Consider the following 115,343-nt stretch of genomic DNA (forward strand, 5'->3'; position numbering starts at 1 on the left):
CCCTTATTTTCATAGTAAAAACACATGAAAATTGTCAAAATATAAGGCAGCAATTGTATCAAAAATTGCTGCCTTTTTATAATTGCACCCAGATCGCGCGGATTACAAATCCGAGCCATCGTTCCTGTGGTTAATTAATTCTCAAACAAAAAACTCGTATCTTACTTGTGCATTAATTCATCAATCATGAGCATTACCAAGTATCTGGACAACATCAAAGATCCACAGCGTAAACAAGACTGTTTGCTACTAGTCGATATCATGAAACGTATCTCAAATGAGGAGCCCGAAATCTGGCGAAATAGTATTGTAGGTTTTGGTAGCTATCATTATAAATACGAAAGCGGTACCAAGGGCGATTGGCTAAAAACCGGATTTTCGTCACGGGCACAGAATATTTCTATTTACATTATTGCAGGTTTTGATCGGTATGAAGAACTACTCGCAAAACTTGGGAAATACAAAACCGGGAAATCGTGTTTGTATGTGAAACAACTGGCAGATATTGATCTGGACGTTTTAGAAACATTGATTGCAGAATCTTATCAATATGTTTCAAAACAATACTCTTAAACAAGGAAGTTTAATTTCAATTCTATCCCACGCAACTGTTCTCATACTTACTCATCTATCAAGTAAATGTAACATTAGGTCACTATGAAAAAAGCATTCTTTACACTATTCTCAATTTTTATTTTGGTCGCTTGCTCAAAAGATCATGATAGCAGCGCCCAACCCAATTCACCTTTAAAAGCCGATCAATATCCGCAGCAATGGAAATTGGTTAAAATGACAGGTAGTATTGCTGACATACCACCTGCCATTGGTGAAAATATGGAATGGCAAGAAGATTACCTTTTGCAATCTGATGGTACATTCATCAAAACTAGGGAGCGAGAAAATAACACTACAACGGTAAAAGGAACGTATGCCTTTGTCAAACTTTCGGACGGCACTTATCTGGAACTTATACATGAATCGGAAAACACATTGCTATGCAATTGTTCTGCCGAGCTTAAAGAATATCTTAAACTGGATACCGATACAGATTTGATTGGCACCTGTTGGGCATGCGATGGCCCCGGTTTGTTTTATAAGAGAATAAAGTAAACTGCCTCAAAGCAAGCTTCAGAACATGTAAATCTGGCCGTGCCTGCCGAACAAGCTAGATTATCGAGTAAAAAACCGTTAAACACTTCATAATCTTAATTAAAAAATACGTATAAAATTCTTTAAATATCCTATCTTTTGGACAGCTTTTATTTACCATGAATTCTATGTCCACTTCCATAAAAACGTATGAGTTTGTAGATCGGTCTGACACACATCTTTCCTTTGATATCAAACGAATGGAAGATGTCTACGATAGCTCTCGTGGCAAACTTGATGATCCGCATCGTCATAATTTCTTTACGGTACTTTTTATAAAAACGGCCAATGGAAAACATATGATCGATTTTAATGAATATGAACTGGAAGAGAATCAAGTATTCTTTGTAAGTCCGGGGCAAGTGCATCAATTAAACGAGCACCAAAAATCATATGGCTGGGCGATAATATTCTCTAGACAATTTCTAGAAGAAAATAATATCGATTATTGTTTTATTGAAGATATTAATTTATTTACCGCTTATGGAGAGACTCCACCACTCTATCTAAATTCGAAACAGCAAAAACAATTAGATCATTATTGTCGACAACTATTCGAAATACAACAGTCGAATGTAAAATTTAAATCCCAGGCACAAGGAGCATTGTTAAAACTTTTCTTGATTGCCTGTAATAATATTTGCACTCTTGACGAAAGAAATACACAACAATTACAAGCTGGTGCAACTATATTAAAAGATTTTAAAAACCTGGTAGAACGTCATTTTTCAGAATGGCACCTGGTACAACAATATGCCGAGGCCTTGCATGTAACTCCCGATCATCTTAATCGCACCATAAAATCTTTAATTGGTAAAACTGCCAAAGAGTATTTACAATCTCGCATTATCATTGCTGCCAAACGTATGTTGTTCTTTTCAGATCAAACGACCAAAGAAATTGCTTATGCCCTTGGCTTTTCTGAGCCGTCAAACTTTAGCAATTTTTTCAAAAAAAGTACAGGAACCTCGCCTTCAGCTTTCAAAAATAATGGCAATGTCGGATTTTGATATGACTAGCTCGTATTCTTGCATTTTATAACCTTTTTAGAAATGGCAACTTTGTAGTGTAAAAAAAGATAACCATATAAAAGAAAGGAAATAAAATGAAAACGATTGTGCACAAAGCAGACACCAGAGGAAAAGCAAACCATGGGTGGTTAAACTCTAGCCACTCGTTTAGTTTTGCCAACTATTACAATCCCGAAAGAATGAATTTTGGAGTTTTAAGAGTATTAAATGACGATACTGTGGCTCCAGGCATGGGATTCGGGAAACACCCTCATGATAATATGGAGATTATCTCGATCCCGCTAGAAGGAGATCTGGAGCACAAAGATAGCATGGGAAACACTACGGTGATCAAGCAAGGTGACATACAGGTAATGAGTGCCGGCACCGGAGTTTTTCATAGCGAATACAACAAGAACCAGGATAAAGAGGTCAAGTTTTTACAGATATGGGTGATCCCAAATCAGAAAAATGTAGCACCCCGATATGATCAAATTACCTTGAATGAAGGCGAAATAAAGAATCAATTGTCACAGGTTCTATCTCCTAATCAAGATGATGATGGGGTATGGATTCATCAAAATGCCTGGTTTCATATGGGTGAATTTGAAGCCGGCAACAACGTTTCTTACGAATTAAAAGATGCTAGCAACGGGGTCTATGCCTTTATATTGGAAGGGGATATGACGGTAGCAGCCCAAAAGTTGAATAAAAGAGATGGGCTCGGCATCCTGGAAACTGATAAAATTGAAATCAAAGCCGACAGTGCATCAAAAATATTATTAATGGAAGTACCAATGTCTATTTAAAAAAATCGTTATGCAATTACTAGAAAATCTAAAATGGCGTTATGCCACCAAAAAGTTTGACGCTACTAAAAAAGTTTCAGACACCGATCTTGAAAAGATAAAAGAAGCGGTATCGCTATCTGCTTCATCGTATGGATTACAAGCCTACAAAGTTTTAATTATTGAAGATCCAGAGATAAGAGAGAAACTAAAACCAGCCTCCTGGGGACAATCGCAAATCACCGATGCATCTCATTTGATAGTATTTTGTAACTATACCCAAGTAGGCCCTGAAGTTATCGATGGTTACTTAAAACTAAAAGCCACGACACAAGGTCTAAACTTTGAGGACCTAAAAGGATATGGAGACTTTATGAAAACCAAAATAGGTGCATTACCAGATGAGGCCGTAAAAGCATGGACCGCAAAGCAAACCTATATTGGTTTGGGAAATTTGCTAGCCGCCTCGGCAGAGTTAAAAATAGATGCTTGTCCTATGGAAGGTTTTGAACCTGATGAATATGATAAAATCCTTGGGTTGTCTGAAAAAGGATTATCTGCAGCTGTAATCGCTACCATAGGATATCGATCTGAAGAAGACGCTACCCAAGGCAATAAAAAAGTTCGAAAACCTATAGATCAATTATTTGAAACCATAAAATAAGAGTTGAGTACGAATTTGAATAAAAAAAGGTCGAGATTTCGACCTTTTTTTTATTCAACAATATGATCAAACCATTCAAATTTTGCTTTTGTATCGTGTTTTAAATTATTAGATCAATTTTATAACTCCTGTATCTCTAACAAGAGTAAATGAAACTTTAGATAACATTAACGAATTATCATTAAAAACGTATTTATAATGAAAAATAAACAAAAAGTATATTTAAAAAGGCTCAAATGTTACCAAATCGTTAAAGTTTAACTTTTTTTACAAAAAATAGCGTTCGTAATTTCACAACAAAATCCTTCAAAAACTGAAGAAAATTCATCACATTTCTTCGAACCATTATTTAATTCAGAAAGCTTCTCTTATTTTCATTATTAACTTATCAAATCGACCCTTTGTTAACAAACATTTCCTTAGAGAAAATTTAAGATTTTAAGTCATTTTTTTGAATACATTTGCCGCCGATTTAACAAACAAAAAAAAAGAACTCAAAATTTTATTACGATGAAAAAAATTACTTACCTACTTGCAATTTCGATCGCTCTTTTATCTTGTGAAGCAGAATCATTTGAAGACGCTACTTTAACTCAAGATAACAACATAGAGAATCCAGAAAACAATCCTGGAAACGATCCAGATATCAATCCTGAAAAAATAATTGATGATTACAATGAAACAGACGGTGGTTTAGATTATAACACTGCTGGATAATTAATACATCACTATACCCAAATCTTCAATAGTTCTCTTTACATTTGAATTAGCCAAGAAAAAATAAAGAAACACTATTCTAGATAAACGCAAAAGAAGCCCAAATGGGCTTCTTTTTTTATGCTGTAATGTCAATGTAGTTTAAGATATACGTATGTAAATTTTAAACAGGTTCTGCATATAGGTCAAAATCTTCGGCCTCGTATACTTTTATGTTGGCATACTCTCCTGTTTTAAGATAAAATTTTGACGCATCAATGAGCACTTCGTTATCTACATCTGGAGAATCAAATTCAGTTCGACCAATAAAATAGTTTCCTTCTTTACGATCAATTACCACACGAAATTCTTGTCCTATTTTTTGCTGATTAAGTTCCCATGAAATTTGCGACTGAATTTCCATAATCTCATTGGCACGTTCCATTTTCACTTCTTCGGGCACATCATCTTCCAGATTAAAAGCATGGGTATTTTCTTCATGAGAATAGGTAAAACATCCCAAACGTTCAAAACGTATTTCTTTTACCCAATCTCTTAAGGTTTCAAAATCTTCTTGTGTTTCTCCTGGATACCCTACTATTAATGTAGTACGAATAGCCATTTCTGGAACGGCCGCTCTAAAATCCTCTATAAGTTTGGTCGTTTTTGCCTTGGTAGTTCCGCGACGCATAGACTTCAATATAGCATCAGATATGTGTTGCAATGGTATGTCTATGTAATTACAAACTTTCGGTTCTTGTTTCATCACCTCTAATACATCCATTGGAAATCCAGTTGGAAATGCATAATGCAAACGAATCCACTCTATTCCTTCAACTTTTACCAGAGCTCGAAGCAGATCTGCAAGTTTTCTTTCTTTGTACAAGTCCAATCCGTAATAGGTAAGGTCCTGTGCTATCAAAATCAATTCTTTTACTCCCTCAGCCGCAAGTTTTTCTGCTTCGACCACCAACTCTTCAATAGGAGTCGATTTATGTTTGCCTCGCATTAGAGGGATCGCACAAAAAGAACAAGGGCGATCACATCCTTCAGCAATTTTAAGATATGCATAATTCTTTGGGGTCGTGGTAAGGCGTTCCCCTATCAATTCATGTTTATAATCTGCACCCAGGGCTTTTAATAAACCTGGAAGCTCTGTGGTTCCAAAATATTGATCTACATCGGGTATTTCTTCTTCCAGATCAGGCTTGTATCTTTCAGATAAACATCCAGTAACAAAGACTTTATCTACTGCACCTTCTTCCTTTTTTTGAACATATTCAAGAATGGTATTTACAGATTCTTCTTTGGCATTGGCAATAAAACCACAGGTATTGATAACCACAATATTTCCTTCTTCCTCATGAACAACCTCTTTATTATTTGCTTTCAACTGCCCCATTAACACTTCGCTATCATACACATTCTTGCTACAGCCCAGTGTTACCACATTAATCTTATTCTTTTTTAATGTCTTTGTTCTCATATCTTTTCAATAAAGGTGTGCAAAGATACAATGATTACCCGAAGTTATCGTATAAATCGATCAACCAAATGTTAAAGAATACTACTTAAATTAAACCTTTTGTACATTGTACAGTCCAAATCTACAAATCCCCCAGTGTATGAAAAAGATCGCTACTGCCTTTGCCCTATTTGTTTTATGCTGTATTTCTTGTTCTGATGATAGTTCTGAAATGGAAGAACAGTTGCCTATTGATACTGCAGATTTATATTTTCCACCATTGAATTCTGATACTTGGGAAACACTATCTATCCAAGAATTAAACTGGAATCAAGAGGCCGAATCTGGACTTTATGATTTTCTTGAACAAAAGAATACTAAGGCGTTTCTCATTCTCAAAAACGGAAAGATCGTTATAGAAAAGTATTTCAATGGAGCATCTGCTTCTGATAATAATCCCTGGAATTCAGTTGGAAAAACATTGACCGCTTTTATGATTGGTTTGGCACAACAAGAAGATGTTTTGAATGTTAACAACCCTTCTTCTACTTATTTAGGAACGGGATGGTCCACACTTTCCTACGATCAAGAAAGTTCGATCACAGTTCGAAATCATTTAACTATGACTACAGGATTAAATTACAATGTGCCTAACTTAAATTGCACCGACAAGGACTGTCTTACATACCTTAATGAACCAGGGAATTTCTGGTATTACCACAATGCTCCATACACTTTATTAAGGGAAATCGTATCTGGAGCTACCAAACAAGAATTCAATTCTTATTTTGACACAAAACTAAAAAACAAGATTGGAATGGATGGAACATGGATATCACTGGGATACGCCAATATATATTATAGTTCTGCCAGAAGCATGGCTCGTTTTGGTCTTTTAAATCTTAATAAAGGAGTTTGGGAGAACACTAGTATTCTTTCTGACCAAAATTACTTTACCAACATGGTTTCTACCTCTCAACAGCTTAATGAAGCTTACGGTTATTTATGGTGGCTGAATGGAAAAGCTAGTTTTCGTGCTCCTACTCTGGAAACTTCATTTCCTGGTAAGTTAATTCCCAATGGGCCTGATGATCTATATGCAGGGTTAGGCAAAGATGATCAAAAGTTATACATAGTTCCAAGTCAAAATTTAGTGATTGTACGCATGGGAGATAACACAGGAGAAGCCTTGCTTGGGCCTTCTAGCTTTGATGATGCATTATGGGAAAAGATTAATGCTTTGATTAACTAAATAATCAAAGTTCTTTTTAAAAAGACATTCTAAACGTTGCATTAGGGGTAATTCCTAAAGAAAATTCAATCTCTTCTCTGGGTACACTTTGTTGATCTACCTCGTAAAAGGTATTAATTATGTTTTCTCTATTGGTTAAGTTCCAAATAGAAAGACCAGTTTGAGCCTTTATTCCCTTACTGATTGTAAAATCGTAGGTTGCCGAGACATCAAATCTGAAATATTCGTCTAATCTGCTACTATTGGCATTTTGATAATTAATCCCATCATCGATAACCGGATTCTCTTGTAGGGGCCTTGTTGTAGGTAATCCCGAACGCCAATTCAACCCTGCAGCTAGTTTAACATTGTTAAAGGCATACGATGATCCCAAGGTTACCGCATGTCTAATACGAACATTATTAGGGAATTCCTGTTCTTCAAAAGAATCAAAGATGTATTGATTGTCGACAAATGAATAACTCATCCACGCACTTATATCCTTAAACCTTTTGTTCAATAAGAAATCTAGACCTTTAACCATATAATCCCCTATGCCTCTCACAAACTCATATTGATTTTGAAACCCCTGACTTCTTGCCGTAATACCTTTAACTTTTTTAAGGTACCCTTCTGCATTTATTAGCCACCCTTTTCTGTTATACGTAATTCCGGTAGAAACCTGTTGACTTTTTACCACAGGAATATCTTCATCATTGGCCAAAATCCATCGGCGTTTTTCAATCCCCAAAAAATCATTTTGAAAATTAATAATCTGGGTAGTATTTTGGTGTTTGAATTCTGCCAACACCTCCAGGTTAAAGTGTTTCAAAAGCTGTTGATTAAAACTTAATCGAGGTTCGATAATATGAGAGTTAAACTTTTCATTATAGTTATACCTAAAACCTGCATTTAAAGACGTTTTTTTAATCGGCCTGAAATATACCTGCGAAAACAAACTATGGGTTCGAATTACTCGTTCACGCTTTTCAATAAACAAAGGCACATCTACATCATTGAGGTTAGAAACCCCCGTTTCTATGAATTGATATCCGCCAAGGAGTGTAACTGTTTTTGCGATATCATAATACCCTTTCAATTTAATACCTGTTTCAGATACTTTATTTTCCTGTAAAAATCGTTGTTCTTGTTGCAGGTTTGCATTTATAGATTTTAGCCTATAGTCGGTTTCATAGGCTTGTAAAACAGTTTTTAGTTTATTATTCCAGTTTCGTTGGTACCAAACTCCTCCGGCAATACTATTTTGTACAAGACTACTTTGTCTTGATTGTAAGTTTGCATTGATAATGGCATTTTCTGTAAAAACCAATTCATTACTTATTCCAAGAAAATTGATCCTAAGCTTATCATTGCTTGAGAGGTCATAGTTTAAACGTAAATTGACATCATAAAAATCAAAACCGATATCGGATGTTAACTCTCTTTGATCTTCGACCTCGCTATCTTGCGAAATCCTATCAAAGTATTGAGAATACGTAGGTGTTTTTACCAAATCTCTAATCGATTTTCGTGCAGTAAGCTGTAATGAGGACTTCTTTCCAATGGGAATATCTGAAAAAACATCGGCATTAATCATGTTGGTTCCAATACTCATCTTAAAGTCATCATTCACTTTGTTATCGGTATTCATGATGATGGTTCCCGAAACCCCATCGGTAAATTCAGGATTCGTACCATTCTTGATTAAAGTCGCCTTTTTGGTAATTAAAGGGTTAATTGCAGATATCAAACCAAAAAAGTGGCCCGATTGGTACAATTTTATATCATCCCAAAGGATCAGGTTTTGATCATGAGTACCCCCTCTAATATTTAAATTGGAAACCGTCTCATCTGCACTTTGAATACCAGGTAAGGCTTGTATTGTTTGCAAGACATCGGTTTCAATAAGTCCGGGGAGGATCCCAAAATTATCGTAATCTATTTGGAAACTTCCATCAGTAGTTTTCCCTATTCCCTTGGTGATGTAGTTACTTATCAGTACTTCAGACAAAGTTTCAGTTTTGGGGTCCATATAAATAGTTGCGCAATCATTGGACTTAAAAGAATCTGCTAGCCTATACACAGTTCGATACCCCAAATGTCCGATAATAATGGTCTCTTTTGGGCTGGACACTTTAAGTCTGAAGTTACCTTCCCGATCACTGATGGTCGATGATTCTTTTGCCTGAATAGTTGCACCTTCTAACAAAAAACTACCTGTTCGATCTTTCAGATTTCCGCAAATAAAAAAAGAAGCTTTCCTTTTGTAGATAGCTACAAAATTATTGGCAAGCTTGTTAAATACCAATTTGGTTTCTTCTTCTAAAAATTCGATGATTTGGTCTAGAGACCAATCTTGATTAATGGGTACTATAAAAACACCTTCTATAGTATCATCTGCATATGTAAATTTAAGCTCAAAACGGCTTTCTATCTCTGTAATTAAGTTCGATAATGGTATTTTTTGTGAGGAAGTTTGACTATATGATCCGAAAACAAAAAACAAACATAGTACACCGGTTTTAAACCAATTATTGCTCGTTTTTAAATAATGTAATGCGGTTCTCTGAATCAATTTTGTATATAAGATCTAGAGGTAAAGTTATGGATTTTAAACCATCTTCTAAACTAGTGTGTACAAAACCTCCGGTAAATATACGTGAAGTATTTACTTTTTCTAGAGAAAAAACAACATCATATTGTCTTTCAAATTCTTTTATCACTTGAATAAAAGGCACACTTTTAAAGGTACTCATATTATTTACCCAATTAGGCGCAGCACCAACTTGAGTTTGTGACGAAGTGACAACACCATTGATTACTGTAAAAGTGCTTCCGGCCGGTAAATTCTTTTCATGCTCTTCATACTGTACCTTTACCAGCCCTTCAAAACACTGAACTTCAAAAAATCCCTTACGATTTTTTACATTAAATTGTGTTCCCAAAACACTTACCTTACTCGAATTGGTAATGACATCAAAGGTAGATCCTTTGGTAACTTTAAAAAACGCCTCTCCTTTAAGATTAACTTCTCTATCGTTTTTCCACTTGTTTTTGGAATACGCTAATTCTGATTTTGAATTTAATGTAACGGTGGAGGCATCTGGTAATTCTAATGTTATTTTCTCACTTATCTGTGTCTCCACATTAGTAGTCTTATTAAGAAAAAAAAGTGATCCAATACCCAAGAGTACTACAATCATAGCTGCAAGTCTTAAAAAAGGGATATACCAAATTGTTTTTGCAGTGGGCTCTTTTTGATTATTTATTCTTGCATAGAAAGCATTTATATCTGCTATTTCAGAATCTACAGGAGATTTGAAAGCACCAGCACCTTCAAGAATTTTGATATGCGTAGTATAATCATCCAACTGCTTGAAAGCATTAAGCTCTTCATCAGTTAGATCATCAAGTAACCATTTTTTTACCAAATATTCTTTATCCATTTTTTCCTGCTTCTAATACTAAAACAACTAAGTATCTTTTTTTCCTTTCAGATTATCGAAAATCTTCAATTTCTTCCTTTAATTTTTTGTAGGCTGTATAAATTCTATTCTCTACAGCTTTTCGGGTAATGCCCAGCATTTCTGCAATTTCTGCATGTTTTTTCCCTTCTACTTTGTTCAGCAAAAAAGAAACTCTTTGATCTTCTGATAATTTACTTAATGCCTTTTGATATCGTTGTAAAAATTGTTTTTGCTCAAGTACAAATTCTGGAGACTCTACTGTATAATCTTTGGGTTTGATTTCTTTATAGCGAAGTACTACTTTTTGATGTTTAATTTCATTTAACATCATGTTTTTTGCTACACTAAACAAAAAGCCTTTTGCTTTAGAAGGAGTGACCTTTTTACAATTATTTAATAGCTTGATAAAAGCATCTTGCATTTTATCATTAGGACCTAGAGATTCTCCATACTTATAATATAGATAATTATACAGATCTCTTGAGTATTTATTATAGATCATAGAAAATGTCTCTTCATTACAGACATTTTCCTGAAGCTCTTTTGGCATTTTGACGAAATTTCTTGACTTTAAATGTAGAAAAAAGAAAAATAAAAAAGGAGTTTTTAGAACTTAGTTGTTCTATTAATACCGACAAACAACAATAAAAAGCTGTAATGCGCATAAAAGTTAATTCGATATTCGTTTTTTTTACACTCATCATAACGGTAGTAGTTATATCGTGCAGAAGTGAATCTGATGAATTAATTGTTAGTACCCAAAATGAATCTATTGCCGCAAATTCTAAGGCTGCAAGCCTTATTTTAAGGACTTCAGAGAATAATGGTAATGTAGACGATGGTATTGACAATACGAGCTGTTTTAGTATAAAAATTCCTTTTACGATTACTGCAAATAGTCAAGAGATAGCACTCAATTCTCAAGAAGACGTAGATCAGTATAACGATATTTTTGATGATACCGACGAAATTATCTTCAATTTTCCTATAACACTAATATTTAATGACTTTTCTGAAATTACTGTAAACACACAAGACCAGTTTAATGAGAATGTTAATGCTTGTGAAAATATTGATGATGATACTATCGAATGTATCGATTTCAGTTATCCTTTTTCGGCATCCGTTTTTGATTCTCAAAGCGAATTGATTGAAACGATTTCTTTTGAAAATGATAAAGAACTATATCAATTCGTAGATGACCTAAGTGATACTGATATCGCAACAATTAACTTTCCCATAACGGTTATTTTTTCAAACAACACAGAAATTATTATTGATAATCTGGATAATCTGGAAGAAACAATAGAAAATGTAACAGACGATGATTGCGACCTTGATGATGATGACAACAACAATGATAATACCGATATTCAGAGGTTCTCAGAAATCCTAACAGATCACGAATGGGAGGTTCTTAAATATAAAGACAACGAAAACAACGAGACAAAAAATTATAAAGACTTTGAGTTCGAATTTTTGAATGATGGCTCGGTAACTATCAAAAATGATGAAACCGATGAAATTACAAACGGTACCTGGATCGCCTCGGTTAATGCTGATTCTAACTTAGAAATAGATTTTGATTTTGGTTCTGAAGTTCCTTTGAATAAACTCAATGGTTTATGGGAAGTAAAAAAAGCAATAGAAGATCAAATCAAACTTGAAAGAACCAATGGAACCGTGAGTAAAGATCAATTATTTTTTAAAAATGATTAAGATAGATTTATGCCTTAAAACCAACCTATGAGAAATAACTTAAAGACCATAATAAGCCTTTTATTTATTATTCTGGTCGTTGGTTATATTACTTTGGTTATAACCCTGGATCAAGACACCAATCTTGAAGAGGTTAACACCCACGAAAATAAAACTGTAGATAAAGAAATAAACAATGACACAAAAGACACAATAAGTCTTTTATTTTCTTTACCTATAGATATTAAAAAAACACCCTATTTATAATCTAACAAACAACACAACACTCATGTCAAAATTAACACAAAAAATATCCAAATACAGGATCTTAATAAGCGGAGCTTTTCTCGTGATCTATTGTATTTTTATGACCTTTCTTATAATCCGTTTATCAATCTAACCAATCCCTTATTTCCTATAACTTTTATTGCTAAAAGAAAGGGAATTATTTTATCAAAAGTTATGGATATAGGTAAAAACCTTCATGTACATGAAGGTTTTTTTAATTTCTCAGAAAAAAAAATACTAGTGTCTCAAGTGCCCAAACGAACTTTAAAGTCAATTGCTAATTTTGTTTTGCTTTAGTGGTGTATTTTCCCAATATTTATTTCCTTCCTCAAAACTGTTTTTACTTGACTTTGATAAAGGTAAAGATTTGTCCATTGGTTTTTTACCAAGAGGTATTTTCTTACCAGGAAAAACTTCTTGAACAAAAATTTCTCTATATTGATTTATAAATAGCTTGGGCATTTTTCCTATTTGATTACCAAAAACGTCTTTGATCCCTTTAATACTTAATTCAAAATCTTCTAGAAGTGTATTGGTATTAAAACCTTTTATAGATAGTAGTTTTGACTTATCCAGAAATACTTTAATGTGATCACTAAAAATAGCAACTCTCTGGATTTTAATTCTTCGTTTCTTGTATTTTACTTTAATTGTATTTCGATAATCATTCTTAAAATCAATATTCAATTTCTTATCAAAATAAACCGTAAAAGCGACATCCTTCATATCAAAAGTAGCTTTTTGGACTTTGAAATACTGATTTGAATTTACTTGAAAACGATTATTGAAAGTAATGTAATTTAAATACATTTTACCTTTAAAAGGAGCATATTCGATCGCTACGGTATACAGAAGTTCTTTTTCGCTTGAATTATAGACACTATAATTTAATTTATGAATTGCATAATTCTTCTTGGAGATAAAAATTGTACCTCTGGCATAATAAAACATGCCAACTCTATCAACCTTGGCCGAAATACCGATTTCATAAATTGGAACGTCATCAAGAAAGTTAATACCCTTCAGCTTAAATTTATGATTTCTTAAAAAATTCTTTTTTAAAACTTCAACAAAAGAAAATGACGATTTATCATGATTTCTTATCGCATTTGTTAATTGTAATAAATTAAGTTCATTCCCTCCCAAGGGTGGAATTATTACATTCTTCAAGTACTTGTTCTTGTAGTTATCGTAGGGAATCGATAACATGCTATCTCTCCAAAAGTTTTTATTGTCATGATAGCTATAAACAACTGTTTGATTTTGATCATCTGAAAGCTGATCGGTGTTAAACCCGGCATCAAACACTTCTACAATCCCTTCATTCAGGTTAATATATTCTATATCTTTTTTTTGATTGGAAAGAATCGCATAGATACTATCTATAGGTTGCTGATAATCCCGATAATAACCGATGTAAGAAAAAGGTTCATTTGGATAATTCGAAGGAATATTTTTTAAGGCAAACTTTATAATTTGTTTGGCATTTAGTTTTGTAGGTTGTCCTTTTTTTGAAACAACAATTACTTCGTCCAGGGCTTCAACACTTGGACTCAATTTTATGACATTAAGTTGTCCTTTTTTCAAGGTGTTAATATCTTGTCTTTTATTTCTATATCCAATTGAAGAGATTATGACACTATCTGAAGAGAACAATTCTAATGGTAATCTAAACTCACCTTTATCATCGGCAATAACCCCTATATTAGTTCCATTAAGTTTTACTGTGGCATAAAATACCGGGGTATTTGATACTGCATTAACAACTTTGCAAAAATATTGATCTGTGCTATACTCACTTTGGGCGGTACTATCCACAAAAAACAAAAACAGAAACAATAGATGGATAATACTCTTGTTTTCTAGCATCGTAAACTATAACTTGAAATTGATAAATCTATTATTACATAAAAGACCGGAATAAAAATTAATAAAAAAATAGCATCTTGAGAGTTATCAAGATGCTATTTAACTATATAATAACGTTATCTTATTTAAAAAACGAATCTACAAATTCGTATTTATTAAATACCTGTAGATCATCTATCCCTTCACCAACACCAATGTATTTAACCGGGATTTGAAATTGATCACTAATTCCAATAACCACTCCTCCCTTGGCTGTACCATCAAGTTTGGTTACTGCGAGGGAAGTAACCTCGGTAGCTGCGGTAAATTGTTTTGCCTGCTCAAAAGCATTTTGTCCGGTAGAACCATCCAAAACGAGTAATACGTCGTGTGGCGCATCACCGATCACTTTTTGCATAACCCGCTTTACCTTGGTTAACTCATTCATCAAGTTAACCTTATTGTGTAATCTTCCTGCGGTATCAATAATAATTACATCTGCATTTTGATTTACCCCGGATTGGAGTGTGTCAAAAGCCACCGATGCAGGATCGCTACCCATAGATTGTTTTACAATAGGCACATCAACTCTATCTGCCCATACTTGTAATTGATCGATTGCAGCTGCTCTAAAGGTATCTGCTGCCCCTAGTACAACGTTTAATCCTTTATTTTTAAACTGATGAGCTAATTTACCAATAGTAGTAGTCTTCCCTACTCCATTTACCCCAACAACCATTAAGACATATGGCTTTTTGTCCTGGGGAATATCAAAATCTGTGGCCTCTCCAATATTAGTTTCAGAGAGTAAACCGGCTATTTCTTCACGCAAGATTTGATTCAATTCATCTGTCCCAAGATATTTATCTTTTGCTACACGATTTTCAATTCTTTCGATAATTTTAATGGTAGTATTCACCCCCACATCACTGGTAACCAATATTTCTTCAAGATCATCCAAAACACTATCATCAACTTTGGATTTACCGGCTACAGCTTTACTTAATTTAGAAAAAAAAGTGGTTTTAGATTTCTCGAGCCCTTTATCAAGGGTTTCCTTTTTCTCTGAAGAAAATATATTCTTAAAAAGTCCCATTTATACTATGTAATACTCTAAAAAGTTATAATGATTTCATTAAACATCTAAATATAAAAAGAAAGAGCCATTTCAATACAATTGAAACGGCTTCTTTTTAAAATATTTTCTTGAGTTTACTTTTGCTTTAAGAAGTCATTTACAGCTTCTGGGGCCATAATAGATTCTACGAAAGTATACGCACCAGTCTTTGGAGATTTTACCATTTTAATGGCTTTAGTTAATCTCTTTGACCCAGTCTGTAACGATGCTACTGATTTCTTTGCCATTTCTGATTATTTTATTTCTTTATGAACAGTCATTTTCTTTAGAATAGGATTAAATTTCTTAATCTCTAATCTATCCGGAGTGTTCTTTTTGTTTTTTGTAGTTATATATCTAGATGTACCTGGTTGACCAGAAGCTTTGTGTTCTGTACACTCTAATATCACTTGTACTCTATTACCTTTCTTTGCCATTTGTCGTATCTTTTAAAAAAGGAGATTATTTAGTTAAAAAACCTTTTGCTCTTGCTTCTTTTAAAACAGCAGAGATCCCGTTTTTGTTTATATTTTTTAAAGCAGAAGTAGATACTTTTAATGTGATCCATCTATCTTCTTCTGGAATATAAAAACGCTTTTTGATCAAATTCGCATTGAATTTACGTTTTGTTTTATTCATCGCGTGAGAAACATTGTTTCCTACCATTGCTTTTTTACCTGTAAGCTCGCAAACTCTTGACATCTCTTCTTAATTTTGGTATTATTTCAAAACAGGGTGCAAATTAACGAATTATTTACCTAACCACCAATAATAGTTTGGTATTTTTTTCTTCTTTTTTTAAGTTTTTTTTATCCAATCTTCAAAATCTCAAAGCTTGCTTTTTGATACTATGCTTAAAATGCAATATCTTCCCTAAGGGAAACAAGAAAAATTTAGCATTTATTTTTTATTTTAGTCAGTAAAATCATTGTAATTGTGGTCAGTAATATCAATAAATCCTTTATTAAAAAATATGAAATTGAAATAGGCGAATTCTATTTTCATAAAAACTACGTTATTGGAGAAGTGTATGCCGGGGCCGATCTTAATTTTGAAAGCGGCAAAAAGCTTTATGAGCTTATAAAAATTCACTACAAAGATACTATTCCTTATGCTTATATCTCAAATAGGATCAATTCATATTCATTCAAACCTACCCGACTTTACGCTATGAATGATAATTTTCCTAACCTAAAAGGCTACGGAATAGTTACTTATGACGCGGTTAACTATAAAGTTGCAGAACTAGAAGAAACCTTTACCAAAATACCTACTCAAGTTTTTAAAAATCTCGAAAATGCTACTCACTGGGCAGAGAAGATAACCTCAAAAAGTTAACTCTCTCTTTAATACACATAGGCATCCCTGCTGGTGCGAGCGTCTCGCTCGTATCTCACGTATTGCTTCATTATTATTTTATTTTTCTCAAAAAACCTATACGCTATCTAATCATTTTCTCAACCCTTATTTTATTTCTATTTTCAAAGAACATCGTATCTTATTTTAATTATTCACCATACCATACCATTAGTTGCACGGATTACAAATCCTAGTGATCGGACGCTACATGTATATTGTTGAATAGAGTACGATCATCCAGCCTGGTTACAAATCCAAGCTATTTGGTTTTAGGGTTAATGTAAAATATGTAACCTTTTTTTAGGGCGATACCTAGGGTATATTTAGTTTAAATTATTTAGAATGATTCTACACCTGGGAAAAACGCCCCGGAAAACCCGGGAACATTTTCCTGCCCTGGAAAAACGTGCCGGGTTTTCCGGTAGCATATTCCCCGCTCGGAAAGTTGTGCCGGGTTTTCTGGCGGCACATTCTGATCAAATAATAAGCTGTCGGAGTTTCAAGCCTGTTTTTCCTTAAAAATTATGAAATGACAGGTGATATGAGTTTCATTTTCGGGATCAAAAAACAATGGCATTCGTTGATTTTTAAAAATCATTGTTTTAACTTCGATAGACCAACTTTATATATAATGTCGCACAAAAAGAACAGAATTCTTATTGAGAAGCATATTCTCGATATTGGAACCTTCTATTTCTATGAAAATTTCATTGTAGGTGAGATAGTCGAGGGGGTAAACCTTAATTTTGAAAGTGGAAAAGAGCTCTTTAAACTTGCACAAGCAAATTATAAGAATGATAAACCGTTTGTGTATATTTCTAACAGAATTAATTCGTATTCTTTTATTCCCACGGGACATTATAAATCGGTAGCGCTTTTTCCAAATTTAAAAGGATATGCAACTGTGGTCTATAACGATATTAACTATAGAATTGCAGAACTTGAACAATCATTCATGAACTGGCCTAATGGTATTTTTGAAAACTTAGAAGATGCAATTGATTGGGCCGAAGATATACTTAGTTCTCATTAGAAACACCTATCTTTTTCAAAAACATTCTTGATCAATATAAAAACGAAAATCAAATATTGATGTTAGCATCCATTATCTTATATTAGCGGGCCAACTTTATATATTTATGACTCCCAAAATTAATAAAGAACTTATCGCGACGCATGTTCTAGATATAGGTAATGTATATTTCTATAACAATTTTGTAGTGACTGAAATAAACGAAGGTATAACGCTAACATTCGAAAAGTCGGCAGGGTTAATGCTCCTAGCAAAGAAATACTATGGAAATAAAGTTCCTTTTGCCTATATTTCCAACAGGGTACATTCTTACTCTTTCCAACCAACGGCGCATTACCAATCTACTAAGTTGTTTCCTAACCTGATTGGATTTGCGGTGGTAAGTTATGGTTCAATTAGTAACGAAATAGCGTCTTTGGAACAAGCTTTCGTAAATGTTCCAAAAAATATATTTACTAATCTAGAAGATGCCATTGAATGGGTAAATCAATTAATTATTCAAGATTAATCGCACTAAAAATTCATTTGTTATTTCTTTTCTTACCACAACAATTCTTTGAATGATAGCCAATTTTATTAACTAGAACGTTTGAAGTAGCTCAACTCAATGTAAACTTCTGAAAAACAGCGTTTAAACGAAAGGGGCATGGAATTATGGCGACTTATACCGTACTAATGAAAAGACAAGAACTCATGCAAAACGGAAAAGATAAATTAATAGAACGACACAATCTTAACCTGGGTACATATTACTTTTTTGAAGGCTATTTTATTGCAGAAGTAAAAGAAGGAGAAGTAATTACTCTAGAAAAACTAAATGATCTAATTCCATTAATATTTAAATATTACGGAAACGGAAGACCTTTTTCTTATATCTCAAACAGAATTAATTCTCATTCGATATCCCCTATCGATTATTTAAATTGTCCTCTTAACGAAATGGAAAATTTTAATGGATACGGCGTTGTTACTTATACCAAAATTTGTGAGACATCGGTACAGGTAGAAAAGCATTTCGCTAAAAAACCCTTGTATCAATTTAACAATCTAGAAGAAGCTATCAATTGGTCTAAAAAAAGCGCTTAAACTATCTTGGATATTTCCTTCAAATCTTCTAGAAGCAACTCAAGCGCTTTATTCATTGATTTACCAATAACTCTTTCCCTTCCTTTTCCAAATTCATATTTTTTAGAAAAAACTCTTTTGGGAGTAGCAATAGCTATAAAAACTGTACCGGCTTCCACGTTTCCATCCCCTTTATCAGGTCCAGCATTACCCGTTGTAGAAACCCCATAATCAGATTTAAATTTTTCTTTAACAGCCAACGCCATAGCTTCAGCTACTTCAAAACTAGTTACAGAATACGTATCAATAATATCGGCTTCTATGTTAAGAATATCAATTTTGGATTGCGTTGCATAGGTCACCACACCACCTTTAAAATATTTTGAAGCTCCGGCATTTGCTGTAAAGGATTGTGCAAGTTTTCCACCAGTACAACTTTCTGCTACCGAAAGCGTTTCTCCATTCCTCACCAAAAGGTTTCCTATTCTTTTTTCGATAGTTTCATCTTCTTCATAGCCAATAATTATATCCCCTATAATATGATGCAATTCTTCAATTCTATTTTCCAAAGTTTCCTCAAGGAGATTCTTATCATTTCCACGGGCAGAAAGTCGCAACCTAACCTTTCCCAAGTTTGGCAAGTACGCCAATTTGATAAAAGAAGGCAAACTATCCTCCCAATCTTCGATTCTTTCTGCTATAGCACTCTCTCCGAGACCATACGTGAGTACTGTTTTATGAATAATATAAGGACGATCGAATCTTTTTTGCAATCTTGGTAGCACTTCATTTTTCATAAGTCCTTTCATCTCATATGGAACACCGGGCATAGAAATGAAAACAGTATTTTCAGATTCTATCCACATACCAGGTGCGGTACCATATAGATTCATCAACACAGTTGATTTACTTGGCACAAGAGATTGTTGTCTATTAATATCTGAAATTGGTGTAGAAATATATTTTGCAAACAATGCTTCTATATGTTTGAGAACTTTCTCATTTTGAACCAGGGTGTCATCAAAATACTCACAGATAGTATGTTTGGTCACATCGTCTTTGGTTGGGCCAAGTCCCCCAGTAATGATAACAATATCTGCTCTTTTTTTTGCCTCATCTAGCGCAGTAAGAATATGTTGCTTATCATCACTTATCGAAGTAATTTGATAAACATCTACACCTATTTTATTAAGTTCTTTACCAATAAACGCTGAGTTGGAGTCTATAATTTGCCCAATAAGAATCTCATCACCTATGGTAATTATTTCTGCGAACATGATTAACTAAAATCTACTTTCAGATTTTCGATGGCATTATTAACTGTAGTCACTATATGATCCAGAACAGGTTTAATCTCTTCTTTAGCCTTATTGGTTTTGGACCATGCTTCTATTTGTTTGATATGAGATAAAAGTTCTATATCGAAAAGTTGAAGATTGGGTTTCATCTTATGAGCGTACTGATAGGCCATTTCTGGGTTGTCAGAGTCTACTGCCTGGATCATACTTTCTAAATCGGGCGGTATTTCTTCTAGAAAGGTCTGCACCAACACAGCTATAAATTCATCATCGCCCCCTGATAATTCATTTACATTTTTTAAACTATATCCTTTGCTCATTTATTTTATTTTTTGTTGAAAAGTTGTCGTTAACAAAACCATATAGGATATTTATCACACCTATTCGTTTTGGTTTATGTGTAAATATAATATCTCCTTCCTACAAACTAAAATATTTATCGATTATTCTGTAATCAAATGCAATTTGTACGAATAAAACATCATTATTCTGTATTAGAGTTATGCCTTTGCATTAAATAAAAACAAATTAAATTAAACATCTCTAAAATCTCTTTTATAAATTGTTAAAATTATTTGTTAGTCTAAACTAACTTTTTAGATTTGCCAAATCTAAAAAACATAGTTAATAACTTAAACATGAAACCATTCTTATTCTTTTTGTTCCTATTTAAAACCTCTTTAATAATAGGGCAAACAGGAAATCTAAGAGGCAATATAACCACAGGAGAGACTTCGTTGCCATATGCCAATATAGAACTATCAAATGCCCACTTTAATACATATGTATCTGCTGATCGAAATGGTTTTTTTGAAATTAACCATATTCCTTATGGAGATTACCTGTTAAGAATAAGCTCTTTAGGATATCAAACACTAGAAAAAAACATTTCAGTAACATCCAATAGTACTACCTCAAAAGAATTTACGCTTAGGGAGGACCGATTAAATTTAGATCAAGTAGTAGTAAGCGCTACCAGAAACAGGGTAAATCGAAAAAAAGCTCCGGTAGTCGTTAATGTACTAAGTCCTAAACTACTAGAAGCTACTCAATCTATATCAATATCTGAAGGTCTTAATTATTCTCCAGGAGTAAGAGTAGAAAATAATTGTCAAAATTGCGGATTCACTCAAGTAAGACTAAATGGTTTAGATGGCAGTTATACCCAGGTTTTAATAAATAGCAGAGCTGTTTTTAGCGCATTGAACAGTGTATATGGATTGGAACAGATCCCTACCAACATTGTTGAACGTATTGAAGTAGTAAGAAGTGGCGGTTCTGCCCTTTACGGATCTAATGCAATTGCGGGAACAATTAATATTATAACCAAAGACCCAATTCTAAACACATGGGAAGTCGGAACTTACCTTGGACTTATCGATGGAGATAGCCCAGATCGCTCTCTAAATTTCAATACATCCCTTGTAAGTGATGACCTAATGTCTGGAATTACGGTATTTGGATTAAATAGAGATCGCGAAGAGTTTGATGCCAATGATGATGGTTTTACCGAATTAACAACACTTCAAAATACTACTTTTGGCTTAAAAACATTCTTAAAACCTAGTGACAGGAGTAAAATCTCTCTAGATTTAACCACCATAAAAGAATATCGTCGCGGAGGAGATCGTCTTGATCTTGCTCCCCATTTTACAGATATTACCGAAGAATTAGATCATAATACTTTCTTGGGGGGTATTACTTACGAAGTTGAAAACAAAAAAGGAACCAACAGTTTTTCTGTATATACCTCTGGTCAATACACAGACAGGGATAGTTATTATGGAGGATTGGGAGGTGCAAGAACGAGACAGGACAGTATTCTTGCTTTAAACTCTTACGGGATCACTAAAGATTTAGCTTTGCTTACCGGGGTTCAATTTACTCAAAATCTTAAAAACAATGACATCATCACCGCAGGTGCAGAGTACAACATAAGCGATACTGAAGATATTATTGCGGGATATAACAGACTAATTGATCAACAAGTTCATACTATTGGTTCTTATGTACAATATGAATGGAAACCTAATAATAATTTTACTGCACTTATAGGAACACGCCTTGATCATGTAAATGTAGACGGCGACTACAATATTGGAGGTATTTCACGCAACGTATCTATAGAACAAACCGTGCTGAGTCCGCGTATAACATTATCTTACAACCTGCTTAAATCTTTAAAATTTAGAGGTGGTTATGCACGCGGATTTAGAGCTCCTCAAGCTTTCAATGAGGATTTACATATTTCTTCGGTTGGTGGGGAACCTCAATTTGTGATTTTATCAGAAAACCTAGATACTGAGTTTTCTAACGCATATACAGCTTCTTTGAACTTTACCAAAAACATAAATAAAACTCAGACCGATTTTTTGTTAGAAGGATTCTATACAGATCTTAAAGATCCCTTTACCCTTGTTAGTACAGGCGCAGTTCTTGAAAATGGTTCTATTCTCGAAGAAGTACGAAATGGATCGGGTGCAAAAGTATTTGGAACCAATTTTGAAATTGGCATTTCTCCCTCAAAAGAATGGCAGTTTCAGCTAGGCGGTACTATTCAAAAAGCAAATTATGATGAAGACCAAGTACTTTTTGAATCAGATGACACTATAGATGCAGAAGAAGACGTAGCGGTAAGTGAATTTGTAAGAAACCCAAACACCTATGGGTATTTAAATGCATCTTGGATACCTGGAGAACATTTTAATATGAACCTCACAGGAACATACACCGGGAACATGATAGTACCCAGAGTCGTAAGCGAATCAGGATTTTTAGATCTTATAGATACTGATCCCTTTTTAGATATGAATTTAAAACTTGAATATCACACAGATATTTCAGAAAATTTTCACATCACATTTAGCGGAGGCGTTAAAAATATGTTTAATAGTTACCAAGATGATTTCGACATAGGACCACTTCGTGATTCTGATTATATTTATGGACCTGGAGCGCCCAGAACATTTTTTATAGGAATAAAATTTGGTAAACTCCATTAATGATGAAACACCTAAAAATCATACTATTTTTTCTTCTGGCCAGCAGTATAAAAACTCTAGCTCAAAAAAACGATACTATTAACTGGATCAACTTTGAGCAGTTAGACGATTCTCTTGCGATAAAACCCAAAAAAGTGATTATTAGTTTTTATGCCGATTGGTGCGTCTATTGTAAAAAAATGGATCGTGTAGTTTTTACCAAGCCAAAAATTATTGAGAAGATTACCAAAGAATATTATGCTGTTAAAATGAACGCAGAAAGTAAAGATTCTGTTTATTTTGATGGAACTATTTTTACCAATAAAGGCCATTTAACATCGAGAAATTCGATTCATGAAATTCCAATTTTATTAGCTTCAAGAGAGGGGTATCCATTTTCTTTACCTGCGATTATTTTTCTGGACGAAAATTTCAAAGTGAGGAAACGGTATTTTGAATATATGAGTCCTAAGAAACTACTATCCTCATTATAGTGACATAAACTACAAATCCTATTTCACCTTTATTGAAAACATTTTTCTTTCACCAATAAAACCACTCAAGTTATCATTAGTTTCTACGGGGCCCACTCCTGCCGGCGTGCCGGTAAAAATAACATCTCCAATTTTTAACGTAAAATATTGAGACACGTATGCTATAAGTTCATCAATCTTCCACAACATGAGCTTAGTATTACCCTGCTGAACTATTTCTTCATTTTTTTCTAACCGAAAATCAATATCATTAACATTCGAAAACTCTTCTTTAGAGATCCATTTACCAATAACTGCAGCTCCATCAAAAGCTTTTGCTTTTTCCCAAGGCAATCCTTTTGCTTTAAGTTGACTTTGCAGGTCTCTAGCTGTAAAATCAATCCCTAGACCAATTTCATCATAATACTTATGAGCAAATTTTTTATCAATATACTTTCCTATTTTCTTAATTTTCACCAGAACCTCTACTTCATGATGTATATTATTTGAAAAATCAGGAATAAAAAACGGTTGTTTTTTAAGCAAAATAGAAGTGTCCGGTTTCATAAAAATCACAGGATCTGTTGGTTTTTCATTTTCCAACTCTTCAATATGATCCGTATAATTTCGTCCTATACAAATAAGCTTCATATCATTAAAAGGATGTAGAGAATATTTACAAGTTCAAACTATTATTTAACTTTCTTAATCTTACAGCAGTAAGCACTTTTTTGGTATACAATGGAAAATCAGCGTTTTGAATCCATCCAAAATAGCCTGGCTCTTCTTCCATTACTTGCTCAACCGATTTACCTTTATGCTTACCAAAAGAAAAGACTTCTTTTCCATTATCATCATATGCTATAAATCCTGCAAAATCTGCAAATTGTTTTCTTGAACTAAACTCTGCAAGAAATTTAGAATCATTCTCTAATTCTGGATACTTATCCAATTGCGCTTTTAACACTTCATATGTAGCCATGGTATCGGCTTCAGCAGAATGTGCATTATCTAAATCCTTATCACAATAAAACTTATAAGCAGCAGACAAAGTTCTTTTCTCCATTTTATGATAAATAGTTTGCACATCTATTGCCACTCTATTTTTCATATCAAAATCAAGCCCGGCTCTTAACAATTCTTCAGCAAGCAAGGGAATATCAAAACGATTAGAATTAAACCCTCCAAGATCACACCCTTTAATCATCTCATTAACTTTGCTTGCCAATTGCTTAAATGTAGGTTCATTGGCAACCTTAGCATCATCAATACCATGTACAGCGGTGGTTTCAGGAGGAATTGGCATTTCAGGATTTACCAACCAGGTTTTACTTTCCTGAGTGCCATTTGGAAATATTTTGAGTACAGAAATCTCTACAATACGATCTTTAGAAATATTAACACCGGTAGTTTCAAGATCAAAAAAACATATCGGTTTTTTTAAATTAAGCTCCATAAATTGTTTGTGTGATACTCAAAGATAACAGCTATTCTTTAACATTCTTATAGCTTGACTCTATTTTAACATTTACAAAAACTATACTACCTTCTTAACGAATACATTATCAGCAAACTTTTTGGTTACTGTTTCTACTACACCATCAAATTGTATACGTATGGATTTGTCAAACTCTCGAACTTCAAGGATTTTGATCTCACTACTTAATGCTAACCCTATTTCTGATACAAATCTTAAAAAATTAACCGAACCATCATTTACAGCTACTAATTTACATACATCTCCTTCTTCCAGAGAAGATAACGTAATTTTAGAAACTACTTTATATTCTCCTTTAGAATTAGGTATTAATTCACCATGAGGGTCTTTCTCTGGGAAATCCATAAATCGATCCAATTCATCAATCAATTTGTATGATTTTATATGTTCTAACTGCTCTGCTACATCATGAACCTCATCCCAGCTAAAATTGAGATAATTGTATAAAAAAGTCTCCCAAAGTCTATGCTTTCTAATTAACCTAACAGCTATAGCTCGCCCTTCTTCAGTTAATTCCAGTTTTCCGTATTTCTCGCTAACTACATAATGCTTAGCTTTTAATTTCTTAATCATATTATTAGTGGAAGCAGGAGAAACCTTAAGATATTCTGCCAACTGATTATTCCCAACCTTAACCGAATTATCTTCTACCAATAACTGAAAAAGAGCCTTTAGATAGTCTTCTTCACTTTTTGTTAAATTATTCGAATTTGATTTGTTAGTCATGGCTAACTTTTTTAGTTTTGCTATAATAATAAAACAAAAATACTAAACCTAATACAATTATTAAGCATCCCATTCTCATCTAGAACAGTTTAGATGTAATTAGGTGCCTATTAAAAAACAAAATACATCTCATATTCAATACAATATACGTGCATTGAATTAAAATTAAGAAAATGACCAAAAGACTTACAATACTTCTCATACTTACTATTACTTTCTTTTCTTGTAAAAAGGAAGTAAAAAACGAAAATCAAAAACTTAATGTAGTAACAACCACTTCAATGATTACCGATTTGGTTAAAAACATTGGTGGTGACATGATTGAGGTTAAAGGATTAATGGGTAGTGGTGTTGACCCTCATCTTTATAAAGCGAGTGAAGGTGATGTAAACAAGCTAGTGACTGCAGATATAATTTTCTATAATGGCCTGCATCTTGAAGGCAAACTAGTAGAAGTATTTGAAAAAATGGAGAGTCAGGATGTAAAAACTATTCCGGTAGGTGAAAGCTTAGAAAAAAATACATTGATTGGTTCTGATTATTTTGCATCTAACTATGACCCTCATATCTGGTTCAGTATAAAAAACTGGAAAATTGTTACCGAATCGGTGATCAAAGAACTTTCGATAATAGACCCAAAAAACGCTGAAGTTTTTAAAACAAACGGAAAGACATATTTATCAAAACTGAATGATTTAGAAATAAAATTAAAAGAAATCATTTCGACCCTACCTAAAGAGAAACGCATTTTGGTTACGGCGCACGATGCCTTTAGTTACTTCGGTAAAGCATACGACTTTAATGTGGTTGGGCTTCAAGGATTATCAACGGCCACAGAGGCAGGAGTGCAAGATGTTCAGAAATTGGCTAATTTTATTATAGAAAAAGAGGTAAAAGCTATTTTCGTTGAAAGTTCTGTACCCAAACGAACTATCGAGGCGTTACAAGCCGCCGTAAAATCAAAAGACCACCAAGTTACTATTGGTGGAACTTTATATTCTGATGCCCTTGGAAATCCAGGAACCGTTGAAGGTACTTATATTGGCATGTTTGAGTATAATGTGAATACCATAACTAATGCTTTAAAATAGTCTTGGATGATTAGGAATCAGTAGTCAAGAAGTTAAGAAAATTTAACTATTACAACTATTGACAAACAACCATAGACTTACAAATATTAACTAATGACTATTAAAGACAAAATTGCAGTTCAAATCGATGACCTTACTGTAGCCTATAATTACAAACCCGTATTATGGGATATCGACCTTGCTATTCCCGAAGGCGTCCTTATGGCCATTGTAGGGCCTAATGGAGCAGGAAAGTCAACATTGATCAAGTCAATTTTGGATATCATAAAGCCCATTGCAGGAAGTGTTCAAATTTACGGAAAAGCGTATAAAAAACAACGGTCATTAGTCGCCTACGTACCTCAAAAAGGAAGTGTAGATTGGGATTTTCCTACTACCGCATTAGATGTCGTCATGATGGGGACCTACGGAAGTTTGGGATGGATCAAAAGGCCAGGGCAAAAACAAAAAAAAGCAGCTCTCGAAGCTCTAGAAAAAGTAGGAATGCTTGCGTTTAAAAACAGGCAAATCAGTCAGCTTTCTGGAGGACAACAACAACGAATATTTTTGGCAAGAGCCTTGGTACAAAATGCTTCTATCTATTTTATGGATGAGCCTTTTCAGGGAGTTGATGCCACTACCGAAAAAGCAATTATCAATATTCTAAAAGAACTTCGTAAGGCTGGAAAAACAGTAATAGTAGTGCATCATGACCTACAAACTGTACCTGAATATTTTGATTGGGTTACATTTTTGAATGTAAAAAAGATAGCTACAGGACCCGTTAAGGATATCTTTAACGATGATAACCTAACTAAAACCTATGGAATTAATTATAAGGTAAGTATACAGCAATAACAATAATGAACTTACAAGAATACATAGAGCTTGTTTTTAACGACTATACACTTCGTACCATAACCCTAGGCACTGCAGTGTTAGGCGCTATATGTGGTATGCTTGGAAGTTTTGCTGTGCTTAGAAAACAGAGCCTTTTAGGGGATGCTATCTCTCATGCAGCCTTACCTGGTATTGCTATCGCTTTTTTAATCATCGAAACAAAAAACAGCTCTATTTTTTTATTAGGAGCATTGGTTAGCGGCTTAATTGGCACTTTTTGGATTCGAGGAATTACACAAAAGACACACCTTAAATCAGATACTGCATTAGGATTAATACTTTCTTTATTTTTCGGATTTGGGATGTTGTTACTGACCTACATTCAGAAAATGCCGAATGCAAATCAAGCCGGTCTAGAAAGCTACCTTTTTGGACAAGCAGCAACATTGCTCGAAAGTGATGTGTGGCTTATGGTCATTGTGACAGGAATCAGCCTAATTGTTTTATTGTTGTTCTGGAAAGAATTAAAACTATTACTTTTTGATGCAGATTACACAAAAACCCTTGGATTTAACACCAAATTTCTAGACATTTTAATCACTTCATTTATAGTTATTGCCATTGTATTAGGGTTACAAACTGTTGGAGTTGTATTAATGAGCGCTATGCTTTTGGCTCCTGCTGCGGCAGCAAGACAATGGACCAACAATTTGGCGGTAATGGTTGTATTGGCAGCCATTTTTGGTACTTTCTCTGGAATATTTGGAACCGCCATAAGTGCAAGTCAGAATAATTTATCCACAGGACCTGTGATTGTATTGGTGGCAGGAGTATTCGTGTTATTCTCGTTTATCTTCTCTCCAGGTCGTGGCTTATTGTTTCGAGAAATTCGTTTCAGAAAAAACAGAAATGATCTTCAATTACATAAAACGTTATCCTTTATGTACAACATTGCAAAAACACATGAAGATGTTTCTCACCCTCATGCTATACGAATTTTAAACAATTTTCAAGGGTTTACCAGAAAGTCTCTTCAAAAGTTAGAAGATAAAGATTACATTAAAATTCAAGGTAATATGTGGTCAATGACCAAAGAGGGTTACTATACAGCAGCAAACTTGTATAATCAATTAATTAAAGAAGATGAGTAGTGCGCAAATTGAAATACAATTAATTGCTAGTCTAGTGGCTATTGCTTGTGCTATACCGGGTACATTTCTTGTTTTACGAAAAATGGCTTTAATCACTGATGCTATAAGCCATTCTATTTTACCCGGAATTGTTATTGGATTTTTTATCACTCATGATTTATCCTCTCCTCTATTAATTATAATGGCCGCTGCCAGTGGAGTTCTTACGGTAGTATTGGTAGAGTTTATACAAAAAACGGGGTTAGTAAAGGAGGATACAGCAATAGGATTAGTATTTCCTGCTTTATTCAGTATCGGAATTATTCTTATAGCGAAAAATGCCAATGACGTACATTTGGATGTAGACGCTGTATTATTAGGTGAATTAGCTTTTGCTCCATTTGATAGACTAAATGTTGGCGATACTGATCTTGGTCCAAAATCTTTGTGGATCATAGGTAGTATTTTGATTATCACCTTAAGCCTGTTAATTGCCTTTTTTAAAGAGTTAAAAATTAGCACTTTTGATGCAGGATTAGCATCAGCACTGGGTTTATCTCCTGTTGTAATGCATTATGGCTTAATGACAGTTTCTTCTATTACTACCGTAGGTGCTTTTGATGCAGTCGGTGCTATTCTGGTCATAGCATTAATGATTGCTCCTGCTGCAATTGCCTATTTATTGACCAATGACCTTAAGAAAATGCTGGTATTGGCAATACTATTTGGTGTAGGAAGTGCAATTGCCGGATATTGGGTTGCCCACATTTTGGATGCATCAATTTCGGGATCAATGACTACGGTTTTAGGATTACTTTTTTTATTGGTTTATCTGTTTGCCCCAGAAAGGGGATTGTTTTCGGTGTTGTACAGACAAAGGCAACAACGCATCGAAGTATTATTACTCACTTTTTTACTTCACTTAAGAAATCATAAAGAAGAGGAAGAGCGACATGTAAAACACCTCAACGAACATATTAACTGGCAAAAAGTACGATCTAAATCTGTATTGGATCTTGCCATAAAAAATAATATGATCACCATCGATAGCGATATAGTTTCTCTCACCAAAAAAGGTAAAAAATTCACCACAAAAGCGTTGGACTATATTATTACCAATAAAAATTCAGAAATTGAAAATATGAAAGACCGCTTCTTTCTGTTTAGAGGGTAAAACTCGTATCTTTAAAATAAAAAGTAAATGTTTATTTCTTTAACAAAGAAAATCGCTTTAGTTTTTATCTCGATTTTTGGCTTTAATTTTACAATCTTCTCTCAGGAAGCACCAGTACGATTAATTGAAGAAAAACAAAAAAAGAGAACTATTCTTTTTATACAAAACGATACGGATACTGAAAAAAGTGTTTTCTTAAAAATAACTCCAACAGGATATAGGCGCAGTGCTAATAAGCCTATCATCAAAATCATCCCTGCAAAAAGCAAAGTACAGATGATGATTTTAATCCCTTTAACCGATGTTGAGTCCTATTACACTTATGACTTAATAGTAAATGAGCAATTAGAAGCTATTAAGGTAAATCGTAATAACACGCCTCAAAAACAAGCCTCCGTTTCTTCTATAATGAAATCGGAAACGATCATTTTCACCAAAAATGATTGTGAAAAATGCATTTTTTTGATCTCAAAGTTAAAAGAAAAACATATCAAATTTAGAGAAGTTAATATTGATAAAAAAAATCGATATCGTGACTATCTATGGGAACTGTTAGACCAAAATGGATACGATAAAAATAGTATAGGCGTTCCTCTTGCCATTGTAAAGAAAACTCTGCAATACCCTATCAATGATGTTGATGATTTTATTCTTACTTTAGCTAAATAATTGCACTTCAAAGTTATTTTCACCACTTTCGGTGTACTTAATTTACAGGAGTAACGTTTCCCGAAAACTTATCTACAAACCCTTTATTTATTCTATCTTTCATTTCTAAAGATGAACTCATATTTTTTGGTTTAATACTTCCTTTTCTCAAATCAATATCATAGTCTCTACTCCACATTGAATGATGAGCTGCAAGTTGCTTAATAGCATTTAGTACGAACTCAATTTCCTGATTGGTATGGGTTGGATGAATAGACATGCGTATCCACCCTGGTTTATTAGAGTAGTTTCCCTGATCAATTTCGTTGGTAATCTTATGAGATTTTTTAGGTGTTACCTTAAGAAGGTAATGCCCATATGTTCCTGCACATGAACACCCTCCTCTTGTTTGTATCCCAAATCTATCATTCAATAATTTTACACCAAGGTTATGATGGAGACTATCTATGTAAAAAGAAATCACACCTAACCTTTTTTTATGTTCTCTAGCCAAAATATGTAAATTAGGAATATGGTCCAATCTCTTCCATACCATACTAAGAATTTCATCTTCTCGCTCTCTAATGTATTCTACATTCATTTCATCTTTAAGTTTCATGCACATCGCCGCCTTAATGGTTTGAAGAAAGGCAGGAGTACCTCCGTCTTCTCTAGCTTCTATATCCTCAAAATATTTATGTTCCCCCCAGGGATTAGTCCAGGAAACAGTACCTCCTCCAGAGATATCAGGTATTAAATTTTTATACAACTTTTTATTAAAAACCAATATACCTGTAGTTCCCGGACCCCCTAAAAATTTGTGACATGAAAAATATATAGCATCAAAATAGCGTCCTCTTTTATCATTCTCGTGCATATCTATATTGATATAAGGTGCAGAACATGCAAAATCCACAAAACACAACCCGTTATATTGGTGAATAAGTTCTGCGACTTCAATATAAGGTGTAATAATTCCCGTGACATTTGAGCATGATGTTATGGCGGCTATCTTTATATTTCTATTCTTATATTGATGAACAAGCTTTTCTAAGTTTCTTATTGATACCAGGCCAGATTCATCCGGTGGAATAATCACAACATCTGCAATCGTTTCTAACCAGGATGTTTGATTAGAATGATGCTCCATATGTGAAATAAATACTACAGGTCTATTTTCTTCGGAGATATGGATTTGATCTTTGAAAGATTCATGAATACGAAGCCCAAGTATGCGCTGAAGCTTATTTATAACCCCAGTCATTCCAGAATTTGAAGAGATAAGAACATCATCTATAGATGCGTTTACATGATTCTTTATGATTTGTCGTGCTTTGTGATACGCATACGTCATTGCCATTGCAGTATCATTAGTATCTGTATGCGTGTTGGCAACAAATGGATAAAAATCATTCAACATACGCTCTTCAATTGGTTTGTACATCCTTCCGCTCGCAGTCCAATCGGTATAAATTATTCGTATCGAATCATGATATGGTGTTTTTATGGTTTGATTTTGACCAATGATATTATCATGATATTTTTCAAAGTAATGCTCCATAACTACTTTTCTACAGTACCATTTATAATATCCCACAAATTGCTAGGATCCTGGGTATACATGTCATTGAGCAAGAAGATCATTATTACGATGTAAATGATAAATCCAAAGAAGACTATTAATTGAATTTTTGATGTCTTTTGAATATCCTGTCTGTCTTTTCTTTCGCAGATCTCCCCAGGACAATACTGCACTTTATCTTTATAAAATATTGCATAAAATTTACATCCCAGGCAAATCCCAAATGCAGTTTCCCAAAACAGAAATATCAAACAGATCAAACAGATCAGTGCAGTTATTGGGCCATAAGAATTTATCACGTTAGACAAAATAAATATGAGCGATGATAAGGCTAGACCAATTTTCCAGGCAAATTTCTTTTGGGGGGCACCCACATATTCTGGCACCTGATTACGCACAATAAGTCGTCCCAGTATAAGAAATGGCGAAAATTTAGGATTAATCAAAACCCTTATCATAATATCAGTAAGAAAAATAGTTACAGCATATTTAAGCATCGTAAAATTACCTGTAAAAACCACCACCAGTATAGCGATAAACATGATTAAAAAAAGAATTCCCGCCGCAGCTCTTATTTCTCTTTCATTTAGTACGGGGATGGTATATCCCTCGACAAATTCTCCAAATTGAATTGTTTTATTAATAGTATGCATTTTGTTCGTTTTTTGATTTTACATAAAGCCAAATTCTCTTGTTTTGAATGGCCAATTTTTATCTATATTAAAGGTTAGGAAGCCAAAATATCTGAGCAGCCATAAAAATGCCGGATCCGGTTAAAAAAGTGAGAATAAAAAGTCCTGCGGCCATTCCGATTTTACTTATAAACCCACCTTTTTCCTGAGCACGGAAATAGAGCTCTAAAAAGAAAATTGGCAGTAAATAATTGGCGAAGTACAAAAACATATCGAACGGCCCTGTGAGGTCCTGGGTGCTACCTGGCGCGCTTCCATTATTAAGAAATATCCATAATCCAAATCCTACTCTAAAAAACCATACGCCACTTACTACAAGAAAGGTACGAAGAGCCCACTTGCGGTGTGCGACAAAATTGCGGTTCATTGCTGTGCGTATAGTCATAACGGCAAAAACCACAATTAGTAAAGCGTTACCTGAGATAGCCAATTGGCCAAAAAAACCCCCTACCACTGCTTCTCTTGCCCATACCATATAAAGTGCCCCAATACTAATTAATAGTGCAGTAGCGGTGTAGAGGCGCCCATTCCATCGATGAAAGGTTTTTGCTTTGGTTCTGAGTTGGGGAATAAATTGAAATGGTCCTCCAAAGGTTATAACAAATGCTAGCAGTATATGCAGTAATACAAATGAATTTCCTAGGTAGTCGCCTTCTACAAATCCATGAATCATTCGTTTGGTCCATGCGGCCAAATTTCCTTCTACTAAAGTTCCGCCGTAAAAAACAGCAATATAATATGCAAAAAACCACTGACCTATTACGGCTACAATAAACCAGAAGATGGCAGCACTGTTTAAAGCTTTATTTGCATTGAAGGATCTACTTTGCAGTTTTCCTACAAGATTTTCTTGTGTATCCATAACTGTTTGCTTTTTGATTGATTTATGATTGATTTATGATTGATTTATGAATTACAAAACTCTACGTATCACTAGACACCAATTTTGTTGTATTAAAACCTCTAATGATTAACCAAATTGAAATCACTATCTGTATAAGTCCTACTGGAAGATAAAGCACCATTAAACCAGTATCGTATATAGACCACAAAACGTTGCCCAACATAACCAAGGTTGCAATACAACCCAAAATGGACAATACACTTGGAATAAGTTTGGTTTGACAAAATCCATAATACAAAGTGGCTATTGATAACCCCCCGATTAACATATCCATCATATGGATCCAGCCTCGCATCTGAAGAAGCAGATCACCTAAGCTCGCTAAATATTTCGTATTAGAAACATCTGGTTTTATAAAATCATTACTTACTGATAGTATAGATAATATTATCGTGTTATCTACGAGGGTGATAACAAATCCTATAATTGTAAAACCCAGATACCATAATGCCAGACTATAGTTATATGCATTAAAAAATGGCTTCAAAGCGATAGCAATCCAAAGGCTTATACAACTTAACAAGACAGCAAGTAGTGCAGCGGTAATCACCAAGGTTGAATGAAAAGATGTAATTGTTAAAAAATTTTCGTCAAAAATTACTGGACCAAGTAAAAAGAAGTTGATTAAAACTCCCAATACAAATTGAGTTAAAAATAAGAACCCCATTATCCTTCCAGTTTTAGGATTTAAATTCATAATATTCGTTTTATTGATTGATGATTTTATCTCGATCTAATACAGCTCGAAATATTCAGGTACAGGAAAAAAATTCAGATTAGCTAAACCTAAAAAGTTTTTGAATGTAATTACGATAAACATACCTCCAGGGAATAGCAATAAGATCCAAGGGTATAGCAATAGCAAATGGCATTAAAAATCCTTCTGAAGCGGTATCCAATTGTCCTTGCATACTTAAGGGAAGGTAAATTCCAAGTAACCACACTGATTTATAAAATAGCTGAAGTAGCAATAAAGGTAACATCTTTAAGGGATACCTTATTCCAAGCCCCATCAAAGCAGCATAGGCTGCCCAGAAACTATACACAACCCCATCATAGCCCCCCCAAACTTCACTTGGATTAATGATTTCTGACCATACGTCGTATCCCAGAGCAACAAAAGTAAGTAGGTAGACAAACTTCATTGCACAATTTTTGAACTTGGATACTTTTTTTATCGTGACTTTCTCTGGCTTTGGCGTGATGATCACACTGTGTTCTAAATTCATAACTGTTCGTTTTTTGATTAATGATTAAGATTGATTGATGATTGACTATTTATCGCTGTGTTTACATTTGTTTTAGGTTTTTTAATTAGAGAAATCGATATTATCAGAGTTTCCTTTGATTTTGATTTTTGATCCAGAAATAGCATTACAAACTACAGACTGATATGATAACTCAAGATCCCCCTTGCTTTCATTACTAAATTGAAGGTTTAAATCCTTACCAGAAACTTGGCCAATGGTTTCAAAAATAGTTCCCGAACTCATAATGATTTCGACCAACTTTGGATTTGAAACAAATATTTTTATGCTGTCTCTTTTTCTTACTTCTTTGGTGTTATCAATGATAAGTGTATCACCATGTACTTCTGTTTTTACATAAGGTATTAAACTCTCTGGCGCATCGACTTTAATCTTTGCTACACTGTCCTGTTCAAAAAAGATGAAGGCATCCTGACTTATTCGTATTCTATTAAAAGTAGGCATCACTCTTACATCCTCTACAAACTTACTTGCCACTATCCTTCTATCAACTTTATCCATGTAATCATGCATAATAGCCTGAAAAGCCAAAAAGAAAAAGCTTACTAGCATTAATGCAATAATTATAACCAAATTACTTTTCTTCATTATTGGTATGTTTTACATATTGATCATATGAGTTTTTCACTTCCTCAAACTCTACATCAAGCAACATCATTTCTTTAAAAACATCAGGTAATGTTACTCCTATAAATTCTTTTTTTTTGATTTCTAAAACGGTATCATAACCATTTTTAGACACAAAATATCCAATTCCTCTTTTGTTATATATCACTTCTAGTTCTTGTAGATGATTAAAAGCTCGAATAGCTGTATTAGGATTTACTTCTACCATCATAGCAACCTCTCTTACCGAAGGAATCCTCTCATCCTCTTGCCACTTGCGTATTAGGATATTCTCGTAGAAGAAATCCACGATCTGCAGGTATATAGGTTTGCCATTATCAAAATCCATTATCGAACCTCCTTTTCAGTTAACTTAAAATAGGCTGCCAAAAGCATCATTGGCCCAAGTACAATACTAAAAAGTAAGGCTCCCAATCCCGAAAGATCTTCTTTCGCCAAGCTAAACGCATCGGTTGAGAAAGGGTCAGATGTAAACACATCAAAAGCTCCTCCTGTAAAAGAAAAACAAAGAATAAGGTTGTACATGAAAACACAAAAAACGGTTATCAAGGCAACCAATAATGTTTTTCCAATTCTATTTTTTGAAAAAGTTACAGCACCAAGAAGAAATGCGGGTTGAGCAAAAAAGTAAAATTTAACCAAGTTCCAGTATGCTTCCGAAAATACAGGTAGAACATGTAAATTGGTACTTGGAAAAACACTACATATCACAATTGCCAATTGCCCAACTATAAATGCAAAAAACGTAAATACTACTATGTAAATTACATTGGAAATTAACCAAGAAGCAATGATTCTTTCATATGCAGAAGTGGGAAGCAAAAAATAAAAATGATTTACTTTATTATTATGCAGTTCTTTAAAAATAGAAAAGGTAAACAACAACCCTAGTGTGAGAAACAATATTGAAAACATAACAATAAACTCGTTAGGTTCCACAAGATGATCCCCTCCTCTCATGCTAAGTAAAGAACCTATAAAAATAAGCCCTCCAGCCACCAATAATGCCGTAATAATTGCTCCTTTTTGCAATACAATATTTCTATAAATAAGACCAACTATTCTTTTACCATTAAACTCTTGCATTGCGATTTACGTTTTTTATTGCATTATTAATCTTCTCTGGGTAGCTTACCACTGCATTAAACAATAGTTCTAAATCTACCTCAGTTTCTTCATAATCCTGACGTTTAAGGATGGCTTTACCCACAAAAGATGGTTCTGAATAAAGGATATCTTCCTGCATACCTTGCTTTGGACGACCAAACCACAATTTTTCTGAAACCCGAGAAAGGGATTGATCAAATATCACTTTTGATTGCCCCAAAATCACCACATAGTTAATGAGACTATGCAAATCTCTTACCTGATGTGTTGAAATAACAATACATTTTCCCTGATCTACGGCAGAAGCCATAATTTTCCTGAACTGACTTTTTGAAGGAATATCAAGACCGTTTGTTGGCTCATCCATAAGTAACAAACTAGTATTGGCAGCAATCCCAAAAGCGATAAGCACTTTTTTCTTTTGTCCAAACGACAAGGCAGCTATATTTTCTTTGGGAGATAGTTTAAATTCTTGTATCAATTCATAAAATCGATCTTGCGAAAACTTTGGATAAAAGGATGAATTAATTTTTTCGAAAGTATCAATCTTTATCCCAGGTAATTCAAAATCTTCAGGTACTATAAAAATCTCTTTCAAGTTTTTTACTTTTCTTTTAGCTACATCTTCATTAGAAATTTGACAATACCCTACTTTAGGAAACAACAAACCAGCCATTATTTTGATCAATGTACTCTTCCCCTCTCCATTCTCTCCAAACAGTCCATAAATATTACCCTTCATAAAATCAAGTGAAATATCATCGAGCACTGTTCGGCCCTTTGGATAATGAAATCGTAAACCTCTAATTGAAATCATATCTAGTGTATTAGTTATCTAGTACACCTCAAAAATAAATAAGTAATTTGAATTAGGCAAATGTTTTTTAAAACTTAACTAAAAATCTAAAAAGAAGCACTCTAGATCAGAGCACTTAAGATATCATTATAGTTTGCTTGATTTCTTATCAATCCAATCATCTATCGAAATTCTTAGTGCACTAAGTGGGATCGATCCATTTTTCAAAACTTCAGAATGAAATTCTCTTACATCAAAGTCATCTCCTAACTTGGACTCAGCACGTTTTCTTAGGGATTTTATCTCCTCACCACCAACATCATAAGATGTTAATTGTGCTGGCCAAATAATGATTCTATGATATAAACTTAAAGCCGATTCTTTGGTAGTTCCAGATTCCATCATGAAATTCATAACTTGCTCTTTTGTCCAACCTTTAAGATGTAATGCAGGGTCCACTACCATCCCTCTAGATGGCCAAGTCCTTCTTTTTATTAATGCCGATCGGTTTTTGTATAAATTCATTTCCTCTGCCAATTGTTCGCTATATCTTGCCCATCCTTCAACATAACTACCAAAAGAAATCATTTTTGAGATAGGATGTAACCCAACAATGTCTCTTTCAATACCTCTTTGCAAATGGTGCCCCGGATATGCTTCATGATAGGTAAGAATTTCATTACTTCCTTTTTGTTGCTTTTCGGGATTTTGAAGGTTAATCCTAAAATATGCCGGTTTATCTTTTGTAGCACCCTCATAGCTTCCTCTACCCGCTTCGTGAGGCTCATAAGGTTTTATAGTAACCTCTTTAGACGGCATTACAGCAAACCATTTTTCACTTTCTTTCTTAGCATTCTCTAATAACTGTATATTGGTTTCAAGAATCTCATCACTGGTTTTAAAGTAATCTAAAGAATCTTCTTCTACTAACTTCACAATCTCATTAAAATTATCAGACTTATATAACTCCTTTCCTAGTTCAATAACCTTGGTCTTATTATTTTTTACAATTTTACTACCAAGTTCAAAAATTTCATTACCTGTTATACCTGAAGTTGTATAGCTTCTTATTTGAGCCTGATAGCATTCTGCTCCGTTCGGTATATTAAGAATTGATACTTCTTCGCGTGCAACTTTTAAATATTCATCGCTTAAATACTTTTGATAATTTGCAATAGCGGGAAGCATTTTTTCATCAACAAGAGCTTTCCACTCTGCAACAAAATCCTCATCACCATCTCTCTTGGCCGGAGACATAAAAGGTGATTCTTTAATAGTATAGTCTTGTAGAACCTGCATCTGATCAATGACTAATTTCACAATTTCTTTAGGCATAGTATACCCAAGAGCAACTCCTTTTTTCAAATTTTTAATTTCGGTCGCAACATAATCCGGAAATGTATTCCAACGCGTTAATGCCTGTTCTCTTAATTCTTCACTTCCTACAGGTTGAAAATTAATCAGCGACAACCATTTGCTTTGCCAACCGCTTCTATGATTAACATTCCATAAATTGCGTTTACAAACTCTCATAGCTTTATTGCTTTCCAGCTCTTCTTTAAGTAACCAATACGTTATCCTATTCTTTTTTTCGGTTATTATCGACTCATCAATTTCCCGTAGTTTAAGATAAAGGCTATCTTCAAAACGCTCCCACTCTTCCACCTTTAAAAGATCATTCGACGAAATTTGATCGTGCCTTCCCAAGTCTTCATCTAAATAATAAGCATATTCTGGATACGATTCTAACACTCTTTGATAATAGACATCAGCCAATTTAATTATAGAATTTCCTTGTTCTTGAGTTTCCGATTTTTTATTACAAGCTGTCAGTATGAAAATTACTGATAGGCCTACTAAATATGTTTTCATTGATTTTGGTTTTCTCTAAGCTACAAAAGATTAAAACTTAAGTTTGCATCAATACTTTACTACAAATAAACTCATATATAGTATATCAACAAAAAACCACAGCTTTTAAACTGTGGTTTTATCATATGATAATATACTTTTTTTTTAAAATTCTCGATTCACGTCAAAAGCCTCTAGATAGTCTTTTACGCGTTGTACGAACTGTCCTCCTAAGGCCCCGTTTACCACTCTATGGTCATAAGAATGTGATAAGAACATTTTATAACGAATACCTATAAAGTCCCCCTCAGGCGTTTCGATTACCGCAGGAACTTTTCTAATCGCCCCAAGTGCAAGTATACCTACTTGTGGTTGGTTAATAATTGGCGTACCCATGATACTTCCAAATGTCCCCACATTGGTAACTGTATATGTTCCATCTTGAATATCATCAGGTTTTAATGCATTATTCCGAGCTCGATTTGCAAGATCATTCACTGCTTTGGTCATTCCGACCAAATTTAATTGATCCGCATTTTTAATAACCGGAACAATAAGATTACCATCGGGTAAGGCAGCAGCCATACCTAAATTTATATTTTTCTTTTTTATAATAGTATCACCAGAAACCGAGATATTCATCATTGGGAAATCTTTCAACGCTTTTGCAACGGCTTCCATAAAAATAGGCGTAAAAGTAAGATTCTCTCCTTCTCTTTTCACGAAGTCTGCTTTCACTTTCTTTCTCCAGTTCCAAATATTTGTTACATCGGCTTCTATAAAAGATTGCACATGCGCTGACGTCTGAACAGACTCCACCATATGATGTGCAATAAGTTTACCCATACGGGTCATCTCAATAATTTCATCTTCACCTGATGCAACAACGGGAGCAGCTTTTGGAGCGGCTTTTTTCTCAGCTTTTGCAGGAGTCTCAACTTTTGCTGGTTCCTTAACTGGTTCCGCTACCGGTGCAACTACTCCATTCTTACGATCTTCAACAAACTTAAGAATATCATTTTTGGTCACTCGACCATCTTTTCCTGTACCAGGAATGGCTTCAAGCTCTGCAAGGGTAACACCTTCAGCAGTTGCAATATTTTTGACTAGCGGAGAGTAAAACTTGCTCCCTCCAGAGAAATCTGAAGTAGTTCCAGAAACTACTTCGGCAGTCTCTTCCATTTGTGTTTCCAAAACTACTGCTTCTTTAGGAGCTTCTACCACATCTACTTTAGTTTCAACTGAGGCAGATTCAACTACTCCCTCGCCTTCAGTTTCTATAATAGCCAATGTCTGACCAACTTCTACTACATCATCAACTTCAAAAAGTTTTTCTACCAAAACACCTTCTACTTCACTAGGCACCTCACTATCTACTTTATCTGTGGCTATTTCTACAACAGCATCGTCTAATTCGATAGTATCTCCAACTTCTTTTAACCAAGTTGTTATTGTTGCCTCTGCAACACTCTCACCCATTTTTGGAAGTTTTAGCTCAAATTTTGCCATATTCTTAATCAAAAGTGTTTGTACGTTATTTTTTTTGCGAATTTAATTAAAATTAAGCTTTAAAATTAATTTTTCTCTATTAAAGTTTATTTAAAATGTTATCACTTCCCCTTTTCCATCACTGAAATCACTTCCCAGGAGATAGCTCCGATTTTTAGGCCTTATCTTAAACGTAACATTATGTTTTCGAAATTCTTGCATTTTATCAATGATCTCATCAAAGCTTATAAAATTATTATCAAAGATAATCTCGATATTCTTATCTCCCAAATCTTCTTTTTTTATAGACTCTACTATGGTAATCTTATCATCTAGTGCAGAAGCAATATCCCTAGATAAGTTTTTATCTTCAGAAATAAGATAATATTGTTCTATACTATTTTTTTTCTTGTCAAAATTGCGAAACGATTGTATACCCGCTACCACTCGAATTGCTACTGAAACCATTGTATCTAAAATAGTATCACTTTTAAAATGCTTTTTATAAAACAACCTCATAGCTTCATAAAAGCGTTTAATATAGGTTGCATTTCGATCTGTACTTTCTCCTCTATAGTGTATAGCCGTTACCGAGCCTATATAATAATTTTGATGTCCTTTTTTTTTAAACTTATAAGATAGGTCGAGATCTTCTCCATACATAAAGTAATCCTCATCAAATCCCCCAGCAGCAGTATAGTATTTTTTCTTGGTTAACATAAAAGCCCCGACTAATACATCAACATCTCCAACACTGTTATTAGGTATGTGGTCTGCATAATAACTCTTAACATATCCCAGTTTAATTCCAAAAAGCCGTCTTAAGGATGTCAAGGGAGACGGTATATTTCGTTTGCTTTCATGAAGATAATCTCCCACTCCGTTTATCAATCTTGGCCCAAGTAACCCAGCATTTGGTAGTTCCCTAGACGTATTAATCATTCGTTTGAATGTACCCGAAGTAACAATAGTATCTGGATTAAGAAAACAAATATATTCTCCTCTTGCCAAGGCTACCCCTTGATTATTTGCTTTTGCAAAACCCATATTGTGTTTGTTCTTCAACAGAATTATTTCTGGGAAATGTTTTTCAATTACCTCGCAACTATCATCTATAGAATTATTATCTACTACAATAATTTCAGACTCTATCGAAGAAACAGCTTCCTTAAGACTTAACAAACATAGTTCTAAGAAATACTGGACATTATAATTAACTATGATGATGGATAATTTCAGAAGGAAAGTTCTTTATTTTTTAATACTTAAGTGTTTTTTAACGCATTCTCAAAGGGAATCCTATTTATAATACTTCTTCCCAAAGTAACCTCATCTGCATATTCCAATTCATCATTAACACTTATTCCTCTAGCTATGGTTGATGTTTTTACTTGTTCGTTTTCTATTTGCTTATAGATATAAAAATTGGTAGTATCGCCTTCCATTGTGGCGCTTAATGCAAATATTAATTCTTTTATTTCTCCTGATTTTACTTTTTCCATTAAAGAACTGATATTGAGATCTTGAGGACCAATACCATCCAACGGACTTATTTTACCTCCTAGCACGTGATACAACCCCCGATATTGCCCTGTGTTTTCTATTGCCATTACATCTCTAATATCTTCTACAACACAAACAATATCTTTTAAACGGCTTGAATTACTACAAATATCACATATATCTTTATCGCTTATACTATGACACTGTTTACAAAACTTAATTTCATTTCGTAACGAAGCTAAAGCGGTTACCAAATGATCTGTTTGTGTTTTTGGCTGTCTTAAAAGATGTAAAACCAGCCGTAATGCAGTACGTTTTCCCACTCCCGGTAATTGTGACATTTCGTACACTGCATTTTCTAATAATTTTGAAGAAAATTCCATAGCGCCACAAATTTAATGTTTTTAATGAAGCCAATTTATAAATAGCCAATTAATCTTACGCAACATTAAAAGCATTTTTCTACTTTTACTTTAAAAGTATTAAATAATGTTTGATTCCCTTTCTGAAGAAACTCAAGTTATACTAATTATAATTGGTATTGCCATCTTATTTCTGGCAGTTTCCTTTAATACCAAAAGAAACAAACGAAGGTTATATGATCGTGACAAACGCAATTTCAGAAAAAATTATATGAATAAGAAAAAGAATAAAGAATAATGAAAATATATACCAAAACAGGAGACAAAGGCACCACTGCATTGTTTGGAGGAACCCGAGTTCCTAAACACCATATCCGAATCGATAGCTATGGTACGGTGGATGAATTAAACTCACATATAGGCTTAATCAGAGACCAAAAAATTGACGAATTAAGTAAAAATGTATTGATTAACATACAGGACAAACTTTTTACTGTTGGGGCTGTGTTGGCAACAGATCCAGAGAAGGCTATTCTAAAAAGCGGCAAAAAACGACTAAATATTTCTACCATTACCAAAGAAGATATCGAATTACTAGAAAAAGAAATGGATCGTATGAATGAAACTTTACCGCCAATGACACATTTTGTGTTACCAGGAGGACATCAAACTGTGTCATTCTGTCACATAGCACGTTGTGTATGTCGCAGAGCAGAGCGATTGGCCACCGCACTTTATGAAATAACACCTTTTGAAGAAACCACCCTGCAATATTTAAACCGACTATCTGACTATCTTTTTGTACTGGCACGAAAGTTGTCACACGATCTAAAAGCAGAGGAAATAAAATGGATTCCGTCCAAAGAATCTTAAAATTATTTTACTGTATTTTTTTTAAGGGAAAACCCCAGAAAATCACGTTCTTATAATTATTGTTTAAATAATTAATTTTTTACTTGACTTTTTAAACTAAAAAATTATTTTTGCAAAAAACAAACCAGTAAACATATGTATTGGACTTTAGAATTAGCATCTTATTTAAGTGATGCACCTTGGCCAGCTACAAAAGACGAATTAATTGATTACGCAATTCGTACTGGAGCACCCCTAGAGGTTGTAGAAAACCTGCAAGCAATTGAAGATGAAGGAGATTCGTATGACTCTATAGAAGAAATATGGCCTGATTATCCTACAGACGAAGATTACCTTTGGAATGAGGATGAATATTAAAATATTTAAATAGTATTAAAAGTCTCGCGAGAGGCTTTTTTTTTGCGTAAATTACGCCACTTTATTGCTATTCAATGGCATGAAGTATTGTATAATTACGGCCACTTTGGCCCTGAGATAGTTACAAATCCCAATACCAGGATTTGGTCTGAGTGTTGACCCGATAAGGGTTTAACCAGTTCGTTTCATCTAGAAACTATAATCTCACTAAATATTAGAACCATAAACCATGGGAATTTTAGATTCTGTACTAAAAGTATTTGTTGGAGATAAATCCAAAAAAGATATAAAAGAGATTCAACCCAAAGTTGAGTTAATAAAACAAGCAGGAAAAGCTCTCGAAGGACTTTCTAATGATGAATTACGTGCTAAAACGGTAGCATTCAAAAATAAAATAGAAGAAGCCCGAAAAGAGATAAACAGTAAAATAGAACAACTTAAAGAAGAAGCTAATATCATTGAGGACATAGATAAAAAGGAAGAAATCTATGCCAACATCGATAAGCTTAAAGAAGAAGCTATTGAAGTTACAGAAAAGGCATTAAATGATATCCTTCCCGAAGCTTTTGCTGTGGTAAAAGAAACTGCTACGCGTTTTGCAAACGATGACACTATCGAAGTTACAGCTTCTACATATGATCGTGAACTTTCTGGTTCAAAAGACTATATAAATCTAGATGGAGAAAAAGCCATCTGGAATACAAGTTGGGATGCTGCTGGTAAAGAAGTAAAATGGGATATGATTCACTATGATGTACAGTTGATTGGTGGGGTTGCCATGCACGAAGGTAAAATTGCCGAAATGCAAACAGGTGAAGGTAAAACCCTTGTAGCAACACTTCCGGTATATCTTAATGCTTTATCCGGTAATGGTGTTCATCTTGTTACTGTAAATGACTACTTGGCTCGTCGTGATAGCGAGTGGATGGCACCCTTATTTCAGTTTCATGGATTAACAGTAGACTGTATTGATAATCACCGACCGAATTCTAGCGAACGTAGAGCCGCTTATAACGCAGATATTACTTATGGTACTAATAATGAATTTGGTTTTGATTACCTGCGTGATAATATGTCTCACGCTCCTGAGGACCTGGTACAACGACCTCATAATTATGCCATAATCGACGAGGTAGACTCTGTACTTATTGATGATGCGCGTACACCATTAATTATTTCGGGACCTATCCCTAAAGGCGATGTTCATGAATTTGACCAATTAAAACCAAAAATTGCAGATATTGTTTCTGTACAACAAAAGTTTCTTACAACAGTACTGGCAGATGCCAAGAAGTTAATCAAAGAAGGAGATACGAAAGAAGGTGGATTCAAATTACTTCAGGTATATAGAGGTATTCCAAAAAATAAAGCCCTAATCAAATTCTTGAGTGAAGAAGGTGTAAAGCAATTACTTCAAAAAACAGAAAACTTCTACATGCAAGACAACAACCGCGAGATGCATAAAATTGATGCGGATTTGTATTATGTAATAGAAGAAAAAAATAATCAAATTGACCTTACCGATAAAGGTGTAGAATATCTTTCTGGTAAAGAAGATCCAGATTTCTTTGTACTACCACAAATTGGTATGGAGATCGCTAAAATCGAAAATCTTGGACTATCCAAAGAAGAAGAAGCTGAAAAGAAAGAAGAACTTTTCAGAGACTATAGCGTAAAAAGTGAGCGAATCCATACATTAAGACAGCTACTTAAAGCATATTCCTTGTTTGAAAAAGATGTAGAATATGTAGTAATGGACAACAAAGTTAAAATTGTCGATGAGCAAACAGGTCGTATCATGGATGGTCGTCGTTATAGTGACGGACTTCACCAGGCTATCGAAGCCAAAGAAAATGTAAAAATCGAGGATGCAACCCAAACATTTGCTACTGTAACACTTCAGAATTATTTTAGAATGTACAGCAAATTATCAGGAATGACTGGTACTGCTGTTACAGAAGCCGGCGAGCTTTGGGAAATTTACAAATTAGATGTAGTAGAAATCCCTACCAACAGACCTATTGCAAGACACGATAGAGAAGATTTGGTATATAAAACCAAAAGAGAAAAATACAACGCCGTTATCGATGAAGTAACCGATTTATCAAATGCAGGAAGACCAGTACTTATTGGTACCACTTCTGTTGAAATTTCTGAGTTACTGAGTCGTATGCTTACCATGCGCAAAGTTCAACATAATGTACTAAATGCTAAGTTGCATAAAAAAGAAGCAGATATTGTAGCCGAGGCTGGTAAAACAGGAATGGTTACTATCGCAACCAATATGGCAGGTCGTGGTACCGATATTAAACTATCGGACGAAGTGAAATCTGCAGGTGGTTTGGCCATTGTGGGTACAGAACGACACGATTCTCGACGTGTAGACAGACAGTTGCGTGGTCGTGCTGGTAGACAAGGAGATCCAGGAAGCTCCCAGTTTTATGTATCACTAGAAGATAATCTAATGCGTCTTTTTGGATCAGAACGTATCGCCAAAATGATGGATAGAATGGGGCTAAAAGAAGGAGAGGTTATACAACACTCTATGATTTCAAAATCCATTGAGCGTGCACAGAAAAAAGTAGAAGAAAACAACTTTGGCGTTCGTAAGCGATTGTTAGAATATGATGATGTAATGAATGCACAACGTGAAGTTGTATACAAACGTCGTTACCATGCCTTATTTGGTGAGCGTTTGCGAGTAGATATCGCAAATATGATCTACGACACTTCTGAAGTAATCGTTGAAGGAAATAAGCTAACTCAAGACTTTAAAAACTTCGAATTTGAATTGATTCGTTATTTCTCTATGAGTAGCCCAGTTTCTGCAGAAGAGTTTGAAAAAATGGATGCTCAAAAAATCGCCAGCGAAGTTTACAAAGCTGCTTATGAGCATTATCAGGATAAAATGAGACGCAATGCCGAAACAGCTTATCCGGTTATAAAACAGGTTTATGAAGATCCTTCTAGTAAATATGAACGAATCTTGGTTCCTTTTACCGATGGCGTAAAAAGCATCAATGTGGCCACGAATCTTGAAAAAGCGTATGAGTCTGAAGGAAAGCAATTAATTACTGATTTTGAAAAGAATATTACGCTGGCTATAATCGATGACGCCTGGAAAACTCACTTGCGTAAAATGGATGAGTTAAAACAAAGTGTTCAATTAGCGGTACATGAACAAAAAGACCCTTTACTTATCTATAAGTTTGAAGCTTTTGAATTATTCAAAGCTATGATCGAAGATGTAAACAAAGATGTTATTTCTTTCTTGTTTAAAGGAGAATTGCCAACTGGAAACACTCAAGACATTTCTGAAGCGAGACAAGTACGTAGAAAAGAAAAATTAGAGACTACCAAAGAAGAAATTCCTAATATGGATGAGCGTGCTGCGCAAAATAGAGCTGCCGGACAAACTCAAGGAAGACCTCAGGTAACTGAAACTATTGTACGAGAACAACCAAAAATTGGTCGTAACGACAAAGTGACAATCAAACACGTAATGAGTGGAGAAAATAAAACCATGAAATACAAACAAGCTATTCCATTAATCCAAAAAGGAGAATGGGTGCTTGTAAATAGCGAAAGCTAATTTTAGTTCTTCCATTAGTAAATAAACCCTCTCACTACCTGGTAATGAGAGGGTTTATTTTGGTTTTTAAAATAACCAAACTGATTCTTGTATCGATGTATTAAAATTCTTTTGACAAGGCATTAGGAGCTTATTAAGCAAAAAAATCAAAACAGATATCCCTAATTTTAAGATAAATACAACTCAATAAAAAAACCGACCCTAAAACAGATCGGTTTTTTTATAATCTTATACTATTATTAACTTATATAAAGCCAGCCTAACAATTCTACATAGTAGCAAGGCTATTTTCCTCTTGCTCTACATTTTCAAACTTCTCTATTACAACAGAGTATCCTTTATTATTTTCTAATAAATACTGACCAGCAGGCAACAAGCTTAAATCAACAACATTTGTAGTTTTTGATAATACATGAATCGTATCTACAACTTCAAATAATTTTATTTTATCCCCTTCTTCAAAATCAAGTACAGTAATCAAATCTTCTTCTCTTTGAATAGATAAAAGGTTTCTATGTGCATTTGCATAAAGCTGAGCCACTTCCTCATTTACATTAACAACCTCACCCAACGAACTTTTATCAGCATCTGCAACCACAAAGTCTTCATTTGTTACCATTATTGCCCCGTCTATTTTAAGCTCTTCTTCCAAACGATCTATAACAACAGACTTTCCCTGATTATTCTCTAAAAGATAAGATCCAACTGGCAATTGACTTAAATCAATCCTAGCATAAGATTTAGATAAGATATGATCTCCAGTTTCTACTTCGAATAGCTTTAATTTATCTCCTTCTTCAAAGTTTACCACTTCAATAGTTAAACCTTCCTGCTCTACAGTTAAAGGATTATCTGTTTTGGCGATGGTAATAATAGATAAAAACAAACTGAATATTAAGGTAATCGTTCTCATAATTTTAGGGCTTTATGGTTAACCTGTTACGGTTTTACCATACAAGTATATTATTTAATAACTACCCTACCAACTAATAATCAGACTTTTAGCTCAAATACACTAATTTTTCGTTCAAATACCAAATTTATGTTAAAAAATAACTTAAAATGCTGACAGTAAGCCTTTTAAACATAAAAAATATGTTAAAAAGAAGATGAAATGCATTTTTTACCCGATTAATAACACAAAATTGGATATGAAACCACTTTTAACACAAGGTATAAGTAAGGAAAAAAGAAATTAAGGTTAAATACTTATTCACCAAATTGCTTACTAACAATTAAATAGAATAACTTAAAATCAGAAAAGCATTAATTACCCTAAAACCTTTATAAGGTATTACGACTATTACACTAGCAATGTTTTAAGTATTTTTTTTTAGCTTCAACATTTTGTAATATTCTTTAGCAAAAGTATTAATATGACTCACCATATTTTCTTTATCGTATACCATATAAACTTTTTTTAAAATATGTATTTGTGATTGATGACAAAATCCGGCCTTATTTTTAATCGGCCAATATTTTTTTATATCTAAAGCAACATTCGGTCTTGGTAGCCCGCTAGCTTGTGTTATATATTTTGTCATTTTATACATTTTGGTCTCGGCGACAAGAATCTTTTCTAATTTTTGTGGTAAGGTTATTTGAAACAAATACTTCAATCCAAATGTTATTTCATCATTGTTTTCTTTAAATATTCCCTCAACAATCTGAGCAGAAATTAAATGCTCGGGGTGCCCTGTAGCTCCCATTTGGGAGTCGTATGTAATTATTGCATCCGGTTTATAAGCTTTGATTTTTTCCTGAATTACAGTTTTGATATGAGTCTTATTATCATTCCAAAACACAATCTTGTTTTCAATAATATCTTCCCATTCATTATTAATAAAACCAGCATTTTCATACTTTTCAAAACCTAGTGTCTCTGCAGCACATTTTAGTTCACTTTGGCGAGGTTCTTCATGATTGCAAAGTGTTAATAAATGTGCTGTTGCACCTTTCTCTCTAAAATATAAAATCAATCCCGATGCTGCTATTTCATCATCGGCATGAGGTACTACCACAAGTACTCTAGATACGCTTTGTACTTCATTCTTTAAATCAGGAATTGTATGATCCTGACAAGAGGCCAATTCTTGATAATTGATTTTATCGTTAACACAAGATGACAGAACTAAACAAAACAAGACAATTATTAACTGTCGCATGAAATGGATTAATTTAAAAATGACAATATTTCAACTTATTAGAATAATTGAACTACGCTATCGACTTTTTATACATTGTGAAAAATAGAAATGGCAAAAAACCTACCGCAAAAATAAAAGCTCCGGCCAGCAACAGAACACTAGTGCCCTGCCAATGCAAAAGCTTAAATAGCCCTGCCAAGCCAGTCACAACCGCAGCCAAACACCCTAATATAATTTTTAATCTTTCGGAAAGCGCCCTTGCTATTACCACTTTATACCTATCAAAAGTCAACATAGGCACAAAAACTAGCAATAGCGTAAGAAACCCTACCATAAAAAACACATTAGCCCCTGGATAAAGTAGTAATTTAAAAGTTACTCCAATCGTTAAGGCAAATGATCCTGCAAAACCTACTAAATACATTAATTTTTTCATCATGATTATTCGCTTTGTGTTTAATAAAAAAAACGTTTTACACTCTATATCAATTAGTCCATTGGGCGCCAATTCCTGAACGGCAGCATCGAATGATTGATTAAATGGTTTACCTTTTCTCAAATCGCTATCAACTACACAACATAAATGATCCAATAAGTCATCTTTCAAACTTTCAATTGTAACACCCTGCGAATCGATAAAATCACGAATTATATCTTCTTGCTCTTCAGTTAATTTCATATTATACCAAGTTCAGGAAAAATCACTTTATTCAACGTTTCGATAAAACTCTTAAGTTCCTCAGCATAAAACACCTTCTTTTCTTTTCCTTTTGCCGTTAGGAAATAATACTTGCGCACTCTTTTCCCTATATATATTTCTTCACAAGACAATAAACCATCTTTTCTCATTTTTTGTAGCGCAGGATACAGAGATCCATCTTTCAATAAAATTTTGCCATCGGATCGCTCTTTAACTTGTTGGAAAATTTCATACCCATACATTCTATCATTTTCCGATAAAAGTGTGAGAACAATAACAGACAACGTTCCTTTAAGCAGTTCTTTAGAATACATAGAGCAAATATACATAAAAAAACAATACATCATAATTCTATGTATTAAATATTAATTTTACCTCTATACGCTAATTGTATTAAATATGAAATAAAGTCAGATTAACTGTACCCCCCCCTATTAACACAAAACTAAAAAAAAAAAAAAAAGATCTTGATATACCACTTAAGGATAAGTCGTATAACTAGCAAAAAGAATTAATTCGGTTAATTTTAGATTTTAAGTAATAAATTAGGATCGGGGCAGTTTTGAAGATACGATTTTAAGTCGTTTTTACTAGACACACCTGGATAATCTCCCGTATTTCCTTGCATATCTTTAATAATTTGAAAATGTAGATGCGGCGCATAATCTCCGTTAACCGATGCGTTTCCTAACTTTGCTATTACTTGTCCTTTCTTTACTTCTTGTCTAATTTGTAAGCTAGCTATGGATTCTAAGCTTAAATGACCATAAAGGGTATAAAATATGTACCCTTCAAAGGCATGTTGTAAAATAATCGTTGGACCATAATCTCCATAATTATCATTATTCTTGAAACTATGGATTTCTCCATCTAATGCAGCCAGTATTTCTGTTCCTGCATCACACCAGACATCTATCCCCAAATGTATATTACGCTCTGTAACTGCATCTTGTTTATTGAAGTGCGAACTTCTTCGATAGATCCCTCTTACCTCATTATAACCTCCGTAGGCCACCTTTTTTTCGTTTTCCCTTAGATAATTGGAAATATAAACCTCAAATGCTTCTGAAGAGGCTACATCTATTTGATCAAGTGCTCTATTATCTTCTGACAAGTCAATAGCCAGATAATCTTCTTTCAAAAATGTTGAAGATATTACGGGTGTAAAATCTGAGGTTAACTCTTGTAGAATTTTGGCAAACTGATTAGTATCCATTAGGCAATTTGAGAAATAGCATTAGTTTTTTTTGATTTCCAATTTTTAGGCAACTGCTTCAATAATGATTTTCTAAAAGCATGATAGTCTACCGTAATTGTATGTCTTGGTGTATCTATCTGTTTGTAATGGGGGTGAGAAACCTCTCTTTCGCACAAGGTTTTTATATTTTCAGGCATTTTCCAATTTCCCGTTAAATAATCAGCCAGAATCTTACTTTGTAATTCTGATCCGGGCCATATGCAACCAAGTGGCTGAAACATTCCCACAAAAAAGACATCATGATATTCTGGATGAAACATCTTCAAGTACAATGGTACCGCTCCTTCACTATAATCAATAAACTCTTTATCAAAAAAAGAATGTTTCAAAATATAACCAGTACAAGCGATAATTACATCGACATCCTCTTTGGTTCCATCTTTGAAATGCACAATATTCCCTTCTAATTTTTCAATATCGACTTTTGGGTATACCTTTCCATGACGTATCTTGTACAGTAATTCATCATTTATAGTAGGATGCGTTTGTCCGAATCTTGTCTTAACTTCTTGCAAACCATATAACTTATTTTTACCAAGCATTATATTTAGTAACCGATCATTGAACCAACTTCTTATTTTTATGGGCAGCCAAGCAGAACGAGCGCCAACGATATCCGATGGTAATCCAAAAAAGAATTTAGGTATAATACGGTACCCTCTTCTCCAGCTTATAGAGGTTCTCTTGCTTACACGACTGGTTTCGACAGCCACATCACATGCAGAATTTCCTCCCCCAATTACCAAAACTTTTTTATTGGCAAAAGGAGCCGCTTTTTTATAATTATGTGAATGAATAAACTCTCCATTAAAGTTTCCAGGATATTCAGGCATTCTAGGTACAGAATGATGCCCGTTGCATACTACCAAATCAGTAAAAAACTTGGTTTGTTCCTTTTCATTTTGAATAATGGTAATCTGCCACTCATTTTTGGCCATCCTTTTACAATGCTTTATTGTTGTATTAAACTCAATGTACGGATATAACGAAAAATGCTTCGCATAGGCCTGAAAATACCTTCTAAGCTCATCATGAGAAGGGTAATCGGCAACAGATTTATCAAAATCGTCAAATGTGAAATCCTCATACTGCGATAAAGTTTTGGAACTTATAATATGTGTTGTCTCAAAAACACTTGAATGACTTTCATCTTCAGAGTAAATCCAATTTCCTCCTACTTCGCTATTACGATCATAGCAAATCACATCGAGGTTTTTATCTTTCAAATTTTTCAGAGCCGTAATCCCGCTAGGACCTGCACCTATAACACATACTCTTCTTTGCATAAGAACTTATTATAATTAATTCGTTATGTAAAATAGAGAATGTAAGGGAGTTTTAAAAATATTTTTTACACTGTAATGCTTAAAAACTTTTGTCTATTCTTCTTTTTAATATCGGAATCTGAATAAAAAACAAAGCGGTAAGAAACAATATACCGTATACGGTTGTTTTATGGAACTTAAACCCAGCTAGTGGGTTATTGATTTTAATGGTATCAAGTTTCAAGAAAGAAAGATCCAATGTATTTAAAATAGACGTATTTGAGTCTGACAGAAATGCAATCCCTAAAACTAATACCAACAAAAGAACAGCAATAATAATCCAAGTCTTTTTGGAAATCAAAGGAGTATATACAATTTGTTTCTTCTGAGTTATTGCTCCTATCTGGCTCATCACATTTTTAGAAAAGACTGACGAAGGTTGATTTAAACCCGCTTCCTTTACCAACTGTTCTATATCTTTAAATCGCTCTTCCATTTTTATTACTTATTTCTGGTGAAATGTGATGTTGTAATATTGAATATAACTTTTTTCTGCTACGATACAATTTTATTTTCACATTATCTGCGGTTAAACCTACTATTTCAACAATTTCCTTTACACTTTTCTCTTCAAAATAGTACAATGTAATAATTACAGCTTCATCCTGTGGCAGTTGCATTATACTATCTGAAATGATTTCTTTTCGTTCCTTGGCTTGTAAATAATTTAAAGCATCGGTTACCAATTCTATTTCGCCTTCATTAATCTCTTCTATAAGTTCTGAAGTTATCATTCTCTTATTTGCTTTAATAGCATCTAAACTTTTTCGATAGGCTATCGTATACAACCATGTAGAAAATTTAGAATCTCCTCTATATTTACTTAAAGACTTGTATGCCTTTATAAAACTATCCTGAGACACTTCTTCAGCTAATTCTTTATTCTTTATCATCCTATATACCACCGTATATACCAAAGATTGATAACGTTCTACCAGAACTGAAAAAGCATTTACCTGCCCTTCAAGAACTTGATTTATATAATATTGGTCGGTTTGATGGTTCATGTACACATAAGACGACAGCTTCTAATTTATGGTTACAGAATTTTTTAAAAAAAGTACAAAAAAAAAATTCCATTTTTTTGTAACCGACAGAAAAAAGAAAACGTCTTAATAGAAAAACGAACAGTTAACCTTTTTAAAAATCAAAATTATGAGTTTAATAGAAGCATTAATACCATTATCAGTATTTGGGAGTGTCTTTGGAATTTTTTATTTATTTATTGCAGCCAGAAATAAGGAAAGAATGGCGTTAATTGAAAAAGGAGCAGATGCATCCATCTTTTATAGTAGTAAAGAAAAGAGAGTAACTCCATTTTGGAAAGTTTTCATCTTAAACCTTTCTTTATTGTTAATGGGAATTGGAATTGGAATCTTTATTGCCGGCATCCTTCATCTTTCTATAGGAGTTGATGAAGATATTGCTTATCCCGGCACCATCTTTTTAATGGCTGGAGTTGGTTTATTTACTGGTTTCAATATGACTAAAAACTTGGATAAGTAAATTATCAACCCACCAAAAACAACAAGCAGGCACCAAATGCCTGCTTGTTGTTTACTTTCTACACATCTTTTGCAAACGCTCTGATCCTTACTAGTTTTGCACCTTTATCACTTTTATAGGATAACCAAATTCCCTTTTAAAATAATTCTAATTAAGTTTTATCATCTTTTTGACTACTTTATTTAATCGATAGGTTTTGGATTTAGGGCATAAAAAAAACCTATCTGCTTGGATAGGTTTAAAAATATATAGAGTATTATTTTTTTACATATCTGCCACCAAGTTATCTTCAACTTCCACATTTTCATATTTCTCTACTACAACTGATTCTCCTTTATTGTTTTCAAGAACATAAACACCAGCAGGCAGTTGACTCATATCAACGAAATTTGTAGTTTTTGATAAGATATGTACTGTATTTTTTACTTCAAACAATTTAATTTTATCTCCTTCTTCAAAGTAAAGTACCGTAATGATATCTCCTTCTCTTTCGATAGCTAGAAGATCAGTTTCTGCGTTCTCATAGTAATTCGCATATTCTTCTTCAACATCAATATCGGCATCCATATAAGCTCTTTGACTATCTCTTTCCAACAAAAATTCATTATGAATAGCATCAATAGCTCCGTCCACCTTGAGGTCTTCTTCTAGTCTATTAATAACTACCGATTTACCTTGGTTATTCTCCAACAAATATGCCCCAACCGGTAATTGACTAAGATCAATTTGTGCTCGTGTTTTTGATAGAATATGATCGCCAGTTTCTACCTCGAACAACTTCAGTTTATCTCCTTCTTGGAAATCAACAACTTCAACAATAAGACCATCCTTCTCTACAGTAAGAGTATCATCGTTGGCATACATGCTAAGAGATAAAAATAAACTAAGAATGTAAATCACTGCTTTCATCTTCTTGTTCTTTGTTGTAAAGATTTGTTATTCCTTTATTACGGTTTTACCTCACAATAATATTATTTAAAAACAGTTATACAAACTAATTATCAGACTTTTAGATTAAGTGTTTTTGATTTTCGATAAAAAACACAAAATATGTTAAAATTTAATTAAAAATAATTTAAACAACTGATTTACAGTGTTTTGTTTTTTAATAGATCGTAAAAAAGCAGATAAAAAACACAGTTAATCAGACAAAAGAACTTTCTTAATATACATTCTTACGTTTTTTTCATAAAAATATCTAAATATATGAAGTACTAAAAAAGCCCTGTCATTCAAACAACAGAGCTTTTTTATAATTAACACTACATTATTACTATGAAAAAACTATTTATTTATTTTTAAGTACAATCTCACTATATTTTGCATTAATCGTAATCATTTTATCAGTACTTCGTGTATTTTGAAATCCATTAATAAAAACATTTCCAAAATTCTTTCTTGTATTTATTTGTAAGGTCCTTGGTAAAGAGATCAAGCTCTGCGCACCACTATATGAAAGGTTAAAAGCCGTATTAGGTAATTTTAAATTGAAATCACTATTTTGTACAACCAGGTCTAGTGTAGAAAAAGATTCTCCTAAATTTTCTATAGTGATCACACCAAAACTCCCAGAAATAGCGCCATTCTCTTCAAGCTGTTGAATATAAATATTACTTGAATCTGCATTAACCAAAAGGTTTTTGGCTGTCTGAATTCTACAGTTTTTTACATAATTAACCACCAATTTACCATTATTCCATTCACGAACAAAAACAGGAGAATATGACGCTTTTATAAACGTTTGGTCTCCCTCTATGACATTAGCCGAAAGTCTTGTGTGTGATAAAGAAGCTTTAACATTCTTAGCCTCTTTGGCCAATTGCACGTCTCCATGACGAATATTAAGTCGTAACTTGGCCTCTTCAGGTATACGTACCTTTATGATCTTGCTAGTATTATTTGTATTAACTTTATTAGCACGATATTGATAAACCGTTACATTTGCTACGCCGTTTTGCTGATTCTCTATATCTGTAATTAATTGAGATGCCCATGCATTCATTTGTTTTCCATATTGTTGCCCCCAAGCCTCCATTTGAAGTTGCATTTGACCAGAAATATTCTTTGAGTTATCATCTTTAAGTTGTGATGCCCATTTTTGTTTTTCGTTTTCTAGATCTTCGCTAAATTTTTCTCTTATTTGGTTTTCCCATTGCTGGATGTACTTTTCCTCTCCATCACTTTTGCTTTTTGTATTACCATAATTGACATGATTTTCAGAAAGTGCATTTGGCATTGGATTTTTGGCTATGTTTTCTATAAAAGGGCCAAGCATATCTGCAATCATAGGGCTTAACATTCTAAGCTCCTGAAGATTTTTTTTATCTATTTTAATATTTGAAGCCGTTACATTTCCACTCCATAAGTTACCAGCTGCAGAATTGATCGTTATCTCCCTTTCATTACCCAATACATCTACTTGCCAACTATCAAGGATACGCCTACTGTTTTCATCATTAAGGCCTCCTTCAAGATACGCTTCTACTTCTATGGTATTTCTACCCCAAGTTTCGAAAACGATGTTGGTATGGCTGGTATTAAGATTAACAGTAACATTATTATTTACTGCAATTTTCTCGCTTAATTTATTTTGCTTATCCTGGGCAAATAAGCTTGCACAGCATACAAAACCCAAAGCAAAAAGGTTATTATTAAGCTTGTATTTCATTGTAATCTTCATTTTCAATTCTCTCTAATTCTTTTAGTTTATCCTTTAATCTGCTTAAAAGAGACAGTCTAATTTTTAAATTCTCCATCATCGCTTCGACACTTTGTACATTTGGTCCAACTTCTATAAGCTCTTTATTAAGTCGTTGGTATTCCTTATCAAGATTATCCAATCGTACTTTAAAGCTTTCCACTAATTCTCTGTTGGTATCATCAACGGTAATATTAGATAGTTGAAATTTTATACTGGTGAGTATACTGTTTTCTACTTCTTGATACTCTGGAAACGCCTCAGCTAGTGTAGATGTTTGTTTATTTATGACTACAGTAGCATTTTTTGAGGTAGTATCATCTACATCTACAATCCCATTTTGTCCAGAACCATCATTTCCAAGTCTATTAAAAGTAAACATCGATACCGAAAGAATAACTACAACACTTGCAGCTATTTTAAGCCACTTGTAATTAAAGCTTCTTGTTTCTTTTGGAAGTTCTTTTTCCAACCTTAACATAAACCTTTGCTGATGCCCTTCTCGCATTTTCTCGGTAGGAATCTGTTTATCTTGCTTTAAAAGCTCTCTAATATCCTGTGCCATCTTTTAAATGTTTTAATTGTTCTTGGAGCTGTTTTTTACCTCTATGAACCAATGTCCGTGAAGCAACCGATGTGATATCCAATATTTCACTTATTTCATTATGATCATACCCTTCGATTAAAAAAAGCATAACCGCATATTTATATTTTTCAGGTAATTTTTCGATAGCTTTCTTTACCTCATCTACCGTAACAGAATCTGATACTGACCAATCGTTTTGTTCTTCGACAGTAGTCATCACCTGTTCATTAATAGCTACCATATTCATCTTTTTGGCTTTTAGCATATCTATGCTCTTATTAATAACAATTCTTTTGAGCCAAGCACCAAAAGTTACATCACCAGTAAATTGATGAAGTCTTGTGAAAGCTTTGATGAAAGATTCTTGCATAGCTTCTTCTGCCTCAAAGGGATCTTTGAGGAACCTAAGTGCCACATAATACATACCATCACAGTACTTATTATAAAGCTTCATCTGGGCTCTGCGATCATTGGCCCTACATTGCTCGATTAGCTCGCTTTGTAACAAACTTTTTTACTTTTGGTTAGTGATTAATTTCTTAAAACGTTTCTTGAACCTTATTCATCTATAGAGACGAAGTTCTGTATTCCTTGTTGCAAAATTATACATAAAAATCCTCTAAAACCAACAAACGACTGAATATCAAATGTTTAATACAAAATTAACGTTTATACAAGTAAGCTAATTGATTAAAATCGTACTACTTAACAACTTTTATTAACAATACCATTTTATAAATTATGCATACCACAAAAAGCCATTACGATTATCGTAATAATGATGAAGTAGATGATGTTCTCAACCTTGTTGAAAAAAACATAGATTGCACCAATAAATTGATCAATCATATCGACAATTTAATAGAAAGTAAGTACTTTCCAGAGCCTACTTTTAGGGTTCTAACTTCAATTAGAAACACTTGTGCTGTTAATGTTATGAATATTACCCGAATCAGAAAGTAATTTTTAATATTCTTAATTTTTATTAAGCTATATTTAAGCAACCAAAAATTGATATCATGCCAAAGTTGCTTAAAAGAGTTGTATTAATATTATCAGGATTAGTAATCATTGGATTTGCAGGAATGTATTTTATAAAGCAAAACACCAAAAAACATAGTCCTGAAGAAACTATTACCCATACAACCAAAGAAGCAACGATAACTGTATATTACAATAGGCCTTTTAAAAATGATAGAGAGATATTTGGAAACCTGGTTCCATATGGTAAAGTTTGGCGCACGGGAGCCAATGAGGCTACAACATTTTCAACGGATAAAGATCTTTTAATAGACGGAACCTTACTGAAGGCCGGATTATACACACTTTGGACCATTCCTAATCCCAAATCTTGGAAGATTATCTTTAACAATAAACAATACAATTGGGGCGTAAACATGGATGGAACTCCAAAACGTAATCCTGAATTTGACGAGCTAACCATTGAGGTTCCAGCTATACCGCTATTAAATATTAAAGAGCAATTTTCTATTTATTTTGAAGATGCGCATGAATTTACGATAATGTATCTCGCTTGGGACAGAACTGCAGTTGCAATTCCTATAAAAGTATAAATTGAGTTTTTTTTCGTTAATAGTTTCCAAAAAGGAATTTATACCTTTGTCATAAAGCAATTCGGTGTCAAAAGATAATAAGAAAAATAGTGATCAGACCTCAAAAGTTCCTACTAGCACAAGTGATGAAGCCATTATCCGTTTTAAAAAGTTACAACAAAAGAACGTTTCCGTAGACACTCTTTTTAATGCCATTATTTCTAAAGACACAACTGCACTAAGCAAGGGAATTACATTAATAGAAAGCACGCAACAGAATCATTTCTTAAAGGCGCAACAACTCATTGAAAAATGTCTGCCATATGCCAATAAATCCATACGTATAGGAATTACAGGAGTGCCTGGTGTTGGAAAAAGTACATTCATTGAGGCTCTAGGAAATCTTTTAATTAGAAAAGGAAAAAAAGTTGCTGTTCTCGCTGTAGATCCTAGTAGTACAGTATCACATGGAAGTATCTTGGGAGACAAAACCAGAATGGAATCTTTGGTACGATCTAAAGAGGCATTCATACGACCTTCTCCTTCTGGTAATTCATTAGGAGGTGTAGCTCAAAAAACTCGTGAATCTATTATCTTATGTGAAGCAGCGGGGTATGATATTATTATTATTGAAACCGTAGGAGTTGGACAAAGTGAGACCGCAGTACACAGTATGGTAGATTTCTTTTTATTACTCAAACTTGCAGGAGCAGGTGACGAACTGCAAGGTATAAAACGAGGTATTATAGAAATGGCCGATGCTATCGTGATTAACAAAGCCGATGGAGATAATCAAAAAAGAGCGCGAGAAGCAAAAAATCAATTTAGGAAAGCATTGCATTTGTATCCTTTGGCAGAAAATAATTGGTCTCCAGAAGTTTTAACCTGTAGTGCTCTTGAGAATAAGGGAATCGAGGACATCTGGAAACTCATTCAAAAATATGTTGATATCACATCAAAAAATGGATTTTTTGATGAAAACAGAAGAAAGCAAAATAAATTTTGGTTGTTGCAAACTATCGAAGAACAGTTAAAATCCTCCTTTTATAATAACCCTAATGTAAAAAACCAACTCAAAACCAAGATAGAAGCTGTTCAAAAACATGAAATAACGCCTTTTGCAGCTGCAAGATATTTATTAGAGTTAAGCAAAAAATCTTAACCCAAATAGCTAATTTATTCGCTCTTTTTTGTCTTTTATGTTAAATCGGTATGCATACCCCAAACTAACTTCAGAAAAATCTGCCTGCCCCAGGTTTGCATTAATATTTGCTCCAATAAACAAATTGTTTCTAGGTGACCTATACGTATTAAACAAATAATACTTTATTCCCAATCGGCTTGATACGGTTCGCTTTACCTCATAATACCAGTCCAGCTCCCCCAGTTTGGCATATTCACCGTTATAAAAATACCCTTGACTAAGTTGCCAATCGATTTTGTAAAAAGGTTTATAAATGTTTATCCCCAGATCAAACTCTACACCTACATGCCCTATTAAAAGTTCTGTACTTCCAAAAAAACCAAAATTCGTAGCATAACGATATGGATTCTCGCGATATTCTGGAACTTGTTCGCTTACAAGCTGTCCATTTTCTTTGATATGATCATAATAATGTTCATAAAACCTGTAATATGCTCCAGCACCAAATTTAAAAGTTTTGTTTATAACTTTACCTCCTGAAAAAGCTAATGAATAGACTTCTTTTTGATCATTAAATATTCTCGAAAGCACATTTTGGCCAATACCACTTCTAAAAGAGAAGTAATTCTCTGAAGATCTGTTTTTTTCCTTTTTTTGAAAATTTTTATCATTTCTTGCCCTTTCAGATTCCTTTCCTATAATTGTTGAAACATTAACCAAAAAGGAGTTAAGTCCTTGATTTGGCAATCTTGTATGACCATTAGAAAAGTGTGCATAGCCAAAACCTAAACGCCAATCTGTTTGTTTTCTTTTGAATATATCATAATACAAAAAGGATCTAAAAGACCAGTTAATTTCTGTAGTAACTGCCAAGTTAAATGGATTTGTTTCTGCATCATATTGCCTATTAATGTATGAAGTTCCCATACCTATAGACACATTCCACCTCTTGGTATGTTTTCGAAACAAACCTATCTCAATAAAAGGCATTAGGGTATATGCTATCCCTATTTTATCAATGTTTCCAAAATCTGTTACTCCAAAAGAAATACCTGTTTTTGGATGGCCCAATTCGCTTGCCCATTCTTGATCTGTAAATGAGTTATAGTTACCAAAGCTTACAAAAAAAGACTTTTGTAAATCGGTTTCAGGAAAACCAGTATTGGCTTCCATTGTTTTACCTATTGAAATTTCTGGTACAACAAAAAATGAATTTTTGTTTTTGTTTTCAGCATCTTGAGCAGACAGTGTTATTCCAATAAAAAATATGAGCAAATAGTACTCTTTATATAGCATGCATTCGTTTTTATTTCCCCTTAATTATTTCCCTTTAATCAATTAATCAAGAAATCTTATTGTACAATTAAAATTCCCCAAACTTAAAATTTATTCTTAACATAATATAAAATCGGAAGCAAAAGGAATATTTATTATGCTATAACGGTATTTGAAAAAATTATTTTATTTATCGGTTTTATTGTCCATTTATAGAGACCATTAGAGTCAAACAGCACATAATTTAGAAAGAGGTTGAATGTGTTGTTAAAACCTATTTATTACATCATTTTCAATTGTGAGTCTTCGAGTCTCAAATAAACTTCTGCTCCATATTCAAGGTTTTCAATTTTAGGAAGTATTAATTCCAGAGTAGTTGCAAGTTGCTTGTGCTCTTGTTTGGTAGCTGGGTCTGGCATATAAACCAACCCAAAATAGCTCTTATCTCCAAAAATTAACTCTATGTCAAAAAAATAAAAATTTTCTGGCGATATATATTTTGACCAATTTATATTCTTAAAGAAAAATTTAGGAGTTTTAATGCTATACGTATATGGTGAAATATCAACATTAAGCGTTCCCATAAAATAAGAACTGAGATCTAACCCTCTTTGCCTAAAGTGCTCCGATTGTGTACTTATAGTTCCTTTTGAATATCGCTCATCGTTATTTCTTCCAGATGCAGCTCCATAGCCCGGAATTACTTTGGCTTTTACCTCCATATGTTCCTAAATAAGTAAAGAAATCTTACTTATCATTCAAATCTCCAACTTGATCTTTGCTTACTCCTTGGGGAACATCAACATTAGACGAATCATCATCAAAACTTTCCATGGTATCGGCTAGGCGTTTACTAATTTTAACCAGATAAATCGTATCATCGGTTTTCACTTCAACAGCCTCGATAGCTTCATTATGATGGTTTTTAAAAGATATGATGTCTTTATCGGCATAACCATCGGGAAATTTTTCTACAAGAAGGTTTAAAATGTCCTTGTTTAATTTTTTGTAGTCAACAATTACTCTTCTCATGGGTTTGCAGGTTTAGGTTAGTTAAGTATATTGTAGCAAAAAGCACATAATAATTACTTTATTTCACAAACCTTGGGGTACGACTATCAAATTTACCCCAAGTAATTTTCTTGTTGGGTGTAATAGCATAATATCATCAGTTATGCTACTACAAGTCTAATTAAAAAAAATGAAACTTTTAAAAAATTGGCTTTAAAAAATTGATTATTTTTTCAGTTTTTTACTTGTTAAAAATCTCAAACTTTTAGTGGTTTACTAACTAATTCTCAAAACTTTTTAAGACATTTATATTCAATCAAAAAGTGATTCTTAATTTCATTCTCACTTTTTAGAAATGCGACTGCATGAAGTTTCACATCAAAAAGAACGGTTTACTTTATATTTCACTGGGTATTTTAGTTTTTTTTTCGTTTTTCCTATATGTTTTTACTTTAGAAACCTATAACGGGATTGAATCCTTTTCGGTCTATATTCGTCAACGGTTTGGAAGATTTTATCTGTGGCTCGGATTAGTATGTGTTTTACTGCTTGTCGTTATGGCGTTTTCAAAATGGGGAAAACGAAAATTAGGAAAACCTGAAGATCAACCTCAATTTTCCAGGCTAGCTTGGATATCTATGTTGTACAGTGCCGGTATGGGAGCAGGAATATTGTTAAGAGCTGTGCAAGAGCCTGTGTATATGATGAACAACCCGCCTATTGATAATCAAACAGACTCGGGTACCGTTGCCTTAGAATATACTTTTTATCAATGGGGATTTACCGCATGGGCATTTTATGCGGTGTTTGCTATTACCATAGGGTATTATCTTTTTGTCCAATCCAAAAAAGTACTATCCAGTAGTGCTTTTTCTTCAATAGAAAAATTAATTACCTCAGAAAGACCCAGGGCAGTCATTTTTGCCAGTATTGATATTCTGGCTATCCTTACTACTGTTTTTGGATTGGTCGCTGCCATTGGACTAGGTACCACTCAAATTGAAGGTGGGCTAGCCCATTTATTGAAAGAAGATTTTGGCCTCAAAGGAACCATACTTGTTTTATTGCTGATCTCGAGTTTGGCTTTTATATCTGTTTTCAGAGGAGTTAACAAAGGCATCAAAATCATCTCTACCTGGAACATCTATATCACAATTGGACTTTTGTTTTTTGTCTTTTTGCAAAGTGACATTATTGCGGTAACAAGTCAATTTGGAGTATCACTTTTCTATTATGTAATTGACTTTATTCCTTTGAGTCTGGCTTATGGGCAATACAATCCCGGAGAAGCTTTCCTTACCGATTGGACCTATTATTATTGGGCATTTTGGCTAGCCTGGGCTCCTTTTACCGGAATATTTATAGCCCGCATCTCTAAAGGAAGAACATTGCGCGAAGTTATTTTAGGAGTCCTACTTGTTCCTTCTTTGGGAACCTTTTTCTGGTTTACAACCTTTGGACAATCAGCCTTTACCATAATTGAGAATATTGGAAGCTACCAAGGCCAATTTGACAATGTGTTTAGTTCGATTTTTGTATTTTTTGAAAACTATCCTTTCCAGGGGTTTATAAATACATTAACTATCTTGTTATTGATTAGTTTTCTGGTAACTTCATTAGATTCAGCTATTTTTGTCCTTAGTATGTTTACCGATAACGGAAAACAAGACCCTTCAAAAAAACATAGGTTATTATGGAGTATTATTCTACTTATCTTCTCAATTGGAATCATTCTGCTGGGTAATGTAAAAGCAGGTATTAACGTATTAATTGCTATGCAAAAGTTACTCATTATTACCTCACTCCCTTTTTCACTACTTATGGTACTCATGATTGTTTTGTTTATTCGTGATTTTAGAAAAAGACAAGAAATCAATGCGAACTAATAATATTATATTTTAGACGTTATCTAGTCGATATTATGATTATGATCAAAAAATTGTTTCAAAAGAAATGGGTAAAATTGGGGGTGCTCTTTTTTGCTAGCATTATTCTACTGTTTTTTTGTTTTTACGGAAGTATTTATTTTGGTTTTTTCGGGAAATTACCTACCAAAGAAGAACTGAGTTCATTAAAACAGGCAGAAGCTACTCAAATCCTGGATAAAGATGACCATTTAATTGGCAAATACTACATCTACGACAGGCAACCCATTACCTATGAAGATCTTCCAAAACACCTTATAGATGCTCTTATAGCTACCGAAGATATACGTTTTTATGAGCACGATGGTGTAGATAACACTAGCCTTTTGCGAGTGTTTTTTAAAACCATTTTATTGCGAGATAAATCCTCTGGAGGCGGAAGCACAATTACTTTACAGCTTGCCAAAAACCTATTTGGCAGGAAAAAATATAAAATATTTAGCACGGTTATCAATAAGTTAAAAGAATCTTTTATAGCCAAAAGAATGGAGGATATCTATTCAAAAAAAGATATCCTTACTCTTTATTTTAATACCGTTCCTTTTCCGGATAATACTTATGGTATTGAAAGTGCTTCTCAAAAATTCTTCAACAAACCAACACATAAACTTACTTTATCTGAAGCCGCTACTCTTATTGGTTCTTTAAAAGCCAATCACAGTTATAATCCTAGGCTTTTTCCAGAAAGAAGTCAATTACGCAGAGATGTAGTGCTTAATCAAATGGTTAAATATGAATATATAGGTTCTACAAAGGCCGATCAAACCATGAACAAATCCATAGAGTTAGATTATCAATATTTTAATCATGATATGGGGTTGGCTCCTTACTTTAGAGAAGCTGTAAAAAAAGAGCTGATAAAAATTCTTGAAAAATATAAAAAACCAGATAGTAGTGCTTATGACATTTACAAAGACGGTTTAAAAATTTATACCACGCTGGATTCTAAAATGCAATCCTTGGCAGAAGAAGCCATGAAAGAACATATGCAGGCTTTGCAAAAAGAATATGAAACTTCTTATGGTACTGATTCTCCATGGAAAAATAATAAAGATATCATTACGGCCGCGGTCAAAAATCTTAATGCTTACAAAAATTTAAAAGAACAAGGGATAACAGAAACACAAATTGAAGATTCCCTTTCTAGAAAAAAGGACATCGAGCTGTTTAAATGGGAAGGTAACGAAACCACAAAATTATCCTCTATTGATAGCTTACAACATTACCTCAAATTCTTAAATACCGGTATGATTGCCATAGATCCTTTTACAGGTGCAGTTAAAACATATCTGGGAGGTATTGATTATCGCTATTTTAAATACGATCATGTTTCACAAAGTAAAAGGCAAGTAGGATCTACTTTTAAACCCTTTGTTTATACTACTGCTATTGAAAGTGGAATGAAACCATGCACTTATTTTTCGACAAAAGAAATTACATATACCAATTTAAACAATTGGACTCCAAAAAATGCCAGCGTAGAAGAAGATCCACACCTTAATTTCACTATAGAAAAGGCCCTGAGCAATTCTGTAAATACTATTGCTGTAAAAGTTCTCAATGAAGTTGGTATTCCTAAAGTCATAGATATGGTTAAGAAATTGGGGATAACAGATTCTCTGTCATATGAACCTGCCATGGCCTTGGGTACCGATGGCATTAAAATAAAAGAGTTGGCCGGTGCTTATGCCAGTTATGTTAATGAAGGAAAAAGTGTGAGACCCTATTACATTTCAAAAATTGAAGATAAAAATGGAAATCTAATTGCTTCTTTCGAACCAGAAGTTTCAGATATTCCTGCCTATAGCAATTATACAAAAGAAGTTCTTTTGGAAATGATGAAATCTACTGTAGAAGAAGGCACGGCTAGTAGATTGAGAACTACCTACAAGTTAGAAAATGATATCGCCGGGAAAACGGGAACTACCCAGGATAATAAAGACGGATGGTTTATTGGCATCACACCCAATCTTGTTACTGTAACCTGGGTGGGAAATGATAATTACAATATTGGCTTTAAAACAACTGCGATGGGTCAGGGCGCAAATACCGCTTTGCCAATTTTTGCAAAATTATTTCAAAGATTAAATCAAGATTCAAGTTTTGATATGATTACCAAAAGTAAATTTGAAAAACCTTCAGATGAAGTTCTTAAGGATCTCGATTGTAAACCAGAAAAAAGAGATAACCTCTTTAAAAGAATCTTCGGAAAAAAGAAGAAAAAGAAAAAGTTTGGAAAGCGACAATAAGTAAAACCTACAAATACTTTCATCTTAACCTTTTCATTAACAAACCAATAAGCATTTTATAACATACAGTTAGCAGGAGTAAAATGGAATTATAATTAACTTGTGCGTATTAACTAAAACAATATATTATGCTTAAAAAACTTAAAACCTTAGGATCAAAATTAGGAAGATCAGAACAACAACTTATTAATGGTGGAGGATTATCTAGGAATCCATTTTGCCATCCGGCTCAATGTACAGTCGCCCAAGATTGTATTGATAGATTTCCCGGAGAACCGCCAGAACTTTGGTCCTGTGTTAACTCATGTTGCCAACAATTCTAAAAAAAATGCGGATTTCGATCCACCTCTTCTTTTAAAAACCCATTAATTGTATAATAATAGATGGTGAATACACTCTAAATCGTATTTTCAAGCAGTTCCATATTTTTCTATAAGATATCCATGCAATTTATAAGCTCCCAATCCTAATAAAATTCCAATAGCCATACCGGTAATAATATCTCCAGGATAATGAACTCCCACATAGATCCTACTATAACTTACGACTATTGACCATACAACCATAAAAGGAAAGATATACTTCAGTTTATTTTGCAGTGTCAAACCAGTAAAGAAAGCCAAGGCCATCGAACTTGCTGCGTGGGCAGAAAAATAACCATGACGACCACATCTTTCAGCAATAAATCTTGTAAACTCTGCCACCCCCTCTGCTCGGCAGGGTCTTGGTCTCATAAAAAGTACATTTTTGAATAGATTTGATAATTGGTCTGAAGCTGCGATAAGGGCAGCAACTACTACGAGAGTAATTATTGTACCTCGTATTCCAAAATACTTATAGAAAAAATACAGTAATACCAGGTACAAAGGTATTTGATACAATTTTTCGGTCATAAACAACCAAAATCCATCCCAAGTAGATGTTCCGAGGTTATTAAGAAATAAAAAAAGTTCTTTGTCTAACTGTACGATTTCTTCCATAGGTGGGTTACATGTTTTATTCGTCGTAACGTTCTATCTCCCTGTCATAAAAGTCATTTGCAGCCTGAAAAAGATTTTCGGCCTCTTCCATTAATTCTTTCTCGTCACTTTTATCAAACTCTTCAAGCCATTCTACCTCATCGTTTTCCAGATTAATAATAAATCTAGGGAACTCGGTATGTATTACAAAGATGGCTTCTGGGTAATCGGTATTATCGCCTAATAAAAATTTAGGAAAGCTCATAAATGATTGCTTTAAAATTAAATCCCGTCAAAGGTACTATCTTTTATAGCAAAATACATAAAAAACTCTAACTACTGGATCTTAATCTCTACTCGATTATTCGATTCTGGGTCAAGATCAGATCCTTTGGTAACTATAGGAGTCGTATCGCCAGCGGCTACAATTTCAATAAGAGATTCGTCTACTCCCTTTTCGATCATATATTGTTTCACATTTATAGCTCTCGTGGCAGACATGATTTCGTTTTCAAAAGCAGAACCAGCATCATCGGCATGACCTATAATTTTTACAGTATTCACTTTAAATATGGTTACGTATTGAATATATGAATCCAAAGCTTTTTGAATTTCTGTATAGGCCTCACTCTCTCCCACAAGGAATTCAATAGGAGAAAAATCTAGTGCCATATTACACACCTGGCCTGTTACCAAGTTTTTTGGGTTTCTCATTTCCATCAACAATACATCATCAACAAAATAGTATCCAGTATCATACTTTCCTCCTTTTACTGATTTCCCTCTTGGGTTTTCTGAGAAGTAACCCAATGAGATATATTTCTCTGTTCCTTTTGCTCTATAAACGCCACAAACTTTTACCCAACCCTTGGTATCGCATACCATTTTTGAAGATTCAATATGAAGCGGAAGCTTAGAAGTTAATGTAATTTTTGGATCTCTGGCGCTAAAATAAGCTCCAATAGAAGATGTACAAGAGTTTGACACTCCTTCGCCCAGAGACACATACATGTGATAGTAATAATATTTACCTGTGCCAAGCGGGCGTTTTAATTTTGCAGTTACTCCTTCTTTATAAGCTCCACCAGCAATATACATTCCTACTTTTCCTTCTCCTGTTCTAGGTTCTTGTGTCCCGAATTGCTTCAAAAAATTAGGAGATCTATGAATAAATCTTATCAATTCTAATTGTGGATGATACGCATCTGGAGAATTAATAGAAGCTTTCCAGTCTCTCATAATTCCAAAATTCTGCATTTCCATATCCATACGTTTCAGCGTCATATTTACCGATTCAAAGCTTGGATTCGGAATAAGGTTTTGGGCTCTACTGTGTTCGAAGTCTTGAGCTTTACCGCTTTGCGTGGTTAATAACGTAAAAGCAATAAGCAGTAAACAAAATTTAGAATTTGGGACTCTCATTTTTGTATTATTGGTTTTTTTGGAAAGATAGTTAATTATTCGTTAATACCAAATAAACGCATTAAGTCTATAAAACGTATTTCTCTCCATGTTTTTATACAAAACTTGATTCATTTTGGATCAAGTTTTTTGTTAACTTATTGAATCTGAAATACAATAACAATGCCGAAGTTGTAAGCCCGGCTAAAAGCCCAATCCAGATTCCAGAACTTTTATACTCTGTATACAATCCCAAATAATAGCTTATAGGAAACCCTACCACCCAATATGCCACAAAAGTGATGAATGTAGGTATTTTTACATCCTGAAGTCCTCGTAAAGCACCTAAAACTGTTACCTGAATAGCATCTGATATTTGAAACAATGCCGCGATTATCAAAAGTTTGGCTGCAATCGCAATCACCTCGTTATTATCAACTAAATTTTGTACATCATCTACATCCAAATAAATTTTAGGAAGTAGCGTATTACAAACAATAAAAATCAATGCAAAAACTGTGGCTATTAAAAATGCCAGTAAAAAAATAGAAATTGCAATTCTTCTTAATTCTGAAAACTGCTGCAATCCCTTTTGGTTACCGACTCTTACCATAGCAGCTACGCTTAGCCCCATTGCTACCATAAAGGTCATTGAAGAGAGGTTTAATGCTATTTGATTTGCCGCCTGGGGATTTTTACCCAAAATACCCGACAGCCAAATTGCTGCTGTAAAAATAGCAACCTCAAAAAACATTTGTAATGCCGACGGAAAGCCCAGAGCTAATATCTTTTTTATCATTTTATTCTCAAGCACAAAGAATTCAATTTTGGTAACATAGGCCGTAGATTTTTCTTTCCGCTTCAAAAAGCCCCATAACAAGATAGTCATAATAAACCTTGAAGCCAATGTTCCAACAGCTGCACCAACAATTCCCATTTGAGGGAAACCAAATTTTCCGAAAATCAACAAGTAATTCAGGATAACATTTACAACATTGGCTACCAATGTTGCATACATAGGGTATCGTGTCATAGACAAACCATCTGAAAATTGTTTCAAGGCCTGGAAACTAATTAATGGTATTAAAGAAAAAGCAACCAGATCTAAATAAGGCAATGCTAATTCTACCACCTCATCGGGTTGTTTCATTAAATACATTAGGGGTTTTGCCAGAAGTATTAAAAGAAACAATACTACGCCCAAGGAAGTACACAAAAACAATCCATGTTTGTATGCCGATTTTCCGTTTGCAAAGTTATTTTCGCCATCAGCCTCAGCTACCAAAGGGGTAATTGCAGTAGAAAATCCAATCCCCAAGGACATGGCAATAAACATAAAGCTATTCCCCAAAGATACTGCAGCAAGTTCTGCAGTTCCCAATTGCCCTACCATAATATTATCTACAAGGGCTACAAGGGTATGCCCGATCATCCCCATCATTACAGGAGCCGCTAATTGTAAATTATAGTTAAATTCTTTGGTGTATTGCTGCAGCATTGGTTGGTTTTGAACACGCAAAGGTATTAGAACAGAAATAAACTCAAATATTCTTATCGTATATTTAACGTTCTTTAATGAAAATCTATGAGAGAAACACAATTTTCTAACGCAGAAATTAAGAAAAGAAAAAATACTCGTATCTATCTTATTGTTTGCAGTATTATTTTTGGGATGCTCATTTTACCCTCGTTGCCTATGATCATGATGTCGGCCATGATGTTTGACAGTCCAGGATCCACAGAAAGTACTACCACCTGGGTTATTTTTTGGAGCATGATTGCCTACCCTTTTGTAACGGTACTGACAATTATTACTGCCTGGATATTGTATGCCCGAAAATTAAATCTACCGGCAATTATCACAGCAAGCTTACCTATGTTGAATATCATTATAGGAATCTTGGCGGTAGTTTATTTATCTATTTTTTGTGATGGGCAGTTTTCTTGCTGAATAATTAGATCAAATTACCGGCATCAACCCTATACCCAGCATCCTTTAATATTTTGGCTATTTTTAATGACTCTTGCCCAAGATCAATATATTTTTCATTTATTACACCATTCAAGTCCGAAGGAAACTCGATTTCACCTTTTAAAAGAGCACAAGTTCTGTTCCTTCCTAGAAGACCAAACAAATATCCATGCTCAAAAATTACATTTTGACGTGCTCGAGGACCGGGTATATCTCCTTTAAGTCCTCCAATATCATCTGGTGTATACAGTATAAAACCAAAACCTACATTATTAATATCTCTTTCCAGTTTTTCTATTATAGTGAGACCAGTATTAGGTTCTTTATCCAAGACAATAGGGTGAAAATCGAGTTTTTTAAGAATGTTAACTAATTTATCTCTTTCGTAATGATCTCTACCATGTACAATAAAGATATTCCTGGAATTCTCTGATACAGGCTCTTTATCCAAAACTTCAAAAATTTGCTCACAAAACAAATCGGGTGTCGTATTTAAATCCTCGGTAAATAATGTGTCATTTTCTTGAATATATTTGTAATTAGCTGGTCTTTGTTTCCATGTTTCTGTTGCCAAGCAATCAATTTGTCCAGACACAAAAACCGGCAAATTAGCTAGAATCGCTTTTTGAATACAATCAGATGTTCCTTTTCCACCTCCAATAGCAATTAAGGCTTCCACTTGCTGAATTATATATGTTCTTTCTTCTTGCCACCATTTTAACTTACCAAACTTATGCACTGTGCCTAGTTTTGGAATTTTATCGGTTCTATCGGGTAATAAAAACAACACCCTTTCCTTAATCAATTCTTGCTTACCATCTAGCTCTTTAGAAATCTCATGTGCTATTAAACTGTCGCAATCTCGATTAGAAGTTAAGACTATGGTATGTCTTGAATGTGCTACTTTTTTTGCCAAGTATTTACAATATTCTTCAACTAGCAATTTATTTTCTGGCAAGTCTCTTTTTTGTTTCCACCCACCTTGAAACAGTATCTTCATAAACTTAGTTATTTCGAATTTTCAACATCTCTTCATTTCATAATCAGTACAATTAGAAGATAATAAAAATTACTTCACCCCATACGTATCAAAAAGATACATAAGGCTAGTCATAGTGGCAGCACCCAGTTCGAGTTCACGTTTGTTTACAGCATCAAACGTATCGTTCTTGGCATGATGATAATCAAAATAGCGTTGCGAATCTGGTCGTAGTCCTGCCAATACAATGCCTTCTTTTTTCAGCGGACCAATATCAGCTCCGCTTCCACCTTTTGCGAAATAGTGTACCAAATAGGGTTCAAACAGGGATTTCCAGCTTTGTACCTGTTCAAAATTTGCATCATCGCAATCAAATGAGAATCCGCGTGGCGTAAATCCTCCAGCATCACTTTCTAGCGCAAACACATGGTTTTCACCTTTATTTTTGGCTACTTTGGCATATTTTTTACCTCCTCTTAATCCATTTTCCTCATTCATAAACAAAACCACACGTATTGATCGTTTTGGTTTGTATCCTATTTCTTTGAATAACCTAAGCACCTCCATAGATTGTACTACTCCTGCTCCATCATCATGCGAACCATCACCCAAATCCCAAGAATCAAGGTGCCCGCCTACGACCATATACTCATTTGGGAATTCACTACCTGTGATCTCTCCTATCACATTAAAAGACTCTACATCTTTCCAGGTGCGGCAATTCATATTCATATGAAATTTGATCTTTGGATTAAGTTTCAGCATTGAACTCAACAAGTTGGCTCCATTAGTACTAATTGCAGCTGCCGGAATTTTATCATTATTTGTCAAATCCCCATAACTCATTGATCCAGTATGTGGATAATCATCCAGGCGCAAATTCATTGATCTTACAATGACACCAATGGCTCCAAATTTTGCTGCTTCGGCAGCGCCAGAATAACGTTGATCGACACAACCGCCATAGGCTTTAAAGGTCTCAATTAAATCGGCCTGCATTGGTCGATTAAAAAATACAATCTTACCTTCTACCTTATCATATCCCAATTCCCTAAGGTCTTCAAAAGTTTTTACTTCAATAATTGGAGCTTTTATTCCTCCTATAGGGGTAGGAATAGACCCTCCTAACGCACAAATAGGAACATTGGTTGTCTTACCGGGCTCGGTCTCGATATAAGCAAATTCTGTAACTCCCCGAGTCCATTTGGGCACCATTACCGATTGTAGCCAAACTTTGTCAATACCTAATGCTTTCAATTCTTTTTCTCCCCACTCGACTGCTTTTTGTGCATTTATTGAACCAGAAAGTCGGCCACCAATTTGATTGGATAAGTAATCTAACCATTCATAACTTTTTCCATTAAGCAATGAAGTATCATATATCTTCTTAATAATTGTAGAATCCTCTTTACTATTATTCTGAGCAAAGCTATTGATTGATAGAATTGCGAATAGGATTGGGATAATTTTTTTTATCATAGCGTTGTTATATCCTTTATTCATTTTCTAATTGCTGCTTGTATAGATGAAGGTTTGCTTTAGTCTTTTCATCCAACTCGGGCTCTTGTATATCATTATATTTTTTTAATGTATCGTATAATGTTTTTGCAACAATGTATCTAGCCGTAGGTTTGTCATCTGCGGGAATTACATACCAAGGTGCATGTGACAAAGAGGTTCTGTTAATAGCATCCTGATAACATTCCTGGTACTTATTCCAAAGTTTACGTTCTTTAAGATCTCCTGACGAAAACTTCCAGTTTTTCTCCTTCTTTTCAAGTCTGCGTAGTAGTCTGTTTTTCTGCTCTTCTTTTGATAAATGCAAATAAAACTTATATATCAAGGTTCCGTTTTGTGCGATATGCTTCTCAAAATTTCTAATTTGCTCAAATCTAGAATCCCAAAATTCGTCATTTATATCATCTACAGAATCGATGTGAGGTATATTTTCGTTCATAATATATTCTGGATGTACTCGAGTTACCAAAACATTTTCATAATGTGTACGGTTAAAGACCCCAAACTTACCTCGCTGTGGCAAGGCTATGTAGTGTCTCCATAAATAATCGTGTCCAAGCTCTAATTCGGTTGGCACTTTAAAACTATGAACAATAATACCTCTTGTATTAAAGTCTTTAAACACCTCTCTTATCAAACTGTCTTTTCCAGATGTATCCATTCCCTGCAGACAGACCAGAACGGCATACTTACCATGAGCATAAAGCGTATCTTGTAACTCCCCTAGTTTTTCTCGTATTTCTTCAAGTTCTTTTTCTATCTTTTTCTTGCTTTCATCGAGATTATAAGTAGTTGAGATTTCTGATAATTTTATAGGGTCAGAAACTTTAAAATCTTCGTGATTTATAGTATTCATAGTATCATTTATTATATCCCGAAAGATACTAAAGTTTTATTTTGGGTAGAAGACCTGATTTTATTTTATGTAAAAAATTCTACCTAGCATTGAAATCATAGCTAAACCCTACAAGGAAAGTATCGTATCGTCTTCCTAAGCTTTTTACGTTAAGTTCTGCAAAAATATGCACAGGAATTGATATCTGGTGTAAAGCACGAATTTTTATTTGAGCGCCGTGATTAAAGTTTCCTGTTCTAAAACCCAAAAAAGCATCGTCTTCTATTGCTTCAAATTCATCAGAATCATTACCCATATATCCAATTCCGGCGGTTATAGTAGTAGGATACCAGTTGAACATAATTAGGTTTACACCGAGGGCCAGTTCATTAAACCCTTCATAGTTCTCATCGGCTCCAATGGCAAAAGTTCTATTATATTCTCCCATAAAAGTAGTATAGCAGTTGAATGCATATTCTACTCTTGCTCCCAAAGCAATTTCATTACTCAAGCCAAAGCTTTTTGAAGCTATTAATCCATAATTTGTTGCGCTTGGATCATATTGAGACGAAACATCATAGGTACCGTGCCATATGATGATCAATAATAGAATTCTCTTCATTACCTGGGGCATATCCATTCTTTGTCGAAAAACCATGCTACTGCTTACTTTGCAGCAAAAAGTTTAACATCTTCCTCACTTACTTCTTTTCCCCCCAGAATAATTAATCGTTCTACAACATTACGTAGTTCTCTTATATTACCTGTCCAGTCATATTGCTGAAGTTGTTTAACCGCTTTTGAAGAAAACTTTTTTGCAGGTGATCCTTGTTCACTGGCAATTTTCTGGGTAAAATAGTCAACAAGTAAAGGTATGTCTTCTCTTCTATCATTAAGTGCGGGTACTTTTACAAGAATTACAGCCAATCGGTGATATAAATCTTCTCTAAATTTATTATCCGCAATTTCTTTTTTCAGATCTTTATTGGTAGCCGCAACTACTCTTACATTCACCTTGATATCTTTATCACTTCCTACTCGTTGTATTTTGTTTTCCTGTAAAGCACGCAACACTTTTGCCTGAGCCGAAAGACTCATGTCTCCAATTTCATCTAGAAAAATGGTCCCCCCATTGGCGGCTTCAAATTTACCGGCTCGATCTTTATTTGCAGAAGTAAAAGCTCCTTTCACATGTCCAAAAAGTTCGCTTTCTATTAATTCTCCCGGAATTGCTGCACAATTTACTTCTATCATTGGACCCGCAGAGCGGTCACTTTTTTGATGTATCCAATGTGCCACCAATTCTTTACCTGTTCCATTGGGTCCTGTAATTAAAACCCTGGCATCAGTAGCGGCAACTTTTTCAATAATATCTTTGATATCTGAAATGGCTTTGGATTCGCCAATCATATCGTAGTTTTTGGAAACTTTTTTCTTAAGTCTTTTATTTTCTACAACCAACTCTTTACGATCTAAAGCATTGCGCACAGTATTGAGTAAACGATTGAGGTCTGGTGGTTTTGAAATATAATCAAAAGCTCCTAAGCGCATTGTATTAACCGCTGTATCAAGATCTCCATGGCCAGAGATCATTACAATTGGTATTTCTGGTTTAATTTTTTTTACTGCTTCCAGCACTTCAACACCATCCATTTTTGGCATTTTGATATCGCACAAAATCAAATCATAATCATCGCTTTTTATCATATCAATACCTGATAACCCATCCTCGGCTTCAGATACTTCATATTTATCATTTTCTTCTGATAAAATCTTAACCAGCACTCTTCGAATTGCTGCTTCGTCTTCAATTACTAATATTTTTGCCATTATATTTTCAGTTTAATCCCGCTACGAAGATAAAAGGTATTCGCGTCATTAATTGACAATACGTTTTCCTGATTACTGTCTCGTAAACGAATTTCATTACTTAATGTATATCCTGCATATGTATAGAACAATAAGTGTTCCGTAAAATAATATTCGTACCCTAATGCCCCTATAACATTTAACATCGATGCATTTTCGGCAATTTTCGCTACTCCATTTTCATCTACAAAAGTCCTGTTATTCTGTAAATTACCATAAAATCGATCTAAGCCGATAAAGGCCTGTAGTGTATTTTTTTCGTTAAAGAAATATTTAATATTTGATTTTGGAGTCCCTATTGAATAGGACCAACTAGGATGAAACCTTTCGAAATAATTAATAATTGGAAGCGGAAAATTGATACTTGCCGGAAGTGTATAACGTAATCCAACAATCAATCGAGCGGTTTTTGGGGCTTGTTTGTTTTTATAACTTTTCACAAAAAACAAAGATCCCGAATATCTAAAATCATCACCTTCAATACCTGATGCTTCAAAGTTTGAAGAGATACCTGCTCCTAGTTTGGCTCCAAATCGCCAATTATTTTTCATTTTGTAGGTATACCCAACTTCAAGTCCTATGGTATGAAAAGCATTCAAATCCCCTCCTTCATCAAACGGTAACCTATCTTGAATATCGAGATTATTGTATCGATACTGAGGTGTGATCACAAAATACGTTCCTTTATCATCCATCTTGATAGGATAATTTAAAGAAACTCTGAAACGACTATATACATTATCACTATCGGATTGTGGAATATAGGAATATTCTACCCTCATTAAATCAGTATCCTGAGATCTGATATTACAAAAGAAAGTAAGGAAAGTACATAAAAAGAATAAGTCCTTCTTTCTCATGATAGGGGCGTATATGTTGTATATTTTCTGATATGCTGAAACTTTATTCTTTCAAAATGGTAACCTCTCGTTGCGGGAAAGGAATACTTATATTGTGTTCTCTAAACAAACGGTCTATCTCAAAACGTATTTCACTTTTGGGAATAGCCCCTTGAAAACTGTCATTTATTGTAAATACTAATTTAAAATTTAATGAGCTATCTGCAAAATCTGTAAAAAGAACCAAAGGTTTTGGGTGTTTAAGAACATTATCATTGGATAAAGCGGCTTTAATGAGTAATTCTTTTACCAATTGTGTATCACTACCATAAGCTACCCCAACGGCTACAGACTCTCGAGTTAATGTTCCGTTTTGGGTCCAGTTATATAAGGACGATGTCATGTATTTATGATTAGGTATAATTAATACCTTATTATCGATAGTTACAGCTCTCGTAGTTCTCAATTTTATTTCTTCTACGCGACCCACTTTATCCTCTATCTCGATAATATCACCAACATGTACTGTTTTATCAACAAAAATAAAAATCCCAGACAGTATATCTTGAATGAACGTTTGTAATGCAAGTCCAACACCTACTAGCAGCGCTGCAGATGCGGCAAATATTGCTGTGATGTTGAAACCTATGCCATCTAATGCACCAAAAATTACTATGATGTATATAAAATATTTTAAAAATGAAAATACAGATTCAAATTTTAGTTTGTCTTCATTTCTAAGTTTTCTGGTAATTATTCTTTTAAAAACCTTTAATAAAAATGAAGTAACAAAAAGGATAAAAATTACAAAAAGCAACAAACCAACAGTAAGCACTATTGGATGTTCTTCACCAAAATGAAAAATCTCATAGCCCAAAAAGTCTTTAATGGCGCCCCAAATATCCTTTTGCACTACATCCTTGAGTTGCTCTGTAATTTCAGGTTCTTCTTGAATCATTGTTTTAGTACTTTAACCATTTGAACAATTCCTTATAACTTGGTTTTTTTCCATACATAAGTATCCCCACTCTATATATTTTACCTGCTAACCAAATCATAAATATAATACTTCCTACCAACAAGAGAATTGATATTACCACTTCCCACCAGGGTACTCCAAAAGGTATACGCATTAACATCACAATTGGCGAGGTCAAAGGTATCATTGAAAAAACTGTGGATATTGTACCATGTGGATTTTCGATAACCGAAAAGAACCCTACGTAAATCCCCAGCATTAAAGGCAAAATTATTGGCAGCATGAATTGTTGAGAATCGGTCTCGCTATCTACGGCAGCCCCTATGGCCGCATAAATTGAACTATACAAAAAGTACCCTCCTATAAAATAAATCAAAAAAGAAATGACCAGGGTTCCTAATGGGAGCTTATTTACTTCAATAAACAACTCTGCAACATTGGCCATTGTTCCGCCTTGAGTTTCTTCTACCAATCTTACAGCCTCTTCCATATTGTTATGGTCCATATCAATATTAAAGAACATAGAACCTACTATCATTAAAACTCCTCCTAAAACCACCCAAATAACAAATTGAGTAATCCCGGCAAATGAAGTACCTAAAATCTTGCCCATCATAAGTTGAATAGGCTTTACTGAAGAAATAATAATCTCAATAATTCGGTTTGACTTCTCCTCTATTACTGATCGCATTACCATATTACCATAAATAATGATAAACATCATTAAAAAATATCCCGCTGCTCCACCAAAAAACATTTTTATGTAATTGGCCATTTTTGAGGTTTTCTCTCCAGAAAAATTTTCTATCTGTATGCTTACTTTGGCCTTAGAATTTTCGATTACATTAAGGTCAAGTCCTTTTTCTTCAAAGTTTTGATTGGTAAGCTTACTGGCAATTATATCTTCAATATTGTTTAGGATAGAAATATTTGGTGCCTCATCTGCATAAAACTGTATGGATTCTGCCAATGCTCTATTAGACTGTTTTTTTGGAATGTACAATAACCCGTATAATTTTTTAGTAACCACAGAATCTTTGGCTTTATCCAAGGTCAAACTACTATAATCGATATAATCGATGTTATCAGAATCGGTAAAGTCGGATACAAAGTTGCCTGTTTCATCAAAAAAGGCAACTTGTCGCACCTCGTCATTATTCAATGTAGCCAGCCAGGTAATCAACGCTATCATTCCAACAAAGATCAACGGACTTAAGAAAGTCATCACCACAAATGTTTTATTGCGCACGCGAGCAATAAATTCTCTTTTGATAATTAATTTCAGGTTACTCATTTTCTGTGATGGTTTTAATAAATATCTCGTTGATACTTGGTATTACTTCATTAAATCTTACTACTTCAGCCTTTTCTGAAAGATAAGCAAGTAACTGATTTGATGAAGTATTTTGATCCAATGTTATTTTTAGTTTCAATTGTTCGTCGATAGTTCTAAAATCTGCAGGAACAACATCAAATTTATCGTTTAATGTATCATACAAACCATTTGTATTATTGGTTAACAATCCCACTTCAAAAGTATTTGATTTAAACTCTCTTTTAACATCTGAAACTTTACCTTCAAGAATTTTCCTAGACTTATTAATAAGAGCAATGTGGTCACACAATTCTTCTACACTCTCCATACGATGCGTAGAGAAAATAACGGTCGCTCCTTCATCTCTTAATTGTAATATCTCATCTTTGATAACATTGGCATTTATGGGATCGAAACCACTAAAAGGTTCATCAAATATCAAAAGTTTTGGCCTATGAAGCACAGTAACGATAAATTGCACTTTTTGGGCCATCCCTTTGGAGAGTTCTTGTATCTTCTTATCCCACCAGTGTGTAATTTCGAACTTATCAAACCAATATTTTAATCGTTCTTTGGCTTCTTTTTTACTTAACCCTTTTAGTTGAGCTAAATATAAAGCTTGCTCGCCAACTTTCATTGATTTATACAAACCTCGTTCCTCGGGTAAATATCCAATATCTTTGATGTGTTGTGGTTTCAGTAATTCGTTATCGAGATAAACACTTCCTTCATCGGGTAAGGTTATCTGATTAATGATCCTGATTAGAGTAGTCTTACCGGCACCATTGGGGCCTAATAATCCGAAAATACTTCCCTTGGGCACCTGGATAGATACTCCTTGCAAAGCAGTAAAGGCTCCAAATCGTTTTGTGGCTTGTTTTACCTCTAAAAGATTAGCCATATATAGAAATAATAAATGTGGTTATTAATGATATTAAGCCTGAATGATACAAAAACTTAAATACTTATACTAATTAATATTGAAAATTGATAGTTCTTATTAATAATATTCTGAAAACTATTATGTTGTCGTTGTATAAAACAAAACCCACCCTAAATACGAATATTAAGGATGGGAAAAAAATTGCTATGAAAAAGAAAAATTATCACTAAATGTGTTAGTGATGTTTCAAATATACGAATTTTTCCTAATCAAACGTTAATAATATGTAAGGATTCCCGATACGTAAAACCCTTAGTTTTATTTACGAAAACATATCTTTTACTTTTTCAAAAAATGATTTCTCTCCACTATCGGGATTAGGTCGAAAATGATCATCTTTAGACATTTTTTCAAAGAATTCGCGTTGCTCTTTATTTAAGGTTTTTGGGGTCCACACGTTTACATGTACCAAAAGATCCCCTTTTCCATAACCATTAAGACTAGGAATACCTTTACCCCTTAATCTTAATATTTTACCACTTTGTACACCTTCTTCAATCTTGATTCGTACTTTCCCAGAAACGGTATCTATTTCTCTTGATGCTCCTAATGCCGCCTCGGAAAAGCTTATATAGAGGTCATAATGCAGGTTATTCCCTTCTCTTTGAAGCTCTGGATGGTCTATTTCTTCAATAGCTACCAAAAGGTCACCAGCAATACCATTACCTGGTGCTTCATTTCCTTTTCCGGTAACTTTAAGCTGCATACCATCTTCTACACCGGCTGGAATTTTAATACTTACGGTCTCTTCAGATACTTTTAACCCTTGAGCATCGGCATCCGAAGGTCTATGGTCGATTGATTGACCACTCCCACCACAGGTAGAACATGTTGTAGCCGTTTGCATTCTTCCCAAAATTGTATTGGTAATTCGAGTAACCTGCCCTGTACCATTACACGTTGTACAAGTTTTATACGTAGTTCCCGGCGCTTGTATTTTACGCTTTACCTTAATCTTTTTCTCTACACCATTAGCGATCTCTTCTAAAGTAAGTTTTACGCGAATACGAAGATTACTACCTTTTACACGACGTTGTCTTCCGCCGCCGCCAAAGCCGCCAAAACCACCAAAACCACCGCCAAAGATATCTCCAAACTGGCTAAATATGTCGTCCATATTCATACCACCGCCACCAAAGCCACCACCTTCAAATGCCTGATGACCAAATTGGTCGTAACGGGCTTTCTTATCCGGATCACTTAAAACTTCATAAGCTTCTGCAGCTTTTTTAAACTTTTCTTCGGCAGTTTTATCACCTGGATTCTTATCAGGATGGTATTCAATCGCTTTTTTACGATAAGCCTTTTTAATCTCGGCCTCACTAGCGTTCTTACTCACTCCTAATATATCATAAAAATCTTCCTTCATGGCTAATTATTGTCCGGTTACAACTTTAGGAAAACGAATAACTTTATCTCCTAGTTTATAACCCTTTTCTATAACGTCTACAATTTTTCCTTTTAAATCTTCTGTTGGCGCAGGGATCTGAGTTATTGCTTCGTGATCGTCTGCATTAAAAGCATCTCCTGCAGCGACTTCAACTTCAACCAAACCTTTACCTTTTAAAGTCTCTTTTAATTTATTGTGAATCAATTCTACACCTTTTATAAGATCTTTATCTTCTGATTTTTCAATTTCTTTGGATGCACGATCAAAATCATCCAAAACAGGAAGCATTGATTGTATAACATCCTGGCTCGCTGTTTTAAACAACTCTAAACGCTCTTTGGAAGTACGTTTTTTATAATTTTCAAACTCTGCAAAAAGTCTTAAAAACTTGTCCTTCTCTTTTTCAAGCTCTTCTTTAAGTTTTGTTTCTACGTCTACTTCTTCTTTTTCCTCTTTCTCTGTATTTTCAACAGGAGTATCAAGTACTTCTTCTACTTGATCCTTTACATCTTCAGTATTTTTATTTTTCTTACTCATGTAACTCGTACCTTTTATAAGTTTTGATTTTGAAGTAGCAAAAGTACTGCCATTTTTGAATTAATGTCATAATGTCACAGGAATATTTTAGTATATCTTTAAGACTGTTTCTTTTTCAAAAAAATAATTTTGACGTTTTTAACTACAAAACATGTTTTATGAAAATTAAATTTATTGGAACGTTAGTGTTAATGTCACTCATAATTAGTTCTGTATCTTGTAAAGGAGAGAAAAAAAATGAAACTGAAGCCAATACAGCGGAAGAAGTTAAAGAAGCTCCCGTTACTGCTATCGTTTATAATGTAGACACTACATCCAGTATCATTGAATGGGTTGGTAAAAAACCTACCGAAAATCATACCGGAACCTTAAAAATAGCTAATGGGTCTGTTACTGCAAAAGATGGAAAAATTGAAAGTGGGTCTTTTACTATTGATATGAATTCTATTACGGTTACCGATCTAGAAGGCAAGGGTAAAACAAATTTGGAAAACCACCTAAAGGGTTCTAAAAAAGAAAATGAAGATCACTTTTTTAATGTCAAACAATTTCCTACAGCATCTTTTGAAATGACCGGAATTTCTGAAAAAGAAGGAAAAACCTATCTAGAAGGAAACCTAACTATTAAAGGAATTACTAAAAATATTTCTTTTCCTGCTACTACTTCTGTAGAAGGTGATGATGTAAAACTTACAACAGAGGTTTTCACGATTAATAGAACGAACTGGAACGTAAACTACGCCTCAAAATCTATATTTGAGGATCTTGGTGAAAAGTTTATCAGCGATGATATCGAATTAAAAATTGAAGTAAAAGCGACTAAAGCTTAATATCTTCATTATATAACTACCAAAGTCCGGTAAAATTACCGGACTTTTTTTATGCTTCGATAAGATTGGCGATAGCCAATTCTATATTGTCATATTCAAACTTGAATCCAGATTCTGAAATTCTGCCACTACAAACTCTTTGACTCGAAAACAATAAGATATGCATCTCTCCCAAAACGAGTTTAAATATAAGCCTGGGTACACTTGGTAAGATTATTCTTTTGTTTACTCTTTTTGCAATTTTATAGGTAAGCTTTCGATTAGAAACCGCATTGGGTGCAACGGCATTAAAAACTCCAAAAAGTTCTTCTTGCATTACAAACATAAACATGCGCGCCAAATCTTCGACATGTATCCAGCTTTGCCATTGTTTTCCATTACCAAAAACAGCACCCAAACCATACTTAATTGGCTTTACAATTTTTGGAAACGCGCCTCCTTTATTAGATAAAACCAGGCCAATTCGCAGTATGCTAACTTCAATATCTAATGCTTTAAATTTTGAAGCAGCTTCTTCCCATTTTACAACTACTTCTCCCAAAAAACCAGTATCCTTTTCTGGAGAATCTTCCATGTAATAGTTTTGGAAAGAATCAGGATAAATACCAATAGCGCTTGCCGAGATAAAATGACGAACAGAGTGCTCAATACTCTCCAATGACTCCATTATTAGTCTTATTGTATTAACTCTGCTATCCAGTATTTCTTTCTTATAAGAAGTTGTCCATAGTTTTGCAATTGAGGAACCAACTAAGTTAATAATTACCTCAACATCTCTAAAACACTCTGTGTCTATATCTGCCGATGAAGGGTTCCAGTAGTATCCTTTATAATTTGGTAAGTCTTTTAATTTATTTTTATTAGTGGTAAGGTAATTTACATCAATATTGGATTGATGGCACAATTTTACGATTTCCTGGCCAATCAAACCTGTCGCACCAGTCACTAGAACCTTCATTTTTTTTGAGTTTTGAGCAAAATACTATCTCAATACAATAAAACCTATTTCTTTATTATAGGTTTAACAAACGTTTATTATAACTATCCTAGCGAATACTTACACTTTGGTTGCACGAAGCATTTCACGTTTTCCAGGAGGTCCCGGAAGTCGTTCTACTTCAAAGCCTACCTCCTGCATGGCCCTTCTTACACTCCCTTTGGCAGAGTACGTTACCAAAACTCCTTTTAATTTTAAAGCGCTATGCATTTTTAGGAAAATCTCTGCAGTCCAAAGATCTGGCTGTACTCTGGCTCCAAACGCATCAAAGTATATGAGATCAAAACAATTCTCATCATTTATATCTGAAAAAAACTGCTTTCTCTTGGTTAACAAAAAATCTTGAGAAATTGCTTCAGGGTTTTCCCATAAAGTTTGATGCATCCGTTCAAAAACAGGTTTGTTGCCAGATATCCCAAGTTTTTCGGGATAGTTCATCAGTATTGCTTCTTCAAAAGCTACGGGATATGCTTCTACCCCAATATATTCAATATTTTGAACTCTTTTTTTTGCCTCCAAAAAAGTAATAAATGCATTTAGACCCGTCCCAAATCCGATTTCGAGAATACATAAAGGATTAAACTTCCTTTTGTTCAAAACATGTCGAAATCCACTTTCTATAAAAACATGCAGCGCTTCATTAATTGCCCCATGCTTCGAATGATAATGCTCATTCAATTCTGGTAAATGGATAGTAGTAGATCCATCTGCCGTGGTAATGATTTCGCGTTTTACTTTCTTTTGCATTAATTCTTTATCAAAACCCCATCTGCAATAAAGGAGTAAGTTTTCTTTGGTCTTGTGATAGCCGCTATTTCTTCTTGAGACTTTCCTGCATCACTTGCAAAATGACGTTGATCTTCTACGGACATCTCACTTACGAAAGCTCTACCTTGCACAATTACCGTATCATTTTCAATATCTTTAGGCACAAAAAAACCATAATCCTTAAACTTGACCATTGTTTCCTCATTATCCCTCAAAGCCATTCTCATCCAACAACCTTTTGCCTTACAAACACTATTTACCGTGCTTGTAAAAGCAATAGCAACTGTATCTCCGATTTCCAAAGTATTGTATTCTTCAGATATAGCTTTTTCATTATAAATATTTTCAGAAGAGACTTTTTTTCCAAATCCTTCATAATTTTCTAAGGAAATATCATCAACTGAAAATGAATCTTGTTTTTTATCGCCACAGCTAGCAATTATTAATAACAATCCTGCAAAGAAAGGCATGTTTTTTTTCATTATTTCATAAATATTAATCGTGAAGGCCAAAATTACGCATTTTAAGAATTCTTATTTTATAAGAAAAGGGTATTTTTGTTAAGAATTTCAAAGGGAAGTTAGTTTTGTACATTTTTTAGGACCAAACTATTGAAATATTGGTTTAAAGACCGACTAAATCCCACCTTTAAAATATGACTAGAATGAAAAACACAATCACGCAGCAGTTGGAAATCACAAAGGTTAGTGAATCAAAAATCGGACAAGTAGATTTTGAAAATCTAAATTTTGGAAAAATATTTACCGATCATATGTTTGTCTGTGACTTTGCAGATGGAGCATGGCAGACACCAAAGATTATTCCTTATGGCCCATTGACTCTGGATCCTTCAGCGCGAGTTTTTCACTATGGACAAGCTGTTTTTGAAGGTATGAAAGCCTACAAAGATGATAATGGCGATACTTTCTTATTTAGACCTGATGAAAATTTTAATCGTATTAATAAGTCTTCAGAACGTTTGGCTATCCCCGAATTTCCTGAAGAATATTTCTTTGAGGGATTAAATACATTATTGAAATTGGACAATGAATGGATAAAACCTGGTTTTGGAAATTCATTATATATACGCCCCTTTGTAATTGCTACGCAAGCTAGTGTTTCAGCTTCTGAGGCAGATGAGTATAAATTTTTGATTATTTGCTCGCCAGCACAATCTTATTATAGTGGAGAAGTAAGTGTACTGGTTGAAGAAAAGTACAGTCGTTCTGCCGATGGTGGTTTTGGATATGCCAAGGCCGCAGGTAACTATGCCGGGCAGTTTTACCCTACAAAACTGGCCAAAGAGAAAGGGTATCAACAAGTTATTTGGACAGATGCCAATACTCATGAGTATCTTGAAGAAGCCGGTACAATGAATGTCTTTTTTAGAGTAAATGACACCTTACTTACGGCCCCCGTGAGTGATCGAATTTTGGATGGAGTTACTCGTAAAAGCTTGATTGCCCTGGCAGAAAAAAGTGGAATAAAGGTCGATGTAAGACCGGTGAAAGTGAACGAAATCGTAGCTGCCGCCAAAAATGGTAGCCTAAAAGAAATTTTTGGAGCCGGAACTGCAGCTGTAGTGAGCCCTGTAAAGGCGTTTGGATATAAAGGGGAGCATTATGAGATTGAAAAACAGGAAAACTCGTATGCCACTCACTTCAAAAAAGCATTAATGGATATACAGTATAACAAAGCCGATGATCCTTTTGGCTGGAGATATAAGGTTTAATTTTTGAATTGCGAATTCTGAATTACAAATCTTTCAAATAAAAAAACTCCCAATATATGGGAGTTTTTTTATCTACCTATCTAAGATCTCTTTAATATTTGGTTTAAAGTAATTTGGACCTTTAAGCACCTTACCATCTTCACGGTATATTGGCTGGCCATTTTCTCCCAACTTACTCATATTACTACGTTGAATCTCATTAAAAACTTCTTCTATTTTATGCTGCATCCCATGCTCGATGATCGTGCCACATAAGATATAAAGCATATCCCCCAAAGCATCTGCTACTTCAACTAAATCATTACTTTGAGCAGCCTCTAGATATTCTTCATTTTCTTCTCGCATTAACTTATAACGCAGTAGGTTTTTTGATTCACCCAGATCAGCAACAGGTTCATTTTTGTATCCTATTTTAAAGGCTGTATGAAATTCTTGTACAGCAGCAATTTTATCCTTCATCAGTATGTTTTTATAGATTATCTTTGCGGTAAAAATAACAAAATATGTTTAGTCAAGGTCAGTTAATATTTGCCATTTTTTTTGTCATTGCTTTTGTCATTTTAATGATCTTTAGCTATCGAAAAGATATCAAACTACACCGCAAATATTACAAAGGCAGCCTGTTTATTTTAATTGGATTTATTATCTTTATTTTATTGTTGTTTGCGTTAAAGACGTATCTACAACCTGAGTAGACACTATCACCCCTAGTTTTTTATCATTAAAGTGTGTTAAAATCAAAACTTATAAAGTTTTGGTAATGACTTAACTGTATTTCTTTACTTTTTAGGTACTAAAGAGTATATATTCTTCAACTTGGTATAAAAAAGTAAAATACATATTGAATCTGTAATCACTAAATAACTACAAATACATTACAACCATGAACCCTCCTTTTCATTTTTATCCAAGACCTAATGTTGCTATAGCTATCCCTGTAAAAACATGGTGGCCAAAGATATTTAGAAATAGAACACATTATGTTGCTTTACCACTTAATACCACCGATGACTATTTGAAAATTCAGGTAATGCCAAATCTAAGGATCAGTAACAACATACTTCATCTAGATTTTAGAGTAAAATTTAATGAATATCCAGAAGGCAAAAAACCAAAGTTGGAATTTTTACAGTATGTCTGTTTAAAAATTACTCATATTCCACGTAACCTTAGCCTGGTTCAATTAAAAATTTCAAAAGTTGAAGAAAAAGAAGTTTTTGAGCCTGATCATTTTACTGAATTAAAACTAGATCCGTTTTTTAATCACAAAAAATATGATGCTCATTTTAAATATATAAAGGAAAATAAACCTTTGGAAGTTATTGAAACTCGTCAAGGTATTGTGGGATTTAACGAGAATGATAAGACTCCAAGAGATTTTGATAGCTGTACAATTCCTCCAAAGTAGTATATAAGCTATAAACCTTTATAAAAAATACCCCGTATCGGGTATGGTATAACCATAATTTTTTAATGAGTTTTGGGTTGACTAAATAACCTAAAAACATTACAATTATGAAACTTCCATTTCACTTTTACCCAAACGACAAAGTTGCTTTTACCCTGCCGATAGAGCCTTCAGAGAAAGGTGTTTTACAAATAGTAATTCCTATCAAAACTTCTGCAATAGGATTTGATATAGACTCAATTGATCCAACTTTATACCTGAGCGATGATATTTTACATTTATTATTTAATTTATCCTATCATCATGATGGTCCCGATCAAGAAGTAAACTACTATAAATTTATACACCTTAAAATATCCAATATTCCATCATCTGTAGATATGTTACAGTTAAAAGCAGAAAGTAGGCATAAAATCCCTGGCGGTTATCCTCAATTAAGATTTTTGGATTTTATCCACCCGACAGTAATGAATGCGCATTATAAGTACGTTGATAGGAATAGCGATTTAGAATTAGTGGAAATTTTTGAATCATTTCAAAGTGTAGGAGACGAAGAAGCTTTCATTCTTACCAACGCATCAAACAACCAAGCGTTCGACAGCTGCACAATTCCTCCCGGAGGAAATTAACAAGTAGTTACTAAGTACCAATAAAAATACCCTTAAAAGGGTATTTTTTTTTATCTTTAATTACCCCACTTTGCATACTAATTAATTCATGCTGATGCGAATCCTACTTGTAATAGTACTAACCTTTTGTTTAGCGCCAATTTTTTTTTCCTTTGCCCAGGAAGAGGGTAACCTGCTTTATAAGGCAGAAAAACTATTTATACATAAATCATACTCAAAAGCAAAGCAATTAATAACCCGCATGTATTTGAGTGATTCATCTAATATAGATTATCCAATTTTTCTTGGTAAGATATATGCTCACGAATTCAAAAAAGATTCTAGCATGTATTGGCTGGACAAAGCAGAAAAATTAGTGACCGAGAACACATATTCTAACCAACTATTTCAATATAACCTGTGGAGAGGATATAATTATGAGGTAAACAAAAACTTCGATAAGGCATTAGAAGCATATTTTGTTGCCAAAAAACAGATAGCAGACATAAATATAAAGAATCCATACTATATTAATTTTCTATATCAAAGAGTGTTATTAATCTACAGCGAAAACAATTATAAAGAGAAGGTTCAAAATTGGATTTATCTATATACCAAAATAAAGGATTCTTTGAATGATAATAGCTTCACCAACCGTTATCATAATACCTTGGGAAAACACTTCCATTACAAAAAGAAAGGAATATTGGCTCTTGAACAATTTAATAAAAGTATCGAATACTCGAAAAAACTTAGAGATAGCACAATGCTTAGTAATTCTTATTTTCATAAAGGAATTATCTATGCCGAATATCTTAAAACGCAAGATTCTGCAAGGCATTATTACTCCTTGGGAAAAGACGTATGTAATTGCAAAGAGAATAAACTATTTCAATCTACATATAAATATAATGTAGCTAGAACACATTTATATGAACAGGATTTTTTGATGGCAAAAAAGTGGTTATTTAATACGCTGAAAGACACCATTCCTTCCCGAAAATTGCATGTGAAAAACAATGTATATAGAGACCTATATGATGTATACAAATCTGTAAATCAAATTGACTCTGCTTTCTATTATTTAGAGTTACATAAAGCCTACAATGATAGCTTGAACATATTGGACAGGGAAAAGGCATTGGCAAAATTACAAACCCAATATGAAGTCACAGAACAAGAAAAGCGAATAGTACAACTGCTTAACACAAACCTAAAATCAGAAGCAAATAGAGTTCGTAACAAAAATTTCTTATTTGCATCTTTAATTCTATTATTGTTTGGATCGATTACCGCTTTCTTAATTAATAAAAGTACTAAACGAAAGCAGCGCATCGCCGAACAACAAAGGGAGATTGAAGTTCAAAAAACAGAAAAACTGCTCAAAGAGCAAGAGCTTACGGCTATTGATGCCATGATTGCTGGTCAAGAAAAAGAAAGACAACGATTAGCCAATGACTTACACGATAATTTGGGTAGTACTCTTGCCACTATAAAACTTCATTTCCAGCATTTAAAAAATAACTGGGATAACCCCAAAGGAGAAAATATTGAAGAACTATATACCCATACAGATGGGCTTTTGGACGAAGCTTATCAAAAAGTAAGAACTATGGCCCACGAAAAGAATAGTGGTGTTATGGCCAATCAGGGATTGCTGCCAGCAATAAAAAAGTTAGCCAAAAAAGTTTCTAGTGGTAAAGAATTACATATTGAAGTACAAGATTATGGCCTCGAAGAACGTCTGGACAATGCATTAGAAATTTCTATTTTTAGAATGATTCAAGAACTAATTACCAATACTATCAAACATGCCAATGCATCAGAAATACATATTTCGTTAACCAATCATGATTCCTTATTAAATATTATTATCGAAGATAATGGAAAGGGATTCAATGCAAAAATTCTACCTCAAAAAGAAGGAATGGGATTGGCGACAATAGAAAAACGGGTAGAACACCTCGAAGGAACTTTCGAAATTGATTCTACCAAGGGAAAAGGAACCAATATTATTATTAATATACCAATATGATAACAGTAGCTATTGCCGAAGATCATCAATCTCTAATAGACGGAGTAAATCTACTTCTTAAATATGAAGAAGAAATTAGTATCGTAGGTATGGCCAACGATGGCGAAGAATTATTAAAAATTGTAAGACTAAAGCAACCTAAAGTTGTTTTAATGGATATTAGAATGCCAAAAATTGATGGTATTGCTGCTACCAACATTATAAAAAAAGAATTACCATATACCAAAGTTATTGCCTTCTCTATGTTTGATCAGGAAGATGCTGTTAGACAAATGATAGATGCAGGAGCATCAGGATATCTATTAAAAAATTCACCTTTGGAAGAAGTACTTACCGCAATACATCAAGTAGTTCGAGGAGAAACCTATTTTGACGCTGCTTTGGATCCTTCTTTTTTTTCGAAAGACCGAAAGCAACAGGTCAAAAAACAAATTTTATCAAAAAGTGAACGGGAAATTTTAAAACTTATAGGTCAAGGAAAAACCTCTTCAGAAATTGCTGCCATACGTTTCAATTCTGTATCCACCATAGAAACACATCGCAAAAACATAATCCGAAAACTTGGCCTTCATGGAAAAGGTGAACTGTTACGTTATGCCATTGAGAAAAAATACGATTTTTAAAATGGAACCCGTGTTTGACAGACTTATAGTCATTGCTATATAGAATATGATTTCTCTTCTCCAACATAGTACAAATAAATCATGCCTCATAGCTATTGTATTGCATATATCCCTATCCTATAAGGCAAGTAACCCCTATTCAAAGGGGGTTATTACCGCCAAAAGGTAGTTCGAGCTGATACTTTGGTGATTTGAGTTGATAATGTACGCCATTCAATACCATAAAATGGTGCTTTGAGCCGATATTTTATAAGGTAAAAACGATACTTTGATATCTTTTTTTGATACCTAAAGAGGTGTCGATCCAAAAGAAGGTGGTTCGAACCACCTTTGTATCGCTTAGAACTACCTGCACGCAGCCTCGAAGTACCTTAATATGGGTTGATATTATGCTATTTAATGGTTAACAACATAATTATGACGCCTAAATCCATCTAGTTGATCCATAAAAATACCTGATTACCCTCAAAATAGAGGTTGAGAGTTATAAATACCCTATTGCGGGTATGTTTTTATGCATAATCGTGAGGTAGTTTTATTACATCTAAACAACTAGAGTTATGAAATTAAAAGCACTATTCACATCCTGTTTTCTAGTATTTAACTGTATATATGCGCAAAAAACTACTACAGAAGTCATTAATGACATTTTATTAAATCTAGAAGAATCAACAAATTATAATTCTCTTGAATTAAAGAATAAAAAGAAATACAAAAAACACCTATTCCTTCTTAGAGATCAGGAAGAAACAGAACAAAAATTTAACGGTAAAATTTTATTCGGATTAAATGGCCTGGAAGTAGATAACAACAATCTGTTTGTCATCAATACAGGAGTAACAATATCCCGAGGTACCTATCCTTTTCAATTCAAATTTAGCTCTAACATTCAAGCTCAAACTCAAAATGGATCTTTAAAAGAAACCGTTTCTAATCTAGGAATATCATTTGATTATAATGTTGACAAAGACATAAATAAAGAAACATATGTATTTGTCAAACGAACTAATAATTCATTTTTAGGAATAGATCAAAGATATGAAATTGGGGGTGGCTTTATTTTCAGTTCGTATTCCGGAAAAGAAAAAGAACCTTTACAAAAAAAGGGGTTAACAGATACAGGAGAAAAAATCCTTCGTCAATTAGAAGGTTTTAAAGATAACGAGTCTTTGGGAAAATGTGTAGATGAAGTTTGTAATATTAATGACGAAGACCCTATTGATTCTAAGTACTCTGAAATTTTAAATCAAAAAAAAGAAGATTTTATTAAAATTACCAGAAAAAAATATAGTCAAACACGCTTGTCCATCCTGTTAGGATTAAACTACGAATTAGAAAAAACCGAGGACAATCTCAAGTTATTCTATAAAGACTCGACTGTAATAGATAGCTTTCCCGCTACCAATAGATTTCGTATTGTGGTAAGACCAGGTTTCGAATGGCAGGGAAATAACTTTACTTTTGAGACTAAAGCTTATTTTAAATTTGGAGTATTTGGCGAATTAGAAAATGTGGTAAACGAAGGTTCTATTAGCGATGAAAGATTAGATTACTGGGCAGAATGGGAAAATTCGCTTAGTTTTAAATTCTCAAAAAAAATCACTTTAGGCATTAAATACTCTTATTTTTATGACAATGCTGCCAATAGAAAATTTATCAACACGTCTCAAAATGCAGAAAGTGATTTCAGAATTTTTTCTGCCGAGGACACATTTCAGGCTATAACTTTTAATTTTGAATATAAGTTATAAACTTCAAAGAATTGAGAATATAAAGCCCTTTCTTTTGGAAAGAGCTTTTTTAAATAACTACAATGGGTATGTTTTTGTGAATGATTGTTAGGTAATATTTCATCAGTATTCATCAAATAATAAAAGTCATGCCAAGAGTAAGATTAGAAATAGATGAAGTTTGTATCCATCGGCCAAAAAAAAGTGGAAACCATATTTTGTTATTATGGCAGATCATCTTACCGAGAATGACAAGATGATCGTTACTACATTACCTACACAGCCCTTTGAATTAAGTAGACGCCATAACAACAGCTTTCAGTTTGACACTGAAAGTATTGGATCTGAGGGTCTTTTTGTTTTAAGTCGGGAACTTCCAGAAAACAGAGAATTAAATGTTCATATACGACTTTATCATACTAGAAAATCTACCAGGGATTTAGGTGAAATTTTGAAAGACGTTGAAAATGGAGTAGCCGGAGATGCTTCTTTAGTTTATAGTTGGTCAATAGATGAGTAAAGTCTCCAGTTATTAATTGGCAGTACCAAAATTCATGAAAATTAAGATTCAAATAATTAATTTTACCTATGAAATAATAGTCTAATACATTATTCTTTAAGGCACAAAACCCCAAAGGTTTTGAAAACCTTTGGGGTTTATTTGGTTTTGTATAATTAACGTTTATTACTTAATTCACCTCAGGCAAGAAGTTGTATGTCTTGCTGTACTCTAACATTTGTGTTGCAAAATCTTTAGGTTGTGTAACCTTGATTTTGGTAATCTCGCCATTTTCATCCATCTCTGGCACTAATACTGGATTCACAAAACCACTATATGGAGCAGACGTGAATTGTTCATTACGTTTTAATATTTCAGCATGTAATGCTTGATCTACTTTTACTCCATAACCTTCTACCAAAGCTTCAGCGGCTTTATAATCTCCTTCAGATTTGATACGCTGTGTTTCGCGAAGTAATCTTCCAAAGATTTCTCTTAACTTTTTATAATCGTTTATATTATAATACGTTTTCCCTTCTCTAGTCACCTTTTCAATCACATTCTCTTTTGCACCTTGCTCAAAAGCCCAGGCACTTACCCATTGTCTGTTTCTCATATGGGCTTCTTCGACATCGTCACCAAGATTCAAACGAATTAATTGTGTCATTAATCCATTTCTGATATAACCATCATATGCAGCTTTACCCACTTTTTCCCAATCCTCTACTAAACCAAGTTCTTGAAGCTTTGGATCCATTAAATAATATAGTCCTACCAGATCAGCACGACCTTCTTCCATGGTAGAGGCATAATTCTTCAAAGTTTCTTTGGTCTCTCCTACTCCTGGATTTAATTGTCCAGAAGCATGTCCAACTACCTCGTGCAATGCGGTATGTAACTTATCACCTAATTGACCATATTTTTCTTCAAGCTCAAATTCTTCCTGATCATGAACGAATTCTTTTAAACGTCCTGATCCACCAGCATTATTGTATGCATTAATAATATTTCCCAGAGAAACCGATTTAGATCCTACGGCAGCTCTAATCCAATTTGCGTTGGGAAGATTAACCCCAATTGGTGTACTTGGTGATGCATCTCCAGCTTCTCCAGCCACAGTTACAACCTTATATGTAACACCTACAACATTCTTTTTCTTATGCTCTTCCATTAACGGAGAATTATCTTCAAACCATTGTGCATTCTCAGATAATACGGCCATCTTTTTTGACATATCAAAATCTTTGATCTGTACAATAGTCTCATAAGAACCTCTATACCCCAATGGATCATTATAAACTTCAATAAAACTGTTTATGTAATCTATATTGCCATCGGTAGCCGCTGTCCAAGCAACGTTATAATCGTCCCAGGTTTGTAAACTACCGGTTTTGTAATACTCGATAAGCAGTCCTAAAGCATCACCTTGCGCTTCATTTTCGGCAACTTCTTTTGCTTTCTCAAGCCATTTAATAATCTCATCAATTGCAGAACCATATAGTCCACCCGATTTATAAATACGCTCTTTTAGCTCTCCGTTTTCTTTAACCAATTGAGAATTTAAACCATAGGACAACGGTTTTTCTGGATTAGGAGATTTCATTTTTCCATAGAAAGACTCAACATCTGCATTGGTTACTCCAGGCCCATAAAAATTAACCGCCGATAAAGCTACATTGTCTATTCCTTTGGCCTGGTTTACTTTTTTGGCATCTGCATCATTAAAAATCACCTCGTAAACTTCTTTTGAAACCTCTGTACTTGTAGCTGCCAAAAGAGAACTGAAATAATCTTGACCAAACTCAGGTTTGATTTTATCATTACTGTAGTGATGGTGAATTCCGTTTGAAAACCAAACTCGCTTTACGTAAGTTTCAAAAGCTTTCCAGTCCTTCGAATTTTTGTCTCCGTCGTACGAAGTATAAATCTTTTCTAAAGCCTTGCGAATTGCAAGGTTATGTCGATAGTTCTGATCCCACATAATATCTCTTCCGCTTAAACCAGCTTGCGTAAGATAATACACAAGTTTTTGTTCTTTTAAGCTAAGATTATCCCAGCCTGGAATTTTATATCGCAAAATCTTCAAATCAGCAAACTGTTCTACAACATATTCAAACTTTTCTTCAGCAACAACCTGCTCTTGTTTATCTATCTGATCTTGAACTTTTGGATCTTTTTTACAAGCTATAACTGTAAAAGCAATAGCTATAAAAAATAATATTTTATTGAGTTTCATATTGAATAATTAATTGTTTCGGCAAATGTAATAAAATAATAGGACGCAAAAATTAGTTATATTAGCTGATCAAACAATCTAAACTAACTAACATGAAAATAATTAAGTATTTATTTTTTCTATTATTATTAGTGGTAATTGGAGGGGCTGTATATGTTGCAACAATCGATGGTGAATTTCAGGTAGAAGAAAGTAGGGTAATCGAGGCTCCAGACGAATTATTATTTAATACAATAAATGAATATAAAACTTGGGAAAAATGGGGGCCTTGGATGGACGAATCCGACGATTTAATTATGGAGTATGCTACCCAAACCAGTGGTGAAGGAGCTTCTTATAGCTGGAAAAGTGAAATCCAGGGTGATGGAAAAATGAAAACATTAAAAGCGGTACCCTTTGCCAGTATCGATCAAAAAATCACTTTTGTTACCCCAATGGGAGAGAGTAACAGCGATGTTTACTGGAAGTTTGAAAAAATCGAAGGAAAGAAAACAAAGGTTACCTGGGGAATGAAAGGGAAACAATCTTTTATGGAGAAGGCCTTTTGGGCAACACAGGACAGCACTGTTTCTCAAATGCTGAGACCTATGTATCAACGTGGTCTTGAAAAACTTGATAATTATACAAAAGAAGCCATGTCCAAATACACTATCAATGTAGATGGTGCCACAGAATACGGTGGAGGTTTTTATATGTATAGCGCAACTGCTTCATCTATAGCTGCGATTCCCGAAAAAATGGCTCAAATGTTACCGGCAGTTAATTCATATATGAGAGAAAACAACCTTCCGCAAACCGGAATGCCATTCACCATTTACAATAACTATAATGAAGAACAAGGTACTGCTATTTTCTCTTCTGCAATTCCTACAAGAGATAAAGTGGTCACTCCAAAAGACAGTGACATTCTTTGTGACTTCTTACCAAAACAAAAAGCTGTAAAGACTACTCTTAAAGGTGATTACATAAACCTAAAGGAAGCCTGGGAAGCTGGATATAAATACATTGCCGATAACGGGTTGGAAGCAGAAGAAAAATCTCCTGCGTTTGAAGTGTATCGCGTAGACCCAGGGTTACAACCTAATCCTGCAGAATGGGTTACAGAAATCTATATTCCAATTAAATAAAAAATTGATAAACTGCATTTTGACTCTCGTTGAAGTGCAGTTTTACTTTAATAAGTAATGAAGCAACTACTATTAGTATTTATAGGGGGAGGAACAGGAAGTATCGCTCGTTACCTTATCAGCAAATATCTTAATAGCGGTACAACAGGTATTCCGTACGGGACCTTTACTGCTAATGTGCTAGGGAGTCTTTTTATAGGAATCATTCTTGGGCTTGCGCTCAAAAACAATACCTTATCACAAAATACTGTAGTTTTTCTGGCCACCGGTTTTTGCGGAGGTTTTACTACATTCTCTACCTTTGCATATGAAAATCATGTGCTTTTAAAATCTGGTGATCTCATAAACTTTTTTATCTATACTATTGGATCATTTATAATTGGATTCCTTTTTGTATTTTTAGGTATGTTTATCTCAAAATAAACGCAGAAATACTAAATTACTTTATTCCAACATGAAAAAGATTGAAGCCATAATCCGAAAATCAAAATTTAAAGCAGTAAAAGATGCATTGCATGAGATCGAGGTGAATTTTTTCACGTATTGGGATGTTACAGGTGTTGGAAATGAGAAAAAAGGGCAAGTCTATAGAGGGATTTCATATAGCACTACCGATATACAAAGGAGATACTTATCTATAGTAGTATCTGATGAATTTGAAGAAAAAACTATCCAAACCATTATCGAAGCCGCCAAGACTGGCGAAGTTGGTGATGGAAAAGTCTTTGTTTCAGATATACAAAACACATTTCGAATTAGAACTGGAGAAAAAGACAAGGAAGCTCTTAACTAATTTTCAATTTACTCACTTATTTTTTATCATTTCAATTTTTTTTACTGTAGCGATAAGTTAAAAACTCTGCTACAACGACTTTTATATTCTCAAAATACTTCCTTATAAAAATAAAACCCTAATTTTTTTGGGGTAAAAAATCAAAAAAACATAAAAATTAAGCCATACACCCTATTTTATATTGGGGTAACATTCTTTTAACATAGTTTTACGGTACCAATTAAAAACAATTACAAATAATTAATGTTTATTATGAAAACAAAAACCGTAACAAATTTTCTTAAAAAAGCATGTCTTTTTGCTTTAGCTTTTGCAAGCTTTTCTATAGTAGCTCAGGAAGAAGAAGAAGAAAAAGAAAAAAATTGGTTCGACAACTTCTCTGTTAGTGGATCTGTAGATGGGTACTACAGATATAATATTGGAGCGCCCAATGACAATTCAGTAGCTCCGGGAACATCTTTTGCCAATGAAAGTGGTTTTGCACTTGGTATGGCAAATGTAATTTTAGGATATGAGGGAGACAAAGTTGGTTTTGTCGCAGACTTAGTTTTCGGACAAAGAGGAGAAGATGCAGTATTCAATTCTGATGATTCTGCTCAAATCGTAAATCAATTGTATGCCTACTGGAATGTTTCTGAAAAAGTAACATTAACTTTTGGAAACTTCAATACCTTTTTAGGGTACGAGGTCATTTCACCAACAGGTAACTTTAACTACTCTACGTCGTATATGTTCTCTTACGGACCTTTTTCTCATACTGGTTTAAAAGCCGATTTTGTGCTTAGCGAAAAATGGTCTGCCATGCTTGCCGTTATGAACCCTACAGATTATACCGAAAATAATCCGTTTGACACTTATATCGTTGGAGCTCAATTAGGATATTCTGCAGATAAAGGAAGCGCATATCTTAACTTTAGATATGGAAATGAAGGTGAACCAGGAGAGGTAGGTCCAACATTTCAGGCTGATTTAACCACTGGATGGGATGTTGCAGAAGATTTTTATCTTGGTATTAATGCAACCTACCTTTCCACAGAGCCTCAAGAAGATGGTGACGCTGCAGGGTTTTATGGTGTAGCTTTATACCCACAATACAAAACTTCAGAAAAATTTACTCTTGGATTAAGAGGAGAATACTTTGCTCAATATAATGGTGGTTTAGTAGTAATAGACGGTACCGATATATCTACTCCATTTGGTGTTGATACTGAAGGTGACGGAAGTGTTTTTGCCGCTACCCTTACAGGAAGCTATGATATTGGGGATTTGACTTTAAAGCCAGAATTAAGAGTTGATTCTGCATCTGAAGACTCCTTTACAGATAATGATGGTGAATTAACAAAAAGCTTATCATCTTTTGTACTAGGGGCAGTATACAAATTCTAATATATTTCGATCTAATATATTGTTAGTTTAAGGTAAAAACGTCTACCAAAAGGTAGGCGTTTTTTTATTCGTTATCGGGATACTTTTTATATTTTTTTACTCCAGCCACTATTTTAAAATCCAGATGATTTTCCTGGGGTGGTATGGGACAAGAATATCTATCATTGTAGGCACAATACGGGTTATATGCCGTATTAAAATCAATCAAAATCAAATCTCCTTCGGGTATTTTAAGATCAATAAAACGTCCTCCTGCGTAACTTTGCTCACCGTTGGTTAAATCTGTGAAAGGAAGAAACAAGTAATCCTCATATTCAGGTTGCGCCTTAAGCCCTTGATTTTGATATATGTTCAAAACAACATTCTTCTCATTCATTATAAAATGGGCTTCACCATACTTTACATATAAAGGTTCTCTGCCCGTAGTGGTTTTCATTATAAAAGGAGTTTCGTATGGCGTACGAACAAATTTTGCACGTATACAATATGAAGTGTCTATTTTGAAAAAATCCAATGTCTTAAACTGTTTTAAATCTTTAGGTAGTAATGGGGATTTTTCTTCAGAAGCAAATTCTTTATTCAAATCATCTTGAAACGTAAGTATTCTTCGAACATCAGAAGGATCCTGAGCCAGAAGATTTCCAAAGAAAAAAACAAAAACGAAAAATAATCTAAACACTCCCTTATTTTTTTGCAAAAGTACAATTTACAATGAGTTAACTATCGAATTTTAAAAAAATTGTATCCAAATAATGCATAAAAACCTACTTTTACCAACTATTTACTTGAATCAACACAAATTTTAATCTCTTGTTTAGAATTTTACTTCATTATATCAACTCATTTTCCGGGTTATCAAAAGAAGTATGGTGGCTTGCTCTTATTACTCTAATTAATAGAGCCGGAGCCATGGTAATTCCTTTTTTATCCCTCTATCTTACTGATAATCGCAGCTTTTCATTAGAACAAGTCGGATGGATCATGACGAGTTTCGGTCTGGGCTCTTTTTTTGGAGCTTGGTTGGGAGGTAAATTAAGCGACCAAATAGGATATTACAAAGTAATTCTAGGTTCATTAATCCTTACCGGAACCTCATTTTTAATCGTTCAATATTTCTCTAGTTTTTGGAGTATCTGTATAAGTTTCTTTATTCTTATCGCTATTGCCGATGCTGCCAGACCAGCATTTTTTGTAGCGCTTAGTGCCTATAGCAAACCAGAAAACAAAACTAGATCGCTCACCTTCATTAGATTAGCCATTAATCTTGGATTTTCGGCCGGACCAGCGTTAGGAGGAATAATTATTGCAACTATTGGTTATCATGGATTGTTCTGGATTGATGGTATTACCTGTATAATAGCTGGCTTGGTGATGATACAGACACTACATCCAAAAAAGGCAAGAGAACTAGACAAAGAGGTTATTATCGATAATCCCACTCCTGCTTATCAAGATGGCATTTATATATTTTTTTTAATCGCACTTGTGTTATTCGGCTTTGTTTTTGTGCAGTATTTCTCGACAATGCCATTATATTATAAAGAAGTACATCATCTTTCTGAGGAAAAAATCGGTTTGCTACTTGCATTCAATGGAATTTTGATCTTTTTATTTGAAATGCCGCTAATTGCTTATCTTGAAAAAACAAGTATTTCAAAGCTAGGCAATGTAATCAATGGCTTTATTCTTACTGGGATTAGTTTTATACTTTTATTGATAACCCCATGGTCGGGAGTTTTAATTATTGGAATGGCCATAGCCACTTTAGGAGAAATGGTAGCCTTTCCTTTTGGAAATGCATTTGCGCTAGAGAGATCCAAAAAAGGAAAACAAGGTGCGTATATGGGTTTATATAGTATGTCATTTTCTGCTGCACATATTTTTGGACATAATTCAGGAATGCAACTTATCGATAATTTTGGATATGACAATAGTTGGATTGTTATGTCACTAATTTCGAGCATAGGCATAGGATTACTCTTATTTGTAAAGAAAAAACTTAAGCAAGAAAAATATACACTTTTAAAAGATTAAAATACTACACATGAAAAAATTAATTTATCTACTTAGTCTAATATTTTTGTTTGGTTGTACTGAAACCAAAAAAGAGATTAAATCAAACTTTGAACAAGTTGAAGTTAAAAAAAAGGAGTTTCCTAAATTAGCCCCTAATCGATATAATGTTGCCTTTTTAATTATGGATGGAACTTATAATACCGAGTTTACGGCTCCATATGATATTTTTCAACATACACAATATCGTAAAAATATAAAACAGATGAATGTTTTTACAGTAGCCAATACAGATGATCCAATCACTACATTCGAAGGTGTGAAGATTATTCCCGATTTTAACTATATAAAAGATTCAATCCCTCAAATTGATATTTTGGTAGTCCCGAGTGCAGAACACCATTTGGATACCGACCTTGATGATAAAACCATGATTGATTTTGTAAAGAATGTCGACAAAAAAGCCATGTACATGACTTCGCATTGTGATGGAGCTTTTGTACTTGCAAAAGCAGGTATTCTTGACAAAAAGGTTTCTACTACTTTCCCAAGTGACATTGATAAAATGAAAGAGATGTTTCCTGAATTAGATATTAGAAAAGAGGTTTTGTTTGTTCATGACGGAAAATACATAACCTCTGCCGGTGGAGCCAAAAGTTTTGAAGCCGCTTTATATTTATGCGAATATCTTTATGGAAAAGAAATAGCCAAGTCCCTTGCAGGTGGACTAGTAATAGACTGGAACCTTGAAAACGTTCCACATTTGATCATTAAATAATTTTATAAAACAAAAAGTGCCTGCTTTACTGGCAGACACTTCTATTTGTAGGGCAAATTACGCACTCTCTTTAGCTTCAAGATTCGGGGTCTTTTAGACTAATGTCCTCACACCTAATTTGTCCCTGACGTATTCCAAACTAATATTTTAAATCGTATCGTCATACAGTTTAAAATGTTAGTTTTGGGCGATACATCAAGTATTTTTTAAGATGTAATAAATGTAATGCAAAAATATTGTAAAACCAAAAAATAAAACGATAAAAAACATAAATAATCGATGAAATACACAAAAATTGCATTTTTTCAATAAAATAAGGCTCGCAGAAAAAGTTTGCCAATAACAACCACTACCTGGTAAAAAATAAAAAAAAGCATTCCTTTGGGGCCAGAATGCTTTTGATTTTTTAGGGCAAATTACGTACTCTCTTTAGCTTCAAGATTTGGGGTCTTTTTGACTAATGTCCTCACACCTAATTTGTCCCTGATGTATTCCAAACTAATATTCTAAATCCGTATCGTCACACAGTATAAAATGTTAGTTTTGGGCGATACACCAAGTATTTTTAAGATGAAGTAAATTTAATGTAAAATAATTGTAAAACCAAAAATAATAACGATAAAAAACATAAATAATCGACGAAATACACAAAATTTAACATTTTCATTTTATTTTGAAAAGAAATACCTAGAAGATCCCAAATGTTTTTTAATCAAATTGTTATATTCTTTGGTTATTCTTAAGGGTAAAGTTCCTTCAATATTATAAAGCGCATCCAGGTCTTTAAAATCATTTTCGAGTAATTTCTCTAAATAAAACAATGCGGTTTCATAATCCATATCTTGAGTACTTAAAGAAATTATTGAAAAATAAGAGTTATAATCTTTCTTATCTACTATAGTACTAAGTATATTCAGAAAGATCTTTTTTTCAAAATCTTTAGGTTTATGAGATAGTTTAGTTTTATAATCGTTTATAGAGTGCTTAAGAAACCCTTTCACTCGATGTACCATATCCTTGGCATATTTCTCTTTTTTCACTAAGATGCTATCAAGTTCAGACATTTGGTAATGCCACCAACCCAGGTTTTCATATTTCTTTTCTACCATATCCTCTTCAAGTAAGAACACGTATGTCTGCCTGTAGTAACTTTCTTTGTTTACATATTTTGTATATAACCTCTTCTCTTTTCTATATCCTTTTTTTCTTTTGATTTGTTTTTCTTTTTCTCTCAAATCGTTTGTATCAAAAAACAAATGATATTTGTTTCTTATCCTTTTTACTTCTTCAAGAGCATACAGAAATTTCCCCTTTCTTAATTCTATTTCAACTTGTTTTAGTTCTTTTTGAAACAAGTTTTCAACCCAAACAGAGTCCCTGGGCATTCTACCTTTTAACATTCCTTGCAGTGTAAATGTTGAAAGCGGCTTTTTTAAAAGTTTTGGATAGGGATATTCTGAAGGGCCTTCATAACTTAAGATATCTGCTTCTACTCCCCTTCTTTTAAGGTAGGCTGCGTTTCGTTGAAAATCCCTTAATCTATGATTATTAGTATTTAGAACACCAAAATAAGAGAAGTTTTTTCCCATTTTTATCCGGGAATCATAGTAATGACTATCTCCAATTGTAATAACCCCAAACACTTTGTTTCTATAAAACACAGGTAACAAACTCATTAACCTGGCATCTTCATCTATTCCTGTAACGTATACTCTACCTTGTTGAATTGGGAAAAGTGAAAAAATATGATCCATAAAAACCGGAAGATATTTTGTCTTTTCTTCTAGAGATTGATCTTCTAGAAAATTACTTACTGCAATTATGTATCCAAATTCTTCGGCAGCCTCTCGATACAACCTTGTTATATTACTGGCCCTTCCTTTGGAGTCAAAACCAAATAAAACCGGCCAACTTTTATTCATGTCAAAATTTCTAGGCAAATAAACACTATAAAAATGATCATCAGATTGAGAAACTCGTAACGAGTCTATAACAATTCCTTTTTTAAGGGCTAACTCATTTTGGCTATACCCAAAAAAGTGTAAAAAAAGAAAAGTTATAACAAAATATCGGTAAAGAAAAACTACGTGCACGATAGACTTAATTTATTTATAGTTGTATCAAAAAACGCACCATATTCACTATAGTATAAAGGTAAAAAAAAACATCTGAACAAATTCAGATGTTTTTTATCTATCCCTTGTACTATCTTTAGTTTCCCAAACTAATGTCCTCACACAAGATGTAGATTATCCCTTACTTATATAGTAACAAATCTTATGCCAAAAAAATCATAACTCCAGGTCATTCAAACCTATCTGATCGATTATTGGGTTGTTTTCTATCAAATTAGAAAGAATGATATGTGTTTTAACTTCTCCGTAGGTAATTAATCTATCTATAAAACCTTGTAAATGTATCTGATCTCGCAGCACGACTTCCATAATGATATTTTCGTTTCCGGTAATTCTATAACAATTAAGCACCTCATTAAACTCTTTTACCTTTAACATAAAGGGTTTTAATCTTCCCATAAAAGCTCGTAGTGTGATTATCGCCTTTAATTGATATCCTGTCTTTGTATATGAAACCTCTGCCTTATACCCTTCTAAAACTCCATAATCTTCCATTTTTTTTATTCTTTCGGCCACAGCTGGCGAACTTAACCCTACTTTTCTTCCTATTTCTGCATTGGATAACCTTGCGTTTTGTTGCAGACATTGCAAAATCTCCCAATTTGTGGTATCGATCTTCATTTCTCTTGGTTTTTAAATCAAAAATAAGATTTATAATTAATAATTAAATCAAAAACTGCTATCTGCTTTAAATTCAAAACAAAAATTACCTAAAATAGCATTATTTTTGGAAGACCAAAATTGTTATGAGGAAACGACCCAGAAATACCCGATTATATCAAAAAGCACTTGAAATATTTACGCTTTCGAGAAGTATTTCGAACTACTTGATTCATGATATGACCTCATTACAAGATAATGGAGAAGAAGACTCTCACATCTATTTTACTGGTGATATCATTAGGCAATCTGATGCTCTGGCTCCAAGAATTATTAAGGCCGAAAATCAAACATTTCAAGATGACCGTATAAAGCAGGCTAATTCTTTAATACACATCACCAATAAACTCTACAAAAATTGCGAACGTCTTGAACAAACAGAAAGTAATGGAAAAGAGTTTCTGGCATTGCTGCGCAAAGAACTTAAAAAGTTTAAGCATCTTCAGCACACCTGGATTATGACGCTGTAAAGAATTATTTAAATCTAGGGTAAACAATCTTACAAATATCTCTGCAAAGTTGTTTTTGTTTGTCAGAGGATTGGTGCAGGTTAGGATTAGTTCTTGAAAAAGCCATTGCAAAAATTTTATATCGAAGTCTAGTAACCATTTTGTTCATTTCCTGATCTTCTGTCTTCTTTAACTTATCAAGTTCTTTTCTCCACCAATTAAGATCACTATTATCGGGATTGGGATAATCCTCATTAAAACGCTCATAAAACATCTTGGTCAATTTGTCTTCCTTGTCAAAAGCTTTAGATATTGATTTTAATGAAGTTTTATATTCTTTACTTTTCAATATTTTTTTAAGCTTGGAACCAATACTATCTAATTGTAAAATAGTACCATAAGTCGTGAGAATACGTTCATAATTTTCTACTGCCTTGATATGTTTATTGTTAGTTTCTGCGGCATATGCAAATTCATAATTTTTTACATAGCTTTTTACAATTTCTGTCTGGGTTTTGGTTGCTATCCCTTTCAAGTGAGACTGTATTTCTAGCCAGTCAAATGCTCTTGTAATTTGTTCTGATGGTGGCCATTTATGGTCTCCCGGATATATAAACAGGGTATTTGAAAAATTAAATTTCTGTAAATACCCTTTTGCCCGAATCATTTCGGTATAATTCATATCTTGATCTCCACAAATACCGGCATATGAAAACTTTTGGATAGAGGGTCTGTGGGATGGTTCTAAAGAGAATCCCGCTCCACATGCTATAACACCTGCTATCTGATTTGTTAATACCGCTATTGCGGAAGCTAATCGTGATCCTCCTGAAAATCCGGCCAAAAACACCAAGTCTTTTTCAATATTAAAATTGGCAAGTGCATATTTGAATAATCTATTAGCAATATCAAAACTTTTAGCATAGGGTCCATTGCGCGAATTATTTGAGCAAATTAATATGTGTCCATGCTTTTCTGAAGCTTCAATAAATGGTTTAATGCCAATTTTTCCTCTTGCTGCAGGTTCAAAAATAAACACAACAGGAGAAAGCTTTGAAGGCTCAAAAGAGGTTGGCAGATATAATGCAAATGTCTCTTTACTATTTACTTCAATTGGTATTGAATCCACAATCTTTCCTTTTTCAAAATTAGGTTGTGAATTCCCCAGAATGCCAACATGTAGTATAACAATAACTATTAACAGTCTCATTTATATCTTTTTCCGTGTTTTATAACAATATTTACATTTTGTAAAATGCTTACATGTCTTAATACATCACCTTTTACCGCAATAATATCGGCATATTTACCTTCGGTAACCGTTCCAACCTCATCTGCTACGCCCATCCATAAGGAAGGCCAATACGTCGCCGCTCGAATTGCATACATAGGATCAATTCCGAACTCGTTTACCCAAACATCTAATTCGTTCCAGGTAGATTGGCTATGAAATTTCATGGGGATACCGCTATCCGTTCCAATCATTAAAACAACTCCAGCATCCATTAATTGTTCTATTTTGGTTTGCAATGTTGGTTTCCTGATTGGGGTTAATTGAAAATAGGGTAATCGATCCTTATGTTTAAAACTATTTTTTATATCTGCTACAATGGTATCGTGTAGCCCCCGGTGCCAAGAATCATTATCCAGATGTTCTCCATTATCCCTTACATATTCATAATTATACAACCCTTCAACTGTAGGGCACCAGTACAAAGGGCCAAGATTCATTTGTGCCGTGCGCTCCCGAATGGCCTGTATCACATCATCTGGATATCGAGGAGCAGAAGATAAACCTGTATGCTCAAAACAATCTACTCCTGCTTTAAGTCCCATTCTAATTTCTTGTGGCCTGTGCCCATGGGCGACTACTTTTAAATCATATTCATGAGCGGTGTCCACAACGGCTTGTAACTCATCATTGGTCATTTGATCCTGGTCTATAAGTTTAACGCAGTCGACCCCAGCATTAGCTAATTTTTTGATTTTTTTTCTAGCATCTTCTGCCCCATTTATCCCCCATCTAAAAGCTTCTGTACCAGGATAAGGTTTCTTTTGAATAAAAGGCCCAGACACATATAATGTAGCGCCAGGAATTTCACCTTTATTAATACGATCTCTTACAGAGATACTTTCCTTAAGAGGTCCTCCCAAATCACGAGCGCTAGTAACTCCCGCCATTAACAATTGTTCTGCCGAAGCCGGCATAATTACATTTTCTAATAATGGGGGATACGTTTTATCCCAATATGAATAATCTGCATGACCATTAATCATAGTATGCACATGCATATCCCAAAGTCCCGGTAGTACTGACATTCCCTCGGTAGAAATTACTTCTGCATCTTTTGGAATATTTAATGTTTTAGTCGTACCTACTGCTTTTATTTTTTCCCCTTCAATAATAATTACACTATTCTGAATAGGCTTCGACCCATAACCATCAATTAAAGTGCCACCTACCAAAACTTTTATTTGGTTTTGTTGGGCAAAAGAAAATGTAGTAATGAGTAATCCCAGGAGTAATTTTCGCATGATGTTTGTGTTTCTTTAAATATAAAAAAAATCGAAAAAACATCTACAATTTAACCTATTTCTAACTATTACATTATTTTTGAAATGTTTGATTTATATTTTTTTAACTCCTTCATCACCCTTGGGCTTAGCATAAACAATCCAATCATATTTGGAACCATCATAGCAAAAACCATAGCATCACTAAAATCTGTTACTGCATTTAACGTAGCTGCAGCCCCTATAACTGTAAAGCAACAAAAAATGAACTTATATACATACTCGGTTCGTTTACCTCTTCCAAATAAATAGCTCCATGCCTGATATCCATAATAAGACCAGGAAATCATAGAAGAAAAGGCAAATAAAATAACAGCGATAGTGAGAAGATAAGGAAACCATGAAATACCACTTTCTAGTGCCGATGATGTTAACAAAACTCCTTGTTCCGAGTTAATTTCTATACCGGTATTAATCTGACCTGTAATTATTAACACCAAGGCGGTCATAGTGCATACCACTACAGTATCTATAAAAGGTTCTAATAAAGCAACTAGCCCTTCACTTGCCGGGAATTTGGTTTTTACCGCACTATGCGCAATAGAAGAACTCCCTATTCCTGCTTCATTGCTAAATGCCCCTCGTCTAAAACCTTGAATCAACACCCCAATAATACCACCAACAACACCTTCAGGATGAAATACTCCATCCCATATAGTTTGGATTGCCTCGGGAATTTTGGGCCAATTGATTATCAAAATACTTAAGACTGCCAAAATGTAAATAACTACCATAACAGGAACCACTTTATCAGTAACACTAGCTATTTTTTTTATCCCGCCTATAATGACTACTCCTACCATTATTGCCATAACCACTCCAAAAACCCATCCTTGACCATACAATAACGAATTTTGTGAAAGAACAACATGTTCAAATAGCTTGAATGCCTGATTTGCCTGAAACATATTTCCTCCACCAAAAGAACCCCCAATACACATTATAGAAAAGATTATAGCAAGTACTTTTCCTAATTTACCCAACCCCTTTTCCTGCAACCCTTTTTGTAGATAATACATTGGTCCGCCGTATACTTTACCTTTTGTATCAATCTCTCGGTATGCAACACCCAATGTACACTCTACAAATTTTGAAGACATTCCCAACAACCCAATGAGAATCATCCAAAATGTGGCTCCCGGGCCTCCTATAGATAATGCAATAGCAACTCCAGCAATGTTACCTAGTCCCACTGTTGCTGAAACGGCCGTAGTTAATGCCTGAAAATGACTTACCTCTCCATGAGCAGAATTTTCCCCTTTTTTTTCTTCAGAATGGTTTTCTAAAACATCAAATTTTCCACGAATTACCTGTATGGCAGTATAAAAACTTCTTATATTAATAAATCTGAAATAGATTGTAAAATATGTAGCACCACCTAGCAAGATTAATAATACCCACGGAATACCAACAGATTTTGTAATTGGTATTTGTGCTAATATAGCATCTACAAACCAGCTTGTGGCATTTCCAAAAGCTTCATTAATTTGTTCATCAAAACTTTGTTCCGAAATAAGAGAAGAAAATATCATTATTAAATTTTCTTGCCAAATTGCCAGAAAAATGGTTGCGATAAAAGGTTACGTAGTGCTCAAATTTCAATGATTAAGTGGTTAACCATGCGGTTAAGCATCATCTTTTAGTGAAGTATATTTGAGGAAATTATTTGCTTTTGCAAATTTTATTAATTGTTCTTTTCCACTTGATCCACTTATGTTAAGCATCTTTTTGATTTGATGAATATGGGTTTGAAACCCGTCAACACTGATGTGCATCTCCTTAGCAATTTCGGTATAGGATTTATCATCTCCATAATGCGCCAAATACCCTAAAACTTCTTTTTGTCGTTCTGAAAACTCAATTTTAGCCGTCTCTTTTAGTACTTTCAAATTTCTTTTCAATGATTTTATGGTATCCAAATGGCTTTCATTGGCCAATTCCAATTGCTCAATAGCCTTATTCAATTTAGTATTTTGAACTTCCAGTTTTTGAGCAAGATTTTGTTGTTGTTCTTTTTCTGAAAGGAATTTCCAACTATATAATAGAATTGAAAACAGTAAAATGAAAAGAAATTTGAAAGAGATTGCCGTTATACTTCCTAAAACACTCCAGAATTGCTGGTCAATAAATTGTAAAACTTTATCCTGAGGAATAATTCTATGCGACACGGCTACAATTATCAAAACAAATAACACCAAAGTCGGTAAGTACATAAATTTCATCTGTCTTCCTTTAAAAGCCTTGTTTAACTCAAACAATAATGAAATTGCCACCAAAATCGAAATAGGTATATCTATAAGCCAAATGAAGTTATTACTTATTTCTTCGTTTCCATATGAAGAAGCAATAAAAACGAAAGCTATCATCCCCAAAACCCCACAATACACACCCACAAATTCTCTAATACTAAATCGTTGCACCAACCGGACTAAAATCCCAGGCTTTTGTTGATGTTCTATTGATGGAAGTGATAAGATTATAAACAAAGAGTTAGCAAGAGAAACGAGAACACCAAAGTAAATCAAAATTTTATTGGTAGCCGGCCATTTTAACCAGGTAACCAATACCAGGTTGACTAAAGCTCCTAGCCCCCAAACAAATATTGCTAATCCAAACCATTTGATTCCTTCAATAGCATTTTGATCAGCTCCTCGAAGCTTTTCTTTACTAAAAATACGCTGAATCACCACAGCTGAAATTAAACAAACGATAGCGGTGACTGTATATTCAATAGTTATAAACACAAAGTATTCCTTTTTCTTTAAAGATAAAGAAACTCTTATTAATGAAATAAAAGAATTCTAAGATTCATTTTTTTACTAAAAATATTCTATGATTAAATTTTAAACGCTTATACCCTTTTTTTTCTCGCTAAGGGATTTTTCTACCTATCGAGAATATTCAGGACATAACTTTATATAGCAAACGATACTATTCACACTATAAAAATTTTTGTCATGAATATTACATACTCTACAGAACTCATGAGAAATTACAAACAATCTGAAGTAATTTCTCCACAAAAAAAATTTCAGGCTCTACAAACCGACTTAGGAGAGGCTCTACTATTTTCTATCGGTACAGATGGAGTATTTTATCTAATACAACAAAGCTCTGGACAAGATGCCACAGGATGGCAAGAGGTTGATTTAAGCGGAAACTTATCCAAACTTTTATTATCAAACGCTACAGTCAAAGATTTTGCTGTAGCCGAGAATCCATCAAACGGAAAAATAGATTTGATGGTTGTGATTACCGCCGACAATAAAGACACTTTATATATTTCTCTAGGACACTCTAATAAACAAGGAAGTATTACTTCAGACATTGTCTGGACCGTAATGCCGTATGATGATCCTTCTCATAAAGGTATTTCTCCAAATATTGCAGATATCTTCATTTCTAACAGTTCTTTGGGAGAATATCTTGTTGTTGACATATCAGAATCTTCATTTACACCTCCAAGCAATTTTTTGAAACGCTATTACATAGATCCAAAAAAAACAACTGGGACATATTGGAATCCAATGGTGATTGGTGGGGATCTGGATCCAGGAGTACAAACACGTATCGGACGTAAGACCGGTCAGCGAGTGGATGGAACCTATACATTGGGAAGTATAGGTGGCGTTGAAGAACTTTTATACGCACCACTATACAATCCTTTTGACAGATCTGCACCGCCTACTATTACCAGATTAAAAATGCCAAAAGGCGCTTCGGCCATTGCCGTTGCCGATACAGGTGATGGTACTACAGATTTATTCGTTTCTGCTAATACAGAATTGTATCTATTCCCTGCAGATAAACAAGAAGACAATGCTACTGGGACAAAAGTGTATTCTAGTGAACTTTTTCAGGATGCGGTAGAACTACATGCGTTCAAATCAAATTCAGAATATATTATTTGGGGACTTAATAGGGCAGATCAGGTTTTTTATACCTCCTGTAAAATTGCTGATATATTAGATCCAACAAAATGGAGTTTGCCTTTACCTATTATTACAAATGTTACAAAGATATCTGCTTTTATCAATAAAGATGATGACGCGAATACCATTTTTTCTTCGGCTAATAATGTTGTGAATATTAGTGTTAAATCTCCTACTACCAGTATATGGAATACACAAAAGATACATTTGGCTGCACCTCCTTCTGCTAAGGCCGACTCTTTCAGTTCTTATACAACACGAGTACAATTAAATGACGGAAAAAATAACCCTCTTGCCAATACCGAGGTATTGGTTGCTGCCAGTTCGCCTATACCTGTTTATATCAATCATATTTATTATAACGTCAATGCAACCCCAATTCCTGTAACCAGCGATAATCTAGGCAGCATTACGATTGTTGAGGCTATTGGAGGATTAGACAGCACAACGATAACTATATCACAAAAGGGAGGTGCCTCTGTGACCATCAACCCTATGAAGAACCCTATAGAAAAAAGTGTATCATTAGACACAAAAGAAAAACTAAAAAATGCGGTAATAAAAAATCCAGATGGAACAACTAAGCCACTCATTAGTACAAGTATTTCTGATGCAGATTTAGAAAGTGTTGCTTCTGCAAACAAAAATTTAGCAAGTGCATACACTAGCGTTACGACCAACCTGGCTAAACGGGTAATGCTAAGTGAAACCACTATTCCAGTTCTACAAATGTCATCAGGTGAAACAGTAAGTACCATTGCCACTGATATTGGCGACATCTTTAATTGGTTAAAATCTGGTATTGAACATACCATAGAAATTGTTAAAGATGAAATAACCGGAATTTGGCATTTTATTGTAAAAATTGCTGGAGAATTCTATCGTGGTGTTCTTGACACAATCGAGGCTGTCGCAGGAGCTGTACGTTGGGTGTATAACATCATTAAAGTCGCCATTGAAGATTTATTAAAATTCTTGGAGTTCTTGTTCGAGTGGAAAGATATTACACGCACCAAAGAAGTTTTAAAAAATCTTTTGAAAAACTATTTGCAGCATGAAGCAGATCAAATAGAGGTAGTAAAAGAAGAAATCAATGAACAAATCAATAAATTAGTTAGTACTATCAATGGGTGGGCAGGAATTGATGATTGGAACGGTCTTGGTGCTGCAGCTTCTTCTCCAACTAATTCTAGTTCTACACCAAATAAAAACAGTAGTGCGCCAGGTAATCTATTATCATTTCATACCACTAATAATGCTCAGAATATCGTTCAAAAGAACTCTAATGGGCCTTTAAACCCAGGAACTTCGCTTATCGATACCCTTATTGAAGCTTTAAAAAAAGAGAGTGTTGTTATCGATGCTGTATTTGATCAATTAAAAACGTTGAGTACTGAATATGACAAACTAGATCTTGGTACCATTCTCAAACGTATCATTGCTATTATAGCTGATGGAGTTTTAGAAAGTGCTGAAGTCGTGATCGATGCAATGCTCGATATCGTTTATGAATTGATCAACGCGGTGTTGGATGCTTTAGATACAGATATTTATATTCCTGTAGTTAGTGATATCCTAAAAGATTTTGGAATACCGAGCCTTTCTTTTCTAGACTTATTTTGCTGGGTGAGTGCCGTGCCCGTAACTCTTGCCTATAAAATTGCCGAAGGAGCGGCTCCTTTTCCAGATAATAATACCACAACGTTCCTTAAAACAGCCAAAACATGGAAAAGTATTGAAGAGGCCTTTGCTAAAGGTCAAAACTTGCGAAGCACAAATAAAGATTTAATAACCATTCCTGATAGCGCTAAAACAGCAATATTTGTTTCTGGTCATGCAGCATCTGGTTTCTTTACTTTAATGTCCTGTTTTATTTCGACATTCGAAGCAGAGGCTGAAACAGGAGAAAATCCTTTCTCAATACCTTCAGCAATCCTTGGTGTACTAGCAGCCGGAACTAATGGAATCGCAGGTGTTTTGGTTCCTAAAGCACCCGTCAAAAATACTATTGTAAGCTGGGTTAGTAAGGCAACGACAGCCTCGGTTATATTAGCCAAACTCATATTCAGTGGACCGGCACAAAAAAAATTCGGTGCAGCTAGCGGTACGATGAAAATCTTAAAAGCGGCAGATGGTCGCGCTACGGGCGCCATTGTTAATAGTATTTTGGTGATTCCCGCCTTGGCATGTACTTGCTGGCATTTTTATGAACTAGCACAACAACCGGCAAGCAGTACACGTAGCGCAGCGATTATTGATGAAACTGCTAATCTTACTTCTTATATCAGTAGAATAAGCTATGCAGTAGCTGTGAATGATCCGGACCCTGAGACTAAGCAAATTCCGATTGCAGTTATGGTTGTAGCTAACGTTGCCACTTCAGGATTGCAAACAGCCGAAGCTATTGTGGGTGCTCCCAACGAAATGGAAATGGTTTGATCTCATATTAAGAAAGTTCAATCCGGAAACCTGGCTGGTTTTCGATAATTAGTCAGGTTTAATTTTATAAAAAGTTGAGTTATTCTGATGGTTCTATCTGATGTCTATACACTCTATCCTAATCATAAACTATAACGTAACATCACCCCTAATAATAAACAAAATATTAATTCTTAAAATTTAAAAAATGAGTTACACAAAATCTTATTTATCCGATCCGCATTATGGGTATGATATGGTAACAGCGGTTACACAAACTTCAGTAAATGCTACCATGATGGAATGGCTATCCTCATACAAAGGGGAGCTTTTCACCCGCGCCTATGTTTATGACCCAAGTACTAAGTTACCGGTATTAACTGATTATAGTGCCTTGGTAAAAAAACTAGGTTTTGACCCTTTTACGATTCCGGCCGATACTCCGGATACCGATCCAAAAATAAAGGCATTAATACAGGAAAAATTTATGTTTGCCTTTCAAATTAAAATTGGGCTTCCTAATTTTCCATTAGACAAAATACCACCTATAGTTGAGCTAAATCAACAAGGATCTACAGTAACCTATAATATGGTATGCGAGACCTTTAAGATAATCGACTTACAAGCCAACATGTATGGTAGCAGTAACTGGATCAATCTGGATCAATCAACGGCAGATGCCCCATGGCAAATTCAATTTAATGTAGATTTAGATCTTATTAAAGACAGTGTAACTAATAAATTCCATCTATTACCTAAAAAAATACAAGACGAAATCAAAAATTTAGGTGAGAATTTGTTTAGTGTACAACAATTATATTTTGATCTTAATACCGCAGCTTTAAGTAGCTCTTTTAAGGTTGTTGGCCTAAATCCAACTTCGCAAGCCTTTGTTTATTTATCTACTGTCTTCTTGGGTTCTTATGTTAGAGAAGTAGCAAAAGATGGGGGTATAATGCTCGGTTTTGGTGTAGTTTCAAA

119 protein-coding genes (1 of these 119 only partly in view) are annotated in these 115,343 nt (G+C 34.0%); 50 read left to right on the plus strand and 69 right to left on the minus strand.

Annotation, left to right across the window (positions count from 1 at the left end; all coding sequences use genetic code 11):
- The first annotated feature begins 186 nt into the window (after positions 1 to 186).
- The 6 genes from U6A24_RS03370 (at position 187) to U6A24_RS03395 (ending at position 4,328) form a co-directional block, all read left to right on the plus strand.
- Positions 187 to 573 (plus strand): DUF1801 domain-containing protein, encoded by a 387-nt coding sequence (locus U6A24_RS03370; protein WP_324178531.1) that lies wholly within the window; start codon positions 187 to 189, stop codon positions 571 to 573.
- Positions 574 to 657: 84 nt separating this feature from the next.
- On the plus strand, positions 658 to 1,110 hold the full coding sequence (locus U6A24_RS03375; protein WP_324178532.1) for a hypothetical protein: 453 nt from the start codon (positions 658 to 660) through the stop codon (positions 1,108 to 1,110).
- 167 nt (positions 1,111 to 1,277) lie between these two features.
- A complete protein-coding gene (locus tag U6A24_RS03380; protein WP_324178533.1) occupies positions 1,278 to 2,159 on the plus strand; it encodes an AraC family transcriptional regulator in 882 nt (293 codons plus the stop codon).
- A gap of 95 nt (positions 2,160 to 2,254) precedes the next feature.
- Positions 2,255 to 2,968: a pirin family protein gene (locus U6A24_RS03385; RefSeq protein WP_324178534.1), complete on the plus strand. Its 714-nt coding sequence runs from the start codon at positions 2,255 to 2,257 to the stop codon at positions 2,966 to 2,968.
- A gap of 10 nt (positions 2,969 to 2,978) precedes the next feature.
- Entirely contained in the window at positions 2,979 to 3,611 is a 633-nt protein-coding gene (locus U6A24_RS03390) for an NAD(P)H-dependent oxidoreductase (protein ID WP_324178535.1), read from the plus strand.
- Between the two features lie 510 nt (positions 3,612 to 4,121).
- Complete coding sequence (locus U6A24_RS03395; protein ID WP_324178536.1) at positions 4,122 to 4,328, plus strand: hypothetical protein; 207 nt, start codon at positions 4,122 to 4,124, stop codon at positions 4,326 to 4,328.
- A 163-nt stretch (positions 4,329 to 4,491) separates the two neighbouring features.
- Here U6A24_RS03395 and rimO read toward each other — a convergent pair whose 3' ends face one another.
- Complete coding sequence (gene rimO, locus U6A24_RS03400; RefSeq protein WP_324178537.1) at positions 4,492 to 5,793, minus strand: 30S ribosomal protein S12 methylthiotransferase RimO; 1,302 nt, start codon at positions 5,791 to 5,793, stop codon at positions 4,492 to 4,494.
- A gap of 139 nt (positions 5,794 to 5,932) precedes the next feature.
- Between rimO and U6A24_RS03405 the strand changes: the two genes are divergently transcribed.
- The gene (locus U6A24_RS03405) at positions 5,933 to 7,024 is read left to right on the plus strand and encodes a serine hydrolase domain-containing protein (protein ID WP_324178538.1); all 1,092 of its coding nucleotides are present in this window, start codon (positions 5,933 to 5,935) and stop codon (positions 7,022 to 7,024) included.
- 16 nt (positions 7,025 to 7,040) lie between these two features.
- Here U6A24_RS03405 and U6A24_RS03410 read toward each other — a convergent pair whose 3' ends face one another.
- The 3 genes from U6A24_RS03410 to U6A24_RS03420 are packed head-to-tail and all read right to left on the minus strand — an operon-like array spanning position 7,041 to position 11,020.
- The gene (locus tag U6A24_RS03410; RefSeq protein WP_324178539.1) at positions 7,041 to 9,509 is read right to left on the minus strand and encodes a TonB-dependent receptor; all 2,469 of its coding nucleotides are present in this window, start codon (positions 9,507 to 9,509) and stop codon (positions 7,041 to 7,043) included.
- Between the two features lie 25 nt (positions 9,510 to 9,534).
- Positions 9,535 to 10,449 (minus strand): FecR family protein, encoded by a 915-nt coding sequence (locus U6A24_RS03415; RefSeq protein WP_324178540.1) that lies wholly within the window; start codon positions 10,447 to 10,449, stop codon positions 9,535 to 9,537.
- Between the two features lie 52 nt (positions 10,450 to 10,501).
- Positions 10,502 to 11,020, minus strand: coding sequence for an RNA polymerase sigma factor (locus U6A24_RS03420; protein WP_324178541.1), 519 nt, complete (start codon positions 11,018 to 11,020; stop codon positions 10,502 to 10,504).
- Between the two features lie 107 nt (positions 11,021 to 11,127).
- Here U6A24_RS03420 and U6A24_RS03425 point away from each other — a divergent pair, with 107 nt between their 5' ends.
- Positions 11,128 to 12,189 carry a hypothetical protein gene (locus U6A24_RS03425; protein ID WP_324178542.1) on the plus strand — a complete coding sequence of 354 codons (1,062 nt, stop codon included), beginning with the start codon at positions 11,128 to 11,130 and terminating at the stop codon, positions 12,187 to 12,189.
- Between the two features lie 27 nt (positions 12,190 to 12,216).
- Positions 12,217 to 12,435, plus strand: coding sequence for a hypothetical protein (locus tag U6A24_RS03430; protein WP_324178543.1), 219 nt, complete (start codon positions 12,217 to 12,219; stop codon positions 12,433 to 12,435).
- Between the two features lie 291 nt (positions 12,436 to 12,726).
- Here U6A24_RS03430 and U6A24_RS03435 read toward each other — a convergent pair whose 3' ends face one another.
- The 5 genes from U6A24_RS03435 to rpmB form a co-directional block, all read right to left on the minus strand.
- Positions 12,727 to 14,325: a carboxypeptidase-like regulatory domain-containing protein gene (locus tag U6A24_RS03435; RefSeq protein ID WP_324178544.1), complete on the minus strand. Its 1,599-nt coding sequence runs from the start codon at positions 14,323 to 14,325 to the stop codon at positions 12,727 to 12,729.
- 121 nt (positions 14,326 to 14,446) lie between these two features.
- On the minus strand, positions 14,447 to 15,400 hold the full coding sequence (ftsY, locus tag U6A24_RS03440; protein WP_324178545.1) for a signal recognition particle-docking protein FtsY: 954 nt from the start codon (positions 15,398 to 15,400) through the stop codon (positions 14,447 to 14,449).
- 116 nt (positions 15,401 to 15,516) lie between these two features.
- The gene (locus tag U6A24_RS03445; protein ID WP_201922289.1) at positions 15,517 to 15,669 is read right to left on the minus strand and encodes a DUF4295 domain-containing protein; all 153 of its coding nucleotides are present in this window, start codon (positions 15,667 to 15,669) and stop codon (positions 15,517 to 15,519) included.
- Positions 15,670 to 15,675: 6 nt separating this feature from the next.
- Positions 15,676 to 15,858 carry a 50S ribosomal protein L33 gene (rpmG, locus tag U6A24_RS03450; protein WP_010134999.1) on the minus strand — a complete coding sequence of 61 codons (183 nt, stop codon included), beginning with the start codon at positions 15,856 to 15,858 and terminating at the stop codon, positions 15,676 to 15,678.
- Between the two features lie 25 nt (positions 15,859 to 15,883).
- Entirely contained in the window at positions 15,884 to 16,123 is a 240-nt protein-coding gene (gene rpmB, locus U6A24_RS03455) for a 50S ribosomal protein L28 (protein WP_210195611.1), read from the minus strand.
- Positions 16,124 to 16,357: 234 nt separating this feature from the next.
- On the opposite strand from rpmB, the gene U6A24_RS03460 reads away from it, so the two are divergent.
- The 4 genes from U6A24_RS03460 (at position 16,358) to U6A24_RS03475 (ending at position 18,899) form a co-directional block, all read left to right on the plus strand.
- Positions 16,358 to 16,759 carry a hypothetical protein gene (locus U6A24_RS03460; RefSeq protein WP_324178546.1) on the plus strand — a complete coding sequence of 134 codons (402 nt, stop codon included), beginning with the start codon at positions 16,358 to 16,360 and terminating at the stop codon, positions 16,757 to 16,759.
- A 652-nt stretch (positions 16,760 to 17,411) separates the two neighbouring features.
- Positions 17,412 to 17,813 (plus strand): hypothetical protein, encoded by a 402-nt coding sequence (locus U6A24_RS03465; RefSeq protein ID WP_324178547.1) that lies wholly within the window; start codon positions 17,412 to 17,414, stop codon positions 17,811 to 17,813.
- A 106-nt stretch (positions 17,814 to 17,919) separates the two neighbouring features.
- Positions 17,920 to 18,321 carry a hypothetical protein gene (locus tag U6A24_RS03470; RefSeq protein WP_324178548.1) on the plus strand — a complete coding sequence of 134 codons (402 nt, stop codon included), beginning with the start codon at positions 17,920 to 17,922 and terminating at the stop codon, positions 18,319 to 18,321.
- 167 nt (positions 18,322 to 18,488) lie between these two features.
- The gene (locus U6A24_RS03475; protein ID WP_324178549.1) at positions 18,489 to 18,899 is read left to right on the plus strand and encodes a hypothetical protein; all 411 of its coding nucleotides are present in this window, start codon (positions 18,489 to 18,491) and stop codon (positions 18,897 to 18,899) included.
- Here U6A24_RS03475 and U6A24_RS03480 read toward each other — a convergent pair.
- Positions 18,896 to 20,155 (minus strand): competence/damage-inducible protein A, encoded by a 1,260-nt coding sequence (locus U6A24_RS03480; protein WP_324178550.1) that lies wholly within the window; start codon positions 20,153 to 20,155, stop codon positions 18,896 to 18,898. The two genes, U6A24_RS03475 and U6A24_RS03480, sit on opposite strands and share 4 nt — an antisense overlap.
- Before the next feature lie 2 nt (positions 20,156 to 20,157).
- Positions 20,158 to 20,496 (minus strand): Hpt domain-containing protein, encoded by a 339-nt coding sequence (locus tag U6A24_RS03485; RefSeq protein WP_324178551.1) that lies wholly within the window; start codon positions 20,494 to 20,496, stop codon positions 20,158 to 20,160.
- 318 nt (positions 20,497 to 20,814) lie between these two features.
- Between U6A24_RS03485 and U6A24_RS03490 the strand changes: the two genes are divergently transcribed.
- Entirely contained in the window at positions 20,815 to 23,178 is a 2,364-nt protein-coding gene (locus U6A24_RS03490) for a TonB-dependent receptor (protein ID WP_324178552.1), read from the plus strand.
- A gap of 2 nt (positions 23,179 to 23,180) precedes the next feature.
- The gene (locus U6A24_RS03495; protein WP_324178553.1) at positions 23,181 to 23,651 is read left to right on the plus strand and encodes a thioredoxin family protein; all 471 of its coding nucleotides are present in this window, start codon (positions 23,181 to 23,183) and stop codon (positions 23,649 to 23,651) included.
- Between the two features lie 18 nt (positions 23,652 to 23,669).
- Here U6A24_RS03495 and U6A24_RS03500 read toward each other — a convergent pair whose 3' ends face one another.
- From U6A24_RS03500 to U6A24_RS03510, 3 genes are all read right to left on the minus strand, one after another.
- Positions 23,670 to 24,281 (minus strand): fumarylacetoacetate hydrolase family protein, encoded by a 612-nt coding sequence (locus U6A24_RS03500; RefSeq protein ID WP_324178554.1) that lies wholly within the window; start codon positions 24,279 to 24,281, stop codon positions 23,670 to 23,672.
- A gap of 25 nt (positions 24,282 to 24,306) precedes the next feature.
- On the minus strand, positions 24,307 to 25,086 hold the full coding sequence (locus U6A24_RS03505) for a 3'-5' exonuclease (RefSeq protein WP_324178555.1): 780 nt from the start codon (positions 25,084 to 25,086) through the stop codon (positions 24,307 to 24,309).
- Positions 25,087 to 25,167: 81 nt separating this feature from the next.
- Positions 25,168 to 25,854, minus strand: coding sequence for a metal-dependent transcriptional regulator (locus U6A24_RS03510; protein WP_324178556.1), 687 nt, complete (start codon positions 25,852 to 25,854; stop codon positions 25,168 to 25,170).
- A gap of 173 nt (positions 25,855 to 26,027) precedes the next feature.
- Here U6A24_RS03510 and U6A24_RS03515 point away from each other — a divergent pair, with 173 nt between their 5' ends.
- The 5 genes from U6A24_RS03515 to U6A24_RS03535 all read left to right on the plus strand — a co-directional run bounded on the left by U6A24_RS03515 (position 26,028) and on the right by U6A24_RS03535 (position 30,737).
- Positions 26,028 to 26,945 carry a metal ABC transporter solute-binding protein, Zn/Mn family gene (locus U6A24_RS03515; protein WP_324178557.1) on the plus strand — a complete coding sequence of 306 codons (918 nt, stop codon included), beginning with the start codon at positions 26,028 to 26,030 and terminating at the stop codon, positions 26,943 to 26,945.
- 93 nt (positions 26,946 to 27,038) lie between these two features.
- Entirely contained in the window at positions 27,039 to 27,782 is a 744-nt protein-coding gene (locus U6A24_RS03520; protein ID WP_407654003.1) for a metal ABC transporter ATP-binding protein, read from the plus strand.
- A 5-nt stretch (positions 27,783 to 27,787) separates the two neighbouring features.
- Positions 27,788 to 28,915 carry a metal ABC transporter permease gene (locus U6A24_RS03525; RefSeq protein WP_324178558.1) on the plus strand — a complete coding sequence of 376 codons (1,128 nt, stop codon included), beginning with the start codon at positions 27,788 to 27,790 and terminating at the stop codon, positions 28,913 to 28,915.
- Positions 28,908 to 30,068: a metal ABC transporter permease gene (locus U6A24_RS03530; RefSeq protein ID WP_324178559.1), complete on the plus strand. Its 1,161-nt coding sequence runs from the start codon at positions 28,908 to 28,910 to the stop codon at positions 30,066 to 30,068. The genes U6A24_RS03525 and U6A24_RS03530 overlap by 8 nt, the downstream gene beginning before the upstream one ends.
- Before the next feature lie 27 nt (positions 30,069 to 30,095).
- On the plus strand, positions 30,096 to 30,737 hold the full coding sequence (locus U6A24_RS03535) for a glutaredoxin domain-containing protein (protein ID WP_324178560.1): 642 nt from the start codon (positions 30,096 to 30,098) through the stop codon (positions 30,735 to 30,737).
- 37 nt (positions 30,738 to 30,774) lie between these two features.
- On the opposite strand, the gene U6A24_RS03540 is transcribed toward U6A24_RS03535, so the two are convergent.
- The 13 genes from U6A24_RS03540 to recR all read right to left on the minus strand — a co-directional run bounded on the left by U6A24_RS03540 (position 30,775) and on the right by recR (position 42,917).
- The gene (locus tag U6A24_RS03540; protein WP_324178561.1) at positions 30,775 to 32,277 is read right to left on the minus strand and encodes an aminotransferase class V-fold PLP-dependent enzyme; all 1,503 of its coding nucleotides are present in this window, start codon (positions 32,275 to 32,277) and stop codon (positions 30,775 to 30,777) included.
- Between the two features lie 2 nt (positions 32,278 to 32,279).
- On the minus strand, positions 32,280 to 32,951 hold the full coding sequence (locus U6A24_RS03545; RefSeq protein WP_324178562.1) for a DUF4395 domain-containing protein: 672 nt from the start codon (positions 32,949 to 32,951) through the stop codon (positions 32,280 to 32,282).
- Positions 32,952 to 33,018: 67 nt separating this feature from the next.
- Positions 33,019 to 33,852 carry a DUF2306 domain-containing protein gene (locus U6A24_RS03550; RefSeq protein ID WP_324178563.1) on the minus strand — a complete coding sequence of 278 codons (834 nt, stop codon included), beginning with the start codon at positions 33,850 to 33,852 and terminating at the stop codon, positions 33,019 to 33,021.
- Positions 33,853 to 33,913: 61 nt separating this feature from the next.
- Entirely contained in the window at positions 33,914 to 34,591 is a 678-nt protein-coding gene (locus tag U6A24_RS03555; RefSeq protein WP_324178564.1) for a DUF4386 domain-containing protein, read from the minus strand.
- Between the two features lie 79 nt (positions 34,592 to 34,670).
- A complete protein-coding gene (locus U6A24_RS03560) occupies positions 34,671 to 35,123 on the minus strand; it encodes a hypothetical protein (RefSeq protein ID WP_324178565.1) in 453 nt (150 codons plus the stop codon).
- 81 nt (positions 35,124 to 35,204) lie between these two features.
- Positions 35,205 to 35,750, minus strand: a complete 546-nt coding sequence (locus U6A24_RS03565; protein WP_324178566.1) for a GIN domain-containing protein — start codon at positions 35,748 to 35,750, stop codon at positions 35,205 to 35,207.
- Positions 35,737 to 36,117, minus strand: coding sequence for a GntR family transcriptional regulator (locus U6A24_RS03570; protein ID WP_324178567.1), 381 nt, complete (start codon positions 36,115 to 36,117; stop codon positions 35,737 to 35,739). Before U6A24_RS03570 ends, U6A24_RS03565 begins: the two co-directional genes overlap by 14 nt.
- Positions 36,117 to 36,875 (minus strand): hypothetical protein, encoded by a 759-nt coding sequence (locus U6A24_RS03575; RefSeq protein WP_324178568.1) that lies wholly within the window; start codon positions 36,873 to 36,875, stop codon positions 36,117 to 36,119. The genes U6A24_RS03570 and U6A24_RS03575 overlap by 1 nt, the downstream gene beginning before the upstream one ends.
- Positions 36,862 to 37,713: an ABC transporter ATP-binding protein gene (locus tag U6A24_RS03580; RefSeq protein ID WP_324178569.1), complete on the minus strand. Its 852-nt coding sequence runs from the start codon at positions 37,711 to 37,713 to the stop codon at positions 36,862 to 36,864. Before U6A24_RS03580 ends, U6A24_RS03575 begins: the two co-directional genes overlap by 14 nt.
- Positions 37,714 to 37,839: 126 nt before the next feature.
- Entirely contained in the window at positions 37,840 to 39,564 is a 1,725-nt protein-coding gene (locus U6A24_RS03585) for a DUF885 domain-containing protein (RefSeq protein WP_324178570.1), read from the minus strand.
- Between the two features lie 144 nt (positions 39,565 to 39,708).
- Positions 39,709 to 41,052 carry a dihydrolipoamide acetyltransferase family protein gene (locus U6A24_RS03590; RefSeq protein WP_324178571.1) on the minus strand — a complete coding sequence of 448 codons (1,344 nt, stop codon included), beginning with the start codon at positions 41,050 to 41,052 and terminating at the stop codon, positions 39,709 to 39,711.
- A 90-nt stretch (positions 41,053 to 41,142) separates the two neighbouring features.
- Complete coding sequence (locus tag U6A24_RS03595; RefSeq protein WP_324179011.1) at positions 41,143 to 42,270, minus strand: glycosyltransferase family 2 protein; 1,128 nt, start codon at positions 42,268 to 42,270, stop codon at positions 41,143 to 41,145.
- 26 nt (positions 42,271 to 42,296) lie between these two features.
- Entirely contained in the window at positions 42,297 to 42,917 is a 621-nt protein-coding gene (recR, locus tag U6A24_RS03600; protein ID WP_324178572.1) for a recombination mediator RecR, read from the minus strand.
- A 106-nt stretch (positions 42,918 to 43,023) separates the two neighbouring features.
- Between recR and U6A24_RS03605 the strand changes: the two genes are divergently transcribed.
- From U6A24_RS03605 to secA, 4 genes are all read left to right on the plus strand, one after another.
- Entirely contained in the window at positions 43,024 to 43,194 is a 171-nt protein-coding gene (locus U6A24_RS03605; protein WP_324178573.1) for a hypothetical protein, read from the plus strand.
- Complete coding sequence (locus U6A24_RS03610) at positions 43,194 to 43,769, plus strand: cob(I)yrinic acid a,c-diamide adenosyltransferase (RefSeq protein WP_324178574.1); 576 nt, start codon at positions 43,194 to 43,196, stop codon at positions 43,767 to 43,769. The genes U6A24_RS03605 and U6A24_RS03610 overlap by 1 nt, the downstream gene beginning before the upstream one ends.
- 135 nt (positions 43,770 to 43,904) lie before the next feature.
- Positions 43,905 to 44,126, plus strand: coding sequence for a DUF2795 domain-containing protein (locus tag U6A24_RS03615; protein WP_008272287.1), 222 nt, complete (start codon positions 43,905 to 43,907; stop codon positions 44,124 to 44,126).
- Between the two features lie 229 nt (positions 44,127 to 44,355).
- Positions 44,356 to 47,718 (plus strand): preprotein translocase subunit SecA, encoded by a 3,363-nt coding sequence (gene secA / locus U6A24_RS03620; RefSeq protein ID WP_324178575.1) that lies wholly within the window; start codon positions 44,356 to 44,358, stop codon positions 47,716 to 47,718.
- 268 nt (positions 47,719 to 47,986) lie between these two features.
- On the opposite strand, the gene U6A24_RS03625 is transcribed toward secA, so the two are convergent.
- From U6A24_RS03625 to U6A24_RS03660, 8 genes are all read right to left on the minus strand, one after another.
- Entirely contained in the window at positions 47,987 to 48,631 is a 645-nt protein-coding gene (locus U6A24_RS03625; RefSeq protein ID WP_324178576.1) for a hypothetical protein, read from the minus strand.
- A 406-nt stretch (positions 48,632 to 49,037) separates the two neighbouring features.
- Positions 49,038 to 49,883, minus strand: a complete 846-nt coding sequence (locus U6A24_RS03630; protein ID WP_324178577.1) for a PIG-L deacetylase family protein — start codon at positions 49,881 to 49,883, stop codon at positions 49,038 to 49,040.
- A 52-nt stretch (positions 49,884 to 49,935) separates the two neighbouring features.
- On the minus strand, positions 49,936 to 50,544 hold the full coding sequence (locus U6A24_RS03635) for a hypothetical protein (protein WP_324178578.1): 609 nt from the start codon (positions 50,542 to 50,544) through the stop codon (positions 49,936 to 49,938).
- Positions 50,541 to 50,879 (minus strand): PadR family transcriptional regulator, encoded by a 339-nt coding sequence (locus U6A24_RS03640; RefSeq protein WP_324178579.1) that lies wholly within the window; start codon positions 50,877 to 50,879, stop codon positions 50,541 to 50,543. Before U6A24_RS03640 ends, U6A24_RS03635 begins: the two co-directional genes overlap by 4 nt.
- 212 nt (positions 50,880 to 51,091) lie before the next feature.
- Positions 51,092 to 51,781, minus strand: a complete 690-nt coding sequence (locus U6A24_RS03645; RefSeq protein WP_324178580.1) for a peptidoglycan DD-metalloendopeptidase family protein — start codon at positions 51,779 to 51,781, stop codon at positions 51,092 to 51,094.
- Positions 51,781 to 53,109 carry a flavin-containing monooxygenase gene (locus U6A24_RS03650; RefSeq protein WP_324178581.1) on the minus strand — a complete coding sequence of 443 codons (1,329 nt, stop codon included), beginning with the start codon at positions 53,107 to 53,109 and terminating at the stop codon, positions 51,781 to 51,783. Before U6A24_RS03650 ends, U6A24_RS03645 begins: the two co-directional genes overlap by 1 nt.
- 79 nt (positions 53,110 to 53,188) lie before the next feature.
- Positions 53,189 to 53,584, minus strand: a complete 396-nt coding sequence (locus U6A24_RS03655) for a hypothetical protein (protein WP_324178582.1) — start codon at positions 53,582 to 53,584, stop codon at positions 53,189 to 53,191.
- Complete coding sequence (locus tag U6A24_RS03660; RefSeq protein WP_324178583.1) at positions 53,568 to 54,155, minus strand: RNA polymerase sigma factor; 588 nt, start codon at positions 54,153 to 54,155, stop codon at positions 53,568 to 53,570. The genes U6A24_RS03655 and U6A24_RS03660 overlap by 17 nt, the downstream gene beginning before the upstream one ends.
- A gap of 148 nt (positions 54,156 to 54,303) precedes the next feature.
- Between U6A24_RS03660 and U6A24_RS03665 the strand changes: the two genes are divergently transcribed.
- Complete coding sequence (locus U6A24_RS03665) at positions 54,304 to 54,654, plus strand: DUF6249 domain-containing protein (protein ID WP_324178584.1); 351 nt, start codon at positions 54,304 to 54,306, stop codon at positions 54,652 to 54,654.
- A gap of 264 nt (positions 54,655 to 54,918) precedes the next feature.
- Here U6A24_RS03665 and U6A24_RS03670 read toward each other — a convergent pair whose 3' ends face one another.
- From U6A24_RS03670 to U6A24_RS03685, 4 genes are all read right to left on the minus strand, one after another.
- Complete coding sequence (locus tag U6A24_RS03670) at positions 54,919 to 55,563, minus strand: hypothetical protein (RefSeq protein ID WP_324178585.1); 645 nt, start codon at positions 55,561 to 55,563, stop codon at positions 54,919 to 54,921.
- Positions 55,564 to 55,942: 379 nt separating this feature from the next.
- A complete protein-coding gene (locus U6A24_RS03675; protein ID WP_324178586.1) occupies positions 55,943 to 57,322 on the minus strand; it encodes a hypothetical protein in 1,380 nt (459 codons plus the stop codon).
- A complete protein-coding gene (locus U6A24_RS03680; protein WP_324178587.1) occupies positions 57,306 to 57,917 on the minus strand; it encodes a hypothetical protein in 612 nt (203 codons plus the stop codon). Before U6A24_RS03680 ends, U6A24_RS03675 begins: the two co-directional genes overlap by 17 nt.
- Positions 57,901 to 58,446, minus strand: coding sequence for an RNA polymerase sigma factor (locus tag U6A24_RS03685; RefSeq protein ID WP_324178588.1), 546 nt, complete (start codon positions 58,444 to 58,446; stop codon positions 57,901 to 57,903). The genes U6A24_RS03680 and U6A24_RS03685 overlap by 17 nt, the downstream gene beginning before the upstream one ends.
- A gap of 233 nt (positions 58,447 to 58,679) precedes the next feature.
- Here U6A24_RS03685 and U6A24_RS03690 point away from each other — a divergent pair, with 233 nt between their 5' ends.
- The 3 genes from U6A24_RS03690 (at position 58,680) to meaB (ending at position 60,653) form a co-directional block, all read left to right on the plus strand.
- Entirely contained in the window at positions 58,680 to 58,901 is a 222-nt protein-coding gene (locus U6A24_RS03690; RefSeq protein ID WP_324178589.1) for a hypothetical protein, read from the plus strand.
- 56 nt (positions 58,902 to 58,957) lie between these two features.
- Positions 58,958 to 59,512, plus strand: coding sequence for a DUF2911 domain-containing protein (locus tag U6A24_RS03695; RefSeq protein ID WP_324178590.1), 555 nt, complete (start codon positions 58,958 to 58,960; stop codon positions 59,510 to 59,512).
- Positions 59,513 to 59,576: 64 nt separating this feature from the next.
- A complete protein-coding gene (meaB, locus tag U6A24_RS03700; protein WP_324178591.1) occupies positions 59,577 to 60,653 on the plus strand; it encodes a methylmalonyl Co-A mutase-associated GTPase MeaB in 1,077 nt (358 codons plus the stop codon).
- A gap of 9 nt (positions 60,654 to 60,662) precedes the next feature.
- Here the strand turns inward: meaB and U6A24_RS03705 are convergent, their stop codons facing one another.
- The 3 genes from U6A24_RS03705 to U6A24_RS03715 form a co-directional block, all read right to left on the minus strand.
- Positions 60,663 to 61,931, minus strand: a complete 1,269-nt coding sequence (locus U6A24_RS03705; RefSeq protein ID WP_324178592.1) for an acyloxyacyl hydrolase — start codon at positions 61,929 to 61,931, stop codon at positions 60,663 to 60,665.
- 260 nt (positions 61,932 to 62,191) lie between these two features.
- Positions 62,192 to 62,632, minus strand: a complete 441-nt coding sequence (locus U6A24_RS03710; RefSeq protein WP_324178593.1) for a hypothetical protein — start codon at positions 62,630 to 62,632, stop codon at positions 62,192 to 62,194.
- A gap of 25 nt (positions 62,633 to 62,657) precedes the next feature.
- Complete coding sequence (locus tag U6A24_RS03715; RefSeq protein ID WP_324178594.1) at positions 62,658 to 62,942, minus strand: hypothetical protein; 285 nt, start codon at positions 62,940 to 62,942, stop codon at positions 62,658 to 62,660.
- A 344-nt stretch (positions 62,943 to 63,286) separates the two neighbouring features.
- On the opposite strand from U6A24_RS03715, the gene U6A24_RS03720 reads away from it, so the two are divergent.
- The 3 genes from U6A24_RS03720 (at position 63,287) to U6A24_RS03730 (ending at position 67,418) form a co-directional block, all read left to right on the plus strand.
- Positions 63,287 to 64,807: a BCCT family transporter gene (locus tag U6A24_RS03720; RefSeq protein WP_324178595.1), complete on the plus strand. Its 1,521-nt coding sequence runs from the start codon at positions 63,287 to 63,289 to the stop codon at positions 64,805 to 64,807.
- A 41-nt stretch (positions 64,808 to 64,848) separates the two neighbouring features.
- Positions 64,849 to 67,095 (plus strand): transglycosylase domain-containing protein, encoded by a 2,247-nt coding sequence (locus tag U6A24_RS03725; protein WP_324178596.1) that lies wholly within the window; start codon positions 64,849 to 64,851, stop codon positions 67,093 to 67,095.
- 128 nt (positions 67,096 to 67,223) lie between these two features.
- Complete coding sequence (locus tag U6A24_RS03730) at positions 67,224 to 67,418, plus strand: hypothetical protein (protein ID WP_324178597.1); 195 nt, start codon at positions 67,224 to 67,226, stop codon at positions 67,416 to 67,418.
- Positions 67,419 to 67,505: 87 nt separating this feature from the next.
- Here U6A24_RS03730 and U6A24_RS03735 read toward each other — a convergent pair whose 3' ends face one another.
- From U6A24_RS03735 to U6A24_RS03750, 4 genes are all read right to left on the minus strand, one after another.
- Positions 67,506 to 68,075 (minus strand): phosphatase PAP2 family protein, encoded by a 570-nt coding sequence (locus U6A24_RS03735; RefSeq protein WP_324178598.1) that lies wholly within the window; start codon positions 68,073 to 68,075, stop codon positions 67,506 to 67,508.
- A 16-nt stretch (positions 68,076 to 68,091) separates the two neighbouring features.
- Positions 68,092 to 68,319 carry a hypothetical protein gene (locus U6A24_RS03740; protein ID WP_324178599.1) on the minus strand — a complete coding sequence of 76 codons (228 nt, stop codon included), beginning with the start codon at positions 68,317 to 68,319 and terminating at the stop codon, positions 68,092 to 68,094.
- A gap of 71 nt (positions 68,320 to 68,390) precedes the next feature.
- Positions 68,391 to 69,476, minus strand: a complete 1,086-nt coding sequence (locus U6A24_RS03745) for an OmpA family protein (protein WP_324178600.1) — start codon at positions 69,474 to 69,476, stop codon at positions 68,391 to 68,393.
- A gap of 94 nt (positions 69,477 to 69,570) precedes the next feature.
- Positions 69,571 to 70,953, minus strand: a complete 1,383-nt coding sequence (locus tag U6A24_RS03750) for an MATE family efflux transporter (RefSeq protein WP_324178601.1) — start codon at positions 70,951 to 70,953, stop codon at positions 69,571 to 69,573.
- An 87-nt stretch (positions 70,954 to 71,040) separates the two neighbouring features.
- Between U6A24_RS03750 and U6A24_RS03755 the strand changes: the two genes are divergently transcribed.
- Entirely contained in the window at positions 71,041 to 71,406 is a 366-nt protein-coding gene (locus tag U6A24_RS03755) for a hypothetical protein (protein WP_324178602.1), read from the plus strand.
- Positions 71,407 to 71,410: 4 nt separating this feature from the next.
- On the opposite strand, the gene U6A24_RS03760 is transcribed toward U6A24_RS03755, so the two are convergent.
- The 11 genes from U6A24_RS03760 to U6A24_RS03810 all read right to left on the minus strand — a co-directional run bounded on the left by U6A24_RS03760 (position 71,411) and on the right by U6A24_RS03810 (position 82,631).
- Positions 71,411 to 72,427, minus strand: a complete 1,017-nt coding sequence (locus U6A24_RS03760; protein ID WP_324178603.1) for a nucleotide-binding protein — start codon at positions 72,425 to 72,427, stop codon at positions 71,411 to 71,413.
- A 69-nt stretch (positions 72,428 to 72,496) separates the two neighbouring features.
- Positions 72,497 to 73,885 (minus strand): M20/M25/M40 family metallo-hydrolase, encoded by a 1,389-nt coding sequence (locus tag U6A24_RS03765; RefSeq protein WP_407654004.1) that lies wholly within the window; start codon positions 73,883 to 73,885, stop codon positions 72,497 to 72,499.
- A gap of 16 nt (positions 73,886 to 73,901) precedes the next feature.
- Positions 73,902 to 74,780 carry a PPK2 family polyphosphate kinase gene (locus U6A24_RS03770; RefSeq protein WP_324178604.1) on the minus strand — a complete coding sequence of 293 codons (879 nt, stop codon included), beginning with the start codon at positions 74,778 to 74,780 and terminating at the stop codon, positions 73,902 to 73,904.
- A gap of 79 nt (positions 74,781 to 74,859) precedes the next feature.
- Entirely contained in the window at positions 74,860 to 75,417 is a 558-nt protein-coding gene (locus tag U6A24_RS03775; protein WP_324178605.1) for a hypothetical protein, read from the minus strand.
- 8 nt (positions 75,418 to 75,425) lie between these two features.
- A complete protein-coding gene (locus U6A24_RS03780) occupies positions 75,426 to 76,589 on the minus strand; it encodes a sigma-54-dependent transcriptional regulator (protein WP_324178606.1) in 1,164 nt (387 codons plus the stop codon).
- Positions 76,589 to 77,488 carry a DUF6268 family outer membrane beta-barrel protein gene (locus U6A24_RS03785; RefSeq protein ID WP_324178607.1) on the minus strand — a complete coding sequence of 300 codons (900 nt, stop codon included), beginning with the start codon at positions 77,486 to 77,488 and terminating at the stop codon, positions 76,589 to 76,591. The genes U6A24_RS03780 and U6A24_RS03785 overlap by 1 nt, the downstream gene beginning before the upstream one ends.
- Before the next feature lie 43 nt (positions 77,489 to 77,531).
- Complete coding sequence (locus U6A24_RS03790; RefSeq protein ID WP_324178608.1) at positions 77,532 to 78,425, minus strand: mechanosensitive ion channel family protein; 894 nt, start codon at positions 78,423 to 78,425, stop codon at positions 77,532 to 77,534.
- Positions 78,426 to 78,429: 4 nt separating this feature from the next.
- Positions 78,430 to 79,740: an ABC transporter permease gene (locus tag U6A24_RS03795; RefSeq protein ID WP_324178609.1), complete on the minus strand. Its 1,311-nt coding sequence runs from the start codon at positions 79,738 to 79,740 to the stop codon at positions 78,430 to 78,432.
- Positions 79,733 to 80,662: an ABC transporter ATP-binding protein gene (locus U6A24_RS03800; RefSeq protein ID WP_324178610.1), complete on the minus strand. Its 930-nt coding sequence runs from the start codon at positions 80,660 to 80,662 to the stop codon at positions 79,733 to 79,735. The genes U6A24_RS03795 and U6A24_RS03800 overlap by 8 nt, the downstream gene beginning before the upstream one ends.
- Before the next feature lie 304 nt (positions 80,663 to 80,966).
- Complete coding sequence (gene dnaJ / locus U6A24_RS03805; RefSeq protein WP_324178611.1) at positions 80,967 to 82,073, minus strand: molecular chaperone DnaJ; 1,107 nt, start codon at positions 82,071 to 82,073, stop codon at positions 80,967 to 80,969.
- Positions 82,074 to 82,079: 6 nt separating this feature from the next.
- Positions 82,080 to 82,631, minus strand: a complete 552-nt coding sequence (locus U6A24_RS03810) for a nucleotide exchange factor GrpE (protein ID WP_324178612.1) — start codon at positions 82,629 to 82,631, stop codon at positions 82,080 to 82,082.
- Between the two features lie 158 nt (positions 82,632 to 82,789).
- Between U6A24_RS03810 and U6A24_RS03815 the strand changes: the two genes are divergently transcribed.
- Positions 82,790 to 83,461: a YceI family protein gene (locus tag U6A24_RS03815; protein ID WP_324178613.1), complete on the plus strand. Its 672-nt coding sequence runs from the start codon at positions 82,790 to 82,792 to the stop codon at positions 83,459 to 83,461.
- 49 nt (positions 83,462 to 83,510) lie between these two features.
- Here the strand turns inward: U6A24_RS03815 and U6A24_RS03820 are convergent, their stop codons facing one another.
- The 3 genes from U6A24_RS03820 to U6A24_RS03830 form a co-directional block, all read right to left on the minus strand.
- A complete protein-coding gene (locus U6A24_RS03820) occupies positions 83,511 to 84,419 on the minus strand; it encodes a TIGR01777 family oxidoreductase (protein ID WP_324178614.1) in 909 nt (302 codons plus the stop codon).
- Between the two features lie 99 nt (positions 84,420 to 84,518).
- Positions 84,519 to 85,205 (minus strand): tRNA (5-methylaminomethyl-2-thiouridine)(34)-methyltransferase MnmD, encoded by a 687-nt coding sequence (gene mnmD, locus U6A24_RS03825; protein ID WP_324178615.1) that lies wholly within the window; start codon positions 85,203 to 85,205, stop codon positions 84,519 to 84,521.
- Positions 85,205 to 85,708 (minus strand): DUF4920 domain-containing protein, encoded by a 504-nt coding sequence (locus U6A24_RS03830; RefSeq protein ID WP_324178616.1) that lies wholly within the window; start codon positions 85,706 to 85,708, stop codon positions 85,205 to 85,207. The genes mnmD and U6A24_RS03830 overlap by 1 nt, the downstream gene beginning before the upstream one ends.
- A gap of 182 nt (positions 85,709 to 85,890) precedes the next feature.
- Here U6A24_RS03830 and U6A24_RS03835 point away from each other — a divergent pair, with 182 nt between their 5' ends.
- On the plus strand, positions 85,891 to 86,958 hold the full coding sequence (locus U6A24_RS03835; protein WP_324178617.1) for a branched-chain amino acid aminotransferase: 1,068 nt from the start codon (positions 85,891 to 85,893) through the stop codon (positions 86,956 to 86,958).
- Between the two features lie 72 nt (positions 86,959 to 87,030).
- Here U6A24_RS03835 and U6A24_RS03840 read toward each other — a convergent pair whose 3' ends face one another.
- Positions 87,031 to 87,417, minus strand: a complete 387-nt coding sequence (locus U6A24_RS03840) for a nucleoside triphosphate pyrophosphohydrolase family protein (protein ID WP_324178618.1) — start codon at positions 87,415 to 87,417, stop codon at positions 87,031 to 87,033.
- Positions 87,418 to 87,461: 44 nt separating this feature from the next.
- Here U6A24_RS03840 and U6A24_RS03845 point away from each other — a divergent pair, with 44 nt between their 5' ends.
- From U6A24_RS03845 to U6A24_RS03875, 7 genes are all read left to right on the plus strand, one after another.
- Complete coding sequence (locus U6A24_RS03845; protein WP_324178619.1) at positions 87,462 to 87,653, plus strand: hypothetical protein; 192 nt, start codon at positions 87,462 to 87,464, stop codon at positions 87,651 to 87,653.
- A gap of 188 nt (positions 87,654 to 87,841) precedes the next feature.
- On the plus strand, positions 87,842 to 88,366 hold the full coding sequence (locus tag U6A24_RS03850; RefSeq protein WP_324178620.1) for a hypothetical protein: 525 nt from the start codon (positions 87,842 to 87,844) through the stop codon (positions 88,364 to 88,366).
- A 107-nt stretch (positions 88,367 to 88,473) separates the two neighbouring features.
- Positions 88,474 to 88,995, plus strand: a complete 522-nt coding sequence (locus tag U6A24_RS03855; RefSeq protein WP_324178621.1) for a hypothetical protein — start codon at positions 88,474 to 88,476, stop codon at positions 88,993 to 88,995.
- A gap of 94 nt (positions 88,996 to 89,089) precedes the next feature.
- Entirely contained in the window at positions 89,090 to 91,009 is a 1,920-nt protein-coding gene (locus U6A24_RS03860; RefSeq protein WP_324178622.1) for an ATP-binding protein, read from the plus strand.
- Entirely contained in the window at positions 91,006 to 91,632 is a 627-nt protein-coding gene (locus U6A24_RS03865; RefSeq protein ID WP_324178623.1) for a response regulator transcription factor, read from the plus strand. The genes U6A24_RS03860 and U6A24_RS03865 overlap by 4 nt, the downstream gene beginning before the upstream one ends.
- A 560-nt stretch (positions 91,633 to 92,192) precedes the next feature.
- A complete protein-coding gene (locus tag U6A24_RS03870; RefSeq protein ID WP_324178624.1) occupies positions 92,193 to 93,383 on the plus strand; it encodes a hypothetical protein in 1,191 nt (396 codons plus the stop codon).
- 205 nt (positions 93,384 to 93,588) lie between these two features.
- Positions 93,589 to 93,882, plus strand: a complete 294-nt coding sequence (locus U6A24_RS03875; RefSeq protein ID WP_324178625.1) for a hypothetical protein — start codon at positions 93,589 to 93,591, stop codon at positions 93,880 to 93,882.
- Positions 93,883 to 94,051: 169 nt separating this feature from the next.
- Here U6A24_RS03875 and U6A24_RS03880 read toward each other — a convergent pair whose 3' ends face one another.
- The gene (locus U6A24_RS03880) at positions 94,052 to 96,097 is read right to left on the minus strand and encodes a dipeptidyl-peptidase 3 family protein (protein WP_324178626.1); all 2,046 of its coding nucleotides are present in this window, start codon (positions 96,095 to 96,097) and stop codon (positions 94,052 to 94,054) included.
- A gap of 92 nt (positions 96,098 to 96,189) precedes the next feature.
- Here U6A24_RS03880 and U6A24_RS03885 point away from each other — a divergent pair, with 92 nt between their 5' ends.
- The 4 genes from U6A24_RS03885 to U6A24_RS03900 all read left to right on the plus strand — a co-directional run bounded on the left by U6A24_RS03885 (position 96,190) and on the right by U6A24_RS03900 (position 99,403).
- Positions 96,190 to 97,224 (plus strand): SRPBCC family protein, encoded by a 1,035-nt coding sequence (locus tag U6A24_RS03885; RefSeq protein ID WP_324178627.1) that lies wholly within the window; start codon positions 96,190 to 96,192, stop codon positions 97,222 to 97,224.
- 57 nt (positions 97,225 to 97,281) lie between these two features.
- Positions 97,282 to 97,647, plus strand: coding sequence for a fluoride efflux transporter CrcB (crcB, locus tag U6A24_RS03890; protein WP_324178628.1), 366 nt, complete (start codon positions 97,282 to 97,284; stop codon positions 97,645 to 97,647).
- Positions 97,648 to 97,678: 31 nt separating this feature from the next.
- On the plus strand, positions 97,679 to 98,017 hold the full coding sequence (locus U6A24_RS03895) for a P-II family nitrogen regulator (protein WP_324178629.1): 339 nt from the start codon (positions 97,679 to 97,681) through the stop codon (positions 98,015 to 98,017).
- Between the two features lie 252 nt (positions 98,018 to 98,269).
- Positions 98,270 to 99,403, plus strand: coding sequence for a porin (locus U6A24_RS03900; RefSeq protein WP_324178630.1), 1,134 nt, complete (start codon positions 98,270 to 98,272; stop codon positions 99,401 to 99,403).
- 64 nt (positions 99,404 to 99,467) lie between these two features.
- On the opposite strand, the gene U6A24_RS03905 is transcribed toward U6A24_RS03900, so the two are convergent.
- Entirely contained in the window at positions 99,468 to 100,082 is a 615-nt protein-coding gene (locus tag U6A24_RS03905) for a DUF1684 domain-containing protein (protein WP_324178631.1), read from the minus strand.
- Positions 100,083 to 100,213: 131 nt separating this feature from the next.
- On the opposite strand from U6A24_RS03905, the gene U6A24_RS03910 reads away from it, so the two are divergent.
- Both U6A24_RS03910 and U6A24_RS03915 read left to right on the plus strand, forming a co-directional pair.
- Positions 100,214 to 101,437 carry an MDR family MFS transporter gene (locus U6A24_RS03910; protein ID WP_324178632.1) on the plus strand — a complete coding sequence of 408 codons (1,224 nt, stop codon included), beginning with the start codon at positions 100,214 to 100,216 and terminating at the stop codon, positions 101,435 to 101,437.
- A gap of 10 nt (positions 101,438 to 101,447) precedes the next feature.
- Positions 101,448 to 102,194, plus strand: coding sequence for a DJ-1/PfpI family protein (locus tag U6A24_RS03915; RefSeq protein ID WP_324178633.1), 747 nt, complete (start codon positions 101,448 to 101,450; stop codon positions 102,192 to 102,194).
- Positions 102,195 to 102,862: 668 nt separating this feature from the next.
- On the opposite strand, the gene U6A24_RS03920 is transcribed toward U6A24_RS03915, so the two are convergent.
- A complete protein-coding gene (locus U6A24_RS03920) occupies positions 102,863 to 104,116 on the minus strand; it encodes a hypothetical protein (RefSeq protein ID WP_324178634.1) in 1,254 nt (417 codons plus the stop codon).
- Positions 104,117 to 104,485: 369 nt separating this feature from the next.
- A complete protein-coding gene (locus U6A24_RS03925; protein WP_324178635.1) occupies positions 104,486 to 104,950 on the minus strand; it encodes an Lrp/AsnC family transcriptional regulator in 465 nt (154 codons plus the stop codon).
- Between the two features lie 125 nt (positions 104,951 to 105,075).
- Here U6A24_RS03925 and U6A24_RS03930 point away from each other — a divergent pair, with 125 nt between their 5' ends.
- Positions 105,076 to 105,459 carry a hypothetical protein gene (locus U6A24_RS03930; RefSeq protein WP_324178636.1) on the plus strand — a complete coding sequence of 128 codons (384 nt, stop codon included), beginning with the start codon at positions 105,076 to 105,078 and terminating at the stop codon, positions 105,457 to 105,459.
- A 4-nt stretch (positions 105,460 to 105,463) separates the two neighbouring features.
- Here the strand turns inward: U6A24_RS03930 and U6A24_RS03935 are convergent, their stop codons facing one another.
- From U6A24_RS03935 to U6A24_RS03950, 4 genes are all read right to left on the minus strand, one after another.
- Positions 105,464 to 106,648, minus strand: coding sequence for a hypothetical protein (locus U6A24_RS03935; protein ID WP_324178637.1), 1,185 nt, complete (start codon positions 106,646 to 106,648; stop codon positions 105,464 to 105,466).
- Positions 106,645 to 107,973 carry an amidohydrolase family protein gene (locus U6A24_RS03940; protein WP_324178638.1) on the minus strand — a complete coding sequence of 443 codons (1,329 nt, stop codon included), beginning with the start codon at positions 107,971 to 107,973 and terminating at the stop codon, positions 106,645 to 106,647. The genes U6A24_RS03935 and U6A24_RS03940 overlap by 4 nt, the downstream gene beginning before the upstream one ends.
- A 68-nt stretch (positions 107,974 to 108,041) precedes the next feature.
- Complete coding sequence (locus U6A24_RS03945) at positions 108,042 to 109,544, minus strand: alanine/glycine:cation symporter family protein (RefSeq protein WP_324178639.1); 1,503 nt, start codon at positions 109,542 to 109,544, stop codon at positions 108,042 to 108,044.
- Positions 109,545 to 109,637: 93 nt separating this feature from the next.
- Entirely contained in the window at positions 109,638 to 110,756 is a 1,119-nt protein-coding gene (locus tag U6A24_RS03950) for a sigma factor-like helix-turn-helix DNA-binding protein (protein ID WP_324178640.1), read from the minus strand.
- A gap of 213 nt (positions 110,757 to 110,969) precedes the next feature.
- On the opposite strand from U6A24_RS03950, the gene U6A24_RS03955 reads away from it, so the two are divergent.
- Positions 110,970 to 114,383 carry a hypothetical protein gene (locus U6A24_RS03955; RefSeq protein ID WP_324178641.1) on the plus strand — a complete coding sequence of 1,138 codons (3,414 nt, stop codon included), beginning with the start codon at positions 110,970 to 110,972 and terminating at the stop codon, positions 114,381 to 114,383.
- A gap of 187 nt (positions 114,384 to 114,570) precedes the next feature.
- Positions 114,571 to 115,343, plus strand: partial view of a hypothetical protein gene (locus U6A24_RS03960; protein WP_324178642.1) — the 5' end (the start) only. Its footprint extends 1,006 nt past the window's final position; the window shows 773 of its 1,779 coding nt (coding positions 1-773); it begins with the start codon at positions 114,571 to 114,573; its stop codon lies off the right edge, out of view.

The organism is Aquimarina gracilis (genome assembly GCF_035285365.1).
Taxonomy (GTDB): Bacteria; Bacteroidota; Bacteroidia; order Flavobacteriales; family Flavobacteriaceae; genus Aquimarina; species Aquimarina gracilis.

What these genes read in the sequence shown, in the direction of transcription:
- U6A24_RS03370 (WP_324178531.1), top strand. Translation starts at nt 187, where the DNA reads ATGAGCATTACCAAGTATCTGGACAACATCAAAGATCCACAGCGTAAA.
- U6A24_RS03375 (WP_324178532.1), top strand. Translation starts at nt 658, where the DNA reads ATGAAAAAAGCATTCTTTACACTATTCTCAATTTTTATTTTGGTCGCT.
- U6A24_RS03380 (WP_324178533.1), top strand. Translation starts at nt 1,278, where the DNA reads ATGTCCACTTCCATAAAAACGTATGAGTTTGTAGATCGGTCTGACACA.
- U6A24_RS03385 (WP_324178534.1), top strand. Translation starts at nt 2,255, where the DNA reads ATGAAAACGATTGTGCACAAAGCAGACACCAGAGGAAAAGCAAACCAT.
- U6A24_RS03390 (WP_324178535.1), top strand. Translation starts at nt 2,979, where the DNA reads ATGCAATTACTAGAAAATCTAAAATGGCGTTATGCCACCAAAAAGTTT.
- U6A24_RS03395 (WP_324178536.1), top strand. Translation starts at nt 4,122, where the DNA reads ATGAAAAAAATTACTTACCTACTTGCAATTTCGATCGCTCTTTTATCT.
- rimO (WP_324178537.1), bottom strand. Translation starts at nt 5,793, where the DNA reads ATGAGAACAAAGACATTAAAAAAGAATAAGATTAATGTGGTAACACTG.
- U6A24_RS03405 (WP_324178538.1), top strand. Translation starts at nt 5,933, where the DNA reads ATGAAAAAGATCGCTACTGCCTTTGCCCTATTTGTTTTATGCTGTATT.
- U6A24_RS03415 (WP_324178540.1), bottom strand. Translation starts at nt 10,449, where the DNA reads ATGGATAAAGAATATTTGGTAAAAAAATGGTTACTTGATGATCTAACT.
- U6A24_RS03420 (WP_324178541.1), bottom strand. Translation starts at nt 11,020, where the DNA reads ATGCCAAAAGAGCTTCAGGAAAATGTCTGTAATGAAGAGACATTTTCT.
- U6A24_RS03425 (WP_324178542.1), top strand. Translation starts at nt 11,128, where the DNA reads ATGCGCATAAAAGTTAATTCGATATTCGTTTTTTTTACACTCATCATA.
- U6A24_RS03430 (WP_324178543.1), top strand. Translation starts at nt 12,217, where the DNA reads ATGAGAAATAACTTAAAGACCATAATAAGCCTTTTATTTATTATTCTG.
- U6A24_RS03435 (WP_324178544.1), bottom strand. Translation starts at nt 14,325, where the DNA reads ATGCTAGAAAACAAGAGTATTATCCATCTATTGTTTCTGTTTTTGTTT.
- ftsY (WP_324178545.1), bottom strand. Translation starts at nt 15,400, where the DNA reads ATGGGACTTTTTAAGAATATATTTTCTTCAGAGAAAAAGGAAACCCTT.
- U6A24_RS03445 (WP_201922289.1), bottom strand. Translation starts at nt 15,669, where the DNA reads ATGGCAAAGAAATCAGTAGCATCGTTACAGACTGGGTCAAAGAGATTA.
- rpmG (WP_010134999.1), bottom strand. Translation starts at nt 15,858, where the DNA reads ATGGCAAAGAAAGGTAATAGAGTACAAGTGATATTAGAGTGTACAGAA.
- rpmB (WP_210195611.1), bottom strand. Translation starts at nt 16,123, where the DNA reads ATGTCAAGAGTTTGCGAGCTTACAGGTAAAAAAGCAATGGTAGGAAAC.
- U6A24_RS03465 (WP_324178547.1), top strand. Translation starts at nt 17,412, where the DNA reads ATGTCGCACAAAAAGAACAGAATTCTTATTGAGAAGCATATTCTCGAT.
- U6A24_RS03470 (WP_324178548.1), top strand. Translation starts at nt 17,920, where the DNA reads ATGACTCCCAAAATTAATAAAGAACTTATCGCGACGCATGTTCTAGAT.
- U6A24_RS03475 (WP_324178549.1), top strand. Translation starts at nt 18,489, where the DNA reads ATGAAAAGACAAGAACTCATGCAAAACGGAAAAGATAAATTAATAGAA.
- U6A24_RS03480 (WP_324178550.1), bottom strand. Translation starts at nt 20,155, where the DNA reads ATGTTCGCAGAAATAATTACCATAGGTGATGAGATTCTTATTGGGCAA.
- U6A24_RS03485 (WP_324178551.1), bottom strand. Translation starts at nt 20,496, where the DNA reads ATGAGCAAAGGATATAGTTTAAAAAATGTAAATGAATTATCAGGGGGC.
- U6A24_RS03490 (WP_324178552.1), top strand. Translation starts at nt 20,815, where the DNA reads ATGAAACCATTCTTATTCTTTTTGTTCCTATTTAAAACCTCTTTAATA.
- U6A24_RS03495 (WP_324178553.1), top strand. Translation starts at nt 23,181, where the DNA reads ATGAAACACCTAAAAATCATACTATTTTTTCTTCTGGCCAGCAGTATA.
- U6A24_RS03500 (WP_324178554.1), bottom strand. Translation starts at nt 24,281, where the DNA reads ATGAAGCTTATTTGTATAGGACGAAATTATACGGATCATATTGAAGAG.
- U6A24_RS03505 (WP_324178555.1), bottom strand. Translation starts at nt 25,086, where the DNA reads ATGGAGCTTAATTTAAAAAAACCGATATGTTTTTTTGATCTTGAAACT.
- U6A24_RS03510 (WP_324178556.1), bottom strand. Translation starts at nt 25,854, where the DNA reads ATGACTAACAAATCAAATTCGAATAATTTAACAAAAAGTGAAGAAGAC.
- U6A24_RS03515 (WP_324178557.1), top strand. Translation starts at nt 26,028, where the DNA reads ATGACCAAAAGACTTACAATACTTCTCATACTTACTATTACTTTCTTT.
- U6A24_RS03520 (WP_407654003.1), top strand. Translation starts at nt 27,039, where the DNA reads ATGACTATTAAAGACAAAATTGCAGTTCAAATCGATGACCTTACTGTA.
- U6A24_RS03525 (WP_324178558.1), top strand. Translation starts at nt 27,788, where the DNA reads ATGAACTTACAAGAATACATAGAGCTTGTTTTTAACGACTATACACTT.
- U6A24_RS03530 (WP_324178559.1), top strand. Translation starts at nt 28,908, where the DNA reads ATGAGTAGTGCGCAAATTGAAATACAATTAATTGCTAGTCTAGTGGCT.
- U6A24_RS03535 (WP_324178560.1), top strand. Translation starts at nt 30,096, where the DNA reads ATGTTTATTTCTTTAACAAAGAAAATCGCTTTAGTTTTTATCTCGATT.
- U6A24_RS03540 (WP_324178561.1), bottom strand. Translation starts at nt 32,277, where the DNA reads ATGGAGCATTACTTTGAAAAATATCATGATAATATCATTGGTCAAAAT.
- U6A24_RS03545 (WP_324178562.1), bottom strand. Translation starts at nt 32,951, where the DNA reads ATGCATACTATTAATAAAACAATTCAATTTGGAGAATTTGTCGAGGGA.
- U6A24_RS03550 (WP_324178563.1), bottom strand. Translation starts at nt 33,852, where the DNA reads ATGGATACACAAGAAAATCTTGTAGGAAAACTGCAAAGTAGATCCTTC.
- U6A24_RS03555 (WP_324178564.1), bottom strand. Translation starts at nt 34,591, where the DNA reads ATGAATTTAAATCCTAAAACTGGAAGGATAATGGGGTTCTTATTTTTA.
- U6A24_RS03560 (WP_324178565.1), bottom strand. Translation starts at nt 35,123, where the DNA reads ATGAATTTAGAACACAGTGTGATCATCACGCCAAAGCCAGAGAAAGTC.
- U6A24_RS03565 (WP_324178566.1), bottom strand. Translation starts at nt 35,750, where the DNA reads ATGAAGAAAAGTAATTTGGTTATAATTATTGCATTAATGCTAGTAAGC.
- U6A24_RS03570 (WP_324178567.1), bottom strand. Translation starts at nt 36,117, where the DNA reads ATGGATTTTGATAATGGCAAACCTATATACCTGCAGATCGTGGATTTC.
- U6A24_RS03575 (WP_324178568.1), bottom strand. Translation starts at nt 36,875, where the DNA reads ATGCAAGAGTTTAATGGTAAAAGAATAGTTGGTCTTATTTATAGAAAT.
- U6A24_RS03580 (WP_324178569.1), bottom strand. Translation starts at nt 37,713, where the DNA reads ATGATTTCAATTAGAGGTTTACGATTTCATTATCCAAAGGGCCGAACA.
- U6A24_RS03585 (WP_324178570.1), bottom strand. Translation starts at nt 39,564, where the DNA reads ATGAAAACATATTTAGTAGGCCTATCAGTAATTTTCATACTGACAGCT.
- U6A24_RS03590 (WP_324178571.1), bottom strand. Translation starts at nt 41,052, where the DNA reads ATGGCAAAATTTGAGCTAAAACTTCCAAAAATGGGTGAGAGTGTTGCA.
- recR (WP_324178572.1), bottom strand. Translation starts at nt 42,917, where the DNA reads ATGGAATTTTCTTCAAAATTATTAGAAAATGCAGTGTACGAAATGTCA.
- U6A24_RS03605 (WP_324178573.1), top strand. Translation starts at nt 43,024, where the DNA reads ATGTTTGATTCCCTTTCTGAAGAAACTCAAGTTATACTAATTATAATT.
- U6A24_RS03610 (WP_324178574.1), top strand. Translation starts at nt 43,194, where the DNA reads ATGAAAATATATACCAAAACAGGAGACAAAGGCACCACTGCATTGTTT.
- U6A24_RS03615 (WP_008272287.1), top strand. Translation starts at nt 43,905, where the DNA reads ATGTATTGGACTTTAGAATTAGCATCTTATTTAAGTGATGCACCTTGG.
- secA (WP_324178575.1), top strand. Translation starts at nt 44,356, where the DNA reads ATGGGAATTTTAGATTCTGTACTAAAAGTATTTGTTGGAGATAAATCC.
- U6A24_RS03625 (WP_324178576.1), bottom strand. Translation starts at nt 48,631, where the DNA reads ATGAGAACGATTACCTTAATATTCAGTTTGTTTTTATCTATTATTACC.
- U6A24_RS03630 (WP_324178577.1), bottom strand. Translation starts at nt 49,883, where the DNA reads ATGCGACAGTTAATAATTGTCTTGTTTTGTTTAGTTCTGTCATCTTGT.
- U6A24_RS03635 (WP_324178578.1), bottom strand. Translation starts at nt 50,544, where the DNA reads ATGAAATTAACTGAAGAGCAAGAAGATATAATTCGTGATTTTATCGAT.
- U6A24_RS03640 (WP_324178579.1), bottom strand. Translation starts at nt 50,879, where the DNA reads ATGTATTCTAAAGAACTGCTTAAAGGAACGTTGTCTGTTATTGTTCTC.
- U6A24_RS03645 (WP_324178580.1), bottom strand. Translation starts at nt 51,781, where the DNA reads ATGGATACTAATCAGTTTGCCAAAATTCTACAAGAGTTAACCTCAGAT.
- U6A24_RS03650 (WP_324178581.1), bottom strand. Translation starts at nt 53,109, where the DNA reads ATGCAAAGAAGAGTATGTGTTATAGGTGCAGGTCCTAGCGGGATTACG.
- U6A24_RS03655 (WP_324178582.1), bottom strand. Translation starts at nt 53,584, where the DNA reads ATGGAAGAGCGATTTAAAGATATAGAACAGTTGGTAAAGGAAGCGGGT.
- U6A24_RS03660 (WP_324178583.1), bottom strand. Translation starts at nt 54,155, where the DNA reads ATGAACCATCAAACCGACCAATATTATATAAATCAAGTTCTTGAAGGG.
- U6A24_RS03665 (WP_324178584.1), top strand. Translation starts at nt 54,304, where the DNA reads ATGAGTTTAATAGAAGCATTAATACCATTATCAGTATTTGGGAGTGTC.
- U6A24_RS03670 (WP_324178585.1), bottom strand. Translation starts at nt 55,563, where the DNA reads ATGAAAGCAGTGATTTACATTCTTAGTTTATTTTTATCTCTTAGCATG.
- U6A24_RS03675 (WP_324178586.1), bottom strand. Translation starts at nt 57,322, where the DNA reads ATGAAATACAAGCTTAATAATAACCTTTTTGCTTTGGGTTTTGTATGC.
- U6A24_RS03680 (WP_324178587.1), bottom strand. Translation starts at nt 57,917, where the DNA reads ATGGCACAGGATATTAGAGAGCTTTTAAAGCAAGATAAACAGATTCCT.
- U6A24_RS03690 (WP_324178589.1), top strand. Translation starts at nt 58,680, where the DNA reads ATGCATACCACAAAAAGCCATTACGATTATCGTAATAATGATGAAGTA.
- U6A24_RS03695 (WP_324178590.1), top strand. Translation starts at nt 58,958, where the DNA reads ATGCCAAAGTTGCTTAAAAGAGTTGTATTAATATTATCAGGATTAGTA.
- U6A24_RS03705 (WP_324178592.1), bottom strand. Translation starts at nt 61,931, where the DNA reads ATGCTATATAAAGAGTACTATTTGCTCATATTTTTTATTGGAATAACA.
- U6A24_RS03710 (WP_324178593.1), bottom strand. Translation starts at nt 62,632, where the DNA reads ATGGAGGTAAAAGCCAAAGTAATTCCGGGCTATGGAGCTGCATCTGGA.
- U6A24_RS03715 (WP_324178594.1), bottom strand. Translation starts at nt 62,942, where the DNA reads ATGAGAAGAGTAATTGTTGACTACAAAAAATTAAACAAGGACATTTTA.
- U6A24_RS03720 (WP_324178595.1), top strand. Translation starts at nt 63,287, where the DNA reads ATGAAGTTTCACATCAAAAAGAACGGTTTACTTTATATTTCACTGGGT.
- U6A24_RS03725 (WP_324178596.1), top strand. Translation starts at nt 64,849, where the DNA reads ATGATCAAAAAATTGTTTCAAAAGAAATGGGTAAAATTGGGGGTGCTC.
- U6A24_RS03730 (WP_324178597.1), top strand. Translation starts at nt 67,224, where the DNA reads ATGCTTAAAAAACTTAAAACCTTAGGATCAAAATTAGGAAGATCAGAA.
- U6A24_RS03735 (WP_324178598.1), bottom strand. Translation starts at nt 68,075, where the DNA reads ATGGAAGAAATCGTACAGTTAGACAAAGAACTTTTTTTATTTCTTAAT.
- U6A24_RS03740 (WP_324178599.1), bottom strand. Translation starts at nt 68,319, where the DNA reads ATGAGCTTTCCTAAATTTTTATTAGGCGATAATACCGATTACCCAGAA.
- U6A24_RS03745 (WP_324178600.1), bottom strand. Translation starts at nt 69,476, where the DNA reads ATGAGAGTCCCAAATTCTAAATTTTGTTTACTGCTTATTGCTTTTACG.
- U6A24_RS03750 (WP_324178601.1), bottom strand. Translation starts at nt 70,953, where the DNA reads ATGCTGCAGCAATACACCAAAGAATTTAACTATAATTTACAATTAGCG.
- U6A24_RS03755 (WP_324178602.1), top strand. Translation starts at nt 71,041, where the DNA reads ATGAGAGAAACACAATTTTCTAACGCAGAAATTAAGAAAAGAAAAAAT.
- U6A24_RS03760 (WP_324178603.1), bottom strand. Translation starts at nt 72,427, where the DNA reads ATGAAGATACTGTTTCAAGGTGGGTGGAAACAAAAAAGAGACTTGCCA.
- U6A24_RS03765 (WP_407654004.1), bottom strand. Translation starts at nt 73,885, where the DNA reads ATGATAAAAAAAATTATCCCAATCCTATTCGCAATTCTATCAATCAAT.
- U6A24_RS03770 (WP_324178604.1), bottom strand. Translation starts at nt 74,780, where the DNA reads ATGAATACTATAAATCACGAAGATTTTAAAGTTTCTGACCCTATAAAA.
- U6A24_RS03775 (WP_324178605.1), bottom strand. Translation starts at nt 75,417, where the DNA reads ATGGTTTTTCGACAAAGAATGGATATGCCCCAGGTAATGAAGAGAATT.
- U6A24_RS03780 (WP_324178606.1), bottom strand. Translation starts at nt 76,589, where the DNA reads ATGGCAAAAATATTAGTAATTGAAGACGAAGCAGCAATTCGAAGAGTG.
- U6A24_RS03785 (WP_324178607.1), bottom strand. Translation starts at nt 77,488, where the DNA reads ATGAGAAAGAAGGACTTATTCTTTTTATGTACTTTCCTTACTTTCTTT.
- U6A24_RS03790 (WP_324178608.1), bottom strand. Translation starts at nt 78,425, where the DNA reads ATGATTCAAGAAGAACCTGAAATTACAGAGCAACTCAAGGATGTAGTG.
- U6A24_RS03795 (WP_324178609.1), bottom strand. Translation starts at nt 79,740, where the DNA reads ATGAGTAACCTGAAATTAATTATCAAAAGAGAATTTATTGCTCGCGTG.
- U6A24_RS03800 (WP_324178610.1), bottom strand. Translation starts at nt 80,662, where the DNA reads ATGGCTAATCTTTTAGAGGTAAAACAAGCCACAAAACGATTTGGAGCC.
- dnaJ (WP_324178611.1), bottom strand. Translation starts at nt 82,073, where the DNA reads ATGAAGGAAGATTTTTATGATATATTAGGAGTGAGTAAGAACGCTAGT.
- U6A24_RS03810 (WP_324178612.1), bottom strand. Translation starts at nt 82,631, where the DNA reads ATGAGTAAGAAAAATAAAAATACTGAAGATGTAAAGGATCAAGTAGAA.
- U6A24_RS03815 (WP_324178613.1), top strand. Translation starts at nt 82,790, where the DNA reads ATGAAAATTAAATTTATTGGAACGTTAGTGTTAATGTCACTCATAATT.
- U6A24_RS03820 (WP_324178614.1), bottom strand. Translation starts at nt 84,419, where the DNA reads ATGAAGGTTCTAGTGACTGGTGCGACAGGTTTGATTGGCCAGGAAATC.
- mnmD (WP_324178615.1), bottom strand. Translation starts at nt 85,205, where the DNA reads ATGCAAAAGAAAGTAAAACGCGAAATCATTACCACGGCAGATGGATCT.
- U6A24_RS03830 (WP_324178616.1), bottom strand. Translation starts at nt 85,708, where the DNA reads ATGAAAAAAAACATGCCTTTCTTTGCAGGATTGTTATTAATAATTGCT.
- U6A24_RS03835 (WP_324178617.1), top strand. Translation starts at nt 85,891, where the DNA reads ATGAAAAACACAATCACGCAGCAGTTGGAAATCACAAAGGTTAGTGAA.
- U6A24_RS03840 (WP_324178618.1), bottom strand. Translation starts at nt 87,417, where the DNA reads ATGAAGGATAAAATTGCTGCTGTACAAGAATTTCATACAGCCTTTAAA.
- U6A24_RS03845 (WP_324178619.1), top strand. Translation starts at nt 87,462, where the DNA reads ATGTTTAGTCAAGGTCAGTTAATATTTGCCATTTTTTTTGTCATTGCT.
- U6A24_RS03850 (WP_324178620.1), top strand. Translation starts at nt 87,842, where the DNA reads ATGAACCCTCCTTTTCATTTTTATCCAAGACCTAATGTTGCTATAGCT.
- U6A24_RS03855 (WP_324178621.1), top strand. Translation starts at nt 88,474, where the DNA reads ATGAAACTTCCATTTCACTTTTACCCAAACGACAAAGTTGCTTTTACC.
- U6A24_RS03860 (WP_324178622.1), top strand. Translation starts at nt 89,090, where the DNA reads ATGCGAATCCTACTTGTAATAGTACTAACCTTTTGTTTAGCGCCAATT.
- U6A24_RS03865 (WP_324178623.1), top strand. Translation starts at nt 91,006, where the DNA reads ATGATAACAGTAGCTATTGCCGAAGATCATCAATCTCTAATAGACGGA.
- U6A24_RS03870 (WP_324178624.1), top strand. Translation starts at nt 92,193, where the DNA reads ATGAAATTAAAAGCACTATTCACATCCTGTTTTCTAGTATTTAACTGT.
- U6A24_RS03875 (WP_324178625.1), top strand. Translation starts at nt 93,589, where the DNA reads ATGGCAGATCATCTTACCGAGAATGACAAGATGATCGTTACTACATTA.
- U6A24_RS03880 (WP_324178626.1), bottom strand. Translation starts at nt 96,097, where the DNA reads ATGAAACTCAATAAAATATTATTTTTTATAGCTATTGCTTTTACAGTT.
- U6A24_RS03885 (WP_324178627.1), top strand. Translation starts at nt 96,190, where the DNA reads ATGAAAATAATTAAGTATTTATTTTTTCTATTATTATTAGTGGTAATT.
- crcB (WP_324178628.1), top strand. Translation starts at nt 97,282, where the DNA reads ATGAAGCAACTACTATTAGTATTTATAGGGGGAGGAACAGGAAGTATC.
- U6A24_RS03895 (WP_324178629.1), top strand. Translation starts at nt 97,679, where the DNA reads ATGAAAAAGATTGAAGCCATAATCCGAAAATCAAAATTTAAAGCAGTA.
- U6A24_RS03900 (WP_324178630.1), top strand. Translation starts at nt 98,270, where the DNA reads ATGAAAACAAAAACCGTAACAAATTTTCTTAAAAAAGCATGTCTTTTT.
- U6A24_RS03915 (WP_324178633.1), top strand. Translation starts at nt 101,448, where the DNA reads ATGAAAAAATTAATTTATCTACTTAGTCTAATATTTTTGTTTGGTTGT.
- U6A24_RS03920 (WP_324178634.1), bottom strand. Translation starts at nt 104,116, where the DNA reads ATGAATAAAAGTTGGCCGGTTTTATTTGGTTTTGACTCCAAAGGAAGG.
- U6A24_RS03925 (WP_324178635.1), bottom strand. Translation starts at nt 104,950, where the DNA reads ATGAAGATCGATACCACAAATTGGGAGATTTTGCAATGTCTGCAACAA.
- U6A24_RS03930 (WP_324178636.1), top strand. Translation starts at nt 105,076, where the DNA reads ATGAGGAAACGACCCAGAAATACCCGATTATATCAAAAAGCACTTGAA.
- U6A24_RS03935 (WP_324178637.1), bottom strand. Translation starts at nt 106,648, where the DNA reads ATGAGACTGTTAATAGTTATTGTTATACTACATGTTGGCATTCTGGGG.
- U6A24_RS03940 (WP_324178638.1), bottom strand. Translation starts at nt 107,973, where the DNA reads ATGCGAAAATTACTCCTGGGATTACTCATTACTACATTTTCTTTTGCC.
- U6A24_RS03945 (WP_324178639.1), bottom strand. Translation starts at nt 109,544, where the DNA reads ATGATATTTTCTTCTCTTATTTCGGAACAAAGTTTTGATGAACAAATT.
- U6A24_RS03955 (WP_324178641.1), top strand. Translation starts at nt 110,970, where the DNA reads ATGAATATTACATACTCTACAGAACTCATGAGAAATTACAAACAATCT.